Source organism: Mycobacterium sp. NGS22, assembly GCF_059813095.1.
The window spans coordinates 113,976-228,576 of record NZ_JCALDY010000008.1 but is presented as its reverse complement, the minus strand read 5'-3'; the positions used below and the strand labels follow the sequence as shown (position 1 = coordinate 228,576).

At 67.0% G+C, this 114,601-nt stretch carries 107 protein-coding genes and 1 pseudogene (2 of these 108 only partly in view); 53 read left to right on the top strand and 55 right to left on the bottom strand.

Translation table 11 applies throughout. The annotated features are described in order from the left end of the window. On the bottom strand, positions 1-198 hold the start of the coding sequence (locus AC5Y47_RS10510) for a fatty acid desaturase family protein (RefSeq protein ID WP_499943894.1). It extends 915 nt beyond the left edge of the window; only the first 198 of its 1,113 coding nucleotides appear in the window; its start codon is at positions 196-198; the stop codon falls past the left edge of the window. Between the two features lie 28 nt (positions 199-226). Continuing rightward, positions 227-1,324, bottom strand: a complete 1,098-nt coding sequence (locus tag AC5Y47_RS10505) for a flavin reductase family protein (protein ID WP_499943893.1) — start codon at positions 1,322-1,324, stop codon at positions 227-229. A gap of 70 nt (positions 1,325-1,394) precedes the next feature. On the opposite strand from AC5Y47_RS10505, the gene AC5Y47_RS10500 reads away from it, so the two are divergent. Next, on the top strand, positions 1,395-2,093 hold the full coding sequence (locus AC5Y47_RS10500) for a TetR family transcriptional regulator (RefSeq protein WP_499943892.1): 699 nt from the start codon (positions 1,395-1,397) through the stop codon (positions 2,091-2,093). Position 2,094: 1 nt separating this feature from the next. On the opposite strand, the gene AC5Y47_RS10495 is transcribed toward AC5Y47_RS10500, so the two are convergent. Then, entirely contained in the window at positions 2,095-2,424 is a 330-nt protein-coding gene (locus AC5Y47_RS10495; protein WP_499943891.1) for a hypothetical protein, read from the bottom strand. Positions 2,425-2,532: 108 nt separating this feature from the next. Further along, positions 2,533-3,138, bottom strand: coding sequence for a GNAT family N-acetyltransferase (locus tag AC5Y47_RS10490; protein ID WP_499943890.1), 606 nt, complete (start codon positions 3,136-3,138; stop codon positions 2,533-2,535). Between the two features lie 131 nt (positions 3,139-3,269). Between AC5Y47_RS10490 and AC5Y47_RS10485 the strand changes: the two genes are divergently transcribed. Then, positions 3,270-3,980, top strand: a complete 711-nt coding sequence (locus AC5Y47_RS10485) for a GAF and ANTAR domain-containing protein (protein ID WP_499943889.1) — start codon at positions 3,270-3,272, stop codon at positions 3,978-3,980. Between the two features lie 85 nt (positions 3,981-4,065). After that, positions 4,066-5,361, top strand: a complete 1,296-nt coding sequence (locus tag AC5Y47_RS10480; protein WP_499943888.1) for an acyl-CoA dehydrogenase family protein — start codon at positions 4,066-4,068, stop codon at positions 5,359-5,361. Positions 5,362-5,438: 77 nt separating this feature from the next. Here AC5Y47_RS10480 and AC5Y47_RS10475 read toward each other — a convergent pair whose 3' ends face one another. Continuing rightward, entirely contained in the window at positions 5,439-5,894 is a 456-nt protein-coding gene (locus AC5Y47_RS10475) for a MaoC family dehydratase (RefSeq protein ID WP_499943887.1), read from the bottom strand. Positions 5,895-5,934: 40 nt separating this feature from the next. Here AC5Y47_RS10475 and AC5Y47_RS10470 point away from each other — a divergent pair, with 40 nt between their 5' ends. The 5 genes from AC5Y47_RS10470 to ag85C all read left to right on the top strand — a co-directional run bounded on the left by AC5Y47_RS10470 (position 5,935) and on the right by ag85C (position 9,740). Beyond that, positions 5,935-6,432, top strand: coding sequence for a metallophosphoesterase family protein (locus AC5Y47_RS10470; protein ID WP_499943886.1), 498 nt, complete (start codon positions 5,935-5,937; stop codon positions 6,430-6,432). 18 nt (positions 6,433-6,450) lie between these two features. Further along, the gene (locus tag AC5Y47_RS10465; protein ID WP_499943919.1) at positions 6,451-6,912 is read left to right on the top strand and encodes a MarR family winged helix-turn-helix transcriptional regulator; all 462 of its coding nucleotides are present in this window, start codon (positions 6,451-6,453) and stop codon (positions 6,910-6,912) included. Then, the gene (locus AC5Y47_RS10460; protein WP_499943885.1) at positions 6,909-7,703 is read left to right on the top strand and encodes an ATP-binding cassette domain-containing protein; all 795 of its coding nucleotides are present in this window, start codon (positions 6,909-6,911) and stop codon (positions 7,701-7,703) included. The genes AC5Y47_RS10465 and AC5Y47_RS10460 overlap by 4 nt, the downstream gene beginning before the upstream one ends. Further along, positions 7,693-8,520 carry an ABC transporter permease gene (locus AC5Y47_RS10455; RefSeq protein ID WP_499943884.1) on the top strand — a complete coding sequence of 276 codons (828 nt, stop codon included), beginning with the start codon at positions 7,693-7,695 and terminating at the stop codon, positions 8,518-8,520. Before AC5Y47_RS10460 ends, AC5Y47_RS10455 begins: the two co-directional genes overlap by 11 nt. A gap of 185 nt (positions 8,521-8,705) precedes the next feature. Continuing rightward, positions 8,706-9,740 (top strand): diacylglycerol acyltransferase/mycolyltransferase Ag85C, encoded by a 1,035-nt coding sequence (ag85C, locus tag AC5Y47_RS10450; protein WP_499943882.1) that lies wholly within the window; start codon positions 8,706-8,708, stop codon positions 9,738-9,740. 54 nt (positions 9,741-9,794) lie between these two features. On the opposite strand, the gene AC5Y47_RS10445 is transcribed toward ag85C, so the two are convergent. The 4 genes from AC5Y47_RS10445 to AC5Y47_RS10430 all read right to left on the bottom strand — a co-directional run bounded on the left by AC5Y47_RS10445 (position 9,795) and on the right by AC5Y47_RS10430 (position 14,883). Then, entirely contained in the window at positions 9,795-10,496 is a 702-nt protein-coding gene (locus tag AC5Y47_RS10445; protein ID WP_499943881.1) for a YoaK family protein, read from the bottom strand. Positions 10,497-10,542: 46 nt separating this feature from the next. Then, on the bottom strand, positions 10,543-11,916 hold the full coding sequence (locus AC5Y47_RS10440; protein ID WP_499943880.1) for a maltokinase N-terminal cap-like domain-containing protein: 1,374 nt from the start codon (positions 11,914-11,916) through the stop codon (positions 10,543-10,545). Further along, complete coding sequence (gene treS, locus AC5Y47_RS10435; RefSeq protein WP_499943879.1) at positions 11,900-13,717, bottom strand: maltose alpha-D-glucosyltransferase; 1,818 nt, start codon at positions 13,715-13,717, stop codon at positions 11,900-11,902. The genes AC5Y47_RS10440 and treS overlap by 17 nt, the downstream gene beginning before the upstream one ends. Positions 13,718-13,839: 122 nt before the next feature. Beyond that, complete coding sequence (locus AC5Y47_RS10430) at positions 13,840-14,883, bottom strand: S1C family serine protease (RefSeq protein ID WP_499943878.1); 1,044 nt, start codon at positions 14,881-14,883, stop codon at positions 13,840-13,842. A gap of 252 nt (positions 14,884-15,135) precedes the next feature. On the opposite strand from AC5Y47_RS10430, the gene AC5Y47_RS10425 reads away from it, so the two are divergent. Together AC5Y47_RS10425 and AC5Y47_RS10420 are read left to right on the top strand one after the other, a co-directional pair. After that, the gene (locus AC5Y47_RS10425; protein WP_499943877.1) at positions 15,136-15,552 is read left to right on the top strand and encodes a TIGR03668 family PPOX class F420-dependent oxidoreductase; all 417 of its coding nucleotides are present in this window, start codon (positions 15,136-15,138) and stop codon (positions 15,550-15,552) included. Between the two features lie 154 nt (positions 15,553-15,706). Continuing rightward, positions 15,707-17,863: an elongation factor G-like protein EF-G2 gene (locus AC5Y47_RS10420; RefSeq protein ID WP_499943876.1), complete on the top strand. Its 2,157-nt coding sequence runs from the start codon at positions 15,707-15,709 to the stop codon at positions 17,861-17,863. On the opposite strand, the gene AC5Y47_RS10415 is transcribed toward AC5Y47_RS10420, so the two are convergent. Next, entirely contained in the window at positions 17,860-19,401 is a 1,542-nt protein-coding gene (locus AC5Y47_RS10415) for a FadD7 family fatty acid--CoA ligase (protein WP_499943873.1), read from the bottom strand. The genes AC5Y47_RS10420 and AC5Y47_RS10415 overlap by 4 nt on opposite strands. A 159-nt stretch (positions 19,402-19,560) precedes the next feature. Between AC5Y47_RS10415 and oxc the strand changes: the two genes are divergently transcribed. From oxc to AC5Y47_RS10395, 4 genes are all read left to right on the top strand, one after another. Beyond that, positions 19,561-21,252: an oxalyl-CoA decarboxylase gene (gene oxc, locus AC5Y47_RS10410; protein WP_499943872.1), complete on the top strand. Its 1,692-nt coding sequence runs from the start codon at positions 19,561-19,563 to the stop codon at positions 21,250-21,252. Between the two features lie 60 nt (positions 21,253-21,312). Next, entirely contained in the window at positions 21,313-21,528 is a 216-nt protein-coding gene (locus AC5Y47_RS10405; RefSeq protein ID WP_499943871.1) for a hypothetical protein, read from the top strand. Between the two features lie 202 nt (positions 21,529-21,730). Further along, positions 21,731-22,486: a L,D-transpeptidase gene (locus tag AC5Y47_RS10400; protein ID WP_499943870.1), complete on the top strand. Its 756-nt coding sequence runs from the start codon at positions 21,731-21,733 to the stop codon at positions 22,484-22,486. Between the two features lie 200 nt (positions 22,487-22,686). Beyond that, complete coding sequence (locus AC5Y47_RS10395) at positions 22,687-23,343, top strand: O-methyltransferase (protein ID WP_499943869.1); 657 nt, start codon at positions 22,687-22,689, stop codon at positions 23,341-23,343. Here AC5Y47_RS10395 and AC5Y47_RS10390 read toward each other — a convergent pair. Continuing rightward, positions 23,340-25,292 (bottom strand): SGNH/GDSL hydrolase family protein, encoded by a 1,953-nt coding sequence (locus AC5Y47_RS10390; protein WP_499943918.1) that lies wholly within the window; start codon positions 25,290-25,292, stop codon positions 23,340-23,342. The two genes, AC5Y47_RS10395 and AC5Y47_RS10390, sit on opposite strands and share 4 nt — an antisense overlap. A 335-nt stretch (positions 25,293-25,627) precedes the next feature. Between AC5Y47_RS10390 and AC5Y47_RS10385 the strand changes: the two genes are divergently transcribed. After that, positions 25,628-26,158: a hypothetical protein gene (locus tag AC5Y47_RS10385; RefSeq protein WP_499943868.1), complete on the top strand. Its 531-nt coding sequence runs from the start codon at positions 25,628-25,630 to the stop codon at positions 26,156-26,158. Between the two features lie 24 nt (positions 26,159-26,182). Here the strand turns inward: AC5Y47_RS10385 and AC5Y47_RS10380 are convergent, their stop codons facing one another. Continuing rightward, positions 26,183-26,644: an SRPBCC family protein gene (locus tag AC5Y47_RS10380; protein WP_499943867.1), complete on the bottom strand. Its 462-nt coding sequence runs from the start codon at positions 26,642-26,644 to the stop codon at positions 26,183-26,185. Between the two features lie 217 nt (positions 26,645-26,861). Beyond that, entirely contained in the window at positions 26,862-27,719 is an 858-nt protein-coding gene (locus tag AC5Y47_RS10375) for a rhomboid family intramembrane serine protease (RefSeq protein WP_499943866.1), read from the bottom strand. Positions 27,720-27,810: 91 nt separating this feature from the next. Between AC5Y47_RS10375 and AC5Y47_RS10370 the strand changes: the two genes are divergently transcribed. Together AC5Y47_RS10370 and AC5Y47_RS10365 are read left to right on the top strand one after the other, a co-directional pair. Then, positions 27,811-28,035 carry a hypothetical protein gene (locus tag AC5Y47_RS10370; protein ID WP_499943864.1) on the top strand — a complete coding sequence of 75 codons (225 nt, stop codon included), beginning with the start codon at positions 27,811-27,813 and terminating at the stop codon, positions 28,033-28,035. A 263-nt stretch (positions 28,036-28,298) separates the two neighbouring features. Continuing rightward, positions 28,299-33,140, top strand: a complete 4,842-nt coding sequence (locus AC5Y47_RS10365; protein ID WP_499943863.1) for a cation-translocating P-type ATPase — start codon at positions 28,299-28,301, stop codon at positions 33,138-33,140. A gap of 100 nt (positions 33,141-33,240) precedes the next feature. Here AC5Y47_RS10365 and AC5Y47_RS10360 read toward each other — a convergent pair whose 3' ends face one another. From AC5Y47_RS10360 to AC5Y47_RS10350, 3 genes are all read right to left on the bottom strand, one after another. Continuing rightward, positions 33,241-34,803 carry an AMP-binding protein gene (locus AC5Y47_RS10360; RefSeq protein WP_499943862.1) on the bottom strand — a complete coding sequence of 521 codons (1,563 nt, stop codon included), beginning with the start codon at positions 34,801-34,803 and terminating at the stop codon, positions 33,241-33,243. A 10-nt stretch (positions 34,804-34,813) separates the two neighbouring features. After that, on the bottom strand, positions 34,814-35,698 hold the full coding sequence (locus AC5Y47_RS10355; protein WP_499943861.1) for an SDR family NAD(P)-dependent oxidoreductase: 885 nt from the start codon (positions 35,696-35,698) through the stop codon (positions 34,814-34,816). A 187-nt stretch (positions 35,699-35,885) separates the two neighbouring features. Next, positions 35,886-36,806, bottom strand: coding sequence for an oxygenase MpaB family protein (locus AC5Y47_RS10350; protein WP_499943860.1), 921 nt, complete (start codon positions 36,804-36,806; stop codon positions 35,886-35,888). Positions 36,807-36,937: 131 nt separating this feature from the next. On the opposite strand from AC5Y47_RS10350, the gene AC5Y47_RS10345 reads away from it, so the two are divergent. From AC5Y47_RS10345 to AC5Y47_RS10325, 5 genes are read left to right on the top strand one after another with little or no spacing between them, the layout of a single operon-like run. Further along, on the top strand, positions 36,938-37,573 hold the full coding sequence (locus AC5Y47_RS10345; protein ID WP_499943859.1) for a TetR/AcrR family transcriptional regulator: 636 nt from the start codon (positions 36,938-36,940) through the stop codon (positions 37,571-37,573). Then, a complete protein-coding gene (locus AC5Y47_RS10340; RefSeq protein ID WP_499943858.1) occupies positions 37,566-39,356 on the top strand; it encodes a glycoside hydrolase family 15 protein in 1,791 nt (596 codons plus the stop codon). The genes AC5Y47_RS10345 and AC5Y47_RS10340 overlap by 8 nt, the downstream gene beginning before the upstream one ends. Positions 39,357-39,400: 44 nt before the next feature. After that, the gene (locus tag AC5Y47_RS10335) at positions 39,401-39,901 is read left to right on the top strand and encodes an oxidoreductase (protein ID WP_499943857.1); all 501 of its coding nucleotides are present in this window, start codon (positions 39,401-39,403) and stop codon (positions 39,899-39,901) included. A 15-nt stretch (positions 39,902-39,916) separates the two neighbouring features. Further along, positions 39,917-41,407 carry a molybdopterin-dependent oxidoreductase gene (locus AC5Y47_RS10330; RefSeq protein WP_499943856.1) on the top strand — a complete coding sequence of 497 codons (1,491 nt, stop codon included), beginning with the start codon at positions 39,917-39,919 and terminating at the stop codon, positions 41,405-41,407. 2 nt (positions 41,408-41,409) lie between these two features. After that, entirely contained in the window at positions 41,410-41,697 is a 288-nt protein-coding gene (locus AC5Y47_RS10325; protein WP_499943855.1) for a hypothetical protein, read from the top strand. On the opposite strand, the gene AC5Y47_RS10320 is transcribed toward AC5Y47_RS10325, so the two are convergent. From AC5Y47_RS10320 to AC5Y47_RS10310, 3 genes are read right to left on the bottom strand one after another with little or no spacing between them, the layout of a single operon-like run. Further along, positions 41,694-41,981: a hypothetical protein gene (locus AC5Y47_RS10320; protein ID WP_499943854.1), complete on the bottom strand. Its 288-nt coding sequence runs from the start codon at positions 41,979-41,981 to the stop codon at positions 41,694-41,696. The two genes, AC5Y47_RS10325 and AC5Y47_RS10320, sit on opposite strands and share 4 nt — an antisense overlap. A 16-nt stretch (positions 41,982-41,997) precedes the next feature. Next, positions 41,998-43,068, bottom strand: coding sequence for a hypothetical protein (locus AC5Y47_RS10315; RefSeq protein WP_499943853.1), 1,071 nt, complete (start codon positions 43,066-43,068; stop codon positions 41,998-42,000). Continuing rightward, positions 43,065-43,550: a MarR family winged helix-turn-helix transcriptional regulator gene (locus AC5Y47_RS10310; RefSeq protein WP_499943852.1), complete on the bottom strand. Its 486-nt coding sequence runs from the start codon at positions 43,548-43,550 to the stop codon at positions 43,065-43,067. Before AC5Y47_RS10310 ends, AC5Y47_RS10315 begins: the two co-directional genes overlap by 4 nt. Positions 43,551-43,691: 141 nt before the next feature. Between AC5Y47_RS10310 and AC5Y47_RS10305 the strand changes: the two genes are divergently transcribed. The 10 genes from AC5Y47_RS10305 to AC5Y47_RS10260 all read left to right on the top strand — a co-directional run bounded on the left by AC5Y47_RS10305 (position 43,692) and on the right by AC5Y47_RS10260 (position 54,826). Next, positions 43,692-44,702 carry an SDR family oxidoreductase gene (locus AC5Y47_RS10305; protein ID WP_499943851.1) on the top strand — a complete coding sequence of 337 codons (1,011 nt, stop codon included), beginning with the start codon at positions 43,692-43,694 and terminating at the stop codon, positions 44,700-44,702. Positions 44,703-44,715: 13 nt separating this feature from the next. Continuing rightward, a complete protein-coding gene (locus AC5Y47_RS10300) occupies positions 44,716-45,231 on the top strand; it encodes a hypothetical protein (RefSeq protein ID WP_499943850.1) in 516 nt (171 codons plus the stop codon). Continuing rightward, positions 45,224-47,023: a thiamine pyrophosphate-requiring protein gene (locus AC5Y47_RS10295; RefSeq protein ID WP_499943849.1), complete on the top strand. Its 1,800-nt coding sequence runs from the start codon at positions 45,224-45,226 to the stop codon at positions 47,021-47,023. The genes AC5Y47_RS10300 and AC5Y47_RS10295 overlap by 8 nt, the downstream gene beginning before the upstream one ends. Beyond that, complete coding sequence (locus AC5Y47_RS10290) at positions 47,020-47,475, top strand: hypothetical protein (RefSeq protein WP_499943848.1); 456 nt, start codon at positions 47,020-47,022, stop codon at positions 47,473-47,475. Before AC5Y47_RS10295 ends, AC5Y47_RS10290 begins: the two co-directional genes overlap by 4 nt. Further along, positions 47,475-48,182 (top strand): gluconate 2-dehydrogenase subunit 3 family protein, encoded by a 708-nt coding sequence (locus tag AC5Y47_RS10285; protein WP_499943847.1) that lies wholly within the window; start codon positions 47,475-47,477, stop codon positions 48,180-48,182. Before AC5Y47_RS10290 ends, AC5Y47_RS10285 begins: the two co-directional genes overlap by 1 nt. A gap of 89 nt (positions 48,183-48,271) precedes the next feature. After that, positions 48,272-49,849, top strand: a complete 1,578-nt coding sequence (locus AC5Y47_RS10280) for a GMC family oxidoreductase (protein ID WP_499943917.1) — start codon at positions 48,272-48,274, stop codon at positions 49,847-49,849. Next, positions 49,846-50,934, top strand: a complete 1,089-nt coding sequence (locus tag AC5Y47_RS10275) for an enolase C-terminal domain-like protein (RefSeq protein ID WP_499943846.1) — start codon at positions 49,846-49,848, stop codon at positions 50,932-50,934. The genes AC5Y47_RS10280 and AC5Y47_RS10275 overlap by 4 nt, the downstream gene beginning before the upstream one ends. A 34-nt stretch (positions 50,935-50,968) precedes the next feature. After that, entirely contained in the window at positions 50,969-52,336 is a 1,368-nt protein-coding gene (gene lipJ / locus AC5Y47_RS10270; protein WP_499943845.1) for a bifunctional lipase/adenylate cyclase LipJ, read from the top strand. 22 nt (positions 52,337-52,358) lie between these two features. Then, complete coding sequence (locus AC5Y47_RS10265; RefSeq protein ID WP_499943844.1) at positions 52,359-54,611, top strand: heavy metal translocating P-type ATPase; 2,253 nt, start codon at positions 52,359-52,361, stop codon at positions 54,609-54,611. Further along, a complete protein-coding gene (locus AC5Y47_RS10260; RefSeq protein WP_499943843.1) occupies positions 54,608-54,826 on the top strand; it encodes a heavy-metal-associated domain-containing protein in 219 nt (72 codons plus the stop codon). The genes AC5Y47_RS10265 and AC5Y47_RS10260 overlap by 4 nt, the downstream gene beginning before the upstream one ends. Positions 54,827-54,834: 8 nt before the next feature. On the opposite strand, the gene AC5Y47_RS10255 is transcribed toward AC5Y47_RS10260, so the two are convergent. After that, complete coding sequence (locus AC5Y47_RS10255) at positions 54,835-56,799, bottom strand: cytochrome c oxidase assembly protein (RefSeq protein ID WP_499943842.1); 1,965 nt, start codon at positions 56,797-56,799, stop codon at positions 54,835-54,837. A gap of 61 nt (positions 56,800-56,860) precedes the next feature. On the opposite strand from AC5Y47_RS10255, the gene AC5Y47_RS10250 reads away from it, so the two are divergent. Further along, positions 56,861-57,472: a DUF5134 domain-containing protein gene (locus AC5Y47_RS10250; protein ID WP_499943841.1), complete on the top strand. Its 612-nt coding sequence runs from the start codon at positions 56,861-56,863 to the stop codon at positions 57,470-57,472. On the opposite strand, the gene AC5Y47_RS10245 is transcribed toward AC5Y47_RS10250, so the two are convergent. From AC5Y47_RS10245 to AC5Y47_RS10220, 6 genes are all read right to left on the bottom strand, one after another. Further along, positions 57,458-61,618: an AMP-binding protein gene (locus AC5Y47_RS10245; RefSeq protein WP_499943840.1), complete on the bottom strand. Its 4,161-nt coding sequence runs from the start codon at positions 61,616-61,618 to the stop codon at positions 57,458-57,460. The genes AC5Y47_RS10250 and AC5Y47_RS10245 overlap by 15 nt on opposite strands. Beyond that, positions 61,605-61,850, bottom strand: coding sequence for an acyl carrier protein MmaB (mmaB, locus tag AC5Y47_RS10240; protein WP_499943839.1), 246 nt, complete (start codon positions 61,848-61,850; stop codon positions 61,605-61,607). Before mmaB ends, AC5Y47_RS10245 begins: the two co-directional genes overlap by 14 nt. Beyond that, entirely contained in the window at positions 61,843-63,429 is a 1,587-nt protein-coding gene (fadD10, locus tag AC5Y47_RS10235; protein ID WP_499943838.1) for a fatty acid--CoA ligase FadD10, read from the bottom strand. Before fadD10 ends, mmaB begins: the two co-directional genes overlap by 8 nt. A 25-nt stretch (positions 63,430-63,454) precedes the next feature. Beyond that, positions 63,455-64,015 carry an FcoT family thioesterase gene (locus AC5Y47_RS10230; protein WP_499943837.1) on the bottom strand — a complete coding sequence of 187 codons (561 nt, stop codon included), beginning with the start codon at positions 64,013-64,015 and terminating at the stop codon, positions 63,455-63,457. Then, positions 64,012-64,881, bottom strand: a complete 870-nt coding sequence (scoE, locus tag AC5Y47_RS10225) for a (3R)-3-[(carboxymethyl)amino]fatty acid oxygenase/decarboxylase (RefSeq protein WP_499943836.1) — start codon at positions 64,879-64,881, stop codon at positions 64,012-64,014. Before scoE ends, AC5Y47_RS10230 begins: the two co-directional genes overlap by 4 nt. Before the next feature lie 184 nt (positions 64,882-65,065). Next, positions 65,066-66,457 (bottom strand): PPE domain-containing protein, encoded by a 1,392-nt coding sequence (locus AC5Y47_RS10220; protein WP_499943835.1) that lies wholly within the window; start codon positions 66,455-66,457, stop codon positions 65,066-65,068. 97 nt (positions 66,458-66,554) lie between these two features. Here AC5Y47_RS10220 and AC5Y47_RS10215 point away from each other — a divergent pair, with 97 nt between their 5' ends. Together AC5Y47_RS10215 and AC5Y47_RS10210 are read left to right on the top strand one after the other, a co-directional pair. Then, positions 66,555-67,364 carry a class I SAM-dependent methyltransferase gene (locus AC5Y47_RS10215; protein ID WP_499943834.1) on the top strand — a complete coding sequence of 270 codons (810 nt, stop codon included), beginning with the start codon at positions 66,555-66,557 and terminating at the stop codon, positions 67,362-67,364. A 63-nt stretch (positions 67,365-67,427) separates the two neighbouring features. Next, positions 67,428-68,129 carry a zf-HC2 domain-containing protein gene (locus AC5Y47_RS10210; RefSeq protein WP_499943833.1) on the top strand — a complete coding sequence of 234 codons (702 nt, stop codon included), beginning with the start codon at positions 67,428-67,430 and terminating at the stop codon, positions 68,127-68,129. 19 nt (positions 68,130-68,148) lie between these two features. On the opposite strand, the gene AC5Y47_RS10205 is transcribed toward AC5Y47_RS10210, so the two are convergent. Then, the gene (locus AC5Y47_RS10205) at positions 68,149-70,386 is read right to left on the bottom strand and encodes a heavy metal translocating P-type ATPase (RefSeq protein ID WP_499943832.1); all 2,238 of its coding nucleotides are present in this window, start codon (positions 70,384-70,386) and stop codon (positions 68,149-68,151) included. Between the two features lie 106 nt (positions 70,387-70,492). Between AC5Y47_RS10205 and sigC the strand changes: the two genes are divergently transcribed. Beyond that, positions 70,493-71,059, top strand: coding sequence for an RNA polymerase sigma factor SigC (gene sigC, locus AC5Y47_RS10200; protein WP_499943831.1), 567 nt, complete (start codon positions 70,493-70,495; stop codon positions 71,057-71,059). Position 71,060: 1 nt separating this feature from the next. On the opposite strand, the gene AC5Y47_RS10195 is transcribed toward sigC, so the two are convergent. The 5 genes from AC5Y47_RS10195 to AC5Y47_RS10175 form a co-directional block, all read right to left on the bottom strand. Beyond that, a complete protein-coding gene (locus tag AC5Y47_RS10195) occupies positions 71,061-71,867 on the bottom strand; it encodes an SDR family NAD(P)-dependent oxidoreductase (protein WP_499943830.1) in 807 nt (268 codons plus the stop codon). A 335-nt stretch (positions 71,868-72,202) separates the two neighbouring features. Next, positions 72,203-72,670, bottom strand: coding sequence for a winged helix-turn-helix transcriptional regulator (locus AC5Y47_RS10190; protein WP_499943829.1), 468 nt, complete (start codon positions 72,668-72,670; stop codon positions 72,203-72,205). Positions 72,671-72,694: 24 nt separating this feature from the next. Beyond that, positions 72,695-73,189 carry a PaaI family thioesterase gene (locus tag AC5Y47_RS10185; RefSeq protein ID WP_499943916.1) on the bottom strand — a complete coding sequence of 165 codons (495 nt, stop codon included), beginning with the start codon at positions 73,187-73,189 and terminating at the stop codon, positions 72,695-72,697. A gap of 67 nt (positions 73,190-73,256) precedes the next feature. Further along, positions 73,257-74,033: a DUF2127 domain-containing protein gene (locus AC5Y47_RS10180; RefSeq protein ID WP_499943828.1), complete on the bottom strand. Its 777-nt coding sequence runs from the start codon at positions 74,031-74,033 to the stop codon at positions 73,257-73,259. A 108-nt stretch (positions 74,034-74,141) separates the two neighbouring features. Continuing rightward, positions 74,142-75,002 (bottom strand): helix-turn-helix domain-containing protein, encoded by an 861-nt coding sequence (locus AC5Y47_RS10175; protein ID WP_499943915.1) that lies wholly within the window; start codon positions 75,000-75,002, stop codon positions 74,142-74,144. Between the two features lie 93 nt (positions 75,003-75,095). Between AC5Y47_RS10175 and AC5Y47_RS10170 the strand changes: the two genes are divergently transcribed. Beyond that, a complete protein-coding gene (locus AC5Y47_RS10170; RefSeq protein ID WP_499943827.1) occupies positions 75,096-75,914 on the top strand; it encodes an SDR family NAD(P)-dependent oxidoreductase in 819 nt (272 codons plus the stop codon). Here the strand turns inward: AC5Y47_RS10170 and AC5Y47_RS10165 are convergent. Next, positions 75,903-76,511: a class I SAM-dependent methyltransferase gene (locus AC5Y47_RS10165; RefSeq protein ID WP_499943826.1), complete on the bottom strand. Its 609-nt coding sequence runs from the start codon at positions 76,509-76,511 to the stop codon at positions 75,903-75,905. The two genes, AC5Y47_RS10170 and AC5Y47_RS10165, sit on opposite strands and share 12 nt — an antisense overlap. Before the next feature lie 63 nt (positions 76,512-76,574). On the opposite strand from AC5Y47_RS10165, the gene AC5Y47_RS10160 reads away from it, so the two are divergent. After that, positions 76,575-77,396, top strand: a complete 822-nt coding sequence (locus AC5Y47_RS10160) for an SDR family oxidoreductase (protein WP_499943825.1) — start codon at positions 76,575-76,577, stop codon at positions 77,394-77,396. Between the two features lie 4 nt (positions 77,397-77,400). Here AC5Y47_RS10160 and AC5Y47_RS10155 read toward each other — a convergent pair whose 3' ends face one another. Then, on the bottom strand, positions 77,401-79,146 hold the full coding sequence (locus tag AC5Y47_RS10155) for a SulP family inorganic anion transporter (protein ID WP_499943824.1): 1,746 nt from the start codon (positions 79,144-79,146) through the stop codon (positions 77,401-77,403). Further along, the gene (locus tag AC5Y47_RS10150) at positions 79,143-80,210 is read right to left on the bottom strand and encodes a sulfate ABC transporter substrate-binding protein (protein WP_499943823.1); all 1,068 of its coding nucleotides are present in this window, start codon (positions 80,208-80,210) and stop codon (positions 79,143-79,145) included. The genes AC5Y47_RS10155 and AC5Y47_RS10150 overlap by 4 nt, the downstream gene beginning before the upstream one ends. Before the next feature lie 141 nt (positions 80,211-80,351). Here AC5Y47_RS10150 and AC5Y47_RS10145 point away from each other — a divergent pair, with 141 nt between their 5' ends. Then, the gene (locus tag AC5Y47_RS10145; RefSeq protein WP_499943822.1) at positions 80,352-80,840 is read left to right on the top strand and encodes a hypothetical protein; all 489 of its coding nucleotides are present in this window, start codon (positions 80,352-80,354) and stop codon (positions 80,838-80,840) included. Positions 80,841-80,864: 24 nt separating this feature from the next. Here AC5Y47_RS10145 and AC5Y47_RS10140 read toward each other — a convergent pair whose 3' ends face one another. The 4 genes from AC5Y47_RS10140 to AC5Y47_RS10125 all read right to left on the bottom strand — a co-directional run bounded on the left by AC5Y47_RS10140 (position 80,865) and on the right by AC5Y47_RS10125 (position 86,539). Then, positions 80,865-82,409 (bottom strand): PE domain-containing protein, encoded by a 1,545-nt coding sequence (locus AC5Y47_RS10140; RefSeq protein ID WP_499943821.1) that lies wholly within the window; start codon positions 82,407-82,409, stop codon positions 80,865-80,867. An 84-nt stretch (positions 82,410-82,493) separates the two neighbouring features. Next, entirely contained in the window at positions 82,494-84,047 is a 1,554-nt protein-coding gene (locus tag AC5Y47_RS10135; RefSeq protein ID WP_499943820.1) for a flavin-containing monooxygenase, read from the bottom strand. Then, a complete protein-coding gene (locus AC5Y47_RS10130; protein WP_499943819.1) occupies positions 84,044-85,837 on the bottom strand; it encodes a flavin-containing monooxygenase in 1,794 nt (597 codons plus the stop codon). Before AC5Y47_RS10130 ends, AC5Y47_RS10135 begins: the two co-directional genes overlap by 4 nt. A gap of 69 nt (positions 85,838-85,906) precedes the next feature. After that, positions 85,907-86,539 (bottom strand): TetR/AcrR family transcriptional regulator, encoded by a 633-nt coding sequence (locus tag AC5Y47_RS10125; RefSeq protein WP_499943818.1) that lies wholly within the window; start codon positions 86,537-86,539, stop codon positions 85,907-85,909. Positions 86,540-86,594: 55 nt separating this feature from the next. Between AC5Y47_RS10125 and AC5Y47_RS10120 the strand changes: the two genes are divergently transcribed. Together AC5Y47_RS10120 and AC5Y47_RS10115 are read left to right on the top strand one after the other, a co-directional pair. Continuing rightward, entirely contained in the window at positions 86,595-87,242 is a 648-nt protein-coding gene (locus tag AC5Y47_RS10120; RefSeq protein WP_499943817.1) for a TetR/AcrR family transcriptional regulator, read from the top strand. A gap of 63 nt (positions 87,243-87,305) precedes the next feature. Next, positions 87,306-88,022 (top strand): cutinase family protein, encoded by a 717-nt coding sequence (locus AC5Y47_RS10115; RefSeq protein ID WP_499943816.1) that lies wholly within the window; start codon positions 87,306-87,308, stop codon positions 88,020-88,022. Between the two features lie 21 nt (positions 88,023-88,043). Here the strand turns inward: AC5Y47_RS10115 and AC5Y47_RS10110 are convergent, their stop codons facing one another. Continuing rightward, positions 88,044-88,511, bottom strand: coding sequence for an SRPBCC family protein (locus tag AC5Y47_RS10110; protein ID WP_499943815.1), 468 nt, complete (start codon positions 88,509-88,511; stop codon positions 88,044-88,046). A 213-nt stretch (positions 88,512-88,724) separates the two neighbouring features. On the opposite strand from AC5Y47_RS10110, the gene AC5Y47_RS10105 reads away from it, so the two are divergent. Together AC5Y47_RS10105 and AC5Y47_RS10100 are read left to right on the top strand one after the other, a co-directional pair. Continuing rightward, the gene (locus AC5Y47_RS10105) at positions 88,725-89,534 is read left to right on the top strand and encodes a polysaccharide deacetylase family protein (RefSeq protein ID WP_499943914.1); all 810 of its coding nucleotides are present in this window, start codon (positions 88,725-88,727) and stop codon (positions 89,532-89,534) included. 165 nt (positions 89,535-89,699) lie between these two features. Further along, the gene (locus tag AC5Y47_RS10100; protein WP_499943814.1) at positions 89,700-90,263 is read left to right on the top strand and encodes a DUF3558 domain-containing protein; all 564 of its coding nucleotides are present in this window, start codon (positions 89,700-89,702) and stop codon (positions 90,261-90,263) included. Positions 90,264-90,322: 59 nt separating this feature from the next. On the opposite strand, the pseudogene AC5Y47_RS10095 reads toward AC5Y47_RS10100, so the two are convergent. Then, a pseudogene (locus tag AC5Y47_RS10095) lies at positions 90,323-91,469 on the bottom strand (LLM class flavin-dependent oxidoreductase). A gap of 78 nt (positions 91,470-91,547) precedes the next feature. Next, complete coding sequence (locus AC5Y47_RS10090) at positions 91,548-92,153, bottom strand: TetR/AcrR family transcriptional regulator (protein WP_499943813.1); 606 nt, start codon at positions 92,151-92,153, stop codon at positions 91,548-91,550. A 64-nt stretch (positions 92,154-92,217) separates the two neighbouring features. Between AC5Y47_RS10090 and AC5Y47_RS10085 the strand changes: the two genes are divergently transcribed. Both AC5Y47_RS10085 and AC5Y47_RS10080 read left to right on the top strand, forming a co-directional pair. Next, positions 92,218-93,048 (top strand): alpha/beta fold hydrolase, encoded by an 831-nt coding sequence (locus tag AC5Y47_RS10085; protein ID WP_499943812.1) that lies wholly within the window; start codon positions 92,218-92,220, stop codon positions 93,046-93,048. A gap of 299 nt (positions 93,049-93,347) precedes the next feature. Beyond that, complete coding sequence (locus AC5Y47_RS10080) at positions 93,348-94,109, top strand: SDR family NAD(P)-dependent oxidoreductase (protein ID WP_499943811.1); 762 nt, start codon at positions 93,348-93,350, stop codon at positions 94,107-94,109. On the opposite strand, the gene AC5Y47_RS10075 is transcribed toward AC5Y47_RS10080, so the two are convergent. The 9 genes from AC5Y47_RS10075 to AC5Y47_RS10035 form a co-directional block, all read right to left on the bottom strand. Beyond that, complete coding sequence (locus tag AC5Y47_RS10075; protein WP_499943810.1) at positions 94,106-94,747, bottom strand: PadR family transcriptional regulator; 642 nt, start codon at positions 94,745-94,747, stop codon at positions 94,106-94,108. The two genes, AC5Y47_RS10080 and AC5Y47_RS10075, sit on opposite strands and share 4 nt — an antisense overlap. Beyond that, positions 94,744-95,157, bottom strand: coding sequence for a Zn-ribbon domain-containing OB-fold protein (locus tag AC5Y47_RS10070; RefSeq protein ID WP_499943809.1), 414 nt, complete (start codon positions 95,155-95,157; stop codon positions 94,744-94,746). The genes AC5Y47_RS10075 and AC5Y47_RS10070 overlap by 4 nt, the downstream gene beginning before the upstream one ends. After that, positions 95,154-96,314: a thiolase family protein gene (locus AC5Y47_RS10065; protein ID WP_499943808.1), complete on the bottom strand. Its 1,161-nt coding sequence runs from the start codon at positions 96,312-96,314 to the stop codon at positions 95,154-95,156. The genes AC5Y47_RS10070 and AC5Y47_RS10065 overlap by 4 nt, the downstream gene beginning before the upstream one ends. A gap of 12 nt (positions 96,315-96,326) precedes the next feature. Then, complete coding sequence (locus AC5Y47_RS10060) at positions 96,327-96,656, bottom strand: hypothetical protein (protein WP_499943807.1); 330 nt, start codon at positions 96,654-96,656, stop codon at positions 96,327-96,329. Between the two features lies 1 nt (position 96,657). After that, positions 96,658-98,988: a CaiB/BaiF CoA-transferase family protein gene (locus tag AC5Y47_RS10055; RefSeq protein WP_499943806.1), complete on the bottom strand. Its 2,331-nt coding sequence runs from the start codon at positions 98,986-98,988 to the stop codon at positions 96,658-96,660. Next, positions 98,985-100,343, bottom strand: coding sequence for an amidohydrolase family protein (locus AC5Y47_RS10050; RefSeq protein WP_499943805.1), 1,359 nt, complete (start codon positions 100,341-100,343; stop codon positions 98,985-98,987). Before AC5Y47_RS10050 ends, AC5Y47_RS10055 begins: the two co-directional genes overlap by 4 nt. 163 nt (positions 100,344-100,506) lie before the next feature. Then, complete coding sequence (locus AC5Y47_RS10045) at positions 100,507-100,923, bottom strand: Zn-ribbon domain-containing OB-fold protein (RefSeq protein WP_499943804.1); 417 nt, start codon at positions 100,921-100,923, stop codon at positions 100,507-100,509. 15 nt (positions 100,924-100,938) lie between these two features. Then, positions 100,939-102,147: a thiolase family protein gene (locus AC5Y47_RS10040; protein ID WP_499943803.1), complete on the bottom strand. Its 1,209-nt coding sequence runs from the start codon at positions 102,145-102,147 to the stop codon at positions 100,939-100,941. 9 nt (positions 102,148-102,156) lie between these two features. Continuing rightward, entirely contained in the window at positions 102,157-104,379 is a 2,223-nt protein-coding gene (locus tag AC5Y47_RS10035; RefSeq protein ID WP_499943802.1) for an acyl-CoA dehydrogenase family protein, read from the bottom strand. Between the two features lie 142 nt (positions 104,380-104,521). Here AC5Y47_RS10035 and AC5Y47_RS10030 point away from each other — a divergent pair, with 142 nt between their 5' ends. Beyond that, positions 104,522-105,091, top strand: coding sequence for a TetR/AcrR family transcriptional regulator (locus tag AC5Y47_RS10030; RefSeq protein WP_499943801.1), 570 nt, complete (start codon positions 104,522-104,524; stop codon positions 105,089-105,091). Here AC5Y47_RS10030 and AC5Y47_RS10025 read toward each other — a convergent pair. Continuing rightward, positions 105,088-105,690: a TetR family transcriptional regulator gene (locus AC5Y47_RS10025; RefSeq protein ID WP_499943800.1), complete on the bottom strand. Its 603-nt coding sequence runs from the start codon at positions 105,688-105,690 to the stop codon at positions 105,088-105,090. The two genes, AC5Y47_RS10030 and AC5Y47_RS10025, sit on opposite strands and share 4 nt — an antisense overlap. 17 nt (positions 105,691-105,707) lie before the next feature. On the opposite strand from AC5Y47_RS10025, the gene AC5Y47_RS10020 reads away from it, so the two are divergent. From AC5Y47_RS10020 to AC5Y47_RS10005, 4 genes are all read left to right on the top strand, one after another. Further along, a complete protein-coding gene (locus tag AC5Y47_RS10020) occupies positions 105,708-106,772 on the top strand; it encodes a DUF1214 domain-containing protein (RefSeq protein WP_499943799.1) in 1,065 nt (354 codons plus the stop codon). Beyond that, positions 106,769-107,941 (top strand): sulfotransferase family protein, encoded by a 1,173-nt coding sequence (locus AC5Y47_RS10015; RefSeq protein ID WP_499943798.1) that lies wholly within the window; start codon positions 106,769-106,771, stop codon positions 107,939-107,941. The genes AC5Y47_RS10020 and AC5Y47_RS10015 overlap by 4 nt, the downstream gene beginning before the upstream one ends. A 126-nt stretch (positions 107,942-108,067) precedes the next feature. Then, positions 108,068-108,379, top strand: a complete 312-nt coding sequence (locus AC5Y47_RS10010; protein WP_499943797.1) for a hypothetical protein — start codon at positions 108,068-108,070, stop codon at positions 108,377-108,379. Between the two features lie 53 nt (positions 108,380-108,432). Then, positions 108,433-109,776, top strand: a complete 1,344-nt coding sequence (locus AC5Y47_RS10005) for an acyltransferase family protein (protein WP_499943795.1) — start codon at positions 108,433-108,435, stop codon at positions 109,774-109,776. Here AC5Y47_RS10005 and AC5Y47_RS10000 read toward each other — a convergent pair. Continuing rightward, on the bottom strand, positions 109,773-110,216 hold the full coding sequence (locus AC5Y47_RS10000) for a MarR family winged helix-turn-helix transcriptional regulator (protein WP_499943794.1): 444 nt from the start codon (positions 110,214-110,216) through the stop codon (positions 109,773-109,775). The genes AC5Y47_RS10005 and AC5Y47_RS10000 overlap by 4 nt on opposite strands. Positions 110,217-110,284: 68 nt before the next feature. Here AC5Y47_RS10000 and AC5Y47_RS09995 point away from each other — a divergent pair, with 68 nt between their 5' ends. After that, on the top strand, positions 110,285-111,217 hold the full coding sequence (locus AC5Y47_RS09995) for an extracellular catalytic domain type 1 short-chain-length polyhydroxyalkanoate depolymerase (protein WP_499943793.1): 933 nt from the start codon (positions 110,285-110,287) through the stop codon (positions 111,215-111,217). A 252-nt stretch (positions 111,218-111,469) separates the two neighbouring features. On the opposite strand, the gene AC5Y47_RS09990 is transcribed toward AC5Y47_RS09995, so the two are convergent. Both AC5Y47_RS09990 and AC5Y47_RS09985 read right to left on the bottom strand, forming a co-directional pair. Further along, the gene (locus AC5Y47_RS09990; protein ID WP_499943792.1) at positions 111,470-112,471 is read right to left on the bottom strand and encodes an ATP-binding cassette domain-containing protein; all 1,002 of its coding nucleotides are present in this window, start codon (positions 112,469-112,471) and stop codon (positions 111,470-111,472) included. Positions 112,472-112,474: 3 nt separating this feature from the next. Beyond that, positions 112,475-113,524, bottom strand: a complete 1,050-nt coding sequence (locus AC5Y47_RS09985) for an ABC transporter permease (protein ID WP_499943791.1) — start codon at positions 113,522-113,524, stop codon at positions 112,475-112,477. A gap of 310 nt (positions 113,525-113,834) precedes the next feature. On the opposite strand from AC5Y47_RS09985, the gene AC5Y47_RS09980 reads away from it, so the two are divergent. Both AC5Y47_RS09980 and AC5Y47_RS09975 read left to right on the top strand, forming a co-directional pair. Beyond that, positions 113,835-114,212, top strand: coding sequence for an STAS domain-containing protein (locus tag AC5Y47_RS09980; protein WP_499943790.1), 378 nt, complete (start codon positions 113,835-113,837; stop codon positions 114,210-114,212). Between the two features lie 42 nt (positions 114,213-114,254). Continuing rightward, on the top strand, positions 114,255-114,601 hold the 5' portion of the coding sequence (locus tag AC5Y47_RS09975) for an ATP-binding protein (protein WP_499943789.1). It continues 82 nt past the right edge of the window; 347 of the gene's 429 nt are visible here — the first part of the coding sequence; the start codon lies at positions 114,255-114,257; its stop codon lies off the right edge, out of view.

Sequence of the window (114,601 nt, the reverse complement as noted above, 5' to 3'; positions counted from 1 at the left end):
GCCGAACAGCCAGAACGGTGGCAGGAACAGCAGGGCGCGCCCGCCGACCTCCAGGCCGCGCTGGATCTTGATCATCCGGCGGATGTAGTCGGCGTCCTCTTCGCCGAGGTCGGCCATCACGCGTTCGCGGATGGCGTCGAGCTCGCGGCCGAAGGCGTCGGCCTGCTCTTTGGTGAGGGAGATCTTGTTCTGTGACATGACTTTTCCTCCTTGAGTTCGTTGGTGGCTAGAGGTCTATCTCGACGTCACCGACGGGGACGGTGACGCAGATCTGTACTTTTTCGTCGGGCTGGGTGGAGATTGCGCCGGTGACCAGGTTGCGTACGGTGCCGGAGGTCTTGCGGCGCGTGCAGGTGTGGCAGATCCCCATCCGGCACCCGTTCTGCGGTTGCAGGCCGGCCCCTTCGGCCTGTTCCAGGATCGAGCGACCGTCGTCGACGACGTCGACCTGGCTGTCCGCGAAGGCCAGCCGGCCGCCGGTCGGTTCGGCCGGTGCGTCGATCACCGGGGGCACGAAGCTTTCGGTGAACACGTTTTCACAGACCGCCTTGACGGCATCCACCAAAGCGGTTGGCCCGCAGACGAACACCGCGTCGGGTTCGGGCATCGCCGCCGCCAGGTGTGCTGCTCCGAAACGGCCGTCCAGGTCGCCGGAACCGGACCGGGTGTAGCCGTGCAGCACTCGTACGCCGGGCAGCTGGGCCAGCTCGGCGCGGTAGCAGGCTTCGGCGGCGGAGCGCGCGTAGTGCACGAATGCGATGTCGTGACCCGACTTCCGCAGATGTCCTTCGGCGACCAGGGTGCGCAACATCGCCAGCACGGGCGTGATTCCGCTGCCGCCGGAGACGAACAGGATTCGGCGCGGCCGTTGCGCCGGCAACACGAAGTCTCCGCCGATACCGTCCAGCCCGACCACCATGCCGCGGCGGGCCTGCTCATACAGGTACGTCGAGACCAACCCGCCGTCGTGCAGGCCGATCGTCAGCTCCAGGTGCGTGCTGCCCTCGACGTTGGCCGGGGAGTAGCAGCGCGAGTGCATGCGCCCGTCGATCTCGACGGTGACGTTGACGAACTGCCCGGCCTTGACGGTGTAGCGCTCGGCGAATGCGTCGTTGGGGACCAGCACCAGGGTGACGCTGCGCGGCGTCGTCCGCCGCACCTCGACCACCTTGGCGCGGGCCTCTGCCGACGTCCAGGTGGGCGTCACGAGCTCGGTGTACCGGTCGACGCCGTGGGGACCGGTGAGCAGGTCGACCAGGTCGGAACCCAGGACCCGCTTACCGAAATTCCGGGCGAACGTCCGAGTGAAAGTTTGAGTGAACATGTGTACACCGTGACATCAATAGCCGCTGGTGGTCAAGGGTTTTCCGCGGTCCTGTGTTACGGTTCACATAGTGAACAGTCGTACTCCTAGCTCACATTCGCGGCGCAGCGTCCAGGATCGGCCCCGGGACAGAAGCCGCGACGGTGGCCGTGACACGCCCTCCCGCGAGGAACGCAAGGAGGCGACCCGGCGCGCCATCATCGCCGCGGCCCTGAAGGCGCTCAACGACCGCAGTTTCAGCGGTCTGAGCCTGCGCGAGGTCACCCGGGAAGCCGGAATCGTGCCTGCGGCGTTCTACCGCCACTTCGAGTCGATGGAGGCGCTCGGGCTGGTTCTGATCGACGAATCGTTCCGCAGTCTGCGCGATACGCTGCGCGGCGCGCGCGCCGGGAAACTCGACCCGAACCGGGTCATCGAGTCGTCGGTCGAGATCCTGATCGGCAGTGTCGCCGAGAAGCGCGAGCACTGGCGCTTCATCTCCCGGGAACGCTCCACCGGAGTTTCGGTGCTGCGCTATGCGATTCGCACCGAGATCCGGTTGATCACCTCGGAGCTGGCTACCGACCTGGCCCGGTTTCCCCGGCTCAACGAATGGAGCACCGAGGATCTCAACGTGCTGGCCAGCCTGTTCGTCAACGCGATGATCGTCACCGCCGAGGCGATCGAGGACGCCCAGAGCAACGAGGCGCTACAGGAGATCCACCGGATCGCCGTCAAGCAGCTGCGCATGATCGCCATCGGGGTGGCGGGCTGGAAATCCAGCCCCTGAGTCACTCCTCGACGACGGTGTACAGCGAATCGCCGTCCTCGGGAGTGCCGTCCACCTGACCGCGGTGCACGCCACCGGGTAGCGCGTCCTCGATGCTCGGTCCCGGCGCGGGACGGAGCACATCGGGCTCTTCGGCGGCCAGCTTCTGGTCGAGTGACTCCCCTTCGCGCTCTTCACGCGGTGTCATGCCGTACTTGTCGGCCTCGCTCCACTGCTCAGGCGGGTCGACGACGGTGTCGCCGTCGTCGTTGCGGAGTTCGTCGGAATCGGTTGACTCTTGTGGTCTCAGGGTGTCGCCGGGGCCGCCTTCCATAGCCGATTGGTTGCCCATGTCCGCGTGGGCTAAACCCGCAGCCGCAGACCCTTCGAGAACCGCGGATCGTCGTGACGTGAACCTCGTGGCCGAACTGAGGTCAGATCGCTTGGCGAGCAACGGATGTCATCGCGGTTCTCGCCACATGGGCCACAGCGTCGGTCCCCCGCCGGGGACTTTGATCTCACCTGTGACGGTGAACCCGAAACGTTCGTAGTACGGGATGTTTTCGGGCTTGGACGATTCCAGGTAGGCCGGACAGTATTCGGCGTCGCAGCGCTCCAGCCGCGACCGCATCAACACCTGGCCGAACCCTTTGCCGCGCACCGCCGGGTCGCTTCCGATGACGGCCAGATACCAGTGCGGCTCTTCGGGATGGGCCCGCTTCATCAATTCCAGCAGTTGACGGGCCGGACCCGAACGAAAGCCGAACACCCGCAAGAACATCGGGATCTGCGCCAGCTCCGCGCGCCGCGATTCGCGCCACCGGTCCGGCGGGTCCCACAGTGCCGCCGCACCGATGCCCGGGCCGTCGACCGCCACCTCCACACCGCCGTGAGCCAGGTGGTGATGGCGCGTCGTCGTGGCGAACACGCGATGCAGTTGCCTGCGTCGCACGTCGTCGTCGGGTAGCAGGTACATCGCGACCGGATCGTCGAAGAACGCGCGGCCCAGAGTGCGTCCCAGAGCGCGGACATCGCTCCTTTGCGCGGGGCGCACGTGCGGGGTCACCGCAGTCACGTTAGGCGAACAGGTATCGCGGCAGCTAGTGCACGCCTGGGTCCGTCCCGGGCAGGACCATTCGGAGTCCGGTGGGCGTAGAGTCTAACCGGCCCTCGCGCGCGAGGACTTTGACCGAGGGGATGGCCGTGGCAGAAGGTTTTGCGCAACTCCACCAGCGCATTGCGGGGCTGGCGCGCGAACTGCACAGCCGGCCCGGCGTCTACAGCCAAGATGTCATCGACCAGCTGGTGGTCGAGGCCGCCCAGACGATTCCCGGCGCACAGTATGGCGGTCTGACCGTCACCAACCCACGAGCCGGAATCACCACCCCGGCCAGCACCCATCGATACCCGATCGTGCTCGACGAGATTCAACAGCGCTACGGGGAGGGTCCGTGCCTGATGGCCGCCTGGGAGCACCACACGGTGCTAGTCGATGATCTGTCGACCGAGACCCGGTGGCCGAAGTACAGATGCGCCGCGCTCCGGCAGACACCGATCCGCTCGATTCTGTCGTTCGAACTGTTCACCAGTGACCAGACTTTGGGGGCGCTGAACATCTACGCCGATGCGCCCGGGGCTTTCGACCACGCAGCCGTGGAGGTGGGGATCGTCTTTGCGACGCATGCCGCGCTGGTGTGGGACAGCGTCCGTCGGGAAGGCAGTTTCCAGAGTGCTCTGGCGAGTCGGGACATCATCGGCCAGGCGAAGGGCATCCTGATGCAGCAGTTCGACATTGACGCCGTGCGGGCGTTCGAGCTGCTCAAGCGACTGTCGCAGGAGTCCAACACGCCGTTGGTCGACATCGCCCGGCGCGTGGTCGATCTCAGGAAGGCTATTCCGGACAGCTGATCGGGCGGTGCCGGGCCGACCTTACGATGGTGTCGCTCCTTCGACGATGCCGGTGCGACGCTGCGCCGGGGAACGGTGATCTACGGTGTGGGACTTCGAAACCGATCCTGAATACCAGGCGAAGCTGGACTGGGTCGAGCAATTCATGGTCGACGAACTCGAGCCGCTCGATTTGGTTTCGCTCGATCCGTACGACAAGAACAACGCCGAGATGATGGCGATCCTGCGGCCGTTGCAGCAGCAGGTGAAGGATCAGGGCCTGTGGGCCGCGCACCTGCGCCCGGAACTCGGCGGGCAGGGCTTCGGTCAGGTCAAGCTCGCGCTGCTCAACGAGATACTCGGGCGTTCGCGGTGGGCACCGTCGGTGTTCGGTTGCCAGGCACCGGATTCGGGCAACGCCGAGATCCTGGCGCTGTTCGGCACCGAGGAGCAGAAGGCCCGTTACCTGCAGCCGCTGCTGGACGGCGAGATCACGTCGTGTTATTCGATGACCGAACCGCAGGGCGGTTCGGATCCCGGCATGTTCGTCACCACCGCGACCCGGGACGGCGACGACTGGGTGATCAACGGGGAGAAGTGGTTTTCCAGCAACGCCAGGCACGCGTCGTTCTTCATCGTGATGGCCGTCACCAACCCCGAAGGCCGCACCTACGAGAAGATGTCGCTGTTCATCGTGCCGGCCGAGACGCCGGGTATCGAGATCATCCGCAATGTCGGTGTGGGAGCCGAATCGTCCAAGCGCGCCAGCCACGGTTACGTCCGGTACAACGACGTCCGAGTGCCCGCCGATCACGTGCTCGGCGGTGAGGGCCAGGCCTTCATGATCGCCCAGACCCGCCTGGGCGGCGGTCGCATCCATCACGCGATGCGAACAATTGCGTTGTCGCGCAAGGCATTCGATATGATGTGCGAGCGGGCGGTGTCGCGCCGGACCCGGCGCGGGACGCTCGCTGACTTTCAGATGACGCAGGAGAAGATCGCCGACAGCTGGATCCAGATCGAGCAGTTCCGGCTGTTGGTGCTGCGCACCGCGTGGCTGATCGACAAGCACCACGACTACCAGAAGGTGCGCCGCGACATCGCGGCGGTGAAAGTCGCGATGCCGCAGGTGCTGCACGATGTCGCCCAGCGTGCCCTGCATCTGCATGGCGCACTGGGGGTTTCCGACGAGATGCCGTTCGTCAAGATGCTGGTTGCGGCCGAGTCACTGGGTATCGCCGACGGGGCCACCGAGTTGCACAAGATGACCGTGGCACGCCGCACGCTGAAGGAATATCAGCCGGTGACAACGCCTTTCCCGTCTCAGCACATACCCACCCGCAAGGCCGAAGCCGAGGCGCGACTGGCCGCCCGCCTGGAACACTCCATCGCCGAGTTCTGACCGCCCCGGCTTCCCCGCGAGCAGACGCAAAAACCCCTCATTTCGGCACGAAATGGGGGTTTTTGCGTCTGCTCGCGCTAGGAAATGTAGCGGGCCACGCTCTCGGCCACGCAGGCCGGCTTGGCGGCTCCCTCGACTTCGACGGTGGTCGACAGCGTCGCCTGAACGGTGCCCTCACCCAGGTCGTCGACGCTGACCAACTTCGACGTCGCGCGCACCCGCGAACCGACCGGCACCGGCGACGGGAAGCGAACCTTGTTGAGCCCGTAGTTGATTGCCAACTTGATGCCGTTGACCGTGTAGATCTGGTGCTGCAGTCGCGGCAGCAGCGCCAGGGTCATGAAACCGTGCGCGATCGTCGTGCCGAACGGTCCCTTGGCCGCCCGTTCCGGGTCGACATGGATCCACTGGTGATCGCCGGTCGCGTCGGCGAACAGGTTGACGTCGTCCTGGGTGATCGTCACCCAGTCGCTGTGCCCGAGGGTCTCCCCCGCCGCGGCGGTGAGCTCGGCGACTGACTCGAAGCTGCGCATGGTCTCTCCTCTGTGTCTATCGGGGGTATGCATAGAACTTATGCGGCTACTGCTGATCGCCGACACGCACGTCCCGAAACGGGCCCGCGACCTACCCGCGCAGGTATGGGACGAGGTCGCGACCGCCGACGTCGTCATCCACGCCGGCGACTGGGTGACCGTCGACCTGCTCGACGAACTCGAAGCCAGGTCGGCACGGCTGCTGGCGTGCTGGGGCAACAACGACGGCCCGGAGTTGCGGTCCCGGCTGCCGGAGCGGGCTGCTGCGACGTTGGCCGGCCTGCGCTTCGTCGTCGTGCACGAGACGGGCGCCACCGCCGGGCGCGAAGCCCGGATGTCGCGGCTCTACCCGGACACCGACGTGCTGGTGTTCGGCCACAGCCACATCCCGTGGGACACCACCACCGCTACCGGGCTGCGCCTGCTGAATCCGGGCTCGCCCACCGATCGCCGCAGGCAGCCGCACTGCACATACCTGACCGCCACGGCGCACGAGGGGACCCTGCGCGACGTCGCGCTACACCGACTCAATAAATAGCTCGACTACAGAGGTATTATTGCGACGGTGAGCACCCCCGCCGATCTTGCCGCCGACCTCCCCCGCATTCTGGGCAGATTCCGCCGGCAGCTGCGCCGCTCGGTCGGCACCGGGTACGCCCCCGGGCAGCTCTCCGAGTCGCAGGCCGAGCTGCTGCGCCTGGTGACCCACCGTCCCGGGGTGTCGGTCAGCGCAGCCGCCACCGAACTCGGGTTGGTCCCGAATACCGCGTCCACCCTGGTCACCAAGCTGTCATGCGCGGGTTTGCTGGAGCGCACGCCGGACCCCACCGACCGGCGGATCAGCCGGTTGCGCCTCACCGAGCCGGCTCAGCAGGTGATGGACACGACGGCACAGGTGCGGCGTGCGGTGCTGACCGACCTGCTCGGCGAGCTTGACGAACAGCAGATGGGGGTATTGGCGAAAGGGTTGGAGGTCCTGGAACACATGACCAAGAGACTGCAGGAGCGAAGCGCATGACCCCGGCAATCGACTGCCGCCACCTGACGTACCGCTACGGCCAGCACACCGCGGTCGACGACGTGACCTTTCAGGTGCGGCCGGGCGAGACGATGGGCCTGCTGGGGCCCAACGGCGCCGGAAAGACGACAGTGGTGCGGGTGCTGACCACGCTGGCGCCGGTCCAGGACGGCGAACTGCGCATCTTCGGGTTGGACGCCCGCCGCCAGACCATCGATATCCGCAGCAATATCGGCTATGTACCGCAACAACTTTCGATCGAGACCGCCCTGACCGGACGGCAGAATGTGGAGTGGTTCGCCCGGCTGTACGGGGTGCCCCGCCGCGACCGCCGCGATCGCGTCGAGCAGGCGCTGAACGCCATGGACCTGCTCGACGTCGCCGACAAGCTCGCCTCCAGCTACTCCGGCGGCATGGTTCGGCGACTCGAGGTGGCCCAGGCGCTGGTCAACCGGCCGTCGCTGCTGGTGCTCGACGAGCCGACGGTGGGGCTGGATCCCATTGCCCGTGACGGCGTGTGGACACAGGTGCAGGCCATGCAGCAGCAGTTCGGCATGACCGTGCTGCTCACCACCCACTACATGGAGGAGGCCGACGCGCTGTGCGACCGGGTCGCGTTGATGCATCGCGGCGCGTTGCAGGCAGTGGGGACACCCGAGGAGCTCAAAGCCACCGTCTCGCCGCACGCCACGCTCGAAGACGTCTTCCGGCACTATGCCGCTTCCAGTCTGGACGTCCCGTCGAGCCGCGAAATCCGTTCTAGCAGAGGAGCAAACCGGCATGTCGGTTGACCGGGCCTGTCAGCCCATCGAGGTGAATCCGGTCCGCGCGCCGCGCGGAGTGGAGCGGGCCAAAGCGACGCTGAGCCGCGTCGGCGCATTCGCGATCGTCGAACTGCAGAAGCTCCGGCACGATCGCACCGAACTCGTCACCCGGATGGTGCAGCCCGCGCTGTGGCTGCTGATCTTCGGCACCACCTTCAGCCATCTGCGCGTCATCGACACCGGCAACGTGTCCTATCTGGCGTTCCTGGCGCCGGGGATCATCGCCCAGTCGGCACTGTTCATCTCGATTTTCTATGGGATACAGATCATCTGGGACCGCGACGCGGGCGTACTGGCCAAACTGATGGTGACCCCGGCACCGGCTTCGGCGCTGATCGCCGGCAAGTCCTTTGCCGCCGGGGTCCGTTCGGTGGCGCAGATCGTCGGGGTGCTGGTGCTGGCGTACGCGATGAACATCGGCTTGACGGCCAACCCGCTGCGGATCCTGGCGGCGATGGCCGCCGTCATGCTCGGTGCCGCCTTCTTCGCTTGTCTGTCAATGACATTGGCGGGTCTGGTCCGAAATCGTGACCGGTTGATGGGCCTCGGCCAGGCCATCACGATGCCGTTGTTCTTCGCGTCCAACGCCCTGTACCCGGTCGAGGTCATGCCGTCGTGGCTACGTGTGCTGAGCAAGGTCAATCCGCTGAGTTACGAGGTCGACGTGTTGCGGGCGCTGCTGATCGGCAGCCCCTTCCACCTAGTGGACGTTGCCGTGCTGCTGATCGCTCCGATCGTCGGAATCATCGCGGCCTCAAAGGTTTTACGACGACTGGTCGCCTAGCCGGGTGACCCGATCGTTACCCGAATGCGACCCGATCGCTGCGGAGTCCCGCCCGAGGCCTAATCGTTAGCCAACCGCGACATCATGCTTCGGCCGCGACAGCCCGGCCGACCCGACCGGCTGTGTTTGACTCGCCCGGAACAGATTCGACCGCGACGAGTGGCAGACGAAGGATGGGTCAAGCGATGAAGCTCGTGCAAAAGCTGTGTGGCGCAGCAAAAACCATGCCCCGCAGGCTGGCAGTTGCCACGTTGAGCGCTGCCCTGCTGACCGGTCTCGTCGGTGTCGTCGGCGGCTCGGCCACCGCGAGCGCGTTCTCCCGGCCCGGTCTCCCGGTGGAGACCCTGCAGATCCCGTCGGCGGCCATGGGCCGCAACATCAAGGTGCAGTTCCAGGGCGGCGGGGCGCACGCGGTGTACCTGCTCGACGGGCTGCGCGCCCAGGACGATTACAGCGGTTGGGACATCAACACCCCCGTGTTCGAGGAGTTCTACCAGTCCGGGCTTTCCGTGGTGATGCCCGTCGGCGGCACGTCCAGCTTCTACAGCGACTGGTACCAGCCGTCCCAGGGCAACGGCCAGGGCTACACCTACAAGTGGGAGACCTTCCTGACCCGGGAAATGCCGACCTGGCTGCAGGCCAACAAGGGCCTTTCACCGTTCGGCAACTCCGCCGTCGGATTGTCGATGTCGGGCAGTTCGGCGTTGATCATGGCCGCCTACTACCCGCAGCAATTCCCCTACGCGGCGTCGCTGTCGGGCTTCCTCAACCCGTCCGACGGCTGGTGGCCGACGCTGATCGGCCTGGCGATGAACGACTCCGGCGGCTACAACGCCAACAGCATGTGGGGCCCGTCCACCGACCCGGCGTGGAAGCGCAACGACCCGATGGTCCAGATCCCCCGGCTGATCGCCAACAACACCCGGATCTGGGTCTACTGCGGCAACGGCACGCCCAGCGACCTCGGCGGCGACAACATGCCCGCGAAGTTCCTCGAAGGCCTGACGCTGCGCACCAACCAGCAGTTCCAGCAGACCTACGCCGCCTCGGGCGGACGCAACGGAGTGTTCCAGTTCCCCAACAACGGCACGCACTCGTGGAACTACTGGAACCAGCAGCTGATGGCCATGAAACCCGACATGCTGCAAGTCCTGAATGCGGTCAACCAGCCCCCACCGGCACCGGCACCGGCGCCCGCGGCGCCCGGCCAGGGGGCCTGAGTACCGCCAGACCACATCGGCAGCAGCGCAACGGCCAGCGCTGCTGCCGATGTTCTATTCGGGGCTCTGCGATCCCTTGTCCAGCAGGCCGCGCCGGTCGGCGTGCAGGTAGGTGTAACAGGTCGTCACCGCGCACACGAACGCTGCGACACCCAGCATCTGGGTCCCGCTGGTCACCAGGCTGATCGCTCCGCCAATGGCCGCGCCCGACATGAAGGTCGCGAGCATCATGAAGTACCCGAACCAGTCCTCGATCTTGCCGCCGGCGACGTGGCGTTCGATCCCCTGCCCCATCTTGACCAGCGTCCCGGTCACATAGCTCAACGGAACCGACACTTCGCCGTCCTTGACGAAAGACGTATTCAACGCGCCGACCCCGAACACCACACACATGACCGGCACGAAGTCGAGCATGGTCTCCTCCCAGCCGCCCAACACGATGTCCAGGCCCGTCGCGAACACCAGCGCGAACGTCGTCAACACCGTCGGGCCGTGCGGGTGGGCCGCCCAGTACCGCCGCCGGCAGACCGACGACACCACCACGCCGGCCAAAAAGCACAGCAACAACGTGCCCGCGGTGATCGACAGCCAGACGTCGTCGCGGAACACCCCGAGCACCGCGCGCTGCGCGTTGCCCGTCATGAACGTCACGAAATAACCCTCGGAGTGGCTGAACGCGGTGGCGCCCAGCACGCCGGCCAGCGCGGCCAGTAGCCAGGACAACCTGGCCTCGCTGTCATACATCTCCTTCTGCACACGAGCATGCTTCCAGAGCTGCGCCCGACGGGCATAACGGCGAAGGTCAGGCGGTGGCCAGGCGCGCGATCGAGCGCAACGGTATCGGCAGCCAGGTGGGTCGGTGCCGGGACTCGTAGCCGGTCTCGTAGACCGCCTTGTCCAGCTCGTAGGCCGCCAGCAGCAGCGCCGAATCCCGGGGGTCGGTTCCCGACGCGGCGGCGTAACCGTCGCAGAATGCGGCGCGGTTGCGTTCGACCCATTCCCGGGCGCGGGCCGCCAGCTGCTTGTCGTGTTTGTCGGAGCCCTGATCCACCAACGGCCCGTACGCGGCGTACTCGAAGGACCGCAGCACGCCGGCCACGTCGCGCATCGGCGAATCCGGGGCGCGCCGCTCGGCCACCGGCTGACCCGGTTCACCCTCGAAGTCGATCAGCACCCAGCTCTCCGGGGTACGCAGCACCTGACCCAGGTGCAGGTCGCCGTGCACGCGCTGGACGGTGATCTGCTCGTCGGCGAGCTTGCCGAGGCGCTCCTGAATCGTCGGTACGTACTCGTCGAGTTCGGAGACCGCGGCCGCCGAAGCCGACAGGCGCGCCAGCATGTGGTCCAGCGGGAACGGCGCCTGCGACGTCCCCAGCGATTCCGCCAAAGTGGTGTGCACCGAGGCCACCGCTTCGCCGAGCCGATAGGACTCACCGGCGAAGTCCCCGCCGACTTCGTGGGCGTACAGGTCACCCTCGGCGAACAGATCGCGCACGCTGGCGGTCGCCATGGCCCACCCTTCGGCGGCGTTGCCGGCGAAGGCGGTGACCATGCCCAGCGGCGACACGGACTCCGGCGCAGCGTCCGGCGCGCCGATCTCGTAGCTGCCCAGCAACCGTGCCACGTGGGGGTTTCCGGCGCGGCCGAGCACCCGGTTCAGTTCGATGTCGGGATTGATCCCCGCGCTGACCCGGCGGAATATCTTCAGAATCGCCGCCGGTGTCCGGTCGAAGATCACGCTGGTGTTGCTCTGCTCGGCGTCGGAGACCCGGGGGTAGGCGTCCACCGGCAGTTCGATGTCCGGTTCCCGGCTGAACTTCACCCGCAGATCGGGCGAGTCCCGAACCTCCCCCGCGTCGATCAGTGACAGCAGGAAGCACGGTGCGGCGCCGTCGTAGAGCGCGTCGAAGCCGGTGTGCCCGCCGGCTTCGCCGATGGTGGCCTGGTTGCTGAACTCCGAGACGGGCTGGGTGTCCCAGCCGACGATCACCTGGTAACGCTCGGCGGAACCGTCTGTGTAGGCGACGTCGAGCAGCACCAGGTCCAGGTCATTGCGCAACGGCACGACCACCGCCGGCGCGACGCTCGACAGTTGGCGGTTGCGGCCGGCATACCAGCGTTGCTGCGGCAACCAATGCGCCCAAGGCAACTGCCCCGCGTCACCGATGCGATTCATGGTCCTCCTCGATTGCGGACAGCTGGAACCAGTAGAACCCGTGCCCCGGCAGCGTCAGCAGATACGGCAGATGCCCGATCCGCGGAAACTCCACCTGTCCGGTCAGTTCGATGGGTGTGTAGCCGTTCCACTGCTGCAGGTTCAGTTCGATGGGCTGAGGGAACCGCGACAGGTTGTTCACGCACAGGACGACGTCGTCTTCTCCGTCTTCGCGGGGGACCTCGCGGACGTAGGCCAGGACCGACGGGTTGGACCCACCGAGTTCGTGGAAAGACCCGATGGCGAACGCGTCGTGGCGGCGTCGCACCGCGAGCATGGTGCGGGTCCAGTTCAGCAGCGACGTCGAGGTGTCGCGTTGGGCTTCGACGTTGACCGCCTGATAGCCGTACACCGAATCCTGGATCGTCGGCAGATACAACCGGCCGGGGTTGGCTTTCGAGAATCCCGCGTTGCGGTCGGGGGTCCACTGCATCGGGGTGCGCACCCCGTCGCGGTCACCCAGCCAGATGACGTCACCCATGCCGATCTCGTCGCCGTAATAGAGCACCGGCGAACCGGGCAGCGACAGCAGCAGCGCGTTGAACAGCCGCATCTGGTTGAAGTCGTTCTCCAGCAGCGGTGCCAGCCGGCGCCGGATGCCGACGTTGGCCTTCATCCGCGGATCCTTGGCGTACTCGGAGTACATGTAGTCGCGTTCCTCGTCGCTGACCATCTCCAGGGTCAGTTCGTCGTGGTTACGCAGGAAGATCCCCCACTGCGCCATATCGGGGATGGCCGGCGTCTGGGCCAGGATCTCCGAGATCGGGAACCGGGACTCGCGGCGCACCGCCATGAAGATCCGTGGCATCAGTGGGAAGTGGAACGCCATGTGGCATTCGTCGCCGCCGGTACTGGGGTCGCCGAAATACTCGACCACGTCGGCCGGCCACTGGTTCGCCTCGGCCAGCAGCACCCGGCCGGGGTACTCGTCGTCGACCACCTTGCGGCACCGCTTAAGGAAGGCGTGCGTCTCGGGCAGGTTCTCGCAGTTGGTGTTCTCCCGGGCGAACAGATAGGGCACCGCGTCCAGCCGGAATCCGTCGATGCCCAGGCCGAGCCAGAACCGGATGACGTCGATCATCGCCTCTTGCACGGCCGGGCTGTCGTAGTTCAGGTCCGGTTGATGGGAGAAGAACCGGTGCCAGTAGAACTGGCGGCGGACGGGGTCGAACGTCCAGTTCGACTCCTCGGTGTCGACGAAGATGATCCGGGCGTCCTTGTACTTCTCGCTGGTGTCGCTCCACATGTAGAAGTCGCCGTACGGGCCGTCGGGGTCGCGCCGGGATTCCTGGAACCAGGGATGCGAATCCGATGTGTGGTTCATCACCAGGTCGGTGATCACCCGGATGCCCCGCTGGTGCGCTTCGTCGATCAGCGCGACGAAATCCTCCACCGTCCCGAACTCGGGCAGCACCTTGTAGAAGTCGCGGATGTCGTAGCCACCGTCCCGCAGCGGCGAGTCGTAGAACGGCGGGAGCCACAGGCAGTCGACACCGAGCCATTGCAGATAGTCCAGGCGATCGATCAGTCCGCGCAGGTCACCGGAGCCGTCGGCGTTCGAGTCGAAGAACGCCCGGACCAGCACCTCGTAGAAGACCGCGTGTTTGAACCAGGTCGGGTCGGCGGGCAGGGCGGCCGCGTTGCCGAAGTCCTCGACGTTCGGATGCTCGACGACACCCCCCTCGACGTGACTGCCCTCTGAGGGATCATGAGAGGGATCGTGCGCGGGATCGTGCCGGACGGCATCTCTCTCGTCGTTCATCAATTCCACGATGCCACGGGTACCCGACCCACCCGGCTAAGAATCACCGGATGGCAACATGCCTGGAACAAAATCGTGAATTGCCGCTAATACCAAAAGGTTTCGCTCGTCGCAACTCGAGATCAGGCCGGCGGTCCCTCGGCCAGGGTCACGTTCTCGGTGCGCGCGACACCCGACTTGGTGGTGAAGCTGATCGAGATCACATCTCCGGGATGGTGCGGCGTGAGCGCGTCCGAGAGCGCGGTGGCTGAGTTGATCGGCACGCCGTCGATCGCGGTGATGACGTCGCCGTTGGAGATCCCGACGGACGCCGCGGGCGCGGTGCCCACCACGCGTTGCACCCGTGCACCGTTGCCGCCGTTGTCGACGACGCCGAGACCGAGGAACGCAGTGGGGCCGACGTGCACGGTGGGCGAACCCCCGCCGCTGCGGATCTGATTGGCGATGCCCATCGCGGTGCCGATCGGAATGGCGAAGCCCTGCCCGCCCTGCAGCTGGAAGCTTTCGGAGGCGGCTGTGTTGACGCCGACGACCTGACCGGCACTGTTGACCACCGGGCCGCCGGAGTCGCCGGGCGCGATCGCGCCGTCGAACTGGATCAGACCGTTAAGGGTCTCCTCGGCCCCGGTCAGCGCGTCCGACGCCTGGACGGTTTGGTTCACGGCGATCACCTTGCCGGGCACCGCGCGTGGGGTGCCGCCCTGCCCGCCCGTGTTGCCCAGCGCCACCACCGGCTCGCCGACGCTCACCGGACCGCCGATCGCGGCGGTCGGGACGCCACCCGCGCCGCGCAGCTGGATCAGCGCGACATCCTGGCTGCGGTCGTACCCGATCACGTCCACGCCGTAGGTCCGGCCGTCCCCGACGCTGAACGCGCTGATGTCGGTGGCGCCGGAAATCACGTGGTTATTCGTCAACACCACACCGTTCGGGTCGATGACGATGCCGGTGCCGGCGCCCACGGCATTGTTGTAGCCCAACTTGGTGTTGATGTTGACCACCTGCGGACCCACCTGTGCAACGGTGGCCGCCGGGTCGAGTGGTTTGGCCGGGAATTCTTTCAATGGCGTTGCCGACGCGGGCACCGGCGGAATAACCAGGCTCAATCCGACCAGAGTCAGCAGGGCGATAACCCAGCTCAGCGAACGGTGGCGCATTGTGTTCATCCCGTAGAACCTCCTGCGTCGGATCGATTACCGCATGTCCCAGCCGTGAGTCCGGTCGCGGCGTTTGGTGTCACCACCGTAATCCAAATACCCATTTGATACGGAGGTCAGCCGCCGAATCGGGAAAATTCAGTTAGCGATATGGGTCGAATGGCGCCCGATCGAGCCAAAACCTGGCACCGAGGCGGAAATTGCCTAATCGTCCAACCGGACCGGTGACTTTAATCACTGTCCCGCTCATAAGCTGGCCGGGTGGAATTCGACCCGCCGGACTGGTTCGCGCGGTCGCCGGTCGCGCGGTTGGCCACGGTCACCGCCGAGGGGGTCCCGCATCTGGTGCCGGTGGTGTTCGCGGTTTGCCACGAAGAAGACGCAGCCGTCGTCTACACCGCGGTCGACGCCAAACCCAAAAGCACTCGGCGGCTGCGCCGGCTGGCCAACATCGAAAGCAACCCGGCGGTGAGCCTGCTCGTCGATCATTACGACGCCGACTGGACGAGGCTGTGGTGGGTCCGCGCCGACGGCAGCGCCACGATCGTCCGCGACGGCCCGGTGCTGCACACCGGATACCGGCTGCTGCGCGCCAAATACCCTCAGTATCAATCGGTTTCACTGGACGGTCCGGTCATCGCGGTGACGGTGCGGCGCTGGTCGGGCTGGCACGCCTGAGGCCCGGCGGGGACTGAACGACGCGGGGACCCGCCCGCGCGTCGATCCCCCGGCGGGCGCGTCGACCCTTGTGCTGGGCGTCGGTTGGGAGAAAAGTTGAACCTGCGCCCTGTGAGCTGGATCACCCGTACCGCGGGAGAACTGGAGGAACGTCATGGCCGACAGAGTCAGTGCTGCTGCTCAGGGGACGGCCCCCACCGCGAGCGGTCCCGACGGCATCCGCAATGTCGTGCTGGTCGGACCCTCCGGCGGCGGCAAGACCACCCTGATCGAGGCACTGCTGGTCGCCGGCGGGGTGTTGTCCCGGCCGGGATCGGTCACCGAGGGCAGCACCGTCTGCGACTTCGACGAGGCCGAAATCCGCCAGCAACGCTCGGTCGGTGTCGCGGTGGCCTCGCTGGCGTACGACGGCGTCAAGGTCAACCTCATCGACACACCCGGATACGCCGACTTCGTCGGGGAGTTGCGCGCCGGATTGCGTGCTGCCGACTGCGCCCTGTTCGTGATCGCCGCCAATGAGGCCGTCGACGAGCCGACCAAGTCGCTCTGGCAGGAATGCAGCCAGGTCGGGATGCCCCGAGCCGTGGTCATCACCAAGCTCGACCACGCCCGCGCCGACTACCCCGAGGCGCTCGCCGGGGCGCAGAATGCGTTCGGCGACAAGGTCTTACCGTTGTATCTGCCGACCGGCCCGCCCGGTTCCCCAGGCTTGATCGGGCTGTTGTCGCAAACCCGGTACAGCTACGCCGACGGCCGCCGCACCACGTCTGCGCCCGACGAGTCCGACGCCGACCGCATCGAGGAGGCGCGTGGCAGCCTGATCGAAGGGATCATCGAGGAGTCCGAGGACGAATCCTTGATGGAGCGCTACCTGGGCGGCGAGACGATCGACGAATCGGTGCTGATCCAGGATCTCGAGAAGGCCGTCGCCCGCGGCTCGTTCTTCCCGGTGATCCCGGTGTGCAGCAGCACCGGCGTCGGCACCCTCGAACTGCTCGAGGTCGCCACCCGCGGCTTCCCGTCCCCGATGGAACATCCCCTGCCGGAGGTGTTCACCCCGCAGGGCGCCGCGCACGACGAGTTGGCCTGCGACGTCGACGCGCCGCTGCTTGCCGAGGTGGTCAAGACCACCTCGGATCCCTATGTCGGGCGGGTCAGCCTGGTCCGGGTGTTCTCCGGGAGGATCAAACCCGATGCCACGGTTCATGTGTCGGGCCACTTCTCGTCCTTCTTCGGCACCGCCAACGGTCACGGCGGCAACCACCCCGACCACGACGAAGACGAGCGCATCGGGGTGCTGTCGTTCCCGCTCGGAAAACAGCAGCGGCCCGCGCCCGCCGTGGTGGCCGGCGACATCTGCGCGATCGGCAAGCTGAGCCGCGCCGAAACCGGCGACACGTTGTCCGACAAGTCCGAGCCGTTGGTGCTCAAGCCGTGGACGATGCCAGAACCGTTGCTGCCGATCGCAATTGCGGCGCACGCCAAGACCGACGAGGACAAATTGTCGATCGGGTTGAGCCGGTTGGCGGCCGAAGACCCGACGTTGCGCATCGAGCAGAACCCGGAGACCCATCAGGTAGTGCTCTGGTGCATGGGGGAGGCCCATGCCGGAGTCGTGCTGGATGCACTGGCCAACCGGTACGGGGTGACGGTAGATACCGTCGAGCTGCGCGTGCCGCTGCGAGAAACCTTGGGCGGCAAGGCCAAAGGGCACGGTCGCCATGTCAAGCAGTCCGGCGGCCACGGCCAGTACGCGGTGTGCGACATCGAGGTCGAGCCGCTGCCGGAGGGTTCGGGGTTCGAGTTCGTCGACAAGGTGGTCGGTGGGGCGGTGCCGCGCAACTTCATCCCGAGTGTGGAGAAGGGGGTGCGCGCCCAGATGGACAAGGGTGTGCACGCCGGGTATCCGGTAGTCGACCTGCGGGTCACGCTGTTCGACGGCAAGGCGCACAGCGTCGACTCGTCGGACTTCGCGTTTCAGATGGCCGGCGCGCTGGCGCTGCGCGAGGCCGCGGCGGCGACGAAGGTGATCCTGCTCGAACCCATCGACGAGATCTCGGTGCTGGTGCCCGATGACTACGTGGGTGCGGTGATGGGCGACCTGTCCAGCCGTCGCGGCCGGGTGCTGGGCACCGACACCGCCGGCCACGAGCGCACCGTCGTCAACGCCGAAGTGCCGCAGGTCGAATTGACCCGCTATGCCATCGATTTGCGCTCCCTGGCGCACGGGGCAGCGTCCTTCACCCGCACCTTCGCCCGCTACGAACCGATGCCGGAATCCGCCGCGGCCCGGGTGAAGACCAGCGCCTAGCTCTGCGGCTGTGGGCCGAACCGCTGGGCTACCGCGCGGCGGTCCAGTGATCCCTTCGCGGTGTGCGGCAACTCCCCGGTCACCTCGAAGCTCGCCGGAATCTCGAACGGCGCCAACCGATCCCGGCAGAAGCGGGTCAGTTCCTCGGCGGTGGGCGCCGCGCCGCGGGGCACGACCACCGCGGCCACCGCTTCGCCGTACATCGGGTGCGGTATCCCGAACACCGCCACTTCCATGACGTTGGGATGGGTGGCGAGCACGCTTTCGACGCGTTCGGGTGAGATCTTCTCACCGCCGCGGTTGATGAGTTCTTTGATCCGGCCGCGGATGCTGAGGTCGCCGGCTTCGGACAGCGTCCCCAGATCTCCGGTGCGCAGCCAGCCGTCGGTGAAGTTCGCCGCGGTGATCTCGGGGTCACCGAGGTAGCCGCGTACCACCGTGGCCCCGCGCAGCCACACCTCGCCGACCGCGCCCGGCGCGAGGGGTTGTCCGTCGGGGCCGACGATGCCGATCTCGGGTCCGGTGGAGCGCCCGACCAGACCGGTCGCGACGGCGGGGTTCATCTCCTGATCGGCCGACGTGGTGGCCACCTGGTGGGTGGCCTCGGTCATGCCGAAGGCGCACAGCACCGGTGCGGAGAACTCCGCGTGCAGCGCGCGCGCCACTTCCGGCGTCAGCGGAGCGCTGCAACTGCGGATGAAACGCAAAGCGGCACTGCGGTTTTGCGAACCGCGCTCCAGCAGGATCTGGTGGATGGTCGGCACCGCGGTGTACCAGGTGGCCTTGACGGCGTCGATGTCATCCCAGAATGTGTGCGCCGAGAACTTGCCACGTGCGGGCAACAGCACCGTGCCGCCGGAGGCCAGCGTCGACAGCAGTGCTGCGATCAGGCCGTGGCCGTGATAGAGCGGCATCACCGCGACCGTCGAATCATGTTCGGTCAGTTGGTATCCGGCCACGACGGCCCGCACCGAGGTGGCGATGTTGTCGTGCGTCCAGGGAACCATCTTGGGCAGCCCGGTGGTGCCGCCGGTGAACATGATCATCGCGTCGTCGTCGCGCAACCCCGCCGGTGTGGAAACGGCCGGGTCGGGCGGGGTGCCGGCGTCCAGGTGGGCCGCCCAGCCACCGTCCCCGTCGGCGGCGGTCACCGAAATCGGCCACCATCGCACCGACGGCTCCGACGGGTCCCCCGGCCCCTCGACGAGCACCGCCCGCGCCCCCACCGCTTCACTGCGGGCACGCTGATCGGCCACCGGCAGCGCCGGATCCAACGGGACCACGACCAGGCCCGCCCGCAATCCCGCCAACAGGCCCACGACGAATTCGGCGCTGCTGCCGGTGCGCAGCCCCACCCGGTCCCCCGATGCCAGTCCGGCCTGCCTCAGTTTCCCGGCCATGTCGTCGACCAGTCGGATCAGGTCGCGGTAGCTGACCGGGACGCGATCGGCGGTGACGACGAGGGCCGCCGCCTCCGGTGCGCGTGCCGCGGCCGCCGCGATCATCTCCACGATGCCTGGATGCCGTTCGAATGCCATATGCAGCACCCTGCCGCGCCAGAGCGCTCGCTGTCCAATACCGGTGCGCTACCGGTCTCGATAGACGGCGTGGATCATCGGATGGCGACCGGGTCTTGGACACGGCCGACGAACCCGACGACAGTGATGCTGAGACATCACATACGAGGAGCACCCAGCATGAGCGCCGAACTGACCGACGGCTTCCACCTGGTGGTGGACGCGCTGCAGGCCAACGACGTCGAGACGATCTACGGGGTCGTCGGGATCCCGATCACCGACCTGGCACGGACCGCGCAGGCCCGCGGGATCCGCTACATCGGCTTCCGGCATGAGGCCTCGGCCGGCAATGCCGCTGCGGCCGCGGGCTTTCTGACCCGTCGGCCCGGGGTGTGCCTGACGACATCGGGGCCCGGCTTCCTCAACGGCCTGCCCGCGTTGGCCAATGCCACCACCAACTGCTTCCCGATGATCCAGATCTCCGGCTCCAGCGGGCGGTCCGTGGTCGATCTGCAGCGGGGGGATTACCAGGACATCGACCAACTCAACGCGGCGCGCCCGTTCGTCAAGGCCGCCTACCGGATCGGCCGGGTGCAGGACATCGGGCGGGGCGTCGCGCGGGCGGTCCGGACCGCGATCTCCGGTCGGCCCGGCGGCGTCTATCTCGACATCCCCGGGGAAGTGCTGGGCCAGGTGATGGAGGCCGGCCCGGCCGCCGCCTCGGTCTGGCGCGTCGTCGATCCGGACCCCCGGCAACTGCCGGGACCCGACGCGGTGGACCGGGCGCTACAGGTGCTGGCCCGGGCTCGGCGCCCACTGATCGTGCTGGGTAAAGGTGCGGCATATGCCCAGGCCGACAACGTGATTCGGGAGTTCGTGGAAACCACCGGCATCCCTTACCTGCCGATGTCGATGGCCAAAGGCCTGCTGCCCGACGTGCATCCGCAGTCGGCCGCCGCCGCCCGCTCCCTGGCGATCGCCCGCGCGGATGCGGTGCTGTTGGTCGGGGCACGGCTGAATTGGCTACTGGGCCATGGGGAATCGCCGCAGTGGTCGCCGGAGACCGAGTTCGTGCAGATCGACATCGCCCCGGCGGAGTTCGACAGCAACCAGCCGATCGCGGCGCCGCTGACCGGTGACATCGGTTCGGTGATGTCGGCGCTGCTGGACGGGTTGGCCGAGCACCCGATCGCGGTCGACGCCGGGTGGACCGAAGAGCTCGCCGAGCGCAAAGCCCGCAACGACGCGAAGATGCAGGAGAGGCTGGCCGAGAACCCGCACCCGATGCGGTTCTACAACGCCCTGGGCGCCATTCGCAGTGTGTTACAACAGAATCCGGACGTCTACCTGGTGAACGAGGGCGCCAATGCGCTGGACCTGACCCGCAACGTCATCGAGATGGAACTCCCGCGGCATCGGCTCGACACCGGTACGTGGGGCGTGATGGGCATCGGGATGGGCTATGCCATCGCCGCCGCGGTGGAGACCGGACGGCCCGTCGTCGCCGTCGAAGGTGACAGCGCGTTCGGTTTCAGCGGCATGGAGATCGAGACGATCTGCCGCTACCGATTGCCGGTGACCGTGGTGATCCTCAACAACGGCGGCGTGTACCGCGGCGACGAATCCGTCACCGGCGCCGATCCCGCGCCCACCGTCCTCAACGCCGGCGCCCGGCACGAACTGCTCGCAGAAGCCTTCGGCGGCAAGGGTTACCACGTCACGACACCAACCGAACTCGAGGAGGCACTGACCGAATCGCTGGCGTCCAACGGCCCGGCGCTGATCGACTGCGCCCTCGACCCCGCCGCCGGAGTGGAGAGCGGCCACCTGGCCGGCCTCAACCCCCAGCGGCGTGACGTGCAATCCAAGTGAGAATGCCTGCGAACTCTGGGTATTCAAGGAACGGTTGATCGATGCCGAGAAGGAGACACCATGGCCCACGTATTCGTCGAACCACGACCAAAAGGCCGTGACGGAGACCCGATTTCCCACTACGTCGTGGAAGAACACGCAGACAGCGTTCTTGCCGAGTTCAACACCCAGCAGGAAGCTGTCGAGTGGGCGAAACAGCAGGGACACGCACCTCACGTCGCCCGCGTCCGACACCTGGACGACAGGAAGAAGCCCGACCAATGGCGGGCGGTCTAGCCGCCCGACCAGCTTTGCCAGTGAGAGGGCCGAGCGGCCCGAGAACCGCGTGCACTTCGACGTCACCCGCGTCACTCGGGTGACTTCATCGGCGCCCCGCTATGCCGAATTGTTTGCTATGGCCGCTCGGGGTGGATAGCCACTAGAATATTCGCTTGTGTCCACCGCACCATCCCGAGCACCATCCCGAAGGGTGAAGGCCATGCGTCGAGCGGTTCGTTACTTATTCGTCCTGGTCGCGACCACGACGATGGCCGCAGCCGGGTCGGGCAGCCCCGCCACCGGCGCCGTTCCGGTACCGCATCCGCTTCCCGCTGTCGCGTCGGTGTTTCCCAGCCAAGGCGCGGTGGTAGGCATCGCCACACCTGTTGTGGTGACCTTCACAGCTCCGGTGGCCGATCATCGCGCCGCCGAGCGGTCCATCCGCATCAGCTCACCGAGCAATATGACCGGCCACTTCCAGTGGCTGGACGGCAATGTCGTGCAGTGGGTGCCGGACCGGTACTGGCCCGGCCACACCCGCGTGTCGGTGGGGGTGCAGGAGCTGACGGAGGGCTTCGAGACCGGCGACGAATTGCGCGGTGTGGCCAGTATTTCCGCGCACACCTTCACCGTCAGCCGCAACGGCGAGGTGCTTCGAACGATGCCGGCGTCGATGGGCAAGCCCAGTCGTCCCACGCCGATCGGAAACTTCAACGCCATGTCCAAGGAACGCACCGTCGTGATGGACTCCCGCACCATCGGCATTCCGCTCAATTCCTCGGACGGGTACCTGATCACCGCGTCGTACGCGGTACGCGTCACGGGCAGTGGGGTTTACGTGCATTCGGCGCCGTGGTCGGTGAACTCGCAGGGCTACGCCAACGTCAGCCACGGCTGCATCAACCTGAGCCCGGACAACGCCGCCTGGTACTTCAACATGGTCACCATCGGCGACCCGATCGACGTCGTGGCCTGAACCCCAGCGGTTGCCGCGTTTCTAGCGTGAATCCTTGGCTTTGCGCGTGAATCCTCGGCTTTCAGCGTGAATCCTTGGCTTTGCGTGGGAAGCCTGGGCGGGATTTCGGGCGATTTTCCCGCCCTGAGCTCACCCTGAAAGCCGTCGCTTCACAACCGAAGCCGGGGAGTCACAGCGAAGTGGGGCATACAGTCGGAAGCATGTCCAACACCCTGCAGGACCCGCGGGTCGCCTCGACGCTCGACCGGATGTACACCGCCGCCAAGGACCAGATGTCGCTGTTGCGCGCACGGCACGATCAGTTCAACCGTCCGATGACGGCGCAGGAGCGCACCGAGGCGATGAGCGAGTTCTACATCCCGGTGACTCCCGATGCGGGCCGGTTGCTCTACGCGCTGGTGCGGGCTACCCGTCCCGCGACCGTCGTCGAATTCGGCATGTCCTTCGGCATTTCCGCGATCCACCTCGCCGCCGCGGTGCGCGACAACGGCAGCGGCCGGGTGATCACCACCGAACTGAGCGACACCAAGATCGCCGCGGCCAAGCAGACCTTCGCCGACACCGGATTGCAGGACGTGATCACCATCCTGGAAGGCGATGCGTTGAGCACGCTCCAACAGGTGGGTGAGCCGGTCGATTTCGTCCTGCTCGACGGCTGGAAAGACCTGTACGTCCCGGTGATCAAGCTGCTCGAACCGTCACTGTCCGCGGGCGCGCTGGTGATCGCCGACAACACCGAAGCCCCCGACACCCGGCCCTATCTGGACCACGTCCGCGGCCCCGGCAACGGCTACGTCAGCTTCAACTTCCCCGCCAGAGACAGCGACAGCATGGAACTCAGCTGCTGGACCGGCTAACGCAGTGACTCCTCCAGCCACGGCAGCAGCCATTTGACCCCCTCCGGGGTGAGGTGCACACCGTCGCTGCGCAGCTTGATGCCGTCGACCTTGGTGGTGTAGACGCCGTCCGGGCCGAGCTTCTTGTTCAGGTCGACGATCCCGACATTCCGGCGCTGCCCAATTGCGTTGCGCAGCATCGTGTTCCACTGATTGACCCGATCCGGCTGGTCCTCCGGATACAGCCGGCCGTCCGGCTTCTCCCCGCCCCGGCTGTAGGGCACCGTGGCCACCATCACCCGGACACCGGTGGAGCCGACGATGTCCAGGGCCCGATTCAGCTCGAAGTTCAGGTAGGCGTCGAAGGCCGGGTCGCCGATGTGCGTCCACTTGCCCTCGTTGACCCGGTCCACCGTCTCCCACCGGCCGATCACCAGCAGTGCGACATCGGGCCGGTCCTGGTTGATCTGCGTCGCCCAGCGACCGGGCCAGGTGTCGCATTCCGTCCGCTGCTCCAGCGTCTGGCCGATGTAGCGGTACGGCGTGCCGCGCACCAGGCTGCATCCGATGACGGTGTGGTCGACGAACTTGAAGCCGGGTGTCGGCGGCAGGAAGTGCATCATCGTCCAGCCGATGGAATCGCCGAACACCGAAACGGTGAACGGCTGGTTGGGATCCCGCGGGCCGGGGACCGCGGTGGGCTGGCCGGCTCCCGGCGGCGACGGCGACACCGCCGCCACCGCGGAAACCCCCGGCGGTAGCCCGACTTCACGCAGTCCCGTGCCGACCGGAACCACCAGGATCGTCGCCGCGGCGGCGCTGGCGACGGTCGCCGCCGCCAACGGCAGCAGCGGCACCCGCTCCGGTCGCCAACGCCGGATCGGTTGCTCGATCGCCCAATACGAGACACCGGCCACCGCCAGCGTCAGCGCGCAGCGGGCCGCGAACAGTCCGGCGCCGGACCACCCGGTGCGTTCGCCGTTGAGCACCAGGAAGATCGGCCAGTGCCAGAGATACACGCCGTAGGAGATGCTGCCCAGCCACACCAGAGGGCGCCAGGCCAGCGCGCGAGCCACCGCACCGCGCTGCTCGATCGCGACGGGTGCCACCACCAGGACGGCGGCGACGGCCACCACGATCAGCAGACCGTGCCGGAACTCACCGGCACTGCCTTTCGCGTAGTGCGTGACCAGCGCGAGCACCACCAACCCGACCATCGGCAGCACCCGGGCGGCGCGTCGCCCCCACCGGGTGCGGATCAGGCACCATCCCCGGTTCAGCGACGGCCAGTCGCGGACCAGCAGGGCCGATGCCGCGGCACCGATCAGCAGCGCCTGCGCCCGGGTATCGGTGCCGAAGTAGATCCGGTCGCGGGTGGCGTCGCTGGTGAACACGATGGCGGCCGCCGCCGAAGCCAACACGCCGAGGCTGGCGATGACGAAGGCGGTGAACCGGACGTGCCCGACGGTGGTCTTGGCGAAATAGCGCCGGGCGCGGGCCGCCAACAACAGGGTCACCGCGATCAGCAGCACCGGCCAGACGATGTAGTACTGCTCTTCGACCCCCAGCGACCAGGTGTGCTGCAGCGGCGACGGCGGTGCACCTTGGGTGAAGTAGTCCGTCTTCTGGGCCACGAACCGCCAGTTCGCCATCCAGCAGAACGCGGCGATCGCGTCACCGCGCAGACCGTTCAGCGACTGGTACGGCAGGAACTCGCGGGCCACGCTGACCGTCAGAACCATCAGCAGCAGCGCCGGCAGCAGGCGGCGCGCCCGTCGTATCCAGAAGCCGGTCAGGTCTATCCGACCGCTGCGGCCGAGTTCGTCGAGCAACAGTGAAGTGATCAGGAAGCCGCTGAGCACGAAGAAGATGTCGACACCGATGAATCCGCCGGCGACACCGGGGATGCCGCCGTGCCCGATCAGGACCAACCCGACCGCTATCGCGCGCAGGCCGTCCAAAGCTGGGATGCCGCTGTGCCGTTCGGGCCGGTCCCAGACTGCTGACCGTCCGGCACGACGAACCGGGGCGACCCAACGTTTACGGGATGCGGACGAAGCCGGTGCGGTGTCCGTCCCGCCCGGCTCAGCGTCTGCCGCTGCTGCGCCCTGACCATTCGGTCGTCCGGCGCCGAATTTGGTGGCGATACGTCGCTGCCCCTCCTCTTGATCCCAGCAAGCCTAGGTGCGGGACGCTCCGATCTCGGTCAGGACACGCGGGATAGTCCAAGACACGCAACGGATTTGCTCATTCCGGTCCGTATCCTGGTCGCGGACACACCGCAGCACGAGCAGAAGGCATCGACATGGGCTGGTTTTCCCGGCGCCGCAAGACCAAGCCGGAGCCGGAAGTCACCAGCGCACCCCATGCCCAACTGCCGATCCCCGAGTCAGGCGCCGGGCCGCCGTGGACCGGCCGCGCGCTGCAACTCCCCGCGTCACCCAGCCCGGCGACCGCGTCCCAACTGGCCGAAAGCGCCGCCGCTGCGGCCCTACAGGTGGCCGGTATCGAGCTCGACTACAGCCCGGCCTCGCTGCACCGGGTGGACGAGATCCTGGACGGCTTTCGCGCGGCCGGATCGGACTTTCTGGCCGAGTCCATCTTCGTGTTCGGCTGCTATCTCGGTGAAGTCATGGTCCGCCACGCCGGCTATCAGTGGGTCGAGACACCCGACGACCTCGTCCAGCATCTGGGCAGGCTCACCGTTTACCACCCCGGCACCCGGTCCCGCGCCAACCCGATCGACAAGGCCTTCAAACGCGTCGACTACGGCGATCCGGACAACCTGCCGTACTTCTACCGCGTGTTCACCACCGAGAACCCGTTCCAGTCTTAGCCGACCCGTCGAACAGCCCGCCGCTCAACGGAATTCGAAGTGACGCCGGATCCCGTCGAGCATCTTCGTGTGCGCGTCGACCGCCTCGCGCACGGTGAACGCGACCAACGGCCGCGGCGCGGCGAACCGGATCCGCTCGGTGACGCGGGTGCCGTCGTCGACGGGTTGGAAACTCACCGTCGCGCGTAGCCGCACGCCCGGCCACTGGTCCGCTTCGGTGTGCACGTCACCCTCGACCGGCACGTGCAGCCGCGCGCGGTAACGGACCTTGGTTTTCAGCGGCCCCAACGGGATTCGGTCGACGACCCGGTAGCTCACCCGGTAGCCCGCGGGCGTGTCGTCGCGGGAGAGCAACTGCACCGCCACGATCAGCGGGTGCACCAGTCTGAGGTTGTCCAGGTCGACGTAGTACTCGCGTACCTGGGCCGGGGGCGCGGGCACGTCTGCGGTCAGCGTCCGTTCGGCTCGCCCTACCCACCACGCCACCAGGTCACCCTACGTGCGCGGGCTAAGGCTCAGGCGCCTCCGCGGCTTTGGGTGTGCATCCTTGGCGTTGATTGTGAAATGACGGCTTTCGGGGTGAACCCACGGCGGAAAAATCGACGGGATCCCACCCAGGCTTCACGCTCAACGCCCAGGCTTCACCCTCAAAGCCCAGGCTTCACGCTCAACGCCCAGGCTTCACGCTCAACACGCCCAGCGGCTAACCGAACTGCGCAACCAACTGCGCGGTCCGCCACCAGATCAACGCCGCGAAGACGACCAGGGTCGCGGCCGTCGCCGCCGCTTGCACGAGGTCTCGCCGCTTCCGGGGTGCGTACACGTACGCCGCGGCGACCAATCCGCCGGTCACCAGACCGCCCACATGCCCTTGCCAGCTGATCTGATGGGAACTGACCGCCGGCGCCACGAAGGTGAACGCGAGGTTGACGACGACGATGACGGCGACGATCATGCGAACGTCGAGGTTGAGCCGCTTGGCCACCACGAAGATGGCCGCGAACAGTCCGTAGATCGCACCCGAGGCACCCGCCGTCGCGGTGTTCAACGGCGCCAGCAGATAGACCAGCACCGAACCACCCAGCCCGCTCAACGCGTACAGACCGACGAATCGCAACCGGCCGAGCCACTGCTCCAGCGGTGCTCCCACGAAGTAGAGCGCCAGCATGTTCAGCAGCAGATGCTGAGGTCCGTAGTGCAGAAACGCCGAGGTCACCAGGCGGTACAACTCGCCGTGCGCGACCGCCCGCGGCCACAGCGTGAAAGCCCGTTGCGCATCGACCGACAGGTACTCCGCGACGAACGCCAGCACGTTTATCGCGATCAGCACGTAGGTGACCACCGGCCGACCGGCGCGCTCCCGCCCGCCGAACTGGGTGCGGGGCTGCCGGATGCTGGCCGCACCCGCCTGGACACATTCCACGCACTGGTGACCGACGGCGGCGCTGCGCATGCAGTCCCCACAGATCGGCCGCTCGCATCGGGTGCACCGGAGGTAGGTCTGGCGGTCGGGATGCCGGTAGCAGGTCGGCGCATCGGCCGGCAGCTGCGGTGTATTCATTGCGCCCATTCTTGCCTGCCGCGCCGGCACGCCGTCGAATGGGCAGGCGAGCTATTCCCTTCCCCCGCTCGGTTCACCTACTGTGATTCGGGTGGAGTCAAACGGAACCCCAGAATTGGTGGCCGTCGAAAATCTGCATTCCGGTGACCCGATCACCGACGGTGGTCAGCGCTACATAGTTCTCGAGTCCAAAGCCGTCGGCGACGGCTGCGTGGTTCTTGAATTGGAGTCCCGAGTGGACCACCACCTGCAGGTTATCGAAAAGTCTTTTCCGACCGGCTATCACGTCAACCGGGCACATCACCGAACTCTCTAGATAATTCGTCGATCCGACCTCCTCGGCCGGGATCGCGCGACGAGTAGCCGCTCGACGGCTACCGCCGGCTCATGTTTTCCGCCACCATCGAGCCGCCGCCGCGCTTCCTGGCCCACCCCCGATAGCCTGTCGAATTTCGTCTGCCACTTCGCCTTTCAGGTTGTCGCCGACGGGGTATCCCGGCGGCTATCCGCGGGCCGTGTGGACAGGTCACCGAGGCGCCGGAAGGATTGGCACGGTAGACGTCAGCGAAGGGTGATGAATTGAAGATTCCGGGTGTGGCCGACATCGTCGGCGCTCTCACCGGAGGGGCAACGCAGATCGTGCGTGCCGGTGTCCAGGGTGCCGCCGACACGGCCGACGCGGTGCAGAAGCTGACCAGTCCGGTCGCCGAACTGGTCGGCCCGGTGGTGCAGTCGGTGACGCACACCACCGGCCGGGCGATCGGGTTGGGTGGTTCCACCGACGGCGCGCCCGAGCCCGTCACCCCGCCGGTGCGGTGGGAGAGCGGACGACGAGTGCACCTGGATCTCGACCCGCTGCTGCCCTTCCCCCGGTGGCACGAGTACGCGCCGGTGATCGAGGAGCCGGTTCGGCGCCTCCCGGGAGTGGCCAGCGCTCACGTCGAAGGTGCCCTGGGCCGGCTGGTCGTGGAAATCTCCGACGGCGCGGACGTCGATGACGTGTTGGAGGAGGTGCGCGACACCGCCACAGCGGTGGCGCGCGATCTCGCTGAGTCGGGGAAGGCCTCCGCACCCCGGGCCGCCCCGTTCGCTGACCCGGGCAACCCGTTGGCGATCCTGGTGCCACTGACCGCGGCGGCAATGGACGCCGTGGCGGTGGGCGCCGCGGTGACCGGGTGGTTCACCCGAATGCCCGTAGCCCCGAGCAGCGCCAAGGCAGCGGCGGCACTGATCAACTACCAACCGCGGGTGGTGTCCGCGCTGGAGTCCCGGCTCGGCCGGGTCGGCACCGACATCGTCCTGAGCGGTTCGACCGCGCTGGCCTACGGATTGAGCCAGTCCATCAGCACGCCGCTGCTGGACCTCGTCCAGCGCAGCCTGCAGCTGTCCGAGGCCGCGGCGCACCGGCAACGGTGGCGGGAACGGGAGCCGCAACTCGCCTCACCCGACCGGCCGCAGGCTCCGGTGGTCCCGGTCCTGTCGTCGGCCGAGGTCGAGCACACCCCACGGCACAACTGGGCGGCCGCGGCCGCGGGCGAGGCCTCGCACGTCGTCGTCGACGGCGCCATCGATTCCGCGATCGACCAGGACAAGCGCTCGATGAAGGGCCCGGTCGAGGAGTACGGAGCCCAGGCCGCCAGCGGTTCGGTGGTGGCGGCGGCAGGAGCGCTGTTCGCCGGGGGCGGTGCCGCCGAGGCAGCCGAAGCGATCCTGGCCGGCGTGCCGAAAGCCGCGCACGTCGGCCGCGAGGCGTTCGCGACCACCTTGGGGCGCGGATTGGCGAACGCGGGGTTGCTGTTGCTCGACCCGGGCGCGCTGCGGCGGCTGGATCGGGTGAAGGTGGTGGTGATCGACGGCGCCGCATTGCGCGGTGATCACCGGGCGGTCCTGCGCGCGCAGGGCGACGAGCCGGGTTGGGACGACGACCGCGTCTATGAGGTGGCCGACGCGCTGCTGCACGGGGAGGAAGCTCCCGAGCCCGACCCCGACGAGTTGCCCGCCGTCGGCGCCCGGCTGAAATGGATTCGGCCGCAAGGGTCCTCGGCGACGCCGGCACAGGGCCTCGAGCACGCGGACCTGATCAACGACGGCGAACGGGTCGGCGGCGTCGACGTCGGTTGGGAAGTCGACCCCTTCGCGATCCCCCTGCTGCAGACCGCTCACCGCACCGGAGCTCGGGTGGTGTTGCGTCACGTGGCCGGCACCGAAGACCTCTCGGCCAGCGTCGGTTCGACGCACCCACCCGGCACGCCGCTGTTGAAGCTGGTCCGGGACCTCCGTATCGACCGCGGGCCCGTGCTGCTGATCACCGCCCTGCACCGCGACTTCGCGTCGACCGACACGCTGGCCGCGCTGGCCATCGCCGACGTCGGCGTCGCCCTGGACGACCCGCGCGCCGCCACACCGTGGACGGCCGACATCATCACCGGCACCGACCTGGCCGCCGCGGTGCGGATCCTGTCGGCGCTGCCGGTGGCGCGCGCGGCCAGCGAATCCGGAGTGCATCTGGCTCAGGGCGGCACCACGCTGGCCGGCCTGCTGCTGGTCACCGGTGAGGACGGCAGAACCACCAACACCCCGTCGCTGCGGCGCTGGCTCAACCCGGTCAACACCGCCGCCGCGACAGCTATGTTGTCCGGATCCTTCTCGGCGGCCCGGGTGCTGCGACTGCCCGATCCCACCCCGCAGCCGCTGACCGCCTGGCACGCCCTGGATCCCGAGATCGTGTACTCGCGCCTGTCCGGTGGGTCGCGCCCGATCGCGGTCGAACCGGGCACCTCGACCTGGCGACGCCGCCTCGACGACCTGTCGTACGCGCCGTTGATCTCGCCGCTGCGGGGCCCGGTGCAGGTGCTGGGCCGACTGGCGGCGGCCACGCGAGTCGAGCTGAGCGATCCACTGACCCCGATTCTGGCGGTCGGTGCCGCGGCGTCGGCCATCGTCGGCAGCAATGTGGACGCGTTGCTGGTGGCCGGCGTGATGGGGGTCAACGCACTGACCGGTGGTGTGCAGCGGCTGCGCGCCGAGGCCGCCGCGGCCGAGCTCTTCGCCGAACAGGACCAGCTGGTGCGACGCGTGGTGGTGCCCGCGGTGGCGACGACGCGGCGCCGGCTGGAGGCCGCGCAGCACGCCACCCGCACCGCCACCGTGTCAGCCAAGAAGCTGCGTCCCGGTGACGTCATCGACGTGGCCGCGCCGGAGGTGGTGCCGGCCGACGCGCGGCTGCTGGTGGCCGAGGACCTCGAAGTCGACGAGTCCTTCCTCACCGGCGAGTCGCTGCCGGTCCACAAACAGGTCGATCCGGTCGCCGTCAACGATCCCGAGCGTGCCTCAATGCTGTTCGAGGGCAGCACGATCGTCGCCGGACGTGCGCGGGCGATCGTGGTCGCCACCGGTGTCGGTACCGCCGCCCAGCGGGCCATCTCGGCAGTCGCCAACGTGGAGACCTCGGCCGGTGTGCAGGCCCGGCTGCGCGACCTGACGTCCAAGGTGCTGCCGCTCACCCTGGCGGGCGGCGCGGCGGTGACCGGTCTGGCGTTGCTGCGCCGGACCACGCTGCGCCAAGCGGTCGCCGACGGGGTCGCGATCGCCGTCGCCGCCGTTCCGGAAGGGTTGCCGCTGGTGGCCACGCTGTCCCAGCTCGCCGCCGCACAGCGGCTGACCGCGCGCGGGGTGCTGGTGCGGTCGCCGCGCACCATCGAGGCGCTGGGCCGGGTCGACACCATCTGCTTCGACAAGACCGGGACCCTGACCGAGAACCGGCTGCGCGTGGTGTGCTCGGTGCCGAGCAGTGCCGGGCCGGAAGACCCGCTGCCCGAGCGCACGGATGCGCGTTACGCCGAGGTGCTGCGCGCCGCGGCGCGCGCGTCCACGCAACCCCAGAATGGCGAAGGACACGCGCACGCGACCGACGAAGCGATCATCAACGCCTCGAATTCACTGAACGGACAAGGCGATTCGGACTGGACGATCCTCGCCGACGTGCCGTTCGAATCCAGTCGGGGCTTTGCCGCTTCGATCGGCATCGGATTGGACGCGGACGCGACGCCGATGTTGATGATCAAGGGCGCACCGGAGGTGATCCTGCCCCGCTGCCGATTCACCGATCCCGGAGCCGAGCGGGAGCAAGCCGAATCGTTGGTGCACCACCTCGCCGAGCGGGGGCTGCGGGTACTCGCCGTGGCGCAACGCACGTGGGAAAACGGCACCGCCGAGGACGAGGACACTGATCCCGAAGCCGTCGACGTCGCCGCGCACGACCTCGAACTGCTCGGCTATGTGGGACTGGCGGACACGGCGCGGGAGTCCGCCCGGCCGCTGATCGAGCAGCTGGTGGCGGCGGACCGCAACGTCGTGCTGATCACCGGAGACCATCCCGTCACCGCGCGAGCGATCGCCTGTCAGCTGGGTTTGCCCGAGGACGCGCGGGTGGTGACCGGCGCCGAACTGGCCGGCATGGACGAGGAGGGCCACGCCAAGCTCGCCGACGACGTCCAGGTCTTCGCCCGGGTCAGTCCGGAACAGAAGGTACAGATCGTGGCGGCGCTGCAACGCTGCGGCCGGGTGACCGCGATGGTGGGCGACGGCGCCAACGACGCCGCCGCCATCCGAATGGCCGACGTGGGCATCGGGGTCAGCGGTCGGGGCTCCTCGGCCGCCCGCACCGCCGCCGACATCGTCCTGACCGACGACGACCTGGGTGTCCTGCTCGACGCACTGGTTGAGGGCCGCAGCATGTGGACCGGGGTGCGCGACGCGGTCACCATCCTGGTCGGCGGCAACGTGGGCGAGGTCCTGTTCACCATCCTGGGCACCGCGTTCGGCCAGGGACGGGCACCGGTGGGAACCCGACAGCTGTTGTTGGTCAATCTGCTCACCGACATGTTCCCGGCTCTTGCTGTCGCCGTCACCTCGCAGTACGACGACCCAGAGGAAGACGACGACCTCTCGCCCGAAGAGGTCGACGAGGAGCGCCGGATACGTCAGCGCGAGGTGCTGACCCAGCCGACGCCGTCACTCGGTGACGCCCTGATGCGTCAGATCGTCAACCGCGGCGTGATCACGGCCGCCGGCGCGACGGCGGCGTGGGCCATCGGGCGGTGGACGCCCGGTACCGAAAGACGCACCTCCACAATGGGTTTGACGGCTCTGGTGACCACTCAGCTGGCGCAGACGCTGGTGACCCGCAGCCACAGCCCGCTGGTGGTGGCCACGGCCCTGGGCAGTGCGGGGGTATTGGTCGGCATCATCCAGACTCCGGTGCTGAGTCAGTTCTTCGGATGCACCCCGCTGGGCCCGGTGGCCTGGACCGGCGTGATCGGTGCGACGGCGGGCACGACCGCGATCTCGGTGCTGGCCCCGCAATGGCTGGCCAAGACCGTCGAGGCCGTGCAGCCCGAACTGGAGGAAGGCGCCGAGTAGCTTAGGCCCCGATTCGGCCGCGAGCGTCCCCAAAATGCCACTCAATCCGGTGTTTTGGCGTACATATGAGCGCCCTCGCCGAATACCAGGCGCCCATGAGCTAGCCGGACAGTTCCCGGCGTATCACCTTGCCCGCGGGATTGCGCGGGATGCTCTCGACGATCGCAATATCCCGGGGCTGCTCGAAACGGGAAACCTTGCCCTTCAGGAACTCTCGTATCGCCGACTCGTCGACATCGGCGTCCGGCCGCAACACCACGAAGGCGGCCAGGCGCTTCCCGAACTGTTCGTCGGCCACCCCCACCACCGCGTTCTCGGCGATGTCGGGATGACCGGCCAACGCGTTCTCCAGCGCACGGGGATAGACGTTCTCGCCGCCCGAGACGATCATGTCGTCCTCGCGGCCCACGATGTACAGCCGGCCCGCCTCGTCGAGATAACCCATATCACCGGTGCTGGCCATGCCGTCGATCACCGCTTTGGCGCCGCCGCCGATATAACCCTGCGAATTCAGTTCGCCGCCGACGAATATGCGACCGGTGACTCGTGGACCAACGGGTTTGCCACTGCGGCTGTAGATGCGGACCGGGCAACCGGCGACGGGCCTGCCGACGGTCTCTGGAAAGCGGCGTAGCTCCGACGGTGTCGCCAGCGAGCCGATGCCGACCTCGGTGGAGCCGTACAGGTTGTAGACGACGTCGCCGTAGGCGTCCATGAACCGCCGGGCCAGCCCGGGGTCGAGCCGGTCACCGCTGGATACCACAACCCGCAAGGCCGGCAACGGGTTTCGCTTTCGGACCCGCTCGGGCAGGTCTAGGAGACGGGACAGCATGATCGGCACCGCACTCATCGCGTCGGCCCGATGCAACGAGGCCTGCGCCAGGGTCGCTTCGGCGTCGAAGCGACGGTGAGTCAGGACCGTGCCGCCCAGGCTCACGGTGAGCGTCAGCATGCCGAACCCCAGACCGTGAAACATCGGCGTTGCCATGGCCATTCGGGTTCCGGCATGCAGCCCGGTGCGCTGCAGAATCGTCACACCGACGCCCAGACCGGAACTCACCTTCGGACTGCGCGGCACACCCTTGGGCACACCCGTGGTGCCCGACGTCAGCAGGATGATCCGGCCTGAGCGCGCGACCTTGGGCCGGGAGCGCCCGCCGCCCGGTTCGACCTGCTCCGGGTCGATCGCCGTGACGGATTCGGTGGTCTGGTGTATCTGGTGCAGAAACTCGTTGTCGCAGAACATCGTCCGGACCCGATTGACGTCCAGCGCTCCGGCGAGCGCGTCGGTGCGAAATTCCGTGTTCACCAACACGACGTCCGCGCCGACCAACCCGGTGGCGAAGACCGCGGCGAGGAAGTTGCGCCCGTTTCGGCACATCACGCCGACCGGTTGCCCCGGCTCGACACCGGCGTCCAGCAGTGCGCGGCCCAGGGAATCGGTCATCGCCTGCAGTTGGTGGTAACTCAGCGCGCCGTCGTCGTCGATGATCGCGGTGCGGTCCGGCCAGCGTGCCGCCGAAATCGCCAGCAGCGTATACAGATTCGTGCCGCTGCGAGCGACCTCACGTACCAGCCGCAGCGCCGCCACCGGACCCGGCGGGGCGAGCAACCCCGATGACAGCACCGCACGAGCCGCCGTACCCAGCACGCTGTCCGCCATGACCGTCACGCTAACCCGATGCCCCGCGACCGCTCGACGCCGGCTCGGCGAAGAACCGCCGGTGCCATAGCCGCGCCGCACTTTCGGCAGGGCCGGCCAGCAGCACCGACGCGAGTTCGGCCGGCCACACCCACGGCGGTTCGCTGGTGCGCGGCCGTTCGATGATCGCTTTGGCGATCGCGTCAGCGGCCTCATCCGGCGTCAACCCGGGCAGCCTGCCCAACAGCGGGGTGGGCTCGATCATCCGGGTGCGCACCAGCGCGAAGTAGATGGTCGTGACGCCGACGCCGTCGCCGTGCAGTTCCGGGGCCACGCTGCGCAGCCATCGGTCGAAAGCCCCTTTGGACGCTTGATAAGCGCCCCACTGCGGACCGGGCACCACGCGCACACCGACACTGGACACGTTGACGATGTGCCCACCACCGGCCTCACGCATCGCCGGCAGCAGTCCCAGCAGCAGCCAGATCGGCCCGAGGTAATTGATGTCGATCGTGCGCTGGAAATCGTGCGGCCGGTCGTACTGGTGGTGCAGGGACCTGCGCAGCGACTTTCCCGCGTTGCTCACCACGATGTCCAGCGGGCCGTGGTTCTCGTTGATCTGCTTGGTCAGCACGGCGACGGCGGCTTCGTCGCTCAGATCGGTCGGGTAGGCCGCGGCCTGTCCCCCACCGGCGTTGATCGCGGCCGCGAGGTCCTCGAGCCGCTCGGCCGATCGCGCCACGAGCAGCACGCCGGCCCCGGCTGCGGCCAACTTGCGGGCGGTCGCCTCGCCGATGCCGTACGAAGCACCGGTCACCAGCACGGTCTTGCCGGAGACGGCGTTGCGCAACTTGTCGGGGTCCGCCACGCGCGCGGGATTGGCCAGCCGGTCAAGAACCGCCGCTACCAGATTCATGGGTCCGGGTCTCCCGATCGCTCTTCGATCTGCCTCGAACCATCATGACCCACGGTCACCGTGCGGGTGCATGGGACTTCCCATCCCGCGGCGGCGACCCGCAAGCGGGACTAGTCGCGATCGCAAGAGCGGCCGCTAGGCCGCTCGCAGCGGGTCACGACCATCGGACTAGGCGGCTGTCAATCTCTCAGTTGAGCCGCTTGCGTGGGTCGACCCCCACCCGCTCCCACGCATCCGCCGCCCACGGCGTGTAGATCACGCGCACCGGCAACCGGTTCAACACCGGATTGAGCGCCCGCATGACGGCGGCGAAGCGCTGAAAACGCTTCTCCTTCTTATCGTTCCAGGCCAAGCCGCACACTTCGCGCATCTGCGGCGGACACGTTCCGACGATGACCAGCCGAGCGTAGGCATTGATCGGCGCCGACAGGATCTTCCAGATCGGCGGCGGAATCCGGCGCGGCGCCGGGATGCCTTTCCGGATGTAACCGGTGCCGTACAACACCGTCTTGTGCGGCACGAAGCGTTCCAGCATGCCGTCCCAGTAGGCGACGAACTGGTCGTAGGTCTGCGGCTGCCCGCGGTCACTGACGCCGTAGAGGCTGAACCAGACCTTGCTCTCCTGAAAAATCTGCTCCTTCTCGGCGTGCGACAACCGCCGGATGAAGGTGTCGGTGTTGTAGAGCACCTGGTCGACGAAGGTCGCGTGCGCCCAGTAGAACAGCTCGGGATTCAGCGCGTGGTAGCGCGAGCCGTCGCTGATGGTGCCCTTGATCGGCTTGTGGAAGTCGCGCACGGTCCGGCCCCAGGCGTGCGGGTCGTCGGAGTACACCGTCTTCATCAGGGGCGGACCGGTCCGCTTGGCCCGACCGAGGGTGTCGCTGAAGATCACCGAATGGTCCAGCACGCCCTGGCCCAGTTGTTCGATGCAGTTCTCGGTGCCCGCGACCCGTTGAAAGCCGAAGATCTGGGTGCGGTGGTCCCCGTAGAACTTCCAGATGAGCGAATCCGGACCGAGCACCGGTGCCGTCTCGTCAATCTCGTCGACGACCATCGGCGTCCCCTCGCGCACGCCGGTGTCGAAGTCCAGATCCAGTTCAGCCGTCATGGTGTCCCCCGGTTGTGAAGCACAGACACAAACTTGTACTTTTGTTTCACCTTACCCTTAGTGGACCCGGCGACCAATGTGGTGACCACCACAGCGTCGACCCCACACGCGGTGCAGAGAGAATCACAGTCATGCCGTCCAAGATGGGCCCGCAGGCGTCGGCCGACCTCACCGACCTCGACCGCACCATCCTGGACACCGCCCGCGCCATCTTCGAGACCTACGGGGTGCGCCGGGCCAACATCGAGGACATCGCCGCCCGCGCGGACGTCAGCCGCAGCACCATCTACCGCCGCTTCCCCAGCAAGGACGCCCTTTTCGAGGCGGTAGTGCGACGCGAGGGCAAGCTGTTCTTCACCACTCTGGACCACGCCACCAGCGGCCGGAACCCGCAGGAGGCGGTCATCGAGGCGTTCGCCCTCGGCGTCCGACTCATCCAGGATTCCCCGCTGTATTCGCGCATTGCGGAGAGCGAACCCGAGTTGTTCGGGATGTTCTCCCGCTCGCAGGTGTTTCCGATCAACCAGTTCGCCGACGGGATCGCCCACACCCTGCGCCGGTGCGGCGCCGACATGCCCGAGGCGGACCTGGCCAACATCGCCGACATCCTGCTGCGGGTGGCCGTCGGCATCATCGTGTTCCCCACCGACCGCCTCGACACGTCGGACCCCCAGGCCGTCCGCCACTATGCGGCGCACTACCTGGTCCCGATCATTGACAGCAAGTCCCCAGGTCACGCTTGTAGCGTGGTCAGGGCCGATGAATGACAAGCAAGCCAGTGCAGGATTGTTGTCTCCGCACGTGTTACGCGACTACGCGTTGCTCGCCGACGGAGAGCGGGGAGTCGTCGTCGGGCCGCGTGGTGACTATTGCTGGATGTGCCTGCCGCGCTGGGACAGTCCGGCGGTCTTCAGCTCACTGCTAGGTGGGCGCGGTGCCTACGTCGTGTGCCCGGCCGACACCGGGTTCGTATGGGGTGGCCACTATGAGAAGCGATCGCTGATCTGGCGGTCGCGGTGGGTGACCACCGACGGCATTGTCGAATGCCGAGAAGCGTTGGCGTATCCCGGTGATCGGCACCAGGCGGTATTGTTGCGCCGCATCTCCGCGCTCGATCGTCCGGTGCAAGTGCGGATCGTGCTGGACTTACGTGCCGACTTCGGCGCCGAGCCGATGCGCGATCTGCGCCGCACGGAAGGGATTTGGACCGGCCGTTGCGGACCGCACCGGTTCCGCTGGACCGGTGCGCACGACGCGCAACGCTGTGCAGACGGTTCGCTCGAACTGATCGTGCAGGTGCTGCCGGGACAGGACCGCGACCTGGTCCTGGAATGCTCGGACCGGGAATTGAAATCCGGCCCGGTGCGGCCCGACAACGCCTGGCGACAGACCGAAAGTGCTTGGCACGACGCGGTTCCCGATGTCTCGGGCACCCTGGCCGATGTCGATGCCGAACTCGCCTACGCGGTGCTGCGCGGCCTGACCAGCAGCGGGGGCGGCATGGTTGCGGCGGCGACGATGTCGCTGCCGGAGCGCGCCGAACAGGGCCGCAACTACGACTACCGGTACTGCTGGATCCGCGACCAGTGTTACGCCGGACAGGCGATCGCCGGTGCCGGTGGCTACCCGTTGCTCGACGATGCTGTGCGGTTCGTCAGCGAGCGCGTGCTGGCCGACGGACCCCGACTCCAGCCGGCCTACTCGGTAGACGGCAGCGCGCTGCCGCGGGAACGGGATCTCGATCTGCCCGGTTATCCCGGTGCCGTGGTCAAGAGCGGCAACTGGGTGACCGACCAGTTCCAGCTCGACGCCTGCGGTGAGGCGCTGCTCCTGCTGGCCGCGGCGGCACGCCTCGACCGCCTCGACAGCGATCACTGGCGCGCGGCGCAGACGTTGGCGCAGACCATCGAGGACCGGTGGCGCGAGCCCGACGCCGGCATCTGGGAGTTGGCCGACAAGCATTGGGCGCACTCGCGATTGACGTGCGCGGCGGGATTACGGCACATCAGCGAGGTGGCACCGGCACCGCAGGGTTCGCAATGGCGGCAACTGGCTGACCAACTGATCTCGAGCACCGACTCGGACTGTTTGCATCCAACGCGCAGATGGCAACGGGCACCGGATGATTCGCGGATCGACGCCGCACTGCTCATCCCGGCGATTCGGGGCGCAGTGCCGTCCGATGATCCACGCACGGTGAGGACCATCGAAGCTGTGCGTGCCGAGTTGGGAAGACACGGATTCGTCTATCGCTTCCAGCCGGACGAGCGGCCGTTGGGTGAGGCGGAAGGAGCATTCCTGTTGTGCGGCTTCTTGATGGCCTTGGCCGATCACCAACAGGGCAACACCGTCCTGGCGGTGCGATGGTTCGAACGCAACCGGACCGCCTGCGGCTCACCGGGTCTGTTCGCCGAGGAATTCGACGTCACGCAGCGCCAACTGCGGGGAAACCTGCCGCAGGCGTTCGTCCACGCGCTGTTGTTCGAGACGGCGCATCGGCTCGCCGACGGCGATGGCGGGCCGATCGGCAGCGGGACCGGTCGCCGGTGACCCGCGGCGCGTTTGTCACCACCTCCCGCGGGTATCTCCCACTGGTGGTCGGTTTAGTCGGACGGCTATGGCTCAAAGTCTGGCACGGCATCCTGTCGTCTCGACTGCTCACGTTCGACGGGTGGATCGCTTTCGATCTGCCCCGGACGGTGACCGCGATCGGTGAAGTCCTGTTGCTCGGCCTGGTTGCCGTCCACGTCTATGTCCTCACCACTGGGCCGAGTTTGCCCGGTTATTTCATCGGCTACGCGGTGGCACTGATCGCCGGTTGCCTGCTTGCCGCGACGGCGCTGGTGGCGAAGGTCAACGATGCTGTGCCGCAACGGGGTTGGTATCTCGGTAGCTTCGTCTGCGTGGTCTTCCTCGGAATTTACCTGGGCAGCAGGCCGATCGGCTTACCCGGCCTTGAAGCGTTGACCGGTCGGTGGGATGTGGCGCCCGGAACGTTGGCGATGGCGCTGGCCGCTGGCTTCGTCGCCGTGCACGTCACGGTTCTTTCCGGGGTGAACGTGGCTTATCCACGCCGGCAAGGCTGGCAAGACTGAACGGATCCTTCTGCGATGACAACTCTGGATTACCCGGCGTGGCTGCGCATCGAGCACTGGCTCAACGTGCTGTTCGTGACGTTGATCATCCGCAGCGGCATCGAAATCCTCGCCACCCACCCCAAGCTGTATTGGCACGACGACAGCAGACCGGGCACCGAATGGGCGCGGTTCACCCGCAAGGTAATGCCGCGCGACCGGTTATACGACACCCTCGACGAAGAGGAGACCTACCACCCGATTGTCGCCTTACCCGGCCACGCACAACTCGGCATGGGCCGCCACTGGCACTTCTTCGCGGTGATCGGCTGGATTCTGCTGGGCCTGTCCTACTACGTGCTGTTGTTCGCCACCGGCCAGTGGCACCGGTACTGGCCGGCTTCCTGGTCGATCTTCTCGACCGCCTGGGACGACGTCGTCACCTATCTGAGTTTCAACTTGCCGCCGCTGCTGCCCGGCGAACCGATGGACGCCATGCAGAAGTTGACCTACGCCGGCGTCGTCTTCGTGCTCGCGCCGTTCCAGATCCTCACCGGCGCTGCGCAATCCCCCGCGATCGCAGCACGCTTCCCGTGGTACGTCCGGATGTGGGGCGGTCGCCAGTGGGCGCGCAGCCTGCACTTCCTGGGTCTGCTCGCCTTCCTGATATTCATCGTGATCCATCTTTCAATGGTCTTCTTCTGGGGCTGGGGATCGCTGACCGCCTCAATGATCTTCGGCTCGGTGCGCAACACCACGCTGGCCACGGTGCTGTCGCTGGTGATCATCGCGGCAATCGTCGCCGTCCATGCCGCAGCAACGATCTGGAGCCTGCGCAGACCCCGGTCGGTCCAGCGGGTGCTGGGCGCGGTGGTCAACCTCGCACGCCGGGTTCTGCTGCGTCCGCTGGATTCTCGGCAGGACTATCCTGCGGAGAAAATCTCCGAGTCCCATCGGGTCAACGGAAAGCCCCCGGCCAGCACCGAATACAAGGTGATGGCGGTGCACAACTTCGTCGATTGGCGATTGCGCGTCGGCGGTCTGGTGGAAAACCCGGTGACCCTGGATCTGGCCGCGCTGCGCGCCCTCGCCGGCCGGCAATCACAGCGAGTCATGCATCACTGTGTGCAGGGCTGGACCAGCATCGGCGAGTGGAGCGGGATTCCGCTGGCAGAGCTCGCGGACTTGGTGCGACCGCTGCCGCAGGCCAGGTACGTCTGTTTCCTGACGATGCAGGACAACGACCGCGACGAGCCCGCCTCGCACGGCGGCGGACAGTTCTACGAGGTGATCGACCTCGAACTCGTCTACAAGCCCCAGACGTTGCTTGCCTACGAGATGAACGGTCAGCCCTTGCCGATTCAACACGGCGCACCGCTGCGGCTCCGGGTGGAAACCCAAGTCGGTTTCAAGATGGCCAAGTGGATCAGCCAGATCGAGTTCATCAACGACTATGCCGGTATCGGCAAGGGCACCGGTGGGTGGCGGGAAGACAACGTCTACTACGACAAGAACGTGGAGATCTGAACATGGCCGAGGTACCGGTCCGGCCCGAGCTGTTCGACTTGAACGACGCTTCCCGACAACGGGTTTCCGAACAGATCGCGGCCAAAGGCGGCTACTGCGACGGCTGCGGCGCGACCGGCTTTCAGATCGGAGATGCCCTGTACCTGGGCTACCTGTTCCTCAACGAGGACTTGGATGCCTACATGATCGCGCTGACCTGCCGCAATCCCGAGTGCCCCAAGCCGCGCAGCGGCATCGTGCTGCACCGTGACGAGTTCTTGGCTCCCGACACCGAACCCGCCGCGAGTTAATCTGTGGCCGAACAGAGTTCGGGCTCGACAAGCTCGAAGCGCCCGATCAATGCTGCCAGCGCGCGTAGTTCGTCACACAACGACCGGAATTCCCGCTCGCCGGTCTCGTCGAGTTGATTCAACGAATTGAAGTGCACCAGGCGGGGAAGGCGTCCGGCCAATGCGGTGCCCCACCTGATGCTGAAGTCGTAGATCTCGCCCTCGCTCACCGTATCTCGTTGTCCCAGCTGCTTGAGCGCCTCGATTTGTTCGCGGAGGAACTCGAGGTCGTCATCGATATTCACCGACACTCAGCCCCCTTCACAGGCGCGGTTTCGCCACGCTGATGACATATTTGGCGCCCTGCAGGGTGAGGTACACCCGGTGCGGGCCCACCGCCAGGCCCGATACCGGCGCGGATTGCACCGGACCGGCTGGCAGGCCGGCACGATAGTCGGCGACATGAACTATCGGTATCGTCTGGCGCGGGTACCCGATGATGCTGGCCGTCTCCAGCACCACCAGCTGACGATCGGTTGCGGCGTAGATGCGGGTCTCGTCAGTGCCGAGCGCAAGCACCGGCGACGGCAGCCTGGTTTGGGCCAGCACCTCCAATCCCGTTCCGCCACGGCGGGAATCGACCGCATACAGCACCGGGTCGTCGTGGCTTGCCACGTAGCTGCGCGTCACCTTCGTCCCGTCTCCGGCCGACACCGCGACGTCCATCGGGATCGAACCGCGTTCCGTGGGCGGCGAAGACGGACCTTTGTAATAGCCGATACCCGACGGGCCGAAGACGTGGTAGTCGATGGAGCGTCCGCGGTTGGCCCCGTCGATCGCGTCCGCGGGAGCACCGAGCTTGGCGGAGGCCAACTTCCGATGTCCGTACTCCTCGACGGGCGTCACCGAAGATCCGTCGGCTGACAGCGCGAGCAGCACCCGCAGGCCCGCGTCTTCGGACAGATACGCCGGCGCCGGTCCGGCGTCGACGTAGTCGATCGGCTGCAAGCTCGCCAGGTCGACCACCGCAACCCGGCCGCGCTGCGGTTGCGGTAGGAAAACCCGTCCTTCGTCCCGGCGACTGATTTGCAGGTTGCGCCCGGTGGCCAGCGGAGGCGAAAGCCGCGTCCGGGTCTTGGCAGGGTCGGCGGGATCGGTTACTTCGGCGAGTCGCTGATCGTCGGTGAGGGCAACCAGGGTGTTCATGCGGTATGACCACACGGGTGCGTGCAGCGCCGCATCGACCCGGCTTGCCACCGTCTCGGGGGTGGCTTCGAGGGTGTGTCCCGGCGCCGCACAGCCCGCGACCAGGATGGTGGCTACCGCGGCTACGGCACACCAGCAAGCCGACCGGCGCCGGCGGTCGTCGCGGTGCGGCTCCGCGCTTGTCACGTTCGCTGCTCGGTCAGCTTCTCGCGGGCCGCAGTGAACGCCCGGGTGCCCCGCAGCAGGGCTGCGCGGTCGTCGTCGTTCATCTGTCCCACAACGGTTTTCAATGCATTCTTGCGCAACGTGAGCAATTCCCGCAGCACCGTGCGCCCGCTCGGGGTGAGCTCGAGCAAGGTGGCACGGCGGTTCGTCGGTGAGACGCGCCGGGTGATCCAACCGGCCTCGGCGAGGCGGTCGCTGAGCCGGCTCGCGGTCGACGGCAGCAGGTTCAGATCGTCACCGAGTTCGGTGACCAGGCTCGGGCCCAGGCGCTCCAGCGACTGCAGTGCGTGCAGCGCGCCCAGGCTTATCTTCTTCTCCATCTCTTCGAGCACCCCGACATTGATGTCGAGAAATCCGCGGGTCGCCGCTTCCAGCTCGGCGGCAAAGTCATCGAACGCCCCCGCGGTCGCGTCGGAGCGACTCTTGTTCCGCGCTGAGACCATCCCGCTCCCTTCGTACCCGCACAATACATCCCCGACTCATATATTGCACTGAGATTATCCTGTGTGTTGCATGTCGTGCGCGACGCATGAACTAGGCGTATTGTCCGGAGGGGAAGTTCGATCACGCCGAAAGGAGACTTGATGACGACGTCGCGCACTGTCGTGGTCACGGGAGCGAGCGCCGGAATCGGCCGGGCCGCAGCACGATTGTTCGGCGCACGGGGCGACAAGGTCGCTCTGCTCGCCCGCGGTTCAGCCGGGCTGGAGGCCGCCGCCAAAGAGATCGAGAACTCCGGCGGGCAAGCCTTGGCACTCCCCACCGACGTTGCCGACCACCGGGCGGTCGAGGCCGCGGCGGACGAAGCCGAACGCTCCTTCGGTCCGATCGACGTGTGGGTGAACGTCGCGTTCACTTCGGTGTTCGCCCCGTTCCACCGGATCAGCGCCGAGGAGTTCCGACGCGTCACCGAGGTCAGTTACCTCGGATTCGTGCATGGCACCATGACCGCACTGGCGCGCATGCGTCCGCGCGACGCCGGCACCATCGTGCAGGTGGGGTCGGCCCTGGGCGCCCGCGCGATTCCGCTGCAGTCGGCGTACTGCGGCGCCAAGCACGCAATCAACGGATTCACCGAGTCGGTGCGCACCGAACTCATGCACGAGGGCAGCAACGTCCACATCACCGTGGTACAGATGCCCGCGGTCAACACACCGCAGTTCTCCTGGGTGTTGTCCCGGCTACCGCGTCATCCCCAGCCGGTCCCACCGATCTATCAGCCCGAAATCGCCGGGCGCGCGGTGGTATTCGCAGCCGAACACCCCCGGCGCAAGCAGTACTGGGTCGGCGCGAGCACGGCGGCCACGATCATGGGCCAGCGGGTGATGCCCGCGCTACTGGATCGGTACCTTGCCAGGACCGGCTACTCCTCGCAGCAGACGGCGGAGCCTGCCAGCCCCGACCGTCCGCACAACCTGTGGGAGCCGCGCGACGAGGAAGCCGGCAGCGACCACGGCGCACACGGCGTCTTCGACGACCGCGCGGTCGGCCGCGCACCCCAACTCTGGTTCTCCGAACACAGCCGGACACTGACGGGGGTGGGCGCGGCGGCCGTCGCCGCCACCGCGGTCGCCGCGCTGCGGTGGCGCCGGTGAGCGGGCGGATCCGATGACCGCACCGTTGCGATACAACGAGGTACTCCGAAGTGCTTGGGGCGCCGCGCTTCTGGTTGCCCCGGAATTCGTGTTGGGCTGGATTCACCGGGTGCGAGTCGACCGGAAGGCCGTCGTCGTCGCCCGAATCCTGGGCGCACGTCATCTGCTTCAGGCCGCCATCTCAGGCATCCGTCCCAGCCCCGAACTCGTCGCCGCCGGTACCTGGGTGGACTCGGTTCATTCGCTGACCGCGTTGGGTCTGGCCGCTGCCGACCGGTACCGGGCGCGGGCCGCACTCACCGACGCCGCCGTGGCCGCGGCGTGGGCGGCCTTCGGCGCACACGATCTGGCGACCGACACATCGCCACCGGTCCGACAGCGTGGTCGTGACCGGCTCGCGGCAGCGATCCTGCCGCGGTTGCCCGGCGGGCGCCGGCTATCGGCCTGTGCCCGCCCGGCGGCCAGTGCTGTCGGTCGACCCCAATCCCTTGATATTCCGGCTAGCAGGAGAGTGATGAACAGTGTCTGAAACCGTTGGCGATGTGTTGTTGTCCCGACTCCGGGAGTGGGATGTTAAACAGGTATTCGGCTTTCCCGGAGACGGCATCAACGGTCTGCTCGCGGCGTGGCAACGGGCTGGGGACAAACCTCAGTTCGTGCAGGCCCGTCACGAGGAGATGGCCGCGTTCCAGGCGGTCGGGTTCGCCAAGTTCTCCGGTGGCTTCGGAGTATGCGTGGCCACCAGCGGCCCCGGTGCCGTGCACCTGCTCAACGGGCTCTACGACGCCAAGCTCGACCACGTACCGGTGGTCGCCATCGTCGGGCAGACCGAGCGTTCGGCGATGGGCGGTTCCTATCAGCAGGAGATCGATCTGATCAGCCTGTTCAAGGATGTGTGCCATGAGTACGTCCAAATGTGCACAGTGCCACAGCAATTGCCGAACCTGATCGACCGGGCCATCCGGATCGCGTTGAGCGAAGGCTGCCCGACCTGCATCATCGTCCCGTCCGACGTCTTCGAACTGAAATATGAACCGCCCGGGCACGCGTTCAAGCAGGTTCCGTCCAGCCTCGGAATCAGCCCGGCGCGGGTCGCGGCAGACGACTCTGCGGTCCGTGCGGCGGCTGATCTGCTCAACGCCGGTGAGCGGGTGGCGGTGCTGGTCGGTCAGGGGGCACGCGGATGCGTCGAGGAGTTGACCGAGGTTGCCGACCTGCTCGGCGCCGGTGCCGCAAAGGCGTTGCTGGGCAAGGACGTATTGCCCGATGACCTGCCCTGGGTGACGGGATCGATCGGGCTGCTCGGGACGACGGCCAGCTGGCATCTGATGATGGGTTGCGACACGCTGCTCACCGTCGGGTCCAACTTCCCCTACACCCAGTTCCTGCCGAAACTCGACCAGGCCCGGGCGGTCCAGATAGATCGGTCCGGCAAGTGGATCGGCATGCGTTACCCGTATGAACTCAACGTGGTCGGCGACGCCAAAGCCACACTGCAGGCACTGATTCCGCTACTGCAACGCAAGTCTGACCGCAGCTGGCGGGAGAAGATCGAGAAGTACGTCGACAAGTGGTGGAACACCGCGCAGCGCCGCGCGATGACCGACGCCGACCCGCTCAACCCGATGCGGATCTTCTACGAACTGTCGACGCGGATGCCGTCCAACGCCATCATCGCGGCTGACTCCGGGTCGGCGGCGAACTGGTATGCGCGCCACCTGAAGTTCACTGCGGGAGTGCGGGGATCGCTGTCGGGCACGTTGGCCACCATGGGCCCTGGGGTGCCGTACGTGATCGGCGCCAAGTGGGCACATCCCGACCGCCCCAGCATCGCCTTCGTCGGTGACGGTGCGATGCAGATGAACGGCATGGCCGAGCTGATCACCATCGCGAAGTACTGGCGGCAGTGGACCGATCCGAGGCTGATCATCGCGGTCCTGCACAACAACGATCTCAACCAGGTCACCTGGGAGATGCGCGCGATGGAGAACTCGCCGAAATTCGAAGCGTCGCAATCACTTCCGGATGTGGACTACGCCGGGTTTGCGCGCAGCCTGAGTCTGCACGGCGAAAACATCGACCAGGCCGGGCAATTGGGCCCGGCGTGGGAGCGTGCGCTGGCCGCCGACCGGCCGACGGTGCTGGATGTGCGCTGTGATCCCGACGTTCCACCCATCCCCCCGCACGCCACTTTCGAGCAGGCCAAGTCGCTGGCCAAGTCGGTGCTCGGTGGCGACGAGGACGCCGCCGGATTCATCAAACAGGGGGTCAAGCAGAAGGTGCAGCAATATCTGCCGGGCGAGAAGGAGGACCGATCATGAAGTTGATCGACGAAGCAGTGCACGACATTCGGACCGGCCGGTTCGAACGCACGCTTTCGGCATTGACTGCGGCGGGTGCGGCCGTCACCGCGGGCGAGATCTACCTGTCCCATGACGGCGCCAGCTTCGGCAACAAGATGATGTGGTGGCCGGTCGTGGTGCTGCCCACCGCGATACCGGCCGGAGTGGCGGGGTTCTTCTCCCGTCGGGCGGCCAAAACCGTGCTGCCGGCGGCCAGCGCGGCGATCGTGGTGAACGGGGTGCAGGGCACGTATCTGCACTGGCGCGGAATCGTGCAGCGGCCCGGCGGCTTCACGAAGTACAACATGGAGTCCGGCCCGCCGGCCTTCGCGCCGCTGCTGGCCTCCCTGGTCGGTGCGATGGGTCTGCTGGCGGCGGTGCTGCGGCGGGAGGACCTGCCGGGCCCGCTATCGGACAAGGGGAACCGCTGATGCCGTTCCGTCCTCCCACCCAGCACGCGATCACCCCGCAGGGCCGAGGCCGGTTCCCCGGCTTCGACGTGCTCGATCAGGCGCACGTGTGGGATGACGTGACGGCCGGTGTGGTGTTGGCGCGCCTGGCGCTGCCGAACATGTTGGCGTTCTTCACCACTCACGAAGTCGGGATCGCAACACCGATGCTGGATCGGCTGCTTGCCCAGGACCGCGACCCGCGGGTGCCGGTGGTTTCCCTGATCGACACCCGGCTCGCCACGGCGGAGACCGACGGCTGGCACTACGACGACATGCCCGAAGACGGCCAGGCCTGGCGCGACACACTGGCGCACCTCGACCAGGACGCGCACACGCGGCACAGCGTCGGTTACGCCGAACTCGGCGAGCCTGACCAGGCGCGGCTGCTGCAGGATGTGCAGGATCTGGCCGAGAGCGGCGAATCCTGGCACGGTTTCGCCGCCAACCACGTCTGGAGCCTGTGGACGCGATACGCCACCACCGCGTTCTATTCGCATCCGTGGGCGTGGAACGAGATCGGTTTCAGCGGACCGGCTTACCCGCGCGGTTATCTCAACCCGGGAATCAACACCCGGGAGAAGTGGGAGGTCGCCGATCACGACGAGTCCGACCCGGCGCCATTCGCCGAACGGGTGGAGCGCGCCCGCAAGGCCGACGACGACCTGTCCGGCCGGGGTCCGGCGTGAGTGACTACCGCGCCGTCCGGGCGCGCAACGAATCCGCCTGGCTCATCCCCAATGACGGTTCGCGAACCAATCACCGACTGCGCGCCGATATGCGCCGTTACCCCGAGGACGACGAGGTCGACGTCGTCATCGTGGGGGCCGGCGCCGGGGGCGGCACTCTGGCCCAGCGACTGGCCCGGGCGGGCTGGAGCACCGTGGTGCTGGACGCCGGCCCGTTCTGGGATCCGGACACCGACTGGGTAAGCGACGAGCGCGGCTCACATGTGCTGTTCTGGTCCGAACCCCGCCAGATCGGCGGCGAGGATCCGGTTCCGTTGGGCTCCAACAACTCCGGGCGCGGGGTCGGTGGATCGATGGTGCACTTCGCCGGCTACACGCCGCGCTTCCACCCCTCGGATTTCCACACCTACAGCGCCGACGGGGTGGGCGCCGACTGGCCCATCGACTACGCCACGTTGCGTCCCTACTACGAGCAGATCGAAGCCGAATTGCCGGTCGCCGGGCAGGATTGGCCGTGGGGCGACCCGCACACCTATCCGCACCGGCCGCACCCGGTCAGCGGCAACGGCGGGGTGTTTCGCAAAGGCGCCGCCGCACTGGGTATCCCGACGCGGGTGGGTCCGGTGGCGATCCCCAACGGCCGCTTCGGGAACCGGCCGCACTGCATCTATCGCGGATTCTGCTTGCAGGGCTGCAAAGTCAACGCCAAGGCCAGCCCACTGATCACTCACATTCCCGACGCGCTGGCCCACGGCGCCGAGATCCGGCCCGACTGCCATGTGTCGCGGATACTCGTCGATGACCGCACCGGTCGCGCCACCGGCGTCGAATACTTCCACGCCGGCGTGGTGCGCCGGCAACGGGCCGCTGCCGTCGTCGTCGCCGGCTATTCGATCGAAACGCCACGGCTGCTGCTTCTTTCGGCCACCAACCGCTACCCGCAGGGGCTGGGCAACGAACACGATCAACTCGGCCGCTACCTGATGGTGCAGGGTGCCCCACAGGTCGCCGGGCGCTTCGACGACGAGATACGCATGTACAAAGCCCCGCCGCCCGAGGTCAGCACCGAGGAGTTCTACGAGACCGATCCGAGCAAACCGTACCAACGGGGCTGGGCCATTCAAACCGTCAGCCCGTTACCGATCACCTGGTCCGAACACGTTGCCGCCCAAGGGCACTGGGGCACGACCTTGCGCGAATACATGCGCGACTACATCCACTGGGCCACCCTGGGCGCGCTGTGCGAACTGCTGCCCCAGGCCGGCAACCGGGTCACGCTGGCCGACGAAACCGACCGCCACGGCCTTCCGGTGGCGCACTTCGCCTACTCCCAGTGCGACAACGACAGGCAACTCATCAAGGCCGCCACCTCGGTCATGGAAGACATCCTGCGCGCAGCGGGGGCACAGGAAGTCATCACCATCGAGCGCTACGCCCACCTCGTGGGTGGTGCCCGGATGGCCGCCCGCGCCGAGCAGGGGGTGGTGGACGGGCAGCATCGCGTGTTCGGCGTCGATCGTCTCTATGTGGTCGACGGCAGCACCATGCCCACACAAGGCGCCGCGAACCCGGCGCTGACCATCATGGCGCTGGCCGCGCGTGCCGCCGACCTGATGTCCGAACACGCCCGAGGCCGGGCGGATCGGCGGGAAAGGTCGCTCGCGTGAACCGGATCGACGGCATCGACGTCGCCGTTTACACCGTGGACACCCCGGTGCCCGAAGCTGACGGAACGTTCGAGTGGGACGCCACCACCGCCGTCGTCGTGCACGTACATGCCCGCCAGACCTCGGGACTGGGCTGGACCTACGGTTCGGCGGCCGGCGCCGCCGTCATCTCCGAACAGCTGTCGAAGGTGGTGACCGGTGGCAATCCCGACGACATCACCGGCGCCTGGGAGTCGATGCGGCGCAGTTGCCGCAATTTCGGCACCCGTGGGCTGGTCATGCAAGCCATCAGCGCCGTCGATGTGGCGCTGTGGGATCTGAAGGCGAGATTGCGCGACGAACCGCTGACCTCGCTGCTGGGCCAGGCCCGCTGCGCGATTCCGATCTACGGCTCGGGAGGTTTCACCACACTCGATGAAGCTCAACTCGAAGAACAGGTACAGGACTGGCGTTCGGCCGGATGCACCGCGATGAAGATCAAGATCGGACAGGGCTGGGGATCCGCCGTCGACCGCGACCTGGAACGGGTACGGCAGCTGCGCGACCTGGCCGGCAGCGGAGTGGCGCTGATGGTCGACGCCAACGGCGGCTACACCGTCGGTCAGGCGCGCCGGGTCGGGGCTGCCCTCGACGATCTCGGCGTGGTCTGGTTCGAGGAACCGGTGAGCAGCGACGACACCGCCGGTCTCGACGTCCTGCGCCACGCCTTGTGCTGCGACGTCGCGGCCGGCGAATACGTGTCTGATCTCTTCGAAGCCCGTCGTCTCGCGCCCGTGGTGGACTGCCTGCAACTCGACGCCACCCGCTGCGGCGGCTACACCGGCTGGATGGCCGCCGCAGCCATCGCCGCGTCGTACAACCTGCAAGTCTCCGGGCATTGCGCGCCGGCGTTGCACACCCCGGTGGCAGCGGCCGTCACCAACCTGCGCCACCTCGAATACTTCGTCGACCATGTGCGGCTGGAACAACTGCTGTTCGACGGGGTGCCCGCCGCGGCCGGCGGCGCCCTGATCGCCAACACCGCCGGCCCCGGTCACGGACTGACGCTCGCCGACGCCGCCGGCCGGTATCGCGTCGGGCGCTGACATCGGGCCTGGTACCGGTCATTAGCCTGTAGCCGTGGCGCAGGTTCCCCGCACTCGCTATGCCAGCTGCAGCGAGGGCGACATCGCCTACCAGGTGTTCGGTGACGGACCGATCGACCTGCTGGTCCTGCCTGGGCCGTCCATCCCCATCGACACGGTCGACTCCGAGCCGTCGATGTTCCGCTTTCACCGGCGACTGGCCTCGTTCGCCCGGGTGATCCGCTACGACCAGCGCGGCATCGGGCTGTCGTCCCGGTTGTCGTCGCTGGACACGATCGGACCGAAGCACTGGGCCCACGATGCGATCGCCGTCATGAACGCCGTCGGCTGCGAGCGGGCGACGATCCTGGCCCCTGGGTTCACCTCGATGACGGGACTGGTTCTGGCCGCCGACTATCCCGAGCGGGTGAGCAGCCTGGTGTGCATCAACGGCGCCGCGCGCACGCTGCGCGGCCAGGATTACCCGATCGGCGCCGAGCTGGAAGCCAGCGATCCGTTCACCACGATCGCGATCGAACCGGACGCCGTGGAGCGCGGTTTCGACATCCTGCGCATCATCGCGCCGAGCGTCGCCGACGACGCCGCGTTCCGGGCGTGGTGGGACATGGCCGGTAACCGCGCCGCGTCCCCCAGCATGGCGCGGGCCATCATCGACGCCGTGCGGCACTCCGACGTGCGCGACACCCTGTCGCGGATCACCGCACCGACGCTGATCCTGCATCGCGACAACCGCAGCTTCTCCCCGGTCGAGCACGGGCACTACCTCGCCGAGCACATCACCGGAGCGCGCCTCGTCGAACTACCCGGCAACGACACGCTGTACTGGGTCGGCGACATGGCCCCGATGCTCGACGAGATCGAGGAGTTCGTCACCGGGGTGCGGCGCGGCGGGGACGCCGAACGGGTCCTGACCACGATCGTGTTCACCGACATCGTCGGCTCGACCGAGCGCGCGGCCCTGCTCGGTGACAACCGGTGGCGCGATCTGCTGGACAACCACGACACCATCGTCCGGCACGAGATCCAGCGGTTCGGCGGTCGGGAAGTCAACACCGCCGGAGACGGATTCGTCGCGACCTTCACCAGTCCGAGCGCCTCGCTCGCGTGCTGCGACGCCCTCGTGGACGCCGTCCGCGTGCTGGGCATCGAGATTCGGGTCGGCATTCACGCCGGCGAGGTCGAGGTGCGGGGCTCCGACGTGGCGGGCATGGCGGTGCACATCGCGGCCCGGGTCGCCGGGCTGGCCGGGCCCAGTGAGGTGCTGGTCTCCTCGACAGTGCGTGACATCGTCACCGGCTCGCGGCACCGCTTCACCGAGCACAGCGAACGTGCGCTCAAGGGGGTTCCGGGGCAGTGGCGGCTGTGCGCGCTCACCCGCGAGCACGCGCCGGTCACGTCCTGACTGCGCTTGTACGCTGGCGTGGATGGCGACTCCCGTTGTGCAGGACTCTGCGCGGGCGCGTCGGGTCCGGCTCGACGTGTCCGGCATGTCCTGTGCGGCGTGCGCCGCCCGGGTCGAGACCAAGCTCAACAAGATCCCCGGGGTGCGCGCCTCGGTGAACTTCGCCACCCGCGTCGCCACCGTCGACGCCCTCGACGTCGCCGACGATGACCTCTGTGCGGCGGTGCAGGAAGCCGGTTATCGGGCGGCCCCGCACGACGAGTCCGCCGTCCCGGACGCTGACGCGGTCGACCCGGACGCCGCCCACGCGCGCGGCCTGCTGCGGCGGCTGCTGATCGCCGCGGTGCTGTTCGTGCCGCTGGCCGACCTGTCCAGCATGTTGGCGATCGTGCCCAGCGCCCGGTTCCCCGGCTGGGGATTCGTGCTGGCCGCGCTGGCGGCACCGATCGTGACCTGGGCGGCGTGGCCGTTCCACTCCGTCGCGTTGCGCAACGCGCGGCATCGGACGGCCTCGATGGAGACGTTGATCTCGGTCGGCATCGTGGCCGCCACGGTGTGGTCGTTGGCGACGGTGTTCCGGCCGGCACCGCCGCGGGAAACGCACGGGATCTGGCAGGCGATTCTGCACAGCGACGCGATCTACCTCGAGGTCGCCGCCGGCGTCACGGTGTTCGTGCTGGCGGGACGGTATTTCGAGGCGCGTGCCAAGTCCAAGGCCGGCGGCGCGCTGCGTGCCCTGGCGGCGTTGGGTGCCAAGAACGTCACGGTCCTGCTGCCCGACGGGGCCGAGCTGGTGATCCCCGCCGCGGAACTCAAGAAGCGGCAGCGCTTCGTGACCCGACCGGGACAGACCATCGCCGCGGACGGTGTCGTCGTCGAGGGGACCGCGGCCGTCGACACCAGCGCGATGACCGGGGAAGCCAAACCCGTGCGCGCGTATCCGGAAGCAGCCGTGGTCGGCGGCACCGTCGTCCTCGACGGCCGGCTGATCATCGAGGCGACCGCGGTCGGCGCCGACACCCAGTTCGCCGCGATGGTCCGGCTGGTCGAGGAAGCGCAGGCGGAGAAGGCGGGCGCCCAGCGCCTCGCCGACCGTATTGCGGCGGTGTTCGTCCCGGTGGTGTTCGCGATCGCGTTGACGGCCGGGGCGGTCTGGCTGGCCGCCGGCGCCGGGCCGGACCGCGCCTTCTCGGTGCTGCTCGGGGTGTTGGTGATCGCGTGTCCCTGCGCGCTGGGTCTGGCGACCCCGACGGCGATGATGGTGGCGTCCGGGCGGGGCGCCCAACTCGGGATCTTCATCAAGGGTCACCGCGCACTGGAGACCGTCCGCGGCGTCGACACGGTGGTGTTCGACAAGACCGGCACCTTGACGGTCGGGCGGCTGACGGTGAGTTCCGTGACGACTGTCGAGGGGTTCGGTCGCGACGACGTGTTGGCGCTGGCATCGGCCGTGGAAGCCGCCTCGGAGCATGCGATCGCGGCGGCGATCGTGGCCGCTTCGCCGAATCCGTTGCCGGTCAAGGATTTCGCAGCGATTCCCGGCTGTGGCGTTTCGGGCATCGTGGACGGTCGCCGGGTCGAAGTGGGTAAGCCGTCCTGGATCACCCGGATGTCACCGTGCGACGACGCGCTGGACTCCGCGCGGCTGGACGGCGAGTCACGCGGTGAGACAGTCGTTTTCGTCTCGGTCGACGGCACGGTGTGCGCGGCGCTGGCGATTTCGGACACCGTCAAGGACTCAGCGGCCGATGCGGTGGCCGCGTTGCACCGGCGCGGGCTGCACACGGTGTTGCTCACCGGCGACAACAAAGCGGCGGCCGAGGCGATCGCCGCCCGGGTCGGCATCGACACCGTGGTCGCCGAGGTGCTGCCGCAGGGCAAGGTCGACGTGATCGAGCGACTGCGCGAGCAAGGCAAGACCGTCGCGATGGTCGGCGACGGCATCAACGACGGTCCGGCATTGGCTTGTGCCGATCTGGGATTGGCCATCGGACGGGGTACCGACGTCGCGATCGGCGCGGCCGACATCATTTTGGTGCGCGACGATCTCAGCATCGTTCCGCAGTCGCTGGACCTGGCGCGCGCCACGTTGCGCACCATCCGGTTGAACATGATCTGGGCGTTCGGCTACAACGTCGCGGCCATCCCGGTGGCTGCCGCCGGCCTGCTCAATCCGCTGATCGCGGGCGCCGCGATGGCGTTCTCGTCGTTCTTCGTCGTGTCAAACAGCCTGCGGCTGCGCAACTTTGGCCGCCAGTATGATTATTCACCATGACTGAACAGACATTCTCGGTCGACGGACTGCATTGCCAGGGTTGCGTACAAACCATCACCACCGCGCTGACGGCGTTGCGGCCGGTGAGCGCGGTCAGCGTCGATCTGAACTCCGAAGGCACGTCCGCAGTGCGCGTTTCGACCGACGTCGAGCTCACCCGGGAACAGGTTCAGGCGGCGCTGAGGGGCGAGGGCAACTTCACCGTGCTGGGCTAGCGCCGCGGTTAGCGCCGCATCCGCGCCAACTCGCGCAGCATCGCGTTGTAGGCCGCCAGATCGTCGTCGGCATAGTCGCTGTCGGCGTGGCGGTCGGCGCGATTCGCCACCTTACGGTCCTGCCGGGCCCACTGCGTCACCAGCGCGACGATGACGATGACCACCGGCACTTCGGTGAGGCTCCAAGCGATTCCCCCACCGAGGTGCTGATCGGCCAGTAGGTCGGACAGCCACGGCAGATTCACCGACCGGTAGAACATTTCGCCGACCGGCGACGTCATCGTCATCAACGCGATCCCGAAGAACGCGTGGAACGGCATGACCGCGAACAGCAAACCGATGCGCCCCGGGTAGGGCAGTCGGCGCGGTCCGGGATCGATGCCGATGATCGCCCAGTAGAAGAGATAGCCGACCAACAGGAAATGGACCGCCATGAACTCGTGGCCCCAGTGGTAACGGACCAGTGTGTCGAACAGCGGCGTGAAGTAGACGACGTAGGGCGAGCCCACGAAAAGCAGGAAGGCCACCACGGGGTGGGAGAAGAACTTCGTCACTCGGGAGTGCAACAACCAGGTCAGCCATTCCCGCGGCCCCGGCGGCCTGCCGTCGCCGGCCGGCCGCAGCACTCGCAGCGCCAGCGTCACCGGGCCGCCCAGCACCAGCAACACCGGGATGAACATGTTCAAGATCATGTGTTCGGCCATGTGGATACTGAACATCGCCGACCCGTACGCCCGCAGCCCCGAACTGCTGGTGAAAACCAAAGCGGCACAACCACTCAGCCACGCCACCAGCCGACCGACCGGCCACGAGTTGCCCTGGCGGCGCAACCCGAGGAAGCCGGCTGTGTACGCGATCGCCAGCACGACACCGGCCGTGCCGATCAGTCCGTCGAAACGCCAGAAGCTCAGCACGCCCAGGACGGACGGCGGCCGCGTCAGTTGGTAACCCAGAAAAACGTCCCAGCCGGTGAAGTCGTGCGTCAGCAACCGGGGCGCGGTCTGTACGGCCATCAGCGAGACCGCTGCCATGACCACCGTCATGACCAGTCCTGAGACCGCGCCGTCGACCACGTGTCGCTGCGACCGCAGGCAGCTTCCCAAGTCCGCCGACCACACCAACACCACCAGGACGGCGGCCACGAGACCCAGACGGGCGAACTCGGAGTCCAGGGCCCAACCGGGGATCAGCAGGTACAGCAGCACCGTCCCGTACGCCAGGACCAGCGCGCCGCAGACGACCCGCAGCACCAGCACCCGACGCGTGGGCGGCACGCCGAGCAGCGCCGCCACCGCCGCCAGTCCGGTCAACGCAGCCAGCGCAACCGCGAAGACGATGGCCGCGCTGGTCGCGTAGTCGTGATCGGGACCCTGCCCCGCGTTGCCGGTCACCGCGGTCGCGACGACGGCGAGCACCGTGGGTATCAACAGCACGACGTGACTGAGCCACCGGGTGCTGAAACGCAGGGTGATCGCGACCGGCACCGAGCAGACCAGCACGACAATCCAGGCCCGTGCCGCTTCGGAGAGGCCGACGGCGTCGAGCAGCATGCCCCTGCCCAACAGCACGTCTGGCCGCGCGCCGGTGTCGTGCGCGGCCTGCACGACCACCATCAGTGCGGCGGTCACCGGCCACCAGAGTGAAACCCGTTCGGCCACAAGATGAATCCGGAATGCCGCCGGATCCAGCAGCCCGTCCGGTGCTGGCCGCGACGTCACGGCGACCAATAGCAACGCGCCCAGACACAAGGCGCCCAGCATCGACGCGACGAAGTACCCGAGCGGCTCGGCGGCGCTGACGAAGGCGCCGGGGAACCCATTTCCGGCGGCGGCATAGTGCCGCGGCCCCGCGATCAGTCCATAGCCGGCGACTGCGACTGCGACGGTCACGACCGCACCGAGCAACAACGCGGTCCGCCCGCGAAACCCTCGCGCGGGCGACGTCGCGGCTGCGCTCAGCTCGTCGGTCTCCACCCCTGCAGCTTACGGCGGCACTTTCGCCGGTTCGTCGGTGCGACCGCATAGTCTGCGGGGAATGATCGAGGACCTGCCGTTGCGCTGGGCGGTCACCGCCCTGTTCCTGCTGAGCGCGGTGGGTGTCGCGGTCGCCACCGACCGGCGATCCTGGACCGCGAAGATCGGCCTCGCACTGCATCTCGCGATGGCGGTCGCGATGGTGGTGATGGCGTGGCCGCAGGGCCTGCAGCTGCCCGCGACGCCGGCCGAACTCTTCTTCCTGGCGGCCGCCGGGTGGTTCGTGATGACGGCCGTCCTCGCCGCCCGCGCGATAGCGACCCGGCTGTTGCGGAGCTATCACGCGGTGAAGATGCTGGCGATGGCGTGGATGTATGCGGTAATGGGTGGCCACCTGACTCCGGGTAATCCGCACGCGACACCGGATGTCTCGATGCCGGGAATGGAGATGGCCGAACCCGCAAGCTTGGCACCCGTGGGCTGGGTCGGCATGGCGAACTGGATATGGGTTGCGGTCTTCGTGGTTGCCGCCTGCGTCTGGGGTTACCGGTTCCTCACGCTGCGGCGCCGCCGGGGAACACGCCTGCGCCGCAAGCGGTTAGCCAGCGCCGTGCAGGCGACGACAGCGGCCGGCATGGCGATCGTGTTCGCCGCGCTGTCAGTGCAGGGTTGACGTCGAGTCACATCCGTGCGCGAGCAGGCTCGAAATCGGCTGTGCCGGCGCGTCGAGTTCGGTGACCGGTTCGATCCCGAGCGGAATCGTCGGGTAGTCCGCCAGGAACTCCGCGTACGTGCGTGCGCCGACGGTCATGCCCAGGCTCACCCAGCCATCCACCACCGACCATCTGCGCGGATTCCGGCGCGCCCAGTCGCTGTGGTCCAACCGGTGTTTCCACTCGGCGACGTCGAGTTCGTCGAGCGCGAACTCGTCGAGCAGCTTCGTGTATTTTATTGTCTCACTGCGCAATACGGTGATGTTCCGCCCTAACTCTGGGGCCCCGCCCAGTTCCGGCACGATGCCCAGGATCGCGCTCGCCGCGCCGTGGCCGGTGGTCACCTCTTCGGTCAAGGTCAGGGCGGGATAGGCCTGCACCGCGTGGCAGGCGTCGACGACCGACACCAGGACGTCGGCGGAGTCGCGCAGCTGGTAGTCCTCACCGAGCACCCGGGGAAGGCGCACGATGCTGAAGTCCAATGCAGGTGGGGCGCCGGCGACGATCAGCTCCGCCAGCGACTTGGACGCCGCATACGGATACGGTGCGCAGCGGGGATCGGTGACCCGAGCCGCGGTGACTTCCGCATCGACGACGAACGTCGACAGATGCACCAGCCTCGCACCGCGCTCGACACACGCCTCCACCAGCGCCGAGACCAAATCCACGTTGGCCGTGCGTAGTTCGCGATACGGGACGAGCACGTTGGTGTTGCCGATGCAGTTGATGACGGTCCCGGCGGCGGTGTCGCGCAGCAACGCATCCAGCTCTGGTCCACCGAAGTCGGCCGAAAGTCGTTCGATCCGTACCCCGTCGGTGGATCGCAGCGCACCCCACGGCCCCTCTTCAGGCAGTGCCGACCTGGTCGCCAAGACGACGTCGGGAGAGCGAACTCCGGATCGCTTCAGGTCCAGTATCGCCGCGGCGAAGCCGGTGCCCAGTATTCCCGACGCGCCCAGCACGACGATCGCGCCGTCCGCGTCGGTTCGCCGGCCGTCCCCCGCGGGCAGTTGCCGCGAAAGCGCGTCGAGGTCGCGCTGTATTTCGGCGGCGGTGTCGGCGTCCATCCACCCACCGGTGGACGCGGCGTCGGCGACCAGGTTGGCGGCGGTGTCGGCACTGATCAGATCGAAAATGGTGACCTGGCGCCGCAAGAACTTTCGGCTGTCCGGCAGGATCCGGATGAGGTCCAGGGAGCCGATTCCCTCGCCCAGCAGCGACGAGTCCGCGCGCAGCGCCGTGCCGAGTCGGTGGCTCCAGATCTGAGCGAGCGCGGCAGCCCGGTCATCGGTATCGGCGTCGTCGAGCTTCGTCTCCACGAACTGCGGCAGCGTCCGTAAGGTGTCGCTGTCCACCTTGCCGTTGGGCTTGCGGGGAACGTTGGGCACCCCGACGACGAAGAACGAGGACACCCCCGAGCTCACCAGGATCAGCCTGATGCGGGTGGCCGCCGCGGCGTCCTCGACGCCTTTCCGGGTCCGCGCCGTCTCGAACCACACGCCGAGGCCGCCGTTGTGCAACTCGACGGCGACGTCGGACACTGCGGGGTCTTCGGCGATGCGCCTGGTCACTTCCGCGATGTCGACACGCCTGCCGGAGATCTTCACCACGGCGTCTTTGCGTCCGGAGAAGATCGGAAACCCTTCGGCGTCAACGGTTACCCGGTCGGCGGTGGCAAACGCGCGGTATGTCGAACCGTCGCCGGCGGTCACGGTACCGAAGGCGCGGTCGTCGGTGCCGAGATAGCCCGCGGAGACCAGGTCGCCGACGATGACGATTTCACCGAAGGCAACGAACACGCTGCCCGGCACGATGGGACGACCCACCCTGAGCCGGGCGTCGGGTGCCTGGTCGCAAATACCCGGCACATAGGTGGCGACGACGGTTGTCTCGGTGGGGCCGTAGCTCGAGACGAGTGAGATCCGTTGTGCCGCGCCCGATTCGATCCACTTGTCGACGGCGCCCGGGCGGATGGCTTCACCGCCGACGACGATCTGCCGGAGATCGGAGTGGCGCATCTCCGCGATCGCGTCGCCGTCCTCACACAGCAGGTGCCAGACGGCGGTCGGCAGGTCGACGACCGTCGCACCGGTGACGCCGAATTCCTTTGTCAGAGCGCCGAAGTCACCTGTTTTCATGGCGGTGGTCCGGACGAGCCGCGAGCCGCACAGGGCGGCACCGAAAATCTCCTCGACGCTGATGTCGGACGTCAACGGAGCGCACTGCAGGATGGTGTCCTGCGGTCCCCACCCGTAGGCGCTGCCGGCCGCGTGGCAGAACAGCGCGAGCGAGCCGTGCGACACCCGGACCAGCTTCGGCTGTCCGGTGGACCCCGATGTCGGCATGATGTAAGCGGTTTGGCCGGCGAGGGACTCGTCGGCGGTCACCTGCGCGATACGCGCGTCGGCGAGGTCGCGGAGCGCATCGTCGAGGACCGCGGGAAGGTCTGCCGCAGTGACGTCGAGGGCGTGCGCGGTCAGATCAGCACCGTGCTCGCCGATTGCGGTCACCCGCGCCGCAACGTCGTCGGGGCGGTCGCAGACGCTGTACGCGAAACCGGCCAGGTGACAGGCGATCATCAGATCGATCGTCTTGTCACCGTCGTCATCGGTGAAGACCAGCATCGCACCGGGTGCACCGGCGTTCTGCGCCAGCCACGCAACCCAGCGGTGCACGAACGGCCGGGTCTGCAGGATGTCGGCGACGCCGGCGCCCACGAACCAGGCCGGCACCGGCGGCGGAGGCGTCCGCATCAGCCCACCGTCCGGAGTGAGCGCCCCGTCTGGGCCCGCCACCAACCATTCTTCGGCGATCGTGGCGATCGGCTGCTCCCATCGGGTCGCCATCGATTCCAGCGCCGTGGCGATCCGTGCCGCTATCGGTGTCTTGGTCCCAGGCAGATCCGCCCGGTCCCAGATGGCGAGGTCGAGGGTGCGCCGCTCTTCGTCCAGCACGCTCGCCACGGTCATGCCCTCGACGGGACCGATTGCCGTCGCTGTCGGTGCCTCGGACAGGAACGGGCGCAGGGCCGGCGCGCACGCCTCGCGGATGAAGTTGAGCGTCAACGCCTCGACGTGCGACGTCCGGTTGATCGCCAAATACATACGGCGGAAGTGTTCTTCACGCAGCCATCGACGTCGGACCGCCTTGACATAACCCCGGTCGAGAGCGCGAACCACGTCCTGTACCGACGCGAAGGGCGGGAATCGGACGGAGTGCGCCAGCGAATTGACCAGGCAGGTCGCGACATTCAGTTCCGGGTCGCCGAACCGGTTGTCCACGGCATGGACCAGCAGGCACTCGGTACTCTGCCGCAGGCTTGCGTGCACTGCCGTGGCCGCCGTTGCCACCAGCACATTGAGCGGGACCTGCTTGTCCTCCGCCAGGGCCAGGATCGCGTCGAAGGCGTCGCCGGAGATCGTCACCGATTCCCGCAGGACACCTCTGGCGGCGGAGCCCGGGGTGCTCTGGGCGGTCTGACCGGGTGCGCCCAGTCGCGCTTCGTCGGCGAGCTCACGCTGCACGGCGGGCGCCACTCGCTGCAGCGACTCTTCGACCTTGGCGTCTTCGCGTCGGTGCGCTCGGGCCAGTCGGGCCACACCCGTTGCGACACTGGGCACTTCGACTTCATCTCCGGCCGCGAGATGCCGCGCCAGGTCCGCCTCGACGATTCCGGTGGCGCCGCCGTCGACGACGATGTGGTGGGAGTGGACGTCCATGCCGGTCACGTCGCCGTGCTCGTCGGTCCAGACGGTGTAGCGCACCAGCGGCACACCGAGGATGCCGGCGGACCACTCGCGCGTCAGCTCCTCCTCGGCATGATCACACTCACCCGAACGCACCCGCACGATGTCGTCGAATGACAACCGCGCCACCAGTTCCGGATAGTCGTCACCCGGTTCCAGGACGCACAGTTGCACCGGGTTTTCCAGCACCGAGGCCTGCAGGGCGGTCATGAAACGGGGCAGTGGGAGCGGGCGGAAGCGGTATTGCTTCCCGATCAGGTACAGCGTCGGGTCGCCGTCCTGCACCACCCCGTTGTAGAGGTTGCGTTGTGATCGGCTCAGCGGAACCGCGTCAGCACAACCGTTTTCAAGCCGGCTCACTCGAGTACTCCAGCTCCCGGACCCAGCCCGCGATCGACAGGTTCTCGGCCAATCGGGACGGCAGATCGGATTCCCGGTCCACGCCGAGCTTCTTCATCAGCAGGACGAACCGCACGGAGTCCAGACCGAGATCTCTGAGATCGGTGGCGTCGCCGTCCATCAGGTCGGTTTCGTCGATGTACAGCACGTCGCAGACAGCGGCCAGGATTCGTTCCCTCGTCGTCTCAACCATGAGCACTCACTCCTACTCTGTCGCCGCTCACCGTGGCGGCCAGCGAGGCACGCATGACCTTGCCGGACTGGGTGCGCGGGATCTCGGTGACGATCACGATGGCCGCAGGCCGCGCCGCCGACTCCGACTGCTCGCGGAAGTGCGCGGCAATCGCTTGCTTGAGTTTGCGGCCCCCGAGTTCATCCAGCTCGGTCGCGGGGACGACGGCGAGTCCGACCAGTGCCCCGAACTCGGCGTCCGGGATCTCGTAGCAGGCGGCCTCCCGCACGCCGGGCACACCTTCGGCGATCCGGTCCACCTCGTCGGGCGCGACGTTCACGCCACCGGAGATGAACATCTCCGACGACCTTCCCTTGATGTAGAAGAAGCCGTCCTCGTGGCGCTCGAGCAGATCACCGGTGTTGACCCAGCCGTCGACCAGCACCTCGCTGGTGCGTTCGGGATTGTTCCAGTACCCCAACATGTTTGCCGGCGACTTGATCCACAGGGTGCCGAAGGAGGCCGACGGCGCAGCGTCCGGGGCGGTCGGGGTAGCGCCGTCCGGGCCGGCCAGATAGAACTCGACGCCAGGGTACGGACGGCCCACCGCGCCCGCCTCGATCTTGGCGATCGACCCATTGTCGGTGGGCAGACATAGTGCGGTGCAACCTGTTTCGCTCAGACCGTAGACCTGTGCGGTGCGGACGCCGGTGGCCTCGATGAAGCGCACGTCGGCCGCGATCGCCCGGGACCCGCCGTAGCCGACCAGGCGCAGCGACGGAATTTTGTCGTCGCTGGACTTCAGTTCGGCGACCAGTTTGGACAGCAGGGTGGGCACCAGGCAGGTGGTCGCAACCTCGTTGGTGTTCAGGATCTCCATCAGGGAGGTCGTGTTCTCCCCGCCGGTGACACACGCGCCGCCGCGCATCAGGCAGGTGAAGATCCACCACAGCCCGCCGATGTGCGTTGCGGGCAGCGGGGAATAGGTCGTCTCCCCGTCCACCCAGCTGACCCAGTCCAATCCGGTTTCGCGCAGGATGTCCGGGATGGCGAAGAAGGTGCGATTGGCCAGCAGCACGGCTTTGGGCTCGCCGGTCGTTCCGCTGGTGAAGATCATCGCCAGCGGATCCTCGGCGTCTTGGTCGACGTCGCCGACCTCGGTCACTTCGGCGGCGCCCGTCACGCCGGCGCTGACGTCGACCCTCGTCGCCAGTATCGACTGCAGGCCCGCCGGCAGCACCGAAGCCGCGATCCGGCTTCCGGGCGCGACGAGAATCGCACCCGGCGTGGTGATCTGGCCGAACCGTTCGATCGTCGCCGGCGGCAGGTTGCCGTCGGCCATCACCGCAATCGCACCGAGCCTGGCGCAAGCCAACACCGACAGGTAGGTCTCGGGTCCGTTGTCGGAAATGACGAGCACCCGCGATCCGCGCGAAATCGACTGCGCGCGAAGAGCCGCCGCCAGCCGATCCACTTCGGTGACGAGTTCGCCGTACCGGAGCGAGCTGCTGCCGTCGCAGCGGTGCAGGGCAATGGCCCCTGGCCGCTGTCGGGCCTGCTGAAAAACCCGCTCCAGCACGGTGTTTGGTAACTGAGACATGACGTGAAGTGCTCTCCTGCCGGACTTACGGAATGTTGAGTGCGGCCAGCTCGACCTCAGCGGTCGCAGCACCGCCGAACTCGTCCCAGAACTCGATGGTGCAGGGGACCGACAGATAGCGCATCGACCGTTCCATGACCTTGAAATTCTGGCACAGCAAGCGTGCGGAGAACTTCTGCGCGTGGATGATCCTCTTGAACCGCGACGAGGTGTTCTTGATCAGCATGCTGGGCAACTGCAGGTCGAAATAGTCGGCGATCGACCAGCCTCGCAGCACCGGGATCTCCTCGTTGAGAATGGCCGGCGCGAAAGCGCTGTAGGCGAGTTGGTTGAAGCAGATGATGAGTTCGACGGCATTGAAATGCCCGGTGCTGCGAATGTAGGCGGGGTCGCTGATACTGAAGTTCCCGTATGCGAGGACCGAATCGGCGGTCGCCTTGTAACTCGCGTCCTTCAAATAGCGGCAGCCCTTGTAGGCATAGGGTTCCAGGACCCGAGCGAGCAGGTGCTCTTCGATCGGCGCGGTGTCGCCGATGTCGGTGAATTCAACCGGTTGGGTGTACGGAGATAACGTGATGGTAGTCATACTGCATATCCTGGTGTGATAAGGCCGTCCAACATGGTCAGCCGGTGGGTGGTCAAATGGCCGGCGGCGGTACCGTGCTTTGCACGGTGCATGAGAACACGGTTGTCCCACAAAATGATGTCGCCGACCTCGTAGTGCTGGGTGTGAATGAAAGGCGATTTGTATTCGGTGTCGAGTTGACCGGTCGCCTCCATTAGTTCTTGCAATATCGCCGGGTCGAGGACATTCCCCTCTGTGTCCTCGATCTTGGTGGTCCCTGTCGCGCAGATGTAGAGAATCTCCTGCCCGGTGTGCGGGTGCCTGATCACCGTCGGCCACTTGATCGGCGGCGTGGTCCGGTTAATCTCGTCCCACACTTCCCCGATGGGCTTGTAGACATCGCTGGGACGAATCTTGATGTGGCGCCGTGGATCATGAGTGCTGAATGTGCCGCGCACCGGGTCCTGCTTGGCGGCCGGCAACGACTCCCAGACCCGGTTCAGGTCGATGAAGTAGGTGCCGCGGTCGTGTCCGGGCACCGTGAGCGGGAGCACCATCGAGAAGGCGAACGGCTCCGGCATGAACATGTAGTCGATGTGCCAGAAAGCGCCGGTTTTCGGTACTCCTTGACCCTGCTCGGTGGACGAAACGAAGATCTCGTGATGGTCTTTGTGATGGTAGACCGGCTCGTAATAGGGCACGATTTCTCCCACCAGCCGACCGAGCTGAATGAACTGCTCCGGAGTCGGGTGCACATCTTTGAGAACGACGAGCTTGTGCGTGTAGACGATCTCTCGCAGTTCTTCGGTGGTGAGGTGTTCCAAATTCGAGGGATCGAGTCCGGTGACCTGTGCACCGAGTCCCTCGCCTTTGACGTTGAGCGTCATTTGGTTTCCTTTGTCGATTGTCGAACAGAACGTTGTGTTTCGGTTTCCTCAGCCAGCGGGAATCGACCTCCTGGATAACGTTCGAGTGATTTCACTTCCGCCCCCATTGGCTTCCGATGAAAAATGAGACTGCCATCGATCACTCCGAGGATTCTCAAGAGATTCTTGGCGGATTCTTGGAGCATCAGCGCCGCCCCGGCGCGGTGTGAGCGTCATCGGGCCACGTCGCTGGAAGCAACGGCACCGCTACGCCCTCGCCCATCTGCCCGACCAGTCCGGACGGGACGCTCGCAGCGGTCGGTACGGTGCCGGCGAAGCCGAGTGGGCCGGACCCGTGCCCGCTGGCGGTGTAGGACGGTTCCGTGTCGCTGGCGGCGGGTATTGGCCCGTCCATGGTGGCGTCGAGGAATTCGTCCCGGTAACCGCGCACACCGGTGCTGGCCCGTCGTTGCCGACGGTCCCGGAGGCGGGCCGGAGTCGCCCGCGCCGCCGCCGCGGCGTCGATCCCGTCAGCCACGGTGTCCGGCGACTTCGCGCCGACCTTCGGCCCTGAGCTGACCCCCGGCGGCGCGAAACCCATGACGGCGTAACCGATTCCGGGCGCCGAAGCGGTGCCGACGGATGGCGCCGGGGCGGACGCGGCGGGCGCGGGACTGGCCACCTGCGCTCCCATACCGGTAACGATCGAGGGGACCGGCGCCACCGCGACAGGAATCTCCGAGACACCCCGATGGGCCTCGCCGGCCACCACGGGGACCGGAAGCAGTCCCACCGACGGCCAGCCATTCAGCAACTGCCACAACACATTCAACGCGCTCAGCGCACTGAGAGCCGGTGTGAAGAACGGAAGCAGCAACAGCGCATACGAGGCGTAGTACGGGTACCAGAGGATGTCGTACAACAGCAGCGCGATCACGGCCAGTACGACGGTGGTCGCGGGACTGAATCCGAGTTGCTGGAAGAACTGCAGAAAGTACGCGTACGGGTCGGCAATGAGTTCGGTCAGTTCCGTGAAGATCTGGGTGATCGAACCGGCCACGTCCGAAGAGCTCTCAGCGGTATGGATGGGTGGCGCCGGCTGGGTGACGGGCATGGCGGCCGTCGCCGCCTCGGTCGTCACCTGATAGGCCGCCATCGTCTCGGCAGCCTGAATCCACATCCGGGTGTAGTCGGCCTCGTTGAGGGCGATGGGAATGGTGTTGATGCCGAAGAAGTTGGTGGCCACCAGGACCCCGTGGACGACGTGGTTGGCGGCCAGCTCCGGCAAGGTCGGCATCGCGGCGAGTGCGCTGGTGTATGCGGCCGCCGCCGTCTCGTGCTGAGCGGCGGAGACGGTGCTGTCGACCGCGACCTGCTCCAGCCAGGCCAGGTAGGGGCCGTGCGCCGTCACGTACTTCTCGGCGCTGCTGCCCTGCCAGCTACCGGACTGGACGTCGGCGAGCAGCAGGCTCAGCTCGGCGGCCGCGTCGCGGTAGTGGATGCCGAGCTCGTGCCATTGCGCTGCGGCGGCGAGCAGCGGTCCCGGTCCCTGCCCGGCGCTCAACAGGGCCGAATGCACCTCCGGAGGCATTGCCATCCATATCGGCCCGGTCAGGCTTCACCTCCTTGCATGCGCGTCGGTGGTGTAGTCGTGCGGAGCGGCCCCAAAGTTCCCGATCAGTACAGTCAGATTCATGTCAGTCGTCGACGGCCGCCACCTGACCGGGGTTTCGGAGACCGCGCTGATCACACTGCATCAGCGAGCCACCGAGGCGGCGCGGCCGGACGGCATCATCGACGATCCGATGGCCGTCACCCTGCGTGACAGCATCGACTACGACTACCAGCACTTCGGCCGCACTCACCAAGCCACGGCGTTGCGCGCGCTGGCATTCGACAACGCCACTCGGGAATTCCTGTCCCGGCATCCGCGGGCGACCGTCGTCGCCCTGGCCGAAGGGCTGCAGACCAGTTTCTGGCGGGTCGACAACGGTGACCTCAGCTGGATTTCGGTGGACCTGGAGCCGATCGTGCAGCTGCGCCGGCAGCTACTGCCCGCGTCGGACCGGTTGCGCTACTGCGCCCAGTCCGCACTCGACTACTCCTGGATGGACCGGGTCGACGACAGCGAGGGCGTGCTGATCACCGCCGAGGGTTTGCTGCAGTACCTCAACCGCACAACGGTGTTCGAGCTGATCGCGGCGTGTGCGCAACGCTTTCCCGGCGGCCAGCTGGTGTTCGACAGCATTCCGCGGCTGCTGAGTGTGTACTCGCGCCGCCGCGGGTTCCGGCTGAGTAAGTTCTACACGGCGCCGCCGATGCCGTTCTGGTTCACCGCCAACCAATATGCCGAGCTGCTCGCCATTCCCGGCGTCCGCGCGGTGCGCGAGTTGCCCGCCCCACCGGGGCGCGGCAGGTTCCTGCGGTCCGTGGTCCCGCTGGCGTACCGGATCTCTGCGCTGCGCCGGCTGCGGGCTCCGACGACGCTCGTCGAATTCGGCTGACCGCTGCACAGAAAAGTCTGCCGGAGCGGGAATTATTCGCGCGTACTGCGCGACTATAAGGGCATGGACTGCGAGGTGGCCCGGGAAGCCTTGTCGGCTCGGCTCGACGGTGAGCGCGAGCCGGTGCCCACGGCGCGTGTCGACGAGCACCTCGGTGGGTGTGCCCCGTGCCGGACGTGGTTCGAGCAGGCGGGCGAACAGGCCGAGTTGCTACGACGGCTGGTCCAGTCCCGTCCGGTGATCACGCCGCTCGGGCCGTTCGGCCTCGACCGGCCACCACGGCCGGGGCGGGCCGGATTGTCTTGGCGGCGTTGGGCTTTGCTGTCGGTCGGTGCGACGCAGCTGGTGCTGGCGGGTGCACAGGGGTTGGGCCTGAGCGTCGGATTCACCCACGATCACAGCGGCCCGGGCAACCATCTCCTGCACGAGTCGACGTCGTGGTCGCTCGCGCTGGCCGTGACGATGCTGGGCGCCGCGCTCTGGCCGCGCGCCGCGGCCGGACTCGCGACGGTGCTGACCGCCTTTGCCGCGGTGCTCAGCGTCTACGTCATGGTGGACGCGGTGTCCGGGACCGTCACGATCATGCGGATACTGACGCACGTTCCAGTGCTCGTCGGCGCTGTACTGGCCATCCTGGTGTGGCGGCGCGACGACCCGGCACCGGTACCCTCAGCATCCGCGTCGGAGCCCGAGATCGTGTTGCCGCAGAACGCATCTCGTGGTCGGCGCCGCGGCCATCTGTGGCCGACCGACGGGGCCGCGTAGCCGCAGCGCGCCCTGGGCCCTAGTCCCGCACCGCGCCGAAGTTGCGCAGCCGCAAGCTGTTCGACACGACGAAGAACGACGAGAACGCCATGGCGGCGCCGGCTATCAGCGGGTTGAGCAGTCCGGCGGCGGCGATCGGAATCGCGGCGATGTTGTAGCCGAATGCCCAGATCATGTTGACCCTGATCGTGCGCATGGTGGCTGCGGCCAGGTCCAGCGCCAGCGGCACGACTTCGAGGTCGTCCCGGACCAGGATGACGTCGGCGGCGCCGATCGCGACGTCGGTGCCCCGACCCATCGCCATACCCAGGTCCGCGCAGGCCAGCGCCGGTCCGTCGTTGATGCCGTCGCCGACCATGGCGACGACGTGGCCGCGCTCACGCAGCTGCTCGATGACGTCGACCTTCCCTTCGGGCAGGATGTCGGCGATCACCTCGTCCACCCCGACGCGGGCGGCCACCGCGCCCGCGGATGCAGGGTTGTCGCCGGTCAACAGCACGGTTCGGATGCCGCGCTGGTGCAGCGCGGCGACCGCGTCGGCCGCCGAGTCCTTCACCGCGTCACCCACCGCGATGACGCCGCACGGGTGGCCGTCCACCTCGACGAATACCGCTGTCTCACCGCGTGATTCGGCGTTGCGCCGGGCCGCGAGCAGTACCGGCTCCTGGTCGGCGGCGGCGATCCAGGACGGTTTGCCGATTCGCACGGTCCGGCCGCTGACGCTGCCGCTGACCCCCCGGCCGGGTACGGCACGGAAGTCGGCGACGGGTTCGCGCTGCGCTGCGGCGGCGGCGATCGCCAGTCCCACCGCGTGCTCGGATCCGGCTTCCACCGTCGCGGCCAGTTCGAGGACCTCGTCGGCATCCCAGCCGGGCGCGACGGTCACCGCGCCGACCGTCAGGTGCCCCGTCGTCAACGTGCCGGTCTTGTCGAACACCACCGTTTCGACGGCGCGGCTGGCCTCCAACGACTGGTAACCCTTGAGGAAGATGCCGAGTTGGGCGCCACGCCCGGACGCGACCATCATCGCCGTCGGGGTGGCCAGACCCAGCGCGCAGGGGCAGGCGATGACGAGCACGGCCAGGGTGGCCGAGAAAGCCTGGTCCGGCTGCCCGCCGGCGAGCAGCCATCCCGCGGCAGTCAATGCCGCGATGACGAAGACGCACGGGACGAACACCGAGGCGATCCGGTCGGCGAGTCGCTGCGCGTCGGCCTTCTGTGCCTGCGCCTGCTCGACCAGCCGGACCATGCCGGCGAACTGGGTGTCGGCGCCCACCGCGGCGGCCTCGACGATCAGCCGTCCGTCGAGCACGATCGTGCCGCCGATCACCTGCGATCCCGGACGCGCCCGCACGGGTTTGGCTTCGCCCGTCATCGCGCTGAGGTCGACCGCGGCGGATCCCTCGACGACGAGTCCGTCGGCGGCGATCGTCTGACCGGGGCGTACCACGAAGCGCTGCTGCTCCTGCAATTCGTCCGCCGGAATGACCGCTTCGGACCCGTCGAGCTGCAGGACAGCGACATCCTTGGCACTCAGCGCCGCGAGCGCGCGCAGCGCACTTCCCGCCCTCGACTTGGCGCGGGCCTCGAAATAGCGGCCCGCCAGGACGAAGACCGTGACGCCCGCGGCCACCTCGAAGTAGATGGCGTCGCTGCCCAACAGGGCCTGCCACACGCCCCGGCGCTCGGTGGTCTGGTGCTCACCGAAAACGGTGTAGAACGACCAGATCGTGGCGGCGGTGATACCGACGGAGATCAACGTCTCCATCGACGCCCCGCCGTGCATCGCGTTGCGCAGCGCGACCCGGTGGAATGGCCACGCCGCCCAGGCCACCACCGGCAGAGCCAGCACAGTGAGCACCCACTGCCAGCCGGTGAAGCGGGTGCCCGGCATCACGGCGAACAACACCGACAGGTGCGCCAGCGGCACGAAGAACACGGCGGCGACGGCAAACCGGGTGAACAGGTACCGCGCCCGGTCGGCATCGGGATCGGCATCCAGGTCGCCGCCTCGGCGCAGCTCGGCGTCGTAACCGGCACCACGTACCGCCGCGCACAGCTCGTCGGCCGTGACGTCCCCGCTGGCCTCGACAGTCGCGACGCGGGTGGCGAAATTGACCGAGGCCCGCACACCCGGCAGCTTGTTGAGCGTCGACTTGACCCGGTGCGCGCAGGCCATGCAGGACATCCCGGTGATATCGAGCTGCACCACCTCGGCGCGTTCGGAAGATGCGTCGGTCGTGGTCGTCGTGGTCATCGCGGTTCCTCACCTCCTGTCAAACCGTCCGATACAGATCAGTCGTCGCGACCGGCTGATTAGTTCCCGACGTATCGACCGCAGTTATGGCCTATCCTCGACATCCGTGGCGACAGGCGGCGACGATGACCAAATTACCCACCTCGCCAAATGCGCCGGTCGGGGTGACCGGGCGGCATTGTCGCAATTCATCCAGGCCACCCAGCGCGATGTGTGGCGGATGGTGGCCTATCTCGCCGGCCCGGCCAGCGCCGACGACCTGACCCAGGAGACGTTCCTGCGGGCGATCGGTGCGCTGCCGCGTTTCGCCGGCCGGTCCACCGCCCGCACCTGGTTGCTCTCGATCGCCCGTCGCGTGGTCGTCGATCAGATCCGGCACGACACGAGCCGGCCCCGGACCGCCCACGTGGCCGACCTCGACGAAGCGCTCGCCGCCAACCCTGCACCGGGTCCGCGTGGCAACCGGATCGAGAACATGGTGGAAGTCCGGATGTTGATCGACGGGTTGGATCCGAAGCGCCGCGAGGCCCTGGTCCTCACCCAGATCCTCGGTCTGTCCTACGACGAAGCCGCAGAAGTCGCCGGATGCCCGGTCGGCACCGTCCGCTCCCGGGTGGCGCGCGCCCGCGACGACCTGCTGCGGGCGGCCAACGAGAGCGACCGCGCCGGATAGCTCAATTGCGTTTCAGTGCAGGATGACTGCGGGTGAGCAGCGGCAGCATCCATTCCGGGGGCGCGACCCGGAACAACGCCGAGGCCGCCCGGTTGACCAGTCCCGGGACGACTACAGCCTTGCCGGCCGCCAGCCCGTCGATGCCGGCCTGCGCCACCTTGTCGGCGGGAATCCACATGACCTTGGGTAACGCCGCGTCGGCTTCTTCTTTGGAGAACCCGGCCGCCTCGCCGAATCCGGTGTCCACCGGTCCCGGACACAGCGCGGTGACCGACACCCCCGTTCCGCCCAACTCCCCGCGCAGCGAGTGGGTGTAGGACAGCACGAATGCCTTGGCCGCGCCGTAGGCCGCCTGACCCGGCAGCGGGCCGAATGCGGCCACCGATGCCACGTTGAGGATGGCGCCCCGCCGGCGCTCGACCATTCCGGGCAGGAACCTGCTGGTCAGGTCCACGACCGCGGCTACGTCGACCTCGACCAGGTTGAGCTCCTTCGCCGGGTCGGACTTCGCGACGACGCCCGTCGTGGACAGTCCGGCGTTGTTGACCAGGATGTCCGGGGTCAGACCCAACGCGACGACGCGATCGAGCAGGCTCGCGCGGTCATTGCGGTCGGACAGGTCCGCCGGCAGCGGGTGCGCCTGCGCGCCGAGCCGGCCGGCGATCTCCTCGAGGCGATCGACGCTGCGCGCCACCAACACGACCTGATAGCCGCGCTGTGCGAGTATCCGCGCGACTTGCTCGCCGATGCCCGACGATGCACCGGTGACGACGGCGGCGCCGTCCTTTCCTGCAGGTGGGAGTGCCATCAGCTGACCGTACCCGGGCCGCTGTCCAGGCCCAAAGAGGTCAGCAGCGTTCGGCGCCCGGTTGCATCAGGCGGAAGCCGCGCGTCTTGCTTCTCGATACGGCGTGCCAGGCAAGGCAGGCGCGCGCCCGGATCGGCGCGACGAAGTCGAAGCCCGGGGGGCTCAGCTTCCCGTGGTGGAGTGCTGTCATGGCGTCGGTCCTGTCGTCGGTTGGTCAAATTGCAGCCCGTCCGCTTTACACACTCCCCGCACTGCGGTTAAGAACGGGCGAAGCGGCCCTGTGGAGTCCGGCACAATCGCCACGTGCCTGCCGCTCTTGTCACAGCGGTGAACCGTCAGCGCTTCGCAATCCGTACGGCCGCATCGGTCAGCGAAACGTCGTGCCCCGCCGTACATCGAACGCGGGGGACGACCGCGGCGCCGCATCCGTCGTGGACGAGTTCCATGGCGCCGGCTTCACCCTGCAGGGACCTGCCGAATTCGATCAGGCTGATCAGCACCGGGAACAGTTCGCGGCCCCGCTCGGTGAGCACGTACTCGTAGCGGGTGCGCTGCCCGGGTTCCTGGTACGGCCGCTTTTCCAGCAGTCCGGCATCGACGAGTTGCCGGAGCCGTTTGGCGGCGATCTGTTCGGTCACTCCGGCGCGGCGGGCCAGTTCGTCGAAACGCCTTCCGCCGAAGAATGTTTCACGCAGCAAGACCATGGCCGAGTGGGTGCCGATGAACTGCAGCGCATATTCCATCGGGCACCAATCGGCCACCGTCCAGCGGTCCCGGTCAGCCAGCCCACCCGACAGCTTCACCTGACTCCGATCTCGTTGCGGCGGTTAGGGATTGAGAATCAGGCAATTGCTGGTCGCGGACGCCAACAACTTGCCGGTGCCACTGGTCAGCACGGCTTCGGCCAGCGCGGTGCGCCGGCCCAGATGGGTCACCGTGCCGGTGCACCGGACCGGCCCGGTGTCGACGCTGATCGCACCGATGAACCGCACCGACAGGTCGAGGCTGGTGTAGGCGACCCCGGCCGGCAGCATGCTGTGGACTGCGCACGCGGCAGCCGAATCGAGCAGGGTGCAGTACATGCCGCCATGGACGGAGCCGATCGGGTTGTAGTGGAACTCGGCCGGCGTCATGGTGAAGACCGCCGTGCCTTTCGAAACCGATTCCAGTCGAGCGCCGATGGTGCTCATCACCGGTGGCGGCGGTATCTCGCCGGTGGCCATGGCCTGCAAGAACTCCAGACCACCGCGGCCGCGGGCGGCAGCTGCGGCGACCATCGGATCTGCCCATTCGACGGTGCGGGTTCTGGTATCGCAGGCCATTTCGCTCACGCGCTTCATCGTCGCCCCCTGACTTAACTCTAGTCAAGTCAGGGGCGTGTCGCCTCGGTCACACCTCGGCCGTCATGGCCGCCCTTTCCAGGTCGAGCAACTGCTCGCCGTGCAGTTCCTCGTCGTAGGCTCGGCGTCCGCCGCGCAGCCCGAACAGTCGTTTGGAGACGAGCAGGTACACCACCGCCGCCAGGTTGATGGCCAGCGTCACCACCCGGGTCATCGTGATGCCTTTGAGCAGGTCATGGATCTCCAGCGGCAAAAACAGCGACGTGGCCACCACCGCCAGGTACTCCCCCCAGCGTTTCAGCAGCCACAAGCCGACGCCTTCGACAATTTGCAGCACCGCGTAGGCGCCGAGCATGCAGGTGATCAACGCCAGCGTGGACGGTTTCGCGGCCAGTGCCTTCTCCAGTTCTTGGACGGCGGTCATCTGGTCGACCTTGAATCCGGCTGCACGGAAGATCGGCAGGTCCCGGTCCAGGGTGGCCTGGATGGCACCGCGGGAACCGCGGAAGGTCCACACCGCCCACGCTGCGAGTGCCAACACCACCGCCCGCAGCAGGCGCTCGACAGCCAGCGCGCGGATGATGATGGCCTGCCGCAACGCCTTGCCCCTGGTTATCAGCGGCGCATCTTCGGGACGTCCGCGCCCGTGCGGCTCCCCCAGGGCGAAGTCACCGCATCGTAGGCAGCGCCACGCCTCCCCGAGTTCGGTGGTGGCACTGAGCCTTTCGGCCAATGCCTCGTCGTCGGGCGCGTAGGTGGCATGGCCGGTGAGCGCGCAGGTGACCAGTTCCCACCGGTTTACCGTACGGTTCTCCTTTTTGGCCACGTGCGCTCCTTCGGCACCGATCGCGGCCGAATCGACGCCGCGGATGCGCCGATCATTCAATGTCGGAAGCAAACCACGCAAGGGGAACGCGCGTATCGGGCGCCATGCCTACAGTTGCGACACCAACTCGGCTTCCTGCACCAACCGGCCACCTATCGACCGGATCTGGCGAGCCGTGATGGCGCTGAGCGGATGGACCGCGAGGATCAGTGCGACCTGTCGTCGGGGACCGAACACCGGGGCGGCGATGGTGGCCACCGGTTGCGGTGCCCGGCCGTCCTCGAAAAGCGCTCCGCTGGCAGTGAATTCGACGAGCAGCTGATCAAGGATCTCGCGGACCGTAACCGGCATCTCGTCGTTGTGCAGCCTGCCCACCAACTGCGCGGCCCGCGCCAACGCGGGCGTGGTGCAGTCGACGTCGAACCCACGGTCGCGGGTGCGCGCCAGCACCAATCGCAGGCGCTGCACGCGTTCGGCATCGTTGCCTGCTCCGCGGCGGATCCAGTCGCGCTGACCCTCGGCGGTGTCCCAGGCGGCAAAGGCGACGCCGAACGGCGGTGCGTATGGGATACGGTCGCCGGGCAGTCCCGAGGGTTCGGTGGCACCGTCTCCCTCGAACGCGGTGATCACCAGCGAGTCCTCGAACCGCTCGACCACCGAGCCGGCGAAGCCCACCTCGCGGGACACCCGCAGCGCCGCCGCGCGGGCGTGATGGGCGAGTGGCCGGGCGATGTCGGCACGGGCGGCCACCACCGCCAACGCCGGACCCAGCGTGAACGTCCTGTCCATCGGGTCGCGGCTTACCCACCCCCGGTCGCAGAGCGTCTTGAGAATGGCGTGCGCGGTCGCCTGGGTGAGATCGAGTTCGCGGACGACGTCGGAGAAACGCAATTGCCGGTCGGTCGAGCGGGCGAGCAGTTCGACCACGTCGAGTACCCGCGCGGTCGGGGCAGAAGTGGATCCGCGAATGGCTTGACTCCCTCGGACCGGTCTTCTTAGAGTTGGATCACTATTTCGAGAGTGTATCTCGTCTATTTGAGAAATCGCCGGAGCGGGGCGCATGTGACATTCGCAGCGAAGTACGGCCCGTGGGCACTGGTCGCGGGGGCATCCGACGGCGTGGGCGCCGCGTTCGCCAAAGGCCTGGCCGAGCGCGGAGTCAACGTCGTGCTGCTGGCGCGCCGGCAGGCCGTGCTGGATCAGGTTGCCGCCGATATCAATTCGAGGACATCGGTTCAAACCCGCACCCTCGCAGTGGATCTCGCGCAACCACACGCGTCGAGCACCATCGTCGAGGCGGTTGGTGACCTCGACATCGGATTCCTGGTGTACTGCGCCGGTGCCGACCCCGATTTCCAGCCGTTCCTGACCAATCCACTCGCCGCCGCCGAGGCGATGGTGCAGCGCAACTGCGTGGTGCCGATGCAGTTGTGCCACCATTTCGCTGCGCAGATGGTGGCACGGGGACGCGGTGGGATCGTCATCTTCGGCTCGGGCGCCGGATTCGCCGGGGGCCCGAACATGGTGGCCTACGGTGCATCCAAGGCTTTCGGCATGGTCTTCGCCGAAGCGTTGTGGGCCGAACTCCACGACAAAGGTATCGATGTCCTGGGGCTGATCTTGGGCAAGACCAACACGCCCGCCTTGCGTGAACTCGAATACAGCCGCGGTCAGATCGCCTCGCCCGACGACGTCCCGCCGGGTGCGGCCAGCGTCGAGGACGTCATTGCCGAGGCGTTCGAGAACCTGACCAACGGGCCGACCTGGATCGTCGGCGACGACATGCGGGCCGCAATGCAGATGCTGGGTTCGCTCCCGCGCAATCAGGCCGTCGAGCTCATCTCACAGGCCAGTGCAGCGGCGATGGGCTCAGACGGCTGACGGTTGGATCGGCGCGCGCCAGGTGATCAGGACCCGGCCGTAGCGCAGGCGCCGGATGCGGGCATCGGGCAGTACCGCGCCCAGATGGGTCCGCAGTTGCGAAAAAGTGTCGGGCGGCGGCCATTTGATGGGAGCACTGTGCTCCCACTTACCTTTGACGCGATTGACCACGGCGCATGCCAACCCACTGCTGAGATGCCACAACCCCTGTCGCAGTGACGGTTTGACGAAGGTGACGACGGTCAGGGTGCCGCCAGGCAGCACCAGTCCGGCGAACCGGGCCAGCGCCGCCCGGGTGTCCTCGATATGGTGCAGAGCCGCATTGGACACCACCGCGTCGAACCGGGACAGGTCCACGGTCATCACGTCACCGTGCGTCCAACGAACCCGGGCATCGGCAAAGCGAGATTGGGCACGCCGCAGGACGGGCGCGTCGATGTCGATCGCGGTGACCTCGGGAAACCGCTCGGCCAAGCGGGCGGCCAGGAAACCGTCGCCGCAACCTACGTCGAGAATCTGCCGGGCATCGACGGGGACGGTGGATTCGACCAGTCCGTCGTAGTGGATATTGATATTCCACGGTTGTTCGGCCGACACCCCGTCCAACCTAGCCGCGGACATCCTATTCTTCGGTTGGGATCTGGCCCGGAAGGAGATGCAGTGACCGCAACTCGAGAAATTCTCGCCGTGATCGGCGCCGGCGGTATGGGTCTGGCCATCGCGCGGCGACTCGGTTCCGGCAAGACGGTGCTGCTGGCCGACAACAGCGAGGCGACGTTGATCTCGGCGACCGAAGCGCTGCGAGCCGACGGCTACGAGATCGAAACCCAGCGCGTCGACGTCTCGTCAGCGGAGTCGGTGCGCGAGCTGGCCGACTTCGCCGGCTCCCTCGGGCCCGTGACTCAGGTGGCGCACACCGCCGGACTGTCCCCGGCGCAAGCCTCGGCACAGGCGGTGATGGCCGTCGACCTGCTCGGTGTCGCCCTGGTGCTGCAGGATTTCGGTGACATCGTCGCGCCGGGCGGTGCCGGTGTCGTGATCGCGAGCATGGCCGGCCACATGTTCCCGCCGATGGACGCCGAGCGGGAAAGGGCGCTGGCGCACAACCCGCCCGGCGAACTGTTGGGCCTGGACTTCGTCAGCAGTATCACCGAATCGACAATGGCTTATCCGGTCGCCAAGCAGGCCAACCTGCTTCGCGTACGCGCGGCCAGCGCGCACTGGGGCCGTCGCGGCGCCCGGATCAACTCGATCAGCCCGGGCATCATCTCCACGCCGATGTCGCAGGAAGAACTCGCCTCCCCCGTCGGGGACGGCATGCGCGCGATGATCGCGATGTCGGCGACCGGCCGGATCGGGACCCCCGACGACATCGCGGCCGCTGCGGCGTTCCTGCTCGGTCCGCAAGCGACTTTCATCACCGGTACCGATCTGCTAGTCGACGGTGGTGTGATCGCCGCCGTCAAAGCCGGGAACCCCTGAGACCTCAGACGAGGTAATAGAGCTCCGGTTGCTCGGTGTGGTCGGCCTTCGTCCTCGCGTGCGCGTAACGCACCGCGCGGAGGGTCGCCGAGAATTCCTTGTCCTCTTCGGGGAAGACGTGTTCGGCGGGAAACCACCGCGAGAAGCCGACGTTGTTCAATACCGCGAGGGTGTCCGCGCGCACCCCAGCCAGCAGCACCGTCGTCCCGTGATCGGTCAGTTCATGCAGAAAGTGCTCGATGCGTTCGATGCAGACGACGTCGGGATGTCGTACCCGCTTGAGGCGCAGGATCACGATCTTGCCTTCATCTTCGGCCCTGATCCGCTCCTGCAGTTCCGAGAGGTGGCGGTCCAATTCCGGTGCGGCTCCGAAGAACAATTCCCCCTCCAGGTCATAGATGACCGTCTCGGGGTCCGAGGGATCTCCCGCAACACGTTCCCGGACAACACGTTCGGGGGTCACTACCAGTTCCTTGGCCCGCAGCTTCGCCGCGCGCGGCACGAACAGCAGGATCGACAGGATCACCCCGAGCAGCACCGCCTTGTCCAGATCGATCGCTATCCCGGTGAATGCCGTCACGGCGACCAGGCCGGCGTCGTAGCGGGAGGCTTTCAGCGTGTAGATCAATCTCTTGAAGTCGACCAGCCGCGCGGCGGTGACCAGCAGCAGCCCGGCCAGTGCCGGCTGCGGGACATAACGCAGCAGCGGCGCGAACAACAGCAGGGCCACCGCAACCGTTGCGGCCGAGACGATCCCGGAGAACCGTGTCGCCGCACCGGACTGGTGGTTGATGGCCGACCGGGACAGCGATCCCGAACCGGGAATGCTCTGGAAGAAACCGCCGCCGAGGTTGGCCAGGCCTTCAGCCATGATCTGCCGGTTGTAGTCGATTTTCTGTTGAGTCTGGTGCGCAATGGCTTTGGCGATGGACAGGGCTTCGATGATGCCGACGAAGGCGATGGCCAGTGCGCTCACCGAGATCTCGGGCAGCCAACTGGTATGAACCTCGGGAATGTGCGGGCCGGGCAGGCTGCGCGGCACCTTCGCGGCCACCGAGACCGCGGTGTGGCCGCCCTTACCGGGAATCGACCATCCCGCCAGGTAGGCGACGAGACTGGTGATGATCAGCACGGCCAGCATGTCGACCTGCGGTAGACCGAAGCGCTGCACCAGCTTTCGCAGCACCACCGCCAGCACCACGGCGCCGGCGCTGAGCGTCAGGGCACGGTAGTTGACCGCATCTCCGTGGAACAGGGTGAGGTAGACGCGCCGCAGCACCTGCATGTGCCCGTTGCCTTTGTCCTTGACCCCCAGTGCATTACCGAGCTGACCGACGGCCAGTAACAGTGCTGCCGCGGCCATGAAACCGATGATCACCGACTCGGAGATATACCGGGTCAGGTTGCCCAGCTTGAACACCGAGATGGCGATCTGGAACGCGCCGACCAGGACACTGAGCAGGAACAGTGCTTCGAAGAGTTGATGAATGTTCTCCGAGTCGATGAACGCCAGCGCGGTGAAGACGAGCAGCGATATGGCGCTCGTAGGCCCGTTGATCAGATGCGAGGACGACCCGAAGATCGACGCGATCGCCGTCACCACGATCGCCGAGTAGACACCGAATTTCGGATCCACGCCGGCGATCAACGCGTACGCGATCGCTTGCGGGAACGAAATGGCGGCCACGGTCAGGCCCGCGATGACGTCGCTGCGGCCCTTGACCCAGTCGTAGTTGAAGACGCGACTCATGACGCCACCGGTGGTGCCGAGATGGTGTCGTAGATTCCGTTGTCGCCGAAGAAATTTTCCCGTGCCTCCACCCAGTCCTTGGCCAGTGCGGTGATCGGGAACAGCTCGAGCTGCGGCAACTGCGGGGCGTGTTTGGCGAGGACTTCGGCCTTGAACGGACGGTAGCCGTACCTGGCCGCCAACTCCTGCCCGGCATCGGAGAACAGGTAGCCGAGGTAGGCCTTCGCGTAGGACGCGACCTTGGGATCGGTGACGTTGACGTCCACCCACGCGACGGCCGGCTCGGCTTTGATACTGACTGGCGGATAGACGATTTCGAGCTCGTCCGGACTCGCGGCGGCTTCCCGCAACGCCTCGTTCTCCCACGTCAGTTGCACATCGCCGATGCGTTGGGTGGCGAACGAGACCCCCGCACTGCGGGCGCCGTTGTCGGAGACCGCGACGTGACCCAACAGCGAACGCACGTAGCCGGCCGCCTGTTCCGGGGTGCCGCCGCGGGTGGTGACCGAGCCCCACGCGGCAAGAATGCTGAGCTGGCCGTTGCCCGACGTGCGTGGATTGGGCGTCACGATCGAGACGTCGCGGTTAATCAGGTCGGGCCAGTCGTGAATGCTCTTCGGGTTGCCCTTGCGGACCAGGAAGACGATGGTCGAGGTGTAGGGCACGGAGTTGTTGGGCAGCCGGGTCTGCCAGTTCGCCGCGATCAGGCCGCGCTTGCGCAGCGCGTCGATGTCGCTGATCAGCGCCAGCGACACCACGTCAGCCGGTTGCGAGCCATCTATGACGCTGCGCGCCTGACGGCCTGAACCGCCGTGCGACTGCTTGATTTCCAGCCTGGTTCCGGTCTGCGCCTGATACTGATCCACGAAGGCTTTGTCTACGGCGGTATAGAGCTCGCGCGTCGGGTCGTAGGAGACATTCAGGATCTGGTTGGGGTGGTCGTCGGGCAGATTCTTGATTACGAGCGCGGTTGCGGCCACGACGATGGCGACGACACCGAGCACGTTCAGCCAGGGAATGTGCAGCCGGCGCAATCGGCGAGCCTGCCGGTCGGTGTCTACCATCGGTATCTCATTTCACCTGTCGTCCAAAAGCTTTGACGATGCTAACGACCGGATGACGGTGCGGGAGTGCTGAGAATCAGGGTGAGCTTAAATATGCGCAGTTGACGCATCGTTCGGGTGCCTTATTTATGCTGAGTAAATTTGACCGGCAACGCTGGAAGGGGCTTGATGAGCCGCCGCGCGGTGATGACAACTCTGGTATGCCTGTCGACCCTGGGCGCATCGGCCATCGGCTGTCCTGCGCCCGCCCTTGCGGACTTCTCCATACAGCTGCACTGGAAAGTGCCCGGCTCAGGCGGTGGCGGGGCGGATCGGCACGACCAACCACGGATCACGAACGTAGAAGTGACCGGCGAGACCTGCGCCACGAACCCCACGAAAGACGGTTTCGTGGTGGACCAGGGCGGAAGTCCCTTCGGCAAGTGCACCTACAACAAGACCTGGGTGCAGTACTCGGTGACGGTCACAGGAGCATCGACGAAGACGGTCCCCGTCCGCATACAGCAGGTGAGCGATGTCGGCTCGTCACCCGTTCTGTTCGACGCCCAATGCTCCCAACCGTACTGGTGCATCTTCGGGCCGGCCCAGAGTTCGCGGAACGCCGACGTGACGGTTGGCGGCGCGTACTAGTTAGTTCTGGGGCCGGTGGCCGCGTCAGCGCACGTTGTACTCGTGCAGTCTCTGGTTGGCATACTCGCTGACCGTCACGTATCCCCGACCGTCCGGATGGAACGCGATCGCCTCGCCTTGGGTCTCGTCGATGACGGGGCCTTCCACTGGCTGCTGACTGAACGGCGACCACGAGCTGGTGCCGGGAGCGCGGTTCCACAGCAGCACGTCGTCATAGGTCCGCACGGCCAACTGCGAACCGTCGGCGGAGAAGTCGGCGCTGGTGACGAGTTGCTCGTTGGCGTCCGAAAGATCAAGGGTGGCAACCTGTGTCAGCGTTCTGCTGGCACTGCTGCTGCCCGCGTTGCTCCACCCACTATCCGGCGTCGAATAGACACGGGCGACATCGGCGTCGGTTTTCTCGATGAGCATCAGATTGTGGTTGACCGGGTCGACGGCCAACGCCTCCGAGTTCAGTCGCGCACCGTCTGGGTAGACCAGCCGGACCTGCTCCACTCCAGTGAGTCGGCCGGTGGTCGGATTGGCGGCGGTGCCGGTGACGATCGGCTCGGGTACTCGATAAACGGTTATGCTGCTGCGGGATTGGCCGTTGTCGCCGATATCACCGACATAAATGTAGGACTTGCCGTCCGGTCCTCTGGCGACCTCGATATCCTCCCAGTCGTTGGCTGTCGCGCCACTGAGCTCATAGGTCGCCAACGTCTGCCCCGTCTCGGCGTCGATCGCGAAGATGCGCGCCGAGTCGCCCGAATCGTTGTGCACCCAATACACATCCGGGTTGTTGATCCCCGCGTCGATGCCGGAGATTTCGGTGAGGTTGCCGTCGGTGACGGTCCCGCCGTTGGAAGCGACGACGTCGCCGTCGCGGGCCGCGTCGACGACATTCGGCGGCGACGGGTCGGTCGGCCCGCCGGGGTCGGTCGGCCCGCCGGGGTCGGTCGGCCCGCCGGGGTTGGCGGTCCTGGCGCCCATGGCGCCGTCGGCCCCGTCATTGCCGAGCAACCATCCGCCGGCGCCGCCGCGACCTCCGGGCGCCCCAGCCTCGCCACCGATGCCCGGGCCGCCCCGCCCGCCGGCGCCACCGTTTCCGATCAGTCCGGCATCACCACCCCTGCCCCCGGCCCTGCCCGGCGCACCGGATCCGCCGTCACCGCCGTCGCCGTACAACAATCCGCCCGGGCCACCGTCCTGCCCGGTGCCTGCCACCCCGTCCACACCATTTCCAATCAACGGGCGTCCGAGCAGGGTCTGGGTAGGCGCATTGATCAGGTCCAGCAACGGGTTGGCGTTGGCCGCCTCCGCGGCGGAGTAGGCCGCGGACCCCGAGCCCAGCAGCTGCACGAACCGCTGGTGGAATTCCGCTATCTGCGCGCTCAACGCTTGATAGTCGCGGGCGTTGCCGGCGAACAGCGCAGCGACGGCGGCAGACACTTCATCTGCCGCGGCGGCCGCTATACCGGTCGTCGGCAGCGCTGCCGCGGCATTGGCTGCGCTGACCGCAGAACCTATCGCGGACAACTCGGTCACCGCGGACGACAACATTTCCGGGGCCGCTAGCAGGTACGACATTGCTATTCCTCCGGGCAGTAGAACTAATCAATCGATTGATCATATGCACAGATACGGCGCAGCCGAGGGGCTTTCTCCGGAAAATCAATCAATTGATAGCTTAAGCGGGGCCGCGGGGTGGTCCGTGCGGCAATTCGGAACCCCGGTCCGGTGCACCCAGTCGCGCGGTCGCACCCGCCACGTGCGGCGCGCGTAGTCCAGTTCGGTATAGGGCCACTGGGTCACAATGCGTCCGGACGGCGAACGGAAGTAGCTGTCGCACTGCGTCCAGATGGTGCGGTCCAGGTCCGCCGACAACCGATAGTTGAAACGCTCTTCGGCCTCCGGTCGAACGTCGATATAGCCACCGCGACGGGCCAGCCGAGACACGGCGCTGGCCACCAACCGCGCTCCGGCTTCGAGAATGTAGACGATCGAGTTTCCGCCCTGATTGGTGTTGGGACCGTAGAGCATGAAGAAGTTCGGGAACCCCGCGACGGCGGTACCGAGATACGCGCTGGGGTCGGCGCCCCACCGTTCGTGCAGCCGCCGGCCGGCCGCGCCGACGACCTCGATACCCGAAAGATATTGCGACGTCTCGAATCCGGTGGCCAGAACGATCGCGTCGACCTCCACCGCCCTGCCGTCGGCGGTGACGATCGACTTCCGGGTCACCCGCTCGATCGGTTCGGTCACCAGCTCGACGTCGTCTCGCTGCAGCGTTCGGTAGAAGTCGTCGCCGAGCAGCACACGTTTGCACCGGAAGGGATACGACGGCGTCAGGGATCGGCGCAGTTCCGCGTCGGTCACGCTGCGCTCCAGAAACGACGTCGCGAACCGCGCCCTGCCCGCCACGACCGGATCGTCGGCCATGGTCGCGGTGTTGTCGTGCTGGAACTTCCAGATCTGCCATCGCACCCGACGGGCGGCCAGTGGATTGCGCCGGAAGCGCGCCAATTCGTCTGCGGTGTAAGGCCGGTCCTCTTTGGGCACCATCCAGGGCGGGGTCCGTTGAAACACCGTGAGACCTGCGGTGATCTTGGCCAGTTCGGGAACGACCTGCACGCCACTCGCACCAGTCCCGATCACCGCCACTTTCTTGCCGGCCAGGTCGACGCCATGATCCCACTGGGCGGTGTGCATCACGGTTCCCCCGAAATCCCCGAGGCCCGCGATCGCCGGAAGTTTGAGCGCACCGAACAGTCCGACGGCGCAGACGACGACGTCGACGGACAGGGTCTGGTCGCAATCGTCGAGGTGCAGGTCCCATCGCCAGGTGTCGGGGTTCCATCGCGCGGAGCGCACCGAGGTATCCAGCATCAGATGGCGACGCAGATCGAACTCGTCGGTCACCGACTCCAGATAGGCCAGGATCTCCGGTTGCCGGGCATAGGTGCGACTCCAGGACTTGTTGGGCGCGAACGAAAATGAGTAGAGGTGACTCTGGATGTCGCAGGCGGCACCCGGATAGGTGTTGCGCCGCCACGTGCCGCCGACTCCGTCGGCCCCGTCGATGATCACCAGGTCGTCGATGCCCCGGCGCCGAAGCGCGACCGCGGTGCCCAGGCCGCCGAACCCGGCGCCGATGATCGCCACCTTGGGCGGGTGCCGACGCCGGGTCGCGGCGCGCAGTCGGCCCACGGCATACTGCGGCCTCATGAACGATCCCGGCACAGTTCGAAACCCGCGAGATCCCCGTCAGTACGCCAAGCCGCAAGGGTGTCGGCGTACTCGGTGGGTCCACCGAAGAAGAAGCTGCCCTGCCGGGTCTTGGCGTCCGCTTTGCCCTCTCGGTTGTAGTAGCCGGGCGTGCAGGTCCTGGAGCGCTCCGCGGTAGCCTCCGAGCGCGCCACCACGGTCTGGACCCACTCGGCTTCCGCGGCAAGCGACGCCTCGACTTCGCATACACCCCGTTGCAAGGCCCATGCGATGATCCACGCGGCGTGCGTCGCCTGCACGTCGAGCAGATAGGGAAAGTTCACGGTCAACCCTGCCTGGGCAATGCTTTCGATGAAGCAATTCGGAAAACCGTTGGTGCACAAGCCCTGGAAGGTGCGCACGCCGTCACGCCACCGCTGGGTCAGCGTCACCCCGTCGCGGCCGACCAGTTCGAACCCCGTCCGGCGGCAGTAGTCGGTGCCCACCTCGAAACCCGTTGCAAAGATCAAACAATCGAGCTCGTAGGTCGTCCCGTCGACAACTACGCCCGTCTCGGTGATCGCGTGCACGCCCAGGCCTCGGGTGTCGACCAACGCCACGTTGTCCAGGTTGAACGTCTGCAGATAGTCGTCGTGAAAGCAGGGCCGTTTGCAGAAGTAACCGTACCAGGGCTTGAGCGCTTCGGCCGTCGCCGGATCGGTCACGATGCCAGCCACCCGCGCCCGGATCTCCTCCATCTTGGCGAAGTCCGCCATTTCGATGTCGCGGGTGCGTTGCTCGGGGCTTACCGTCCCGTCGCTGTCGTGGCGCATGACCGGAAGTTTGCGGGTGATGCTGGTCCAGGCGTCGGCAACCAGGTCCCGCTCCGCCTGTCCGCCGGCGGTGAGGACCTGAAAGTTCTCGATACGTTCACGCTGCCACCCCGGCTGTAATGCGTTGGCCCACTGCGGATCGGTGGGTCCGTTGGCACGCACGTCCACCGAAGACGGGGTGCGCTGGAAGACGAACAGCTGCTGAGCCGCCGCGGCCAGGTGCGGCACACACTGCACGGCGGTGGCTCCGGTGCCGATGATGCCGACCCGCTTGTCGGCCAGATTCTCGAGGTTCTCGCCGGTGTAACCGTAGTCCCACCGGCTGGTATGGAACATGCGGCCGCCGAACGCCGAAATCCCCGCAATGCCAGGCAGTTTGGGCTTGGCCTGATACCCGTTGGCCATGCAGACAAACTTCGCGCGCATCTCGTCACCGCGGTCGGTCATGACGACCCACCGGGAAGTCTCGGTCTCCCAACGGATTTCGCGAACATCGGTCTGCAAGCACGCGTTGCGGTACAGATCGTAGTGCCGAGCTATACGTTGGCAGTGCGCAAAGATCTCCGCCCCGCCGGCGTACTTGTGTTCGGGGATATAGCCGAGTTCCTCCAACAGCGGGACGTACACGTAGGACTCGACGTCGCAGGCGATCCCCGGATAGCGATTCCAGTACCAGGTGCCGCCGACGTCGGCTGCCCGGTCGATCAGCCGGATGCTTTGCACGCCGAGCTCACGGAGTCGCACCGCGGTCAGCAGGCCACCGAAGCCCGCACCGACGATCGCCACGTCGACTTCGTCGCTGAGCGGTTCGCGGGCAAAGGTCTGGTCTGCCCACGGGTCCTGCCCGAAACACGCGAATTCACCCGCGATTTCGACGTATTGCGCGATTCCGTCAGGCCGCAGCCGCTTGGCGCGTTCCTGGGCATACTTCTGGCGCAGCGCGTCGACATCGAATGCGCAGCCGACAGTCTCGGTCAATGTCTCGGTCCCACTCGTCGTGCGCCGACTCTATAATCAATCACTTGATCGCATCAAGGTCCCCGACGATTATGCGGTTCCCAACAGCGCCCCGGTCACCAACACCTTCGAGGCGCCGAGTGCCTCCTGGAACTCCGCGGGCTGCAGGGTCGCCGCCAGTTCGGTCAGTCCGTAGATCAAGGCGTAGACCGCCTCCAAGACGGCCTGCGAGTCGGGATCCGAACCGAGTTCGACGTCTCGCCGTGCGTCCTCGACTATGTCGGCCAGGAGTTCGCGCACCGATTCGAAACGGGGATGCCCGTCGTCGGGTGTGACGTCGCGCTCGCCGTAGGTGCCGAGGTTCTCGGCCTGGATCGCCCACTCGAACGCGGCAAGGTCGGGGTACTCGCGGAGGAGTTGACCACATTCGTCGAGCACTGCTGCGACGCGTTCGACGATGCCGATCGGTCCGTCGGCGGCCTCCCGCAACCGTGGCATGGCGGTGTCGGATCTCGTCGCGATGGTGGCCTTGATCAACTCGGACTTGGTCGGGAAGTAGTTGTACAGGCTGGCGCTCGTGACATTCGCCATCCGGGCGATTTCGCGGATCGTCGCTCGCGCGTAGCCCACCTCGGCGACGCACTTCATCGTCGCCAGGATGATCCGCTGCCGCGTCTGCGCACCGGTCGCGCCGACGGGACGTCCCAACTGTGGGCGAGTCACGGGTCGAATATATTCGATCGATCAATTGATTCCGGTCTTCGCGGAGGTACCCGGCATGACGGTCGGCTCGTCGCAGCTCGGGCGGCCGGTTGGAGCGGTTGGTACGCAAACTCGCCGCAGAATCATCGACGCGACCATTCGATGTGTCGCCGAGGTGGGTTATTCGCAGGCCTCGATCCGCGAGATCGCGCGGGCTGCCGAGATGACCAGCGGCAGCCTGTATCACTATTTCCCGAACAAGAGCGAGCTGCTCAGAGCCACCGCCGAGGAGATCGAGCAGATCGTCTTGCCACGGTTACGCGCGGCCGCCGCCGGATCCGACGACGTCGTCGAGCGACTCGAGGCGGTGCTCGACGAGTCCAAGCAGTTGATGCGCGACTATCCGTCATTGGCCGGGTTCCTGCGTGCCACGCGCGCGCAAGGCCTGGTGGAGTCGCGCCGCGAAGCCCCGGCATACCCGGGATCCAAAGCGCTGCGCGACGTCGTCACCGAGATCGTCGAGGACGCCCGAAACCAGGGCGTGCTGCCTTCGGGCACCAGTGTGACCGCGGCTGCGGAAGCCATCTGCGCGCTCACCCGCGGTTTGTCGGAGCAAGCGGCCAGACTGGCGCCGCAGCAGTACGACGCCACCCTGGACGCGGTGAAGCGCCTGCTCAGGGGGAGTTTGTTCGCTTCCTCAGCTGATAGGCCTGACGAGTCTTAGAAAATTCTCGGCGTGGCTGGACCGCACTGGTTTGGGACGTGTTCAGGCGGGCAAGATAGATGCATGATTTTGCGCATTCTTGGGTCCGCGGCAACTGTTGCCGCAGGGGTGAGTTCTGCTGTGATGACGTCCTCCATGCCGGCTGCGTTCGCCGAGCCATGTCCCGACGTGGAAGTGGTGTACGCCAGGGGTACCGGCGAGGAAGGGCTGGGGGCGACGGGTGACGCGTTCGTCGACGCGCTGCGGCCGCGTATCGGCGCGCAATCGTTGAACGTGTACTCGGTCAACTACCCGGCCAGCGAGGAGTGGGCAACCGGCATCGACGGCATCAGGGACGCCGGCGCCCACGTGAATTCGATGGCCGGGGCCTGCCCGAAGACCAAAATGGTGCTCTCGGGCTTCTCCCAGGGCGCGGCAGTCATGGGCTTCGTCACGTCGGCCCGGGTGCCCGACGGAGTAGACCCGGCCACCGTTCCCAAACCGCTGGATCCTGCCGTGGCCGAGCACGTCTCCGCGGTGGTGCTGTTCGGCACACCGAACACGCGGGCCATGGAGTTCCTGGGTCAGCCGCAGGTTGCGATCGGTCCGCTCTACCAGGCGAAAACCCTGAAGATCTGCGCCACCGACGACCCGGTGTGCTCGGAGGGAATGAACTTCGCCGCGCACAACTCCTACGCCAATGACGCGGCGGCGATCGATCAGGGTGCAGCCTTCGCGGCCAGCCGGGTGGGGGTGGCGGGACCGGCTCCCGTGCCCGCTCCGCCGGGCTTCGGGGAGTGAACTTTCGACAGCACCGCGGAACTAGGCGTACCGGTCGCGCAATCTGGTGAGCGTGGCCTCGATGCCGCTCGCGTTGTTCTTGGCGAAGCCCAGCCGCTCGTAGTACTTCAGCGTGTTCTTGACGGTTCCGGCGTCGTGATAGTCGAAGGTCTCGGTGACCCGGGTGAGCGTCGGCGAAAGCGCCTCGAATTCCCAGCGCCACCGGTGACCCAGCGGATGGCGCCATTCGACCACCTTGTCCGGTTGTAGGACGGTCACGGTGCTGGTGATGCGGTAGGGCAATCCCAGCATCTTCATGTTGGTCGAGAATTTGGAACCCTCGACCAGATTGGCAGGCGCCTTGACGTTGTCGCGAACGGTGCCCGATCCGTCGAGTTCGCTGTGGCGCCGGGGATCGGCGGCCATCTCGAAGAGTTCGGCAGCCGGGGCGGCCACCTCGACCGACCGACTGACTCGCCGGGGTCCTGCGTCGACAACGGTGACGGTCATCGGGTGTCCTTCCTGCTACGACGGCCCTCGGCCGCGAGGGCGTTTTCCAGCGTAGGCGTCGGCCGTGTGATTGCGACAACAGTCGGATCACCACCGGCGTTCCTCGCGGATTGGCCGCGCGGGTCGTGGTACGGTTCGCTGCTGTGGTGTCGTCGCTGGTCAACGCAGGTAGCAGCCCCCTTTCGGGCGCGCCCGGATCCCGCGATGTCTGAGCTGAACCGCCGCCGTTTCCTGGGGTCACTGGCCGCCTCAACCATCGCCAGCGTGGGCCTGGCCCGGTGCATGGTCGATCCGCAGCCGCGGACGTTCGCCCAGACGCCGGCGGCCGCCGAGGTCGTGCCGCCTGCCGGTCCGACCGCGGGCCTGCTGCCGCCGCCCCCTCCCAGCGCCCGCATCCAACTGCCCGGCGGTGGCGTGCTCAGCCAACTCCCCGGCAGCGGTGACCTGCTCGCGCTGACGGTTGACGACGGCACCAACTCCGAGGTCGTGCGCGCCTACACGCAGTTCGCCAAGGACACCGGCATCCGGCTGACGTTCTTCGTCAACGGGATCTACGACTCGTGGACCGAGAATCTGGCCTTGCTGCGGCCGCTGGTCGAATCCGGCCAGATCGAGCTGGGCAACCACACCTGGTCGCATCCCGACTGCACCACGATCTCCAAGGGCGAGATCGCCAAGCAGCTCTCCCGCAACGACGACTTCCTCAAGAAGACGTACGGCGTAGGCGCCAAACCGTACTGGCGGCCCCCGTACGCCAAGCACAACGCCGTCGTCGACGCGGTGGCCGCCGACCTCGGATACAACGTGCCGGTTTTGTGGTCGGGTTCGCTGTCGGATTCGACGCTGATCACCGAGGAATACATCGTGAAGATGGCCGACCAGTACTTCACTCCCCAGTCGATCGTGATCGGGCACCTCAACCACCTGCCGGTCACCCACGTCTACCCGCAGTTGGTCGCCATCATCCGGGAACGCAAACTGCGCACCGTCACCTTCAACGACGTCTTTCTCAAGACGCCGTAGCCGTCCGTCAAAGGTGCTGCGGCACAACGATAATCCCCCGAAGGGCCGCTCGCCTCGGCGCGCCGTGCGCTTGCGCAGAATGGCGGCCGCGCCGGCGTGTCCCTGTACATCTGCGCACCCTCACCGCCGACGTCTTTGTGCGGTGTCATCGGCGATGATGGACGGGTGCCCGTTGCGCAGCGAAAGCCCCGGTATCGGGTGAGCGCATGGGCACTGTTGGTCTTGATATCTCCGCTGGCCGCCTGCCAGGGTGGCTCGCACGCACCCGCGGACCGTCCGTCGACCTCGCCCAAGCACACCACCCGAGCGGCAAACCACGGCCCGTCGTTCCCGGAGTGCGGCGGCGTGAGCGACCAGACCATCGCAGAACTGACCAACACAGCCGGGCTCGTCGTCACCGCACGCAACCCGATGGGTTGCCAGTGGCTGGTGCGCGGCAGCATCGACGGCCCGTGGTTCTCCTTCAGCTGGTTTCGCGGCAGTCCCATCGGCCGTGAGCGCAAGAACGAGGACCTCACCCGCTCCACCGTCAGCGACATCACCGTCGACGGGCACAGCGGTTATATCGCGATGGCCAGCGACCGGATCGGCACCCGGTTGTGCGACGTCGCCATCCAATTCGGTGACGACTTCTTCGAGTGGTCGGTCCAGTTCGTCAAGAAGCCGTTTCCCAATCCGTGCGACATCGCCACCGAGCTGTCCCGCCGGACGATCGCGACGGTGAAGTGACTCTTACGGACTCGCACTCGCACTTCTGCTGCAGAATTTCAGCCTCGGTGATTGCGCCATCACAACTTCCTGACCCCTCGGACGATGGCGTTGAACGGCACTACCGATGCCAACCCTTTGCGCAGACTCCGCTGCAAGAAGCTGAGGTTGATCAACACCATGTAGTGGACACCGCAGTCCCGCCAGTGCGCGACCTGATCGATCACGTCATCGGGTGTTCCGTTGAGCAGGACCTCTCGCACCACAGCCGGTGGGACGCCCGCGACGTGCGACAACGCGGTTTCCTCGTTCATGTCGTGCGGAAGGAAATCCTGCGCACCGCTGAAACCTGCACCGAGGGGATGCTGGGCACCGTGGCGGGTGAAAACTGCGTCTGAGCAGTTGAGCCCAAACGCCCGAACCAATTCTGAGTCGAACGCTTCGTCGACGTCATCGCGGGTGCGGCCGGTGATGACGAACATCTGCATGGCCGGAAGAATGGCCATCGGGTCGCGGCCGGCGTCGGACGCCGCTGACCGCACGAGGTCCAGGCGCTGTGAGTACTCCTCCGAGAGGGTGCCAGAAGCTGGGAAAGTAGGCGTCTCCATACCGTCCGGTGGCACGCAGCATGCGCGGGCCGTGGGCGCCGATCCAAATCTGCGGCCACTCCCCCCGATACGGCGGCAAATCGAAAATGGCGTTACGGAGCGGAAAGTAGGGAGAGTCCCGGTTGACGAGTTCGCCGCCGGAATCCCACAAAGCGCGGATGGTGGCCATCGCTTCTTCGAACCGCGCCACCGGTGTGGACCAGTCCACGCCGTAGGGTTCGTTGCCTTCTCGCTCGCCGGGACCGATACCCAAGATCGCCCTGCCGCGAGTGAGCAGGTGCAGCGTGGCAGCGGCCTGTGCAGTCACGGCCGGGTTGCGCCGCCCTGTGTCTGTTACAGCCACACCGAGACGCAGACGCCCGACCCGATTGCGCGCGGCGAGATGCCCGAGCATAGTCCACGGCTCCATGGCGGCATCGATTTTCGGTATGAATTTTGTTGCACCACAATACTTCTGCTGCCACAACGCGCGGGGGAACAGTTGATTGAGGTGATCAGGCACCCAGAATGAGTCGACGCGATTGGCGACCGCACCGAGATAGTTGCCTCGGTTGAACATCTCCGCCGTCGGACGGGCGGCCACGATCCCGTCGCCGACACCTACACGAAACCGCGTCATGCGCTGTCCTTTCTCGCGCCCGAGCGTTCAGTATCAGACAGGCGAATGCGATTGGCATGGGTATCGCGCTACCCGACGTCAGTCCTTGAGCATCCCGTCCACCAGCCGGCGCAGCACCTGCCCGACCTCCGCACGGGCTCGCGGTTGATCGTCGGCGGTCGCGACCGCCATGGCCGCCTCGTCGAGCGCGCCGATCAAGACGGTCGCCAGGGGGCGGACCGGCAACCGGTCCAGCTGACCCGCCTCGATGGCAGCGGTGATCATCTGCTCGGTCATGCCCAGGCTGTAGCGCTGGGCGACGTCGCGGAAGCCGGACCACCCGAGGACGGCGGGCGCGTCCAGCAGGATCAGTTGGCGCACTTCGGGATCCCCCGACACCTCCAGCCATGCGTCGATCGCGGCACGAATCATGTCGGCGGGCGTCGTCGCTCCCGATGAGGCGACCAGGGTGCCCAGCCGAGCCATCACATCCTGCTCGACCGCCTCGACCACATCGCGGAAAAGCGCTGCCTTGTCGGTGAATTGGTGATACATCGCGCCGCGGGTGACGCCGGCCTGGGTGGCGATCTCCGGCGTACCCACCTCCGAGTAACCGCGCGATCCCCACAACTTGCGGGCAGCCGAGATCAACGCCTCGCGGGTTGCCGCGGAGCGTTCCTCCTGGGTGCGTCTCTTGATTTCCATACAACCTGTTGGTAATTTACGAACAGACAGACTGTTTGTAAGCTTATCTCTAGTAGGAGTCCTGATGCCGACGATCGACATTAACGCCGGAACCATCCACTACGAAGCAACCGGACCCGAGGACGGCAGGCCGGTCGTATTCGTGCACGGATACCTGATGGGCGGCCAACTGTGGCGCCACGTCAGCGTGCTTCTCGCCGAGCACGGTCTGCGCTGCATCGCGCCCACCTGGCCACTCGGGGCGCACCCGCAACCGCTGCGACCGGCCACCGACGCCACCATCACCGGCGTCGCCAAAATCGTCGCCGACACGATCGACGCGCTCGGCCTCGACGACGTGGTCCTGGTCGGCAACGACACCGGTGGTGTGGTCGCTCAGCTGGTTGCGGTGCACCATCCCGATCGCATCGGTGCGCTGGTGCTCACCAGTTGCGACGCGTTCGAACACTTTCCGCCGCCAATCCTGAAGCCGGTGATCCTGGCGGCCAAGTCGAAGTCGTTGTTCCGCACGGCGATGCAGACGATGCGCGCCCCCGCCGCCCGGCGGCGGGCTTATGAAGGATTGGCGCACAACGACATTGACGATTTCACGCAGATCTGGGTACGTCCGGCACTGGCCGATCCGGCGATCGCGGAAGACCTTCGCCAACTCACGCTGTCGTTGCGTACCGACGTCACCACCGGCGTCGCCGCCCGGTTGCCCGAATTCGACAAACCGACTCTGATCGCGTGGTCGGGTGACGACACCCTGTTCGAGCTCGAGGACGCCCGCCGCCTGGCTGCGACCATTCCGAATGCGCGGCTGGAAGTCATCGAGGGGGCGCGCACCTTTTGCATGGTCGACCAACCCCAGCGGCTTGCCGCGCTGGTGTCCTCGGTCGCCGTACCCGCCTAGTCGCCACGTCCGGGCGAGCCAGGGCTTTCGGGTGTGAATCCCTGGGCTTTCGGGTGTGAACTCTGGGCTTTCAGCGTGAATCCCGGGCTTTCAGTGTGCGCCCTGGGTGGGATATGACCGAAGTTCCCGCCCTCCGTTCACCCCGAAAGCCCTCCCTTCACAACCAAAGTCAAGGCTTCACACCGAAGACGCGGAGAAACGGCTCACCCTGCAGGCCCTCGCGCCCACAGCCGCCCGCTGGGCCAACGACCAAGACGGCACCGACGCCATCGTCAAATCCAGGTACTAGCCTGGCCGTCATGTCAGACAACATGGCGCCGCTGACGGGCCGACGGATCCTGGTGACAGGCGCGGCCACAGGTATCGGCGCGGCCGCGGTCGCCGCACTCACCGATGCCGGCGCACAGGTTGCTGCGACGTACCACCAGACGCCGCCACCCGAAGAGCTGGCGGCGACCTGGTTGCAGTGCGACGTACGCGACGCCGACGCCGTCTCGGCAACGGTGCATCAAGTGGCCGAAAAGCTGGGCGGTCTCGACGTTTTGGTGAACGCCGCGGGACTGTGGCAGCCCGGAATCCCCGGATACATCGACGCCGAACAGATCTCGTTTCTGTTGGACACCAACGTCAAGGCGACAATGCTGACCAATCAGGCGGCGTACGCGGTGATGAAGGGTAGCGGCGGTCGCATCATCAACTTCGGCTCCTCGGAAGCCGTTATGGGCAGCCCGATCTCGGCCGTCTACGCCGCGACGAAGGGCGCGGTGCAGGCGTGGACACGTTCGGCGGCGCAAGCCTGGGCCGCCGACCGGGTCACCGTCAACGCCCTGGCGCCGGCGGTGCAGACACCCGGCGCCGATCGCCTGCGAGACTTTCTCGGTCCCGAAGCCGGCGCCCTGATCGATCAGCAACTCCAGACCAGGATTCCGCTCGGCGGGGCGCTGGGCGATCCCGACCGTGACCTCGGACCGGTCCTGGTGTTTCTTGCCGGGCCCGGCTCGGCCTTCATCACCGGGCAGCTGCTGGCAGTGGATGGCGGTCTGGTCATGCTGGGCGCCTAATCCCGGCGTCGACGGATCTGTCCCTTGGTTCGCCGTACCCGTTTGACCGGATCTCGCGTTGTGCCGGTGGCGATTTCGTCGCGTAGCTGCGCGATATTGGACAGTTCCGAGTACAGGCCTCGGATCGCGTAGTCCAAGACCGCGAAGGAGTAACGCTGCTCGGGGTCGTCGGTGATGCCGAGCTCGCGCGACCGTTGCCTCGACCACAACGCCTCGTCCAGCCGGGCTCTGGTGGCCTCGAGGTGCCGAACCAGAGTGTCGACGACACGTTCGGGGTCCTCGCCGCGGGCGAGCCACGTCCGCAGGATCACGGGATGTTTGATGACGACCTGGTCCTGGCCCGGGAAGTGCTGCACCCAGCGCCGCAACGCATCCCGTCCGGCGTCGGTGGTGCCGTAGAGGGTGATGGACCGCTTCCCGGACCGGGCCTCGACCTCGTCGACCATGCCGCGTTCCAGCAGCCTGTTGAGTTCGCGGCGCACGTGACTGACCGAGGGTGACCAGTAGAAGTGGCCGACGGAGAGCTCGGCGCGCATCTTGATCTCGCCGGCGGTGAGTTGCTCGTCGTTCGCGGCCAGCACCCCCAACACCAGATAGGCGGTGATCGGCAGTCCGGCGACGGTCCGGGCCGGGCTCACGGCGCCCCGGTGAAGTACGGCAGCGTGACGTCGGAATCGACAGGATGGAACTGCACCCGCACCCGCATGCCGATCTCGAGCGCATCGGCGTCCACGCCCACGATGTTGGTCAGCAGCTGATAACCCTCGTCCAGGGTGACGATCGCCGGCGCATAGGGCGGTTCGAACTCCGCGGTGACCGGTCGGTGCACGACGGTCCAGCTGTAGATCTCACCCTCACCGGCACTTGGCGTCCAACTCAGCTGCGCCGAAAGACATTGGCGGCAATGCTCGGTCGGCGGGAAATTGGCTTGTCCGCATCCGCCGCAACGCTGATAGAGCAATTGGTGGGATCGGCATCCTTCCCAGAACGGGATGCTCAGGTGACTGCTGGCGTGTGGTACCGGCCCGGCCTGCGGTCGTAGCTTCATCGCGGCTCGTCCCCCAGCAGCAGCACCGTAGTGAACAGAGCTCCCGCTCCTCCGTTGCTGCACAACGCAATATGAGCGTCGGGTACCTGCAGCTCGCCCGCCTGGCCCCGGAGTTGCTGCACCGCCCGTACGGCCCGCTGCATCATCTGCGGGTTGGCGCCGGCGTGGCTGAACGACATGGTTCCTCCGTCGGTGGTGATCGGGTGACTGCCGTCGATCGCGATGTGACCGTCGGCGACGAAGGGTCCGCCCTCGCCCTCGCCGCAGAAACCGAAAGCCTCCAATTGGCGGATGATTTCGAACGAGAAGGGGTCGTAGAGTTCCAGCACGTCGACGTCGTCGCGCCGCAACCCGGCGTGGGCGAAGGCGCGATCGGCGGCGTGCCGGCCCACCACACCGTTCACGTGATCGCTGCGGCGCCCCTTCAGGTCCCAGGCGGGTGGATGTTGATACGACGGGCCGTGAAAGTCCGCGCCGCTGCCCAGGATGTAGATCGGCCGGGTCGTCGTCTCGGTCGATTCCAAGTTGGCCAGCACCAGCGCGCAGCCACCCTCGGAGGTGGTGGCGCAGTCGAGCAGATGGAACGGGTCGGCGATCGGCCGGGATGCGGTGATGTCGGGCGGGGTGAACGGACCGCGTTGATAGTAAACGGCTTCGGGGTTGCGCGACCCGTTGTTACGGATGGTGGCCGCGACGATCGACAGCTGCTCGCGGGTGGTGCCGTAGACGTGCATGTGCCGTCTCGCGATGAGCGCGAACTCGGCGGTGGTGAACATGCCCCACGGCGCCACGAATTCGTTTTCCGGGCGCGTCCAGGGTGCGGTGGCCTCGTGGTCGCGGTATTCACCGGCCTGCGCGGCCACGAGCACCACTACGTCGGCCATACCGTGTTCGATCGCGGTGGCCGCCTCGGTGATCATGCCGACACCGAAACCCATTCCCTGCCAAGCCGGTCCGATGCGCAAGTCGTAGATCAACGAGGTGGACATCGGGCTCGCGCTGATCCCGTCCACATCGTCGAGACTCAGGCCGGCGTCGCGCAGTGCTCCCTGGATGGCTTCGATGGCCAAGCCGCGTGAGGTCGCGCCGTCCAGCCGGCGGCCCTGCGCGGTGTTGTACACGCCGACGATGGCCGCCGTGCGCTTGGTCGCACTCAACCCGCCTCCACTTCAGTTTTCGTCCGCTACCACGCCGAGATACCTTCCCAGGACGTCGTATTCGCATCCGTTCCGGTTGATGACGCCGATCGTCGTCGCACGCGCGTCGACGGTCGGTGCGCCGTGTTCCACGACGTCGATCCGCACGTCGACCGGCCGCGCGGTCTGTGGATCGGTGATCTCGACGACCATCGCCACTGCCTGCTCCGCTTCGTCCCACTCGACCCCCGTGATGCGGTGCCGTGCGGTCAGTTCCATCACCACCGAGTCCTGACGCAGTAGGAACCGCACCGGCGCACACAGCTCACCGGAGCGGGGCGGTACACACAGCGTGACAGCCACGTCACAGTCCCGCCGGGCGGGACGCGGTGACACCGGACTCGGACAGGACCGCGAGATCTTCTGCCTGCCAACCCAATACGTCGCTGAGTACCTCGTCGGTGTGCTGGCTGTACAGTGGTGCGACGCGGCGGATCCAGCGCCGCGTCTTGCCGACGAAGGCGAATGGCATACCGGTGCACAGGAATGACCCCGCGACGGGGTGCTCGACCCGCTCCCAGAAGCCGCGGGCGAGCAGGTGCGGGTCACCGAGCAATCCGGCCGACGCGGTGAGCGGCGCCGCGGCCACGCCGTGCGATCGCAGTGCGCGCACCGCGTCGGACACGGTGTGCCGCACCGCCCAATCCGTGATCAGCTTGTCGAGTTCGTCGGCATGTTCCCGCCATTCGGCTTCGCCCGGACCCAGCTCGGGCCGACCGATCAGACGCCCCAGCGACCCGCGACCGGCGTCGTCCACGGCGGCGAGCGCAACCCACTGGTCGTCACCCTGGCAGCGGTACACCCCCTGCGGGGCGGCTCCCGGCCCGCGATTGCCCTGACGCCGCAATTCGATTCGGTTTCGCGAAAACTCCACCACCATCTCGGCGGCCACGTTCAGTGCCGCCTCGACCATGGTCGATTCGACATGCACACCGACGCTGTCCCGATCGCGGACCACCAACGCCGCCACCGCCGCGAACGCCGCATGCAACCCCGCGATCGGGTCGCACACGCCCCGCGGAATCAGCGGAGGCCCGTCGGTATGACCGGTCATCCACGCCATCCCGGTCGCCTGCTCCATGGTCTGCGCGAAGCCGACGCGGTCGCGCCACGGACCGTCGAGGCCGAAGGCCGGCATCCGCACCATCACCGCACGCGGGTTGGCGGCCTGCACCGCATCCCATTCCAGTCCGAAGTTCGCCATCACCCGGGGTGAGAAGTTCTCGATGACGAGATCGGTTGCGGCGATGAGATTGAGCGCCACGTCCCGTCCGGCGTCGGTGCCGAGTTCGACGCTGATCGCGCGCTTGTTGTTGTTGCTGCACAGGAACACCGGGCCCCATTCCCACCACTGGTCCCAGCTGGGCGGGCGTCCGGCGGAGAATCGCATGCCGTCGGGGCGGCGCACCCCCTCGACCTTGATCACGTCGGCCCCGAGACTGCCGAGGAACTGGGTGGCGACCGGACCGGCCCAGAACGCGGTCAGGTCGGTGACTCGGATGTCGGACAACGGAAGTGCGCCGGCATCGCCCGTAACGGTCCGGGTCGGCCTGGGCGGCCAGTGCACATTGCCGTTGTCGGCGCCCAGATCCGGTGGACGTCCGGGTGCTCTGGTCGCGAAAGCGTCAGCGCGGTACGGAACCCGCGGTTGCAGCACGCCGAGGGCGGATTCGACGAAGACACCGCGCTGCACGAAGTGGTCGACGGCCGGCAGGGTGGCGGGAGTCGCGATGGGCGCCACCGGGATCCGGAACGCCACGGCCAGATCGACGATCTCCTGGGTGGTGCGACTGCTGGTCCATCGGGTGACCATGTCGAGGAATTCATCGCGCCGCGCGATCCGGCCGTCGAAGGACGCCAACTCGGAATCTCCGATCAGGTCGTCGCGCTCGATCATCACCAGGAAGTCCTGGAACTGCTGTGCGGTGATGGTGCAGAAGCCGACCATGCCGTCGGCGGTGGGGACGATCGACGGCAGCTCGAGGCTGCGGGCGAACAGCAGCGAGTCCGCGCCCAGCACGCTCGCCGACATGGCCGGGAGACCGCCCATCGCGATCGCCATCGCCTCGAAAATCGAGACGTCGACGACCTCGCCGCGGCCGGTCCGGGCGGCATGTCGCGCCGTGGCGGCCGCGACCGCCGCGGCGCAGGTGCCGGCCAGCCACTCGCCCAGTCGGCCGCCCGCCTGGACCGGTTCGTCGCCGGGCCAGCCGCGCCCGGCCGTCGACCCGCACAACGCCTGCAGGATGAACTCGTTGGCCAGTACCTGGTCGTCGACATAGGGTCCGGTCGTCCCGAACGGTGTCACGGCTACCACTACCGCGGACGAACTCGTCTGCGCCGCAATCTCATCCAACGTCCAGCCGCCGGTCAGGTCGGTGAATACGATGTCGGCTCCGGCCAACAGGGCGGGATCACGGTCTGTCACTGATTTCTTGCCGGCGGCCAGGTAGCCGAACAGGGCGCCGGGGCGACCGCCGCCCGCCGACCAGTTACGCAGCGAATCACCGGGCGGTGTCTCGACTTTCACGACGTCGGCTCCCGCGTCGGCGAACATCTTGGCGGCATACGCGGCCGCGATGCCGTTCGAGGACTCCAGCACCCGCCACCCGGTGAACGGCGGCTCCGCGGTCACGCTCCGTTGCCCAGGGTGGTCGCGCGACCGGCGATCCCCGCGGCCTCCACGGTCACCGGCGCCGTCACGCCTTGGGCCTGGAGGGCGAACTGTGTCATCCGGGTCCACGCGTCGCGGTCACGCTGGCTGGCTTCGTGACCGACGTGGGTCACCACGTCGACGTCGGCGGCCTGGCTGCGCAGGTAGCCGGCCCGCGCCTGGTCTTTGGGGATGTACTTGAACGGGTCGAAAGAGTATGCGGCCATCGCGTTTTCATGGGTGATCTTGTCGACGACGGAGTCGTCGAGGTGACCCATGGTCTCGATGACGTCCTCCGGCGCGAACGGCCAGTTGCTGTCGGAGTGCGGAAAGTCGGACTCCCAGCACAGCATGTCCTCGTTGAACCAGTCCAGGTTTCGTACGCCGACTTTGTCGCTGATGAAGCAGGTGTAGAAGTGCCGCTTGAACACGTCGGCCGGTCCGGCGTAGCCGGGCGGGAATTTGGCCAGCGTCCAACCCGAATGGCGTTTGTACACGTGCTCGGCGCGCCAGACGAAGTACGGCATCCAGCCCACGTCGCCCTCGGTGAGCGAGAATCTCAAGTCCGGGAAGTCCGACCAGAACTCGGCCCAGATGAGCTCGGTGAAGGTGAACATGCTCATCATCGACGAGGCCGTCATCATCACGCTGGCCGGTGCGTCCAGGGAGACCATCGGTGACCGCGACGCCGAACCGACATGTGTGCACAGGACCGTCTTGTTCTCGCACACCGCCTCGAACAGCGGGTACCAGTACTTGGTGTGAATGCTGGGCATCTGCAACGCTTCCGGGTTCTCCGAGAAGGTCACCGCGTGACATCCCTTGTCTGCCAGCCGTTTCACTTCGTTGGCGGCTTCGGCGACGTCGTAGAGTGGCAGGATCCCGCACGGGATGAATCGCCCCGGATATGCCGCGCACCATTCGTCGACGTGCCAGTCGTTGTAGGCCTTGATCATGACCAGGTTCACGTCGCGGTCGGGTCCCTGGTTGAGCACCTGTCCGGAGAAGCCGGTGAAGTTGGGGAAGTTCAAACCGGCCAGTTGCCCACCGGCGTTCATGTCGCGGACCCGCTCGTCGACGTTGAAGCAACCCGGACGCATCTCGTCGTAGCGTGACGCGTCGACGTTGTACATCTCGCGGGGTTTGCCGGCGACGGCGTTCAATCCCATGTTGCGTCCGCGGATCTCACCGTAGTACCACTGCTGGATCCCGTCCGGTTCGATCACCACCCGGGGCGCGCGGTCCTTGTACCTGGCGGGAACGTGCGCGTCGAACATGTCTGCCGGCTCGGCGATGTGGTCGTCGACGCTGATCAGGATCAGATCGTCTTTGTTCATGGGCGTGCTTCCCGACGGTGGCCGATTCAAGGACTAGTAGACACTGATACGTGCAACGGGTCAATCGTCATGGCGACCATAACCGCAGGCCAACCAGTGATCGGCCGGTAGCCCCGATGTGACTAATAGTCGGCCCCGCTGGCCCCGCCTCGCCGACGGGGACTCAGTCGGCGGGTTCGTAGCGCAGCATGGTCACCTCGTGCTCGGGGTAGTCGACGAACACCGGACGCACCCGCATCCCGACCTCCAGGTCACCCGGCTCGACGTTCACCATCTCGGTGGAAAACCTTGGGCCCTCGTCCCATTCGACGATGGCGAGCAGTTGCGGCACCGCGTCAGCGAAGTGCGGGCTGACCGGTCGGCGCGCGACGGTGAACGAGTACAGCGTCCCCATGCCGGAGATCTCGCGCCATTCCAGGTCGTCGGCCAGGGTGCGTGGGGCGCGCACCCGCGGGTAAAACACGAAGGCCTGCGACGACGGCGAGTACTGGATCACCACGCGGTGTTCGGCCAGCGCATCCCAGAACGGCGCGGTGGTGGGTGTCTTGACCGGCATCGGCCGGTCGAAGCTGATGGCCATGAATTCTCCTGCTGCTCAATCGCCTTCGAGGACCAGCGCGGTCTGTTCGGACAGGATCCCGCCGTTGCCGGAGACGAACGCCCGGTTGCAGTCGGCGACCTGAGCGGCACCCGCGCGGCCCATGATCTGGCGGGTCGCGTCGCAGACGTGGTGCATGCCGCCGGCCAGTCCGGCCTGCCCGAAACCGAGTTGACCGCCGGCGGTGTTGAGCGGGAAGTCCCCGCGGAAGGTCAGGTCGTGACCGGCGACGAACTCCAGTCCCTTGCCCTTTTCGCAGAACCCCGCGTCCTCCAGGGACAACATCACGGTGATGGTGTAGCAGTCGTAAATCGAGACCATGTCCATCTGATCGCGGCCCAGACCGGTCATGCCGAAGGCGGTGTCGGCGGCCGCGGTCATCGGCGTCAGCAACAGATCCTCGGCGTAGGTGGGCGTCTTGAACGGTACGTTCTCACCGAATCCCTTGATCCACACCGGTCGGTTCCGGGTCCGCCTGGCGATGTCGGCATTGGCGACGACCACGGCGGCGCCACCGACGCACGGCATCACGATCTCCAGCATGTGCAGCGGATCGGCGATGACCGGGCTGGCGAGCACGTCGTCGACGGTGAGCGGCTTGTCCTTCCAGATCGCTCCGTCGGTGTGGTTGGCGTTGACCCGCTGGTCGACCACGATCTTGGCCATCGCCCGCTCGTCGTAGCCGTAGACGGCGGCGTACCGCTGAGCCACCTGACCATAGGGCCCGTTCTGGCCGAGGTTGCCGTAGGGGATCTCGAATTCGGCTTGCGGAGAACCGTATTGATTGCTCGACGATCCGAAGAACATCGCGTCCACCATCGGCCTGGGTTTTTTCTTGGACGACGGCGTGATGTAGCGGGCCGGCAGCGCGCACAGCACCGCGTCACAGATCCCCAGCTCGATGGCCGCGGCCGCCCGCCACACCATGGCGGCGGCACTGGCACCGCCGAGATCCACGAGCTCGGCGAATCGTGCTGGGATACCCAGGTATTCGGCGATGGTGGACGGCACGAAGATCTGCGACTCGGCGAGATGCGACGCCGCGATGCCGTTGACGACGTCACCCGTCAAGCCCGCGTCGTCGAGCGCGGCCGCGGCCAGCTCCGCCCACTGCTCGAGGACGAACGGCGCCGGCGAGGCCTTGTTCAGTCGCTCGGGCGGCAGCTCGACGTATCCGACGATGGCGGCTTCTCCGCGTAATCCCATCCGGTGTCCTTACTTACGGGGCAATCCGAGAATCATCTGGGCGATGATGTTCAGCTGGATCTCTCTGGTGCCGCCGCCGATCAGCTCGGCGGGTAGGTGCAGATAGGGCTCGACGATCGCCGGTTCCGAGTCGGCAACCATGGCCAGCCGTCCGGTCAGCTGCAGCGTGGCCGCAAAAGTTCGGCGCAGCAACACGTTCATCGCGACCTTGGCGATGCTGGATGCCGGTCCCGACGCCTGGCCGTCGAGCAACCGGATGGTTTCCCGCACGCCCAGCGCCTTGATCGCGTTGGTGTACGCGTCGAGTTCGCCCAGCGCGCGCAGCGCATCCTCCCGGTCCGGTCCGTCCTGCGAAGCGAGCCGGCGCAACGCGGCGGCGCGGTCGAACTTCACGTATCCGCTGATGGCCGAACGCTCTTCGGCCATGGTGGCAATGGCCAGGTTCCAGCCGCCGACCGCGTCACCGAGCAACATGTCATCGGGGATGAACACGTCGGTCAGGAACACCTCGTTGAAATGCGCTTCCCCGGTTGCGGTCTTGATCGGTTGGATCTCGATACCCGATGAGCGCATGTCGAGAATGAAGTAACCGATGCCGCGGTGCTTCGCGGCGTCCGGATCGGTCCGGGCCAACAGCGCACCGAAGTCTGCCCGGTGCGCCACCGACGTCCAGATCTTGTGCCCGTTGATCTTCCAGCCGCCGTCGACCTTGGTGGCACGGGTACTCAGCGCGGCCAGATCGGATCCGGCCCCCGGCTCGCTGAACAACTGGCACCACGCGATCTCGCCACGTTGTGTCGGCGGAATCAGCTTGTCCTGCAGATCCTCAGACGCCGCGCGCAGCACCGAGGGCAGGATCCACTCGGCGATACCGAGCGAGGGACGGACCAGGTCTGGTCGCTTGGCGAATTCGTCGTCGATGATGAGCTGGCGCAGCGGACCGGCATCGAGTCCCCAGGGCGCCGGCCAGTGTGGCGCGATCAGGCCGGCTTCGGCGATCAGGGTGCGCTGCGGACCAGTCTTGAAGTCGTCGTAGTCGCCCTGGCGTCCGGGTTGGTCGTTGGTCAATTGCAGTGCGGCGTCCAGGGTTTCGGCTACCGACGCACGGAAGTCGGCGTCGGCGTCGCCCAGATCCACCGACATGTCCCGCTGCTGCGTGCAGGTCAACCTACCCAGGCGCCGCGCCCACCGGTTTGCCGGCCCGAGCGATGCGGCCAGGCTGATCGCGCGCCGCCAGTACAGGTGCACATCGTGTTCCCAGGTGAAGCCGATGGCGCCGAACATGGTCAGCGCATCGAGCACCAGATCCGGCACCGGCGAGACCGCGATCACGGCGGCACCGGATGCGGCGATGCGGTGCTGGTCGAGGGGTTCGTCCAGGGCGCGGATCGCGTCCCAGGCCGCGGCGCTGGCCAGCTCGCTGTTGACCAGCAGCATCGCCGCGCTGTGCTGCAGTGCCTGAAAGGTGCCGATCACCTTGCCGAACTGTTCCCGGATGCGCAGGTGCGCGGTCACGGCGTCTACACACCACTGCGTGATGCCGGCTGTCGTGGCGGCGACCAGCGCGACCACCACGCATTCGGCGCGCTCGGCATCGATGCCGCTCAGCACTTCGGTCGCACCGTGTTCGGTCAGGCGCAGGATTCCCACGTCGGCGACCAGGTCGGTGCCCTCGTCGACGGGTTCTATTGCCGCGGTGGGACTTTCGGTATCGATCACCGCCCACACCAGGTCCCCGTCCGAGGTTCGGGCCGACACCAGGAGCAGCCGTGCCGAGCAGAGCCCCGCGGTGACCGCCGAGGTGCCGTCGATCACCCATCGCTGGCCATCGAGGTTGGCATGGAAGTCGCCGGCGTCGGGAAGGATCACCGCGGCAGGTGCGCCGGAGGCGAGTTCGCGCAGCAACGCTTCACTCGCCGGCGTCGACTCGGCCAGCACCGCGACCGCACCCGCGGCGACCGTCGCCAGCAACGGTCCACCCAACAGCGATTTGGCCGCCGCCTCGAGTACGCACGCGACGTCGATCAGCCGGCCACCCTGGCCGCCGACCTCCTCGGGAAGATGGACCGCATGGAAACCGTTGCCCACCAACGCTTCCCACCAGTCGGGCACCTTGCCGACCATCAGCGCATCGAGATTGTCGCGGGTCGCGGCGACGGGGGCGTGCCGCGCGGCGAACTGAGCGACAGCGTTGCTGAGCTCCTGCTGCTCGGCGGTCAGTCCCACGCTCATGACAGCGGTCCCGCAATGGGACTCGGCTTCGGCCGCACCAGCTGCTATCCTCTCGTCTTACAAGACGAACCGTCTCGTCTTGTGGGACATTACGGCCCAGCGCAACGTGTGTAAAGCCGGTGCCACGAGCGAGGACCACCGCATGACGACCGATCTCACGCCGCGCCGCCGAAGCGAGAAGTCGCGCACGGCCATCGTGACCGCCACGCGTGAGTTGCTTCTCGAGCGCGGATTCGACGGCCTGACCATCGAGGCGGTCGCCGCCCGCGCCGGGGTGGGCAAGCAGACCATCTACCGCTGGTGGCGCAGCCGACCGGTACTCGTCGCCGACGTGATGCTCGAGGATGCCGACAAGATCCTGGCCTCGATGAACCACACCGACGACCTGTCCGCCGACCTGGTGGAGTGGGTCGGCAAGCTCGCCGCCACCCTCACGACGACCCGTGGCTCGGCCATGCTGCGGACGCTGACCGTCGCCTGCATGGAACACGAGGAGACCGCCGACAGGTTGCGGGCCGGGTTCAGTGCGCCGTTGCACGCCAGCGTCCGGACGCGACTGCTCGCGCACGGCATCGACGCGGTCACCGCAGATTCCGCTGCCGATGCCATCGTGGGCGGGGTGGTGTACCCCATTCTTTCTGGCGCACAGGGTTATTCACGCCGACGTGCCGAACTGAGCACGCGCCTGATCGTGGATGCGCTCAGCCGCTAGCCGATGGCGATCGAGGCCAGCCCGGCGCGAACCCGATCGGGCAGCGACCCGCCGTGGCTCAGCCAGTCGTCCAGAGCGATGCGCACGGTGGCCATCGCCAGCGCCCCGAGCAGCCGCGGCCGGGGATCCTGCGGCACCAACCCGTGCATGCGTGGGGCGACCAGCTCGGCGATCGCCGCCTCGTAGCGCACATAGATATGGAGCGTCCAGGCGTCCAGGGTTTCCGAGGACCTGGTGAGGGTGGCCAGTTCCCGTACCTGGGACTCGATCTCGACGAAGTTGTCGGCGAGGGACCCGAAGGCGCCGGCGATGGCGTCGGTGGCGGACAGGCCGGTCGGCTGAGCGGCCAGCGCCGAGGTGATCCGCCCCAGCCAGAGCGCGTTCACACCTTCGGCGACGGCGTCCTCCTTGGAGTTGAAGTAGCGGAAGAAGGTCGCCCGACCGATGGCGGCCTCGTCCGCGATCCGCTCGACCGTCGCCCCGGCCAGACCGACGTCGGCCACCAACGCGGCCGCGGCTGCCGCGATGCGCTGCCGGGTCGCTGCGCGCCGGCGCTCGGCGGGCGACTCCGGGAAACCACTCGCCAAAACGTGAGACATAGTCTAAGTATGAGACTATGACTCAAGTCGACGCACCGCAGGCGGTCGGTGCCTGGCAGTTCTTCCGGCAGATGCTGGCCGACGTCACCAATATCGTGGCCGAAGATGCCGAAACCGAGCGGGAGCTCCTCGAAGGACTGCGAGTGATCGCGCGGGTCTCGTCGCTGTGCTCGCAGATGGCCGTCGAGGCCGACTCGAGCCGGCCGGCGTTCTTCGACATGTGCTCGCCGAACCGGATGATCGGCGGCCCGAATCCCGACGGCAACTATTACCTGGCGATGATCCGCGGTGACCGCAGCTATCGGATCACCGGCACCCGAGGCACCAGCGCCTACCTCGGAATCCAGATCCTTGCCGGCACCGGGCTGACGCCGCGGCGGATGTCCGGGTACCTCAGCGATACCCAATTGGTCACAGCAGCAGGCGAATTCGCGATCGTACTGTCCGCTCGGCAACCGGCAGACCTCGATGGCGCGCAGTGGCTGCAGATCCCCGACGACGCGTCCTCGGTGGTGGTGCGGGAATACATCGGCGACCGCGCCGACGAAGATCTGGCCACCCTACGCATCGAGGCCCTCGACCCCGACCCGCTCACACCGCTGACCGACGACGCGCTGGCCGAGCAGTTCACCGCGATGGCCTGGTCGCTGATGAAACTCGCCACGCTGCACCGCACCATCAAGCCCGAGTTGCTGGACAACCCCAACACGCTGGTGACCGCCGAAGCCGCGGACCTGGGCGCGGCCGACACCACCCCGGACAACCTGTACATGATCGGGACGTATCGCCTCGAGCCCGGGCAGGCGCTGGTCCTCGACATCGAACCGCCAGACACGAGGTATTGGAACGTCACCCTGGAAAGCATCTGGCACGAGTGCCTGGAACCCCGCCGTCGGCACAGTTCGGTGACCAACCGCGGCGTGCAACCGGGACCGGACGGACGGGTCCGCATCGCGATCTCCGAGCGGGACCTCGGGCTGGGCCACTGGCTCGACACCGGGGGCCGGCATCGCGGTTTCATCGTGCTGCGCTGGCTGGACAACCCGACCCCGCCCGCCGTCACGGTGTCGGTGCACCCATGACGCTGCAGGAGCGATTCGACCCGGAGCGGCTGATCGCCACCGCGTGCGAGGAAACCGGACACGACGACTTCGGCGACGACGGCTGGCGCGACGGACTCGAACGGGTCGCCGACGGCCTGGTCACCGAGGCACGGTTGTCGGCCATCGGGGTCGAGATCGCCTACCTCGACCTGATGCGCGCGCTGAAGAACCGGCTCGACGTGATCGCCTGGCGCAAACAGAATCCCGGGATCACCGAAAAGCCCGTCGCCGCACCCATCTTCATCGTCGGCCAGCCCCGCACCGGAACCACGATCCTCTACGACCTGCTCGCCCAAGATCCCGACCTGCGCGCCCCCCTGACCTGGGAGGTCGACGCGCCCTGCCCCGTCCCGCAACCCGAGACCTACCACGACGACCCGCGCATCGCCGTCACGCAGGCCAGCCTGGAAATGTCGGAGCAGATCATCCCCGGCTTCCTGAAATTCCACCCGATGGGCGCGCTGGTCGGACAGGAGTGCGTGCGCATCACCGCCAGCGACTTCGTCAGCATGATCTTCTCGGTGCAGTACCGGCTGCCCAGTTACTACCGGTGGCTGCTGTACGAGGCCGACCATGCCGGCGCCTACCGGTTCCACCGCATCTTCCTGCAGCATCTGCAGTCCGGCGTGCCCGGGCAGTGGCTGTTGAAATCGCCCGCGCATCTGTGGCAACTCGAGGCCTTACTCACCGAATACCCCGACGCCCTGATCGTGCAGACACACCGCGATCCCCTCAACGTCATCTCCTCGATCGCCGCACTCACCCATCACCTGCGGCGGATGGGCAGCGACGAATCCGATATCGCCGAATGCGCCGCGCAGTCCTACGAGGAGATCGTGGTGGGTCTCGAGCGCGAAATGGCGCTGCGTGCGAGCGGCACGGTGCCTGCCGACCGGGTGATCGACGTGCACTACGCGGATTTCCTCGGCGACCCGTGGACCACGATCGGCGGCATCTACCAGAAGCTGGGTCGCGAGTGGCGGCCGGACGCCCAGCAGCGCATGCGGGACTTTCTGGCCGCCCATCCCGGTGACGGCGGACGCGGTCGCTACACCTGGTCGGACACCGGCTTGAACGCCGGCGAGGTTCGCGACCGGGTCCGCGGCTACCAAGAGCGCTACGGGGTGCCCACCGAGGAACTGCGCTAGACGAGCTGAAAAATTGGACGCCGTTATTTCCCCCAAAATGTGACGAAAGACATAGACTTCCGGCTTGTGACGACCCCGTCGAACCCTTTTGGCGACGAACGACGGCGACTCTCGCAGCAGCTTCAGATGCGAGGTCAGGTGCTTGGGCGCAGGCAGGCGCGACGGCTGAGCCGGCGCTTCGCGCACGTCGGCGTGGACATACCCCCGACCCGACTGCGGCAGTTGGTCACCGGGTCAGTGGTCGCCGACCGGGAAATGACGGACGTGAACTTCGCGTTGATCGCCACCCGGTACAACCGCGAGAAGCAGGCCGCGAAATTCGTGCACTTGCAGCGCCGCTGTAAGCACGCGCTGGTCTGTGCCGGCTTGGTCTTGGTCGCGCTGAACTTCCTGATCTGTCTCGGTTACGTCTTCTTCACCCTGGCCCATCAGTCCTAGAACGAGTAGTACTACGCAGGTGTCGGCGGGCGCCGGACAGCCAAGCTGCTTTCATGACAACTTTTTTGGGCTTTCCGCGCGCCGCTGAATTGGAGGCAAGCACGCCGGTCGACCGCGACCGCGCGATCGACGTCATCCGGATCACCGCGTTGGTCGGGGTGGTGATCGGTCACACGGTCATGGCGATCAGCATCATCCGCGGCGGCGTACTCATCTGGGACAACCTGCTCACCACCTCGGTCGTGTTTCAGGCCCTGACCTGGATCTTCCAGATCATGCCGCTGTTCTTCTTCGCCGGCGCCGCGGCGTGCGTAGCGTCCTGGCAGCCCGGCACCAACTGGGGCGGCTGGTTGTTGAAGCGCTGCACCCGGTTGTTCCGGCCGGTGTTCTACTACCTCGCGTTCTGGGCGGTCGCGCTGGTCGTACTGAATCGAGTGCTGCCCCGACACGTGTACGAGCCGGTCGCGGGGATCAGCATTCAGCTGTTGTGGTTCCTCGGTGTGTACGTGCTGGTGCTGGCGGCGATGCCGGTGCTGCACCGGATTTCCACCCCGGCCCGACTGGTCGGCGGGGTGGTTGTGGTCTACGCGATGGTCGCGGTTGTCGACGCCATCCGGTTGCACTGGTCCGCGCTGGCCCCGCTCGGTTATCTCAACCTGGCGGCGTGGCTGATCCCGGGCATGTTCGGCGTTGCCTACCGGCGCCGGTTGATCACCGGCCGGGTCGCGGTGATCCTTGCCACGGCGATGTTCGCGGTAGATCTCGCGCTGCTGCAGTGGGGGCCCTATGAGTTGAGTCTGGTCGGCATCGAGGGGCAGCGGCTGGCCAACATGAGTCCTCCGTCGCTGCTGTTGGCCGGGCACGCAATTGTGCTCAGCGCGTTGGCAATTGCTGCCGCGCCGAGGATCGACCGGTGGGCCCGGCGACCCCGCGTCTGGTGGCTGACCGCAATCGGCAACTCCGGGGCGATGACGCTGTACCTGTGGCACATGCCGGCGCTGCTGGGCGTGCACGTGCTGTTCGACACCCTCGGACACCCGCGCTTCCCGGGACAACCCGACTTCCTGGCGATCAGCCTCGTGCAACTCGCCCTCATGGTCGGCGTGGTGGCCGTGTTGTTCGTGGCCCTGCGCGCGTTGGAGAACAATCCGTTGCCTGGATGGGACGGCGCCCACGCCGTCGCGTCGGCGCGACGCGGCACCGCGGTCGGCATCTTGTTGTGTGTGGCCGGAGCGGCGATCTTGGCCGCGGTGAAGTGGGGCCTCAAGGACGAGGGGCTGGTCTGCGTCACGATCATGCTGATCGCCTTGGCGGCGGCTCGGGTGCTGGCCGCGGCGTGGCTGCCGCAGGCCGGCCGGGCATTGGGTAACGCGCTGGGTATTCGGGCCGTGCGCTAGGTGTCGGCGGCCAGCAGTAGCTGCAGCATCTCGCGGAACTCGCCGAGTCGGCGCCCACCCAGAATGTGTTCCCACTTGTTCTCCAATTCGACTGCGCTGGAACGCATCACCCGCAGCGCACGGCGACCGCGTGGGGTGAGCTCGATGATCAGGGTGCGGGCGTCGTCGGGATTGGCCACCCGGGAGACATAGTCATGGCGTTCCAGCGCCGATACCGCCTGAGCCACGGCCTGGCGGCTCACCGCCAGCCGGTCGGCCAGCTCCGAGGCATGCAGGCCACCGGCGGCCAGCGGGACGAGGGCTACCGCCTGGGCCGGACGGATCCCGTCGAGCCCGGCCTGGGCGAAAGCCGTTTTCAACCGCGGGGCCCCGGTCGCGGCCAGCAGCTGGACCAACGCCGGCACGGTCGGTTGCCACGGCGCATCCACCAGACGTCGCATGGCTGCAGAGTGTGCCACAGATTGACAAGTTGCTTGTCAATCTTGGCCTGGGCTGTCACGATGAGTCGATGGTGGCACCGCGCACCCGGGCACTCGGCATCGTCGTCCTCGCGACGCTGGCCGTCCTTGTCGGCGGATGTTTCAGTCACGGCCACGCGGTGGGCGCACCGGCGATACCGGTGGGTCAGTCCTCCCAGAGCATCGAATGGGGAGGCAAGACAAGAACTTTCCACCTCTACCGTCCGCAGGGACTGATGGACCCGGCGCCGTTGGTGGTGATGCTGCACGGCGGGTACGGCAGCGGCACGCAGGCCGAGCGTGCCTATCACTGGGACACCGAAGCCGACAGCGGCCACTTCGTGGTCGCCTATCCCGACGGACTCGGCCGGGCCTGGAATGCCGGGTCCTGCTGCGGCAGCCCGTCCCAGGACCGTCTCGACGACGTCGGCTTCATCACCGCCGTCGTCGCTGCCATCCAGCGGCAACTGCCGATCGATCGGACCCGCATCTACGCCACCGGCATGTCCAACGGGGCCATGATGTCGCTGCGGCTGGCATGTGAGACAGACCTTTTCGCCGCGATCGCCCCGGTGGCGGGCACCTTGGTGACCGATTGTGCGCGGGCGCGGCCCACCTCCGTGCTGCAGATCCACGGCACCGCGGACGCCAGCGTCCCGTACCACGGTGGACCGGGCAAAGCGCTGAAGGCAGACGGGACCCCGCGCGTGGACGGCCCGCCGGTCCCGTCGGTGACCGCGACCTGGCGTGCCGTCGACGGGTGCGGGCCACCCACCTCGTCGACTGCCGGGGTGGTCACCACCGAAACAGCAGAATGCCCCGATGGCCTTGCCGTGCAATTGATTTCGGTAGCAGAAGCCGGGCATCAATGGCCCGGCGGTGCCCGCGGACCCGTCTCGAAAAGACTCGGCCTGCCCGAGCCGTCGACCGCGCTGGACGCCACCGACACCATCTGGCGGTTCTTCGCCCAGCACCATCGCTGAACGCCGCGCGCACAGTTATTCGCTGCCGCGTTCCGGCGAACCTGCGCGTTTCGGAACCTGCGCGTTCCGGCGAACCTGCGCGTTCAGTGTGAATCCTGGGCTTTGCGGGGGAAGCCTGGGCGGGATTTCGCGGATTTTCCCACCGTGGGCTCACCATGAAAGCCCTCGCTTCACCACCAACGCCAAGAGCTCACACCAAAGTCGTGCAACAGCCGAAACACCCATACCTGCCGCTTGAAACCGCGCCCCGGGTCACTCGCTGAGCTGACGGTGTTCGATCAACTCACGGATACCGCCGCCGCCCAATCGCTCCCGGAACGCCTGAGCGGTGTACCCCACCACCTTCGCGTCGGTGCGGGCCCGCGCGGTCGCCGACCGCGGCATGTGAAACAGCACGCCCATCTCGCCGAAGTAGTCACCCGGCCCGGCCACCTTGATCAATTCCTCACCGCCGTCGGCCATTTCGTGCACCAGGTCGAACTCGCCTTCGACGACGACGTAGATCAGTTCGCCCATCGTGCTCTGCTCGAACAGCACCACCCCGGCCTTCAGCTCAAAGATCTCCGGCGGACGGTTGGTGTCGGCGAAGTCGGGAGTCAACTCGACCACGCGGTCGGCCATCGGCAGCATGCGGTTGTCGTGCGTCGCGACCACCACCACCCGGTCGCCGTCGGCGAGTTCGCGGATCAGCCGCAGCACCTCCTCCACCTGGATGAAGTCGAGGTGCGCCGTCGGTTCGTCGGCCAGGATCAACGGCGGATCCAATGCAATGGCCCGCGCCACCGCGACGCGTTGCTGCTGCCCGCCGCTGAGATCCCCGGGCCGATGCTTCATCCGGTCACCGAGGTTGACCCGTTCGAGCAGCTCGGTGGCCCGTTGGCGCGACGCCGAACGTGACATCCCGGCCGCGCGCAGCGGCACCATCACGTTCTCCAGTGCGGTTAGACTCGGGACGAGATTGAACGCCTGGAAGACGATGCCGACCTTGTCGCGGCGGTACTTCGCCAAGGCCTTCCCCTCCAGGGAAGTGATGTCGACACACCCGTCTGCCGAGTCGAATTTGATGGTCCCGGATTTGGGTCGCAGGATGCCACCGAGGCAGGACAACAGCGTCGTCTTACCGCAACCGCTGGGCCCGAGCAGGATCACCAACGAACCGGCTGCCACGTCGAGGTTCAGGCCGTTGATCGGCCGCAGGGCGTAGCCGCCGCTGTCGTACTCGACGACCAGGTTCTGGATGCTCAGATCACCCACGGCTCAGGGCCCTCCGAACGCGAGCGCGGGATCGATGGCCACCACCCGTCTGAGGCCGGCGAGGCTGGCCAGCAGCCCAATCGCCGTCGCCACCACCGGCAGCAACAAATAGGCGGCCGTCGGAACCGCCACCACCATCGGAAACAACGGCGCCAACAGCTTCGACAGCACCACACCGACCACGGCCGCCACCAGCGAGACGATGAGCGCCTGCAGGGCCAGTCCCGCCAGAATCGAGCGAGTCGGCGTCCCGATCGCCTTGAACACGGCGAAGTCACGCACCCGTTCGAGGGCAGAGAGGTAGACCACCGATCCGACGATCAGCACCGCCACGATCCACAGCAACACGGCGACGATGGAGATCGAGTTCACCGCGACCTTCAGCGGTCGGATCAGGTCGTCGACGGCGCCGGCGCGGTCGTAGGTCCGGTAACCGTCCGGCAGCGCACGCGGGGTGCCGTTGACCCCGATCGAGGTGACCATCGGTTGGCCGTTGTAGGCGATCCGCTGCAGACCTTCGGTCGTCAGGAAGATATTGGGGATCTTGGCCAGCGCGGTCGAGTTGGGCACGATGCCCACGATCCGCAGCGTGTGGGCGCCGACCTGGAAGGTGTCGCCGAGGTGTCGGCCCAGCGTGCTCGACGCCGCGACCTCGTCCGGTTTCGACGGGACCCGACCTTCGGACACCTGCGGCATGCCGGGCCCCCGCTCCGGCGCGCCGAAGGCCGTCACATTACGGGTCGACTTGTCCTCCCGCATGATCGTCCCGACGCAGCCCAGCGGTGCCGCGGCCGAGACCCCGGACTCCGCACGCACCCGCGCCAGGTCGACGTCGGGAAACGGCGTCGACCCCAGGAAAGGCCCAGCTGCACCGTCCTTGACCACAAATGCGTCGACACCCAGGGAATCCACGGTCTGCCGGGCTTCCACGCGAAATCCATTCGCCAGGCCGCTCATCACGAGCGTCATCCCGAAGATCAGTCCGGTGCTGACGATGGCGATTACCAGGCGACGCTTTCGCCATTGCATATCGCGCAGCGCGGCAAAGAGCATTCGTAGACGCTACCAACGCCCACAAGTGTCGGATCGAATTCGCCTGCACACCCCCCGGATCACGGCGGCGACGGGCCGGTGCTGGTCGGAAGGCGGCCGGACCCGACTGATGGCAGAATGTTTACCTGCCGGAATGGCGCCCGTCGAAGATTTTGGTGCGTGGCCTAGGATTGGATTTCGTTGGCTGCCGCAGGGCTGCACAAGGCAGTGCAGTATCCATGGCGGTTGTCGCGGGTTGAATCAACAGCCCCACAAGGCGTGGTTGTGTGAAAACTATTGGTGTCCCTGGCGGACGGATTTGAGATAAAGCATGGTCGATCAACCCGGCGATCCAATCAATCGCACAACTTTCGAGGTGGAGCAGTACCAGACGGACGGAGCCGTCGTCCTGGCTGTCTCGGGCGAAGTGGACATGCTGAGCGCGCCTCAGTTGGCCGACGCTATGCAGACGGCGCTGGCCGGCAAGCCCGCGGCCCTGATCGTCGACCTGACGAAAGTGGAGTTCCTGGCATCCGCCGGCATGAGCGTCCTGGTCAACGGGCAGGCTGAACTCGTTCCGCCGACCCGCATGGCGGTGGTCGCGGACGGGCCGGCGACCAGCCGCCCGCTCAAGCTGATGGGTATCGACAGTGTGCTTCCGCTGCACCGCACCCTCGACAGCGCGCTGAACTGGCTCAGTGGTGCGTGATCCCGTAACGGGAGCTGACCGGACGCTCTGATCGGCGGCCCCGTGAGACCACAGCAGGATGACCGTTCTCGCTTCGTCCGGACGCGGGTTGTCGCCGACGCGCCCAGCGCGAGCCGGCTCCGCGGCGAGTTCCGCAGCTGGCTCGACCGGCACTTCACGTTGGGCGCCGAACGGTTCAGCGACCTGGTGCTGGCCGTCAGCGAAGCGCTGGCGAACGCCGCCGAATTCGCTTACCCCGACTCCCCTGACCAGGGAACCATGGATGTCCGCGCGGCCTACGACCCCGATTCGGACACCCTGGCGGTGACCGTCAACGATCAGGGGCGGTGGCGCCAGCACGGCAGCCCGGCGGAGCTGGCCCGCGGCCGCGGCATTCCGCTGATGCGTGC

Excerpts from the sequence above, each read along its gene's own strand:
- AC5Y47_RS10505 (WP_499943893.1), bottom strand. The coding sequence starts at position 1,324 with ATGTTCACTCAAACTTTCACTCGGACGTTCGCCCGGAATTTCGGTAAG.
- AC5Y47_RS10495 (WP_499943891.1), bottom strand. The coding sequence starts at position 2,424 with ATGGGCAACCAATCGGCTATGGAAGGCGGCCCCGGCGACACCCTGAGA.
- AC5Y47_RS10485 (WP_499943889.1), top strand. The coding sequence starts at position 3,270 with ATGGCCGTGGCAGAAGGTTTTGCGCAACTCCACCAGCGCATTGCGGGG.
- AC5Y47_RS10475 (WP_499943887.1), bottom strand. The coding sequence starts at position 5,894 with ATGCGCAGCTTCGAGTCAGTCGCCGAGCTCACCGCCGCGGCGGGGGAG.
- AC5Y47_RS10470 (WP_499943886.1), top strand. The coding sequence starts at position 5,935 with ATGCGGCTACTGCTGATCGCCGACACGCACGTCCCGAAACGGGCCCGC.
- AC5Y47_RS10460 (WP_499943885.1), top strand. The coding sequence starts at position 6,909 with ATGACCCCGGCAATCGACTGCCGCCACCTGACGTACCGCTACGGCCAG.
- AC5Y47_RS10455 (WP_499943884.1), top strand. The coding sequence starts at position 7,693 with ATGTCGGTTGACCGGGCCTGTCAGCCCATCGAGGTGAATCCGGTCCGC.
- ag85C (WP_499943882.1), top strand. The coding sequence starts at position 8,706 with ATGAAGCTCGTGCAAAAGCTGTGTGGCGCAGCAAAAACCATGCCCCGC.
- AC5Y47_RS10440 (WP_499943880.1), bottom strand. The coding sequence starts at position 11,916 with ATGAATCGCATCGGTGACGCGGGGCAGTTGCCTTGGGCGCATTGGTTG.
- treS (WP_499943879.1), bottom strand. The coding sequence starts at position 13,717 with ATGAACGACGAGAGAGATGCCGTCCGGCACGATCCCGCGCACGATCCC.
- AC5Y47_RS10430 (WP_499943878.1), bottom strand. The coding sequence starts at position 14,883 with ATGAACACAATGCGCCACCGTTCGCTGAGCTGGGTTATCGCCCTGCTG.
- AC5Y47_RS10420 (WP_499943876.1), top strand. The coding sequence starts at position 15,707 with ATGGCCGACAGAGTCAGTGCTGCTGCTCAGGGGACGGCCCCCACCGCG.
- AC5Y47_RS10415 (WP_499943873.1), bottom strand. The coding sequence starts at position 19,401 with ATGGCATTCGAACGGCATCCAGGCATCGTGGAGATGATCGCGGCGGCC.
- oxc (WP_499943872.1), top strand. The coding sequence starts at position 19,561 with ATGAGCGCCGAACTGACCGACGGCTTCCACCTGGTGGTGGACGCGCTG.
- AC5Y47_RS10405 (WP_499943871.1), top strand. The coding sequence starts at position 21,313 with ATGGCCCACGTATTCGTCGAACCACGACCAAAAGGCCGTGACGGAGAC.
- AC5Y47_RS10400 (WP_499943870.1), top strand. The coding sequence starts at position 21,731 with ATGCGTCGAGCGGTTCGTTACTTATTCGTCCTGGTCGCGACCACGACG.
- AC5Y47_RS10395 (WP_499943869.1), top strand. The coding sequence starts at position 22,687 with ATGTCCAACACCCTGCAGGACCCGCGGGTCGCCTCGACGCTCGACCGG.
- AC5Y47_RS10385 (WP_499943868.1), top strand. The coding sequence starts at position 25,628 with ATGGGCTGGTTTTCCCGGCGCCGCAAGACCAAGCCGGAGCCGGAAGTC.
- AC5Y47_RS10375 (WP_499943866.1), bottom strand. The coding sequence starts at position 27,719 with ATGAATACACCGCAGCTGCCGGCCGATGCGCCGACCTGCTACCGGCAT.
- AC5Y47_RS10360 (WP_499943862.1), bottom strand. The coding sequence starts at position 34,803 with ATGGCGGACAGCGTGCTGGGTACGGCGGCTCGTGCGGTGCTGTCATCG.
- AC5Y47_RS10355 (WP_499943861.1), bottom strand. The coding sequence starts at position 35,698 with ATGAATCTGGTAGCGGCGGTTCTTGACCGGCTGGCCAATCCCGCGCGC.
- AC5Y47_RS10350 (WP_499943860.1), bottom strand. The coding sequence starts at position 36,806 with ATGACGGCTGAACTGGATCTGGACTTCGACACCGGCGTGCGCGAGGGG.
- AC5Y47_RS10345 (WP_499943859.1), top strand. The coding sequence starts at position 36,938 with ATGCCGTCCAAGATGGGCCCGCAGGCGTCGGCCGACCTCACCGACCTC.
- AC5Y47_RS10340 (WP_499943858.1), top strand. The coding sequence starts at position 37,566 with ATGAATGACAAGCAAGCCAGTGCAGGATTGTTGTCTCCGCACGTGTTA.
- AC5Y47_RS10330 (WP_499943856.1), top strand. The coding sequence starts at position 39,917 with ATGACAACTCTGGATTACCCGGCGTGGCTGCGCATCGAGCACTGGCTC.
- AC5Y47_RS10325 (WP_499943855.1), top strand. The coding sequence starts at position 41,410 with ATGGCCGAGGTACCGGTCCGGCCCGAGCTGTTCGACTTGAACGACGCT.
- AC5Y47_RS10310 (WP_499943852.1), bottom strand. The coding sequence starts at position 43,550 with ATGGTCTCAGCGCGGAACAAGAGTCGCTCCGACGCGACCGCGGGGGCG.
- AC5Y47_RS10305 (WP_499943851.1), top strand. The coding sequence starts at position 43,692 with ATGACGACGTCGCGCACTGTCGTGGTCACGGGAGCGAGCGCCGGAATC.
- AC5Y47_RS10300 (WP_499943850.1), top strand. The coding sequence starts at position 44,716 with ATGACCGCACCGTTGCGATACAACGAGGTACTCCGAAGTGCTTGGGGC.
- AC5Y47_RS10290 (WP_499943848.1), top strand. The coding sequence starts at position 47,020 with ATGAAGTTGATCGACGAAGCAGTGCACGACATTCGGACCGGCCGGTTC.
- AC5Y47_RS10285 (WP_499943847.1), top strand. The coding sequence starts at position 47,475 with ATGCCGTTCCGTCCTCCCACCCAGCACGCGATCACCCCGCAGGGCCGA.
- AC5Y47_RS10280 (WP_499943917.1), top strand. The coding sequence starts at position 48,272 with ATGCGCCGTTACCCCGAGGACGACGAGGTCGACGTCGTCATCGTGGGG.
- AC5Y47_RS10265 (WP_499943844.1), top strand. The coding sequence starts at position 52,359 with ATGGCGACTCCCGTTGTGCAGGACTCTGCGCGGGCGCGTCGGGTCCGG.
- AC5Y47_RS10260 (WP_499943843.1), top strand. The coding sequence starts at position 54,608 with ATGACTGAACAGACATTCTCGGTCGACGGACTGCATTGCCAGGGTTGC.
- AC5Y47_RS10250 (WP_499943841.1), top strand. The coding sequence starts at position 56,861 with ATGATCGAGGACCTGCCGTTGCGCTGGGCGGTCACCGCCCTGTTCCTG.
- mmaB (WP_499943839.1), bottom strand. The coding sequence starts at position 61,850 with ATGGTTGAGACGACGAGGGAACGAATCCTGGCCGCTGTCTGCGACGTG.
- fadD10 (WP_499943838.1), bottom strand. The coding sequence starts at position 63,429 with ATGTCTCAGTTACCAAACACCGTGCTGGAGCGGGTTTTTCAGCAGGCC.
- AC5Y47_RS10230 (WP_499943837.1), bottom strand. The coding sequence starts at position 64,015 with ATGACTACCATCACGTTATCTCCGTACACCCAACCGGTTGAATTCACC.
- scoE (WP_499943836.1), bottom strand. The coding sequence starts at position 64,881 with ATGACGCTCAACGTCAAAGGCGAGGGACTCGGTGCACAGGTCACCGGA.
- AC5Y47_RS10220 (WP_499943835.1), bottom strand. The coding sequence starts at position 66,457 with ATGGCAATGCCTCCGGAGGTGCATTCGGCCCTGTTGAGCGCCGGGCAG.
- AC5Y47_RS10215 (WP_499943834.1), top strand. The coding sequence starts at position 66,555 with ATGTCAGTCGTCGACGGCCGCCACCTGACCGGGGTTTCGGAGACCGCG.
- AC5Y47_RS10210 (WP_499943833.1), top strand. The coding sequence starts at position 67,428 with ATGGACTGCGAGGTGGCCCGGGAAGCCTTGTCGGCTCGGCTCGACGGT.
- AC5Y47_RS10205 (WP_499943832.1), bottom strand. The coding sequence starts at position 70,386 with ATGACCACGACGACCACGACCGACGCATCTTCCGAACGCGCCGAGGTG.
- AC5Y47_RS10195 (WP_499943830.1), bottom strand. The coding sequence starts at position 71,867 with ATGGCACTCCCACCTGCAGGAAAGGACGGCGCCGCCGTCGTCACCGGT.
- AC5Y47_RS10185 (WP_499943916.1), bottom strand. The coding sequence starts at position 73,189 with ATGGCCTGCGATACCAGAACCCGCACCGTCGAATGGGCAGATCCGATG.
- AC5Y47_RS10155 (WP_499943824.1), bottom strand. The coding sequence starts at position 79,146 with ATGAGTCGCGTCTTCAACTACGACTGGGTCAAGGGCCGCAGCGACGTC.
- AC5Y47_RS10150 (WP_499943823.1), bottom strand. The coding sequence starts at position 80,210 with ATGGTAGACACCGACCGGCAGGCTCGCCGATTGCGCCGGCTGCACATT.
- AC5Y47_RS10140 (WP_499943821.1), bottom strand. The coding sequence starts at position 82,409 with ATGTCGTACCTGCTAGCGGCCCCGGAAATGTTGTCGTCCGCGGTGACC.
- AC5Y47_RS10135 (WP_499943820.1), bottom strand. The coding sequence starts at position 84,047 with ATGAGGCCGCAGTATGCCGTGGGCCGACTGCGCGCCGCGACCCGGCGT.
- AC5Y47_RS10120 (WP_499943817.1), top strand. The coding sequence starts at position 86,595 with ATGACGGTCGGCTCGTCGCAGCTCGGGCGGCCGGTTGGAGCGGTTGGT.
- AC5Y47_RS10115 (WP_499943816.1), top strand. The coding sequence starts at position 87,306 with ATGATTTTGCGCATTCTTGGGTCCGCGGCAACTGTTGCCGCAGGGGTG.
- AC5Y47_RS10110 (WP_499943815.1), bottom strand. The coding sequence starts at position 88,511 with ATGACCGTCACCGTTGTCGACGCAGGACCCCGGCGAGTCAGTCGGTCG.
- AC5Y47_RS10090 (WP_499943813.1), bottom strand. The coding sequence starts at position 92,153 with ATGGAAATCAAGAGACGCACCCAGGAGGAACGCTCCGCGGCAACCCGC.
- AC5Y47_RS10085 (WP_499943812.1), top strand. The coding sequence starts at position 92,218 with ATGCCGACGATCGACATTAACGCCGGAACCATCCACTACGAAGCAACC.
- AC5Y47_RS10080 (WP_499943811.1), top strand. The coding sequence starts at position 93,348 with ATGTCAGACAACATGGCGCCGCTGACGGGCCGACGGATCCTGGTGACA.
- AC5Y47_RS10070 (WP_499943809.1), bottom strand. The coding sequence starts at position 95,157 with ATGAAGCTACGACCGCAGGCCGGGCCGGTACCACACGCCAGCAGTCAC.
- AC5Y47_RS10050 (WP_499943805.1), bottom strand. The coding sequence starts at position 100,343 with ATGAACAAAGACGATCTGATCCTGATCAGCGTCGACGACCACATCGCC.
- AC5Y47_RS10045 (WP_499943804.1), bottom strand. The coding sequence starts at position 100,923 with ATGGCCATCAGCTTCGACCGGCCGATGCCGGTCAAGACACCCACCACC.
- AC5Y47_RS10040 (WP_499943803.1), bottom strand. The coding sequence starts at position 102,147 with ATGGGATTACGCGGAGAAGCCGCCATCGTCGGATACGTCGAGCTGCCG.
- AC5Y47_RS10035 (WP_499943802.1), bottom strand. The coding sequence starts at position 104,379 with ATGAGCGTGGGACTGACCGCCGAGCAGCAGGAGCTCAGCAACGCTGTC.
- AC5Y47_RS10030 (WP_499943801.1), top strand. The coding sequence starts at position 104,522 with ATGACGACCGATCTCACGCCGCGCCGCCGAAGCGAGAAGTCGCGCACG.
- AC5Y47_RS10025 (WP_499943800.1), bottom strand. The coding sequence starts at position 105,690 with ATGTCTCACGTTTTGGCGAGTGGTTTCCCGGAGTCGCCCGCCGAGCGC.
- AC5Y47_RS10020 (WP_499943799.1), top strand. The coding sequence starts at position 105,708 with ATGACTCAAGTCGACGCACCGCAGGCGGTCGGTGCCTGGCAGTTCTTC.
- AC5Y47_RS10015 (WP_499943798.1), top strand. The coding sequence starts at position 106,769 with ATGACGCTGCAGGAGCGATTCGACCCGGAGCGGCTGATCGCCACCGCG.
- AC5Y47_RS10010 (WP_499943797.1), top strand. The coding sequence starts at position 108,068 with ATGCGAGGTCAGGTGCTTGGGCGCAGGCAGGCGCGACGGCTGAGCCGG.
- AC5Y47_RS10005 (WP_499943795.1), top strand. The coding sequence starts at position 108,433 with ATGACAACTTTTTTGGGCTTTCCGCGCGCCGCTGAATTGGAGGCAAGC.
- AC5Y47_RS10000 (WP_499943794.1), bottom strand. The coding sequence starts at position 110,216 with ATGCGACGTCTGGTGGATGCGCCGTGGCAACCGACCGTGCCGGCGTTG.
- AC5Y47_RS09995 (WP_499943793.1), top strand. The coding sequence starts at position 110,285 with ATGGTGGCACCGCGCACCCGGGCACTCGGCATCGTCGTCCTCGCGACG.
- AC5Y47_RS09985 (WP_499943791.1), bottom strand. The coding sequence starts at position 113,524 with ATGCTCTTTGCCGCGCTGCGCGATATGCAATGGCGAAAGCGTCGCCTG.
- AC5Y47_RS09980 (WP_499943790.1), top strand. The coding sequence starts at position 113,835 with ATGGTCGATCAACCCGGCGATCCAATCAATCGCACAACTTTCGAGGTG.